We start from the raw sequence: 115,343 nt of genomic DNA on the forward strand, positions 1-115,343 counted from the left end.
GCCTGCTGGTGCACGTCCGCAATGGCGCCGGCGTCGCGCGGTTCGGCTTTCCTGATGTCGATGCTCAGCGTATTCATGATTTGTTAACCATAAACCCGCATCGGCCATTTGCAAGAGTCGAGGTCAGCCCGCCGACCGCTTTCTCACAGCCGATCGCGACACTGCTGACAATGGGCAAAGCCTGCCTGGAAAACGCACCCAGCCGGCGCGATCAGGCGTCCGTCCGGGTAGCGCTTGCTGGCTTTTCAGATCTCGACCAGATGATCGTCCAGTTCATTGGCGTCGCCCGACGTCACCGGGAAATGCTCGGCTAGCACCGCGCCGACCTGCCCGATCGCCTTGACGAAGCCGTCGGCGAGCCGGTCGTCACCGGCATGCTGCAGGAGATCGCGCACCACGCCGTCCCAGACATGCTGGCCGACCTTGCTGTCGATGCCCGAATCGGCGACCACTTCGGCATAACGCTCGGCGATCGACACGAAGACCAGCACGCCGGTGCGCGCCGTGGTGCGGTGGACATTGCGGGCGAGGAACTGCCTGAGCGCATTGTGATGTGCCGCCTGATAACGCTGCCGGCGCGGCACCAGATGGATGCGCAAGCCCGGCAGCGCCCACAAAAGCACCAACACCGAGGCCAGTGCCAGCAGTTGGACAATGACGAAATGCGGCAGCCGGATCGACAGCCACCAGGCTTCCAGCCCATAAGCGACGGCGAGGCTGGCAATCAGCATGCCTGATGTCGCCATGAAGGCGGCGGGAAAGAAATAGCCGTCGCTGGCATGCGCAACGACGCAGTAGATCTCGCCGTCGGTTTTGGCCTCGGCCGCGCGGATCGCGGTGGCGATGCGCTCATGGTCCTGTGGGCTGATCGGTCGTGTTGCCATCTTCTCTCACCAGCTCCCTGAAGACCCGCCACCGCCAGACGAACCGCCGCCGCCTGAAAACCCGCCGCCGCTGCTTGAGCCCGAAGACCAGCTGCTGCCCGAACTTCCCGATGACCATCCGCTGCCCGACGACGAACTTGTTGTCCAGCTGCTGGAGCCCGAGGACGATCCGCTCGGCCCCTGGCCGTAGCGAAAGGTCATGCCCAGCCATTTATACACGCCCGGCGACAGCTTGGTGCCGAAGATCGGCGGCAGGAAGGCCATCGCCAGGCCGCCGAAGAACATCGCCGCCCACAGGATCAGGAAGACCGCGACGACGGGATCGATGGGCGTGCTGCGGTCGGCCGGGTTGCGCTTGCCGCGCGCCTCCAGCTCTTCCGGGTTGCCTTCCAGCACCATGACCATGTCGTCGACGGCCTTGGAAATGCCGCCGGAGAAATCACCGGCGCGGAACGCCGGCACCATGTCGTTTTCGATGATCAGTTTGGTGTGCAGGTCGGTCAGCGTGCCTTCCAGCCCGTAGCCGACCTCGATGCGCATCTTGTGGTCGTTCTTGGCCACCAGCAGAAGCACGCCGTTGTTTTCGCCGGCCTGGCCGAGTTTCCAAAAGCGGAACAGCCGGTTGGCGTAGGGTTCGATCTCCTCGCCGTCGAGGCTGTTGATCGTGGCGACGACGATCTGGTCGGAGCCTTTGGTCTCGAAATCCGCGAGCTTCTGCGTCAGTGCCGCCTTGGTCGCGGCGTCGATAATACCGGCATTGTCGACCACCCGCCCGGTGAGTGCCGGCAGGTCTGCCGCCAAAGCTACAAACAGCATGGTGAGCATCGTCAACAGCGCGATGCCGATCGTCGCGGCTGCGCGGCCAGGTCTTGGCGGATTGAAGACGCGTACTGTCATGCCGTCACCAGTTCCCCTCAACCACCATGACTGTCCTCAATCACCATGATCATGTCGTCGACCGCTTTGGAAATACCGCCGGAGAAATCCCCGGCGCGGAAGGCCGGCACCATGCCTTCAATGATCCGTGTGGCGTGCTGGTTGGTGAGCGTGGCTTCCAGCCCGTAGCCGACCTCGATGCGCATCTTGCGGTCGTTCACGGCCACCAGCAGAAGCACGCCATTGTTCTTGGCCTTCTGGCCGAGCTTCCAAGCGTTGAACAGCCGGGTGGCGTAAGGCTCGATCTCCTCGCCGTCGAGGCTGGGAACCGTCGCGACGACGATCTGGTCGGAGCCTTTGGTCTCGAAATCGGCCAGTCTTTGGGTGAGCGCCGCCTCGGTCGCGGCATCGATGATGTCGGCATTGTCTACCACGCGTCCCGCGAGGGCGGGCAGCTCCGCTGCCAGCGCCGCGACGCTGACGAGCAAGACCAGCAAGGCAGCGCCGGTCATCGTGGCGAAGCGGCCATGCCAGGGATTGGCGATGCGTGTGGTCATCTTTTCACCAGCTTCCCGAGGAGCCGCCGCCGCCGGACGAACCGCCGCCGCCGGAAAAGCCGCCACCACCGCTTGAACCCGACGACCAGCCGCCCCCGCCCGAAGACCAGCCGCCGCTGGATGACCGCTTGTGCGGCTCGAATGTCATGCCGAGCCAGCGATAGCGGCCGGGACCGAGTTTTTGGCCGAAGATCGGCGGCAGGATGGAGGCGGCCATGCTGCCGAAGAACATGATTGCCCAGATGCTGATGAAGACGCCGAAGAACAGATTGTCGGTATTGATGGGCGGCTTCTGGTTGCGCTCGCCGCGCGCCTCCAATTCCTCCGGATTGCCTTCCAGCACCATCACCATGTCGTCGACGGCCTTGGAAATGCCCCCGGAGAAATCGCCGGCGCGGAACGCCGGCACCATGTCGTTTTCGATGATCAGCTTGGTGTGCAAATCAGTCAGCGTGCCTTCCAGCCCATAGCCGACCTCGATGCGCATCTTGCGGTCGTTCGGCGCCACCAGCAGCAGCACGCCGTTGTTTTCCTTGGCCTGGCCGAGCTTCCAGAAGCGGAACAGCCGGTTGGCGTAAGGCTCAATCTCCTCGCCGTCGAGGCTGGGGATGGTTGCGACGACGATCTGGTCGGAGCCTCTGGTCTCGAAGTCGGCGAGTTTCTGGGTGAGCGCGGCTTTGGTGCCTGCATCGATGATCCCGGCATTGTCGACGACGCGGCCGGTCAGCGCGGGGAGGTCGGCGGCGAAGGCGGTGAGGGGCAGGAAGACGGCTAGAAAGGCGAGAAGAACACCAAGGTTGGCGTTCCTTCGCGTCCCCCTCTGTCCTGCCGGACATCTCCCCCTCGAGGGGGGAGATTGGCAATCTCGCTGCCGACGCTCAGCCGGCAACGCTGATAATTGGCGCAAGGACAGAAGACAGCTGATCTCCCCCCTTGAGGGGGAGATGTCCGGCAGGACAGAGGGGGGTGTGAAGGAACGCAAGGCTGGCAAAGGCCAAGCTCACCCAGACGTCATCACCCGCCCTGCTTCGTGCCGAAATCGACCTTCGGCGGCTGCATCTTGTCTTCTTCGACGGTGAAGTTGGCGAAGGGCTCGTTGCTGCGGAACCAGAAGGTTGCCCATAGCACCGACGGAAAGGTCCTCAGCGTCAGATTGTAATCCTTGACCGCCAGGATGTAGTCGCGCCGCGCCACGGCGATACGGTTCTCGGTGCCTTCGAGTTGCGCCTGCAGCGCCAGGAAATTCTGGTTGGCCTTGAGGTCGGGATAGGCCTCCGACACCGCGATCAGCCGCGACAGCGCGCTGGTCAGCCCTGATTGCGCATCCTGGAACTTCTTAAGCGCTTCGGGGTCCTTCAGCGTTTCCGGCGTCACCGTGATCTGCGTCGCCTTAGCGCGCGCTTCGACCACCGCATCGAGCGTGTCCTTTTCATGCGAGGCATAGCCCTTCACCGTCTCGACCAAATTGGGAATGAGGTCGGACCGACGCTGATACTGGTTCAGCACCTCGCTCCATGCCGCCTTGGCGTTTTCCTCCGCCGTCGGGATGGTGTTGAAGCCGCAGCCGGCGAGCAGAGGCAGCACGACGGCCATCATCAGCACGGCCGGCAGACTGCGGAAAGGGAAGGCAAGGCGCTGGGCAAACATGGTGAGGTCCCTCGACAGAAGTTGCATGCGAAGCATTAGCACAATCCGCGCTCAAGAAAATGTCTGCCGCTGGCGCGCATTCCTGGCGCGCATTCATGCGCCGGCGAGGCCTGTGATTGATCGCGCGAACACGGTATGGTTGCCGGCAAACAGGACAGGATCATGGCGGAAGGCCGCGACGATGACAGCGAATCGCGCCGCATTATCGAGCGCGTGGCGAACGAGGGCGGCGTTGGCGGCGCATCGCTGGTGTCACGGGCAGCGAAAGGCGCGCGCGATCATGTTACCGCAGCCGAGGCCGACCGATCCGATCCGATCGAGGTCTGGGGCACCCGCATCGGTCGCGCACTTGGGCTCATCGTCGCCCTCGGCCTTTTGATCTGGCTCGTGTACTACGTCTCCCGGGGCAGCTAGAGCATGATCCTGAAAAGTGGGAACCGGTTTTCTCGGACAAACGGGAACCGTTTTGTCCGGAGATCATGCTCCAACCAAAGAGATAGATCAGGATGACGATTCAACGAAAAATTATCCGTATCTAGGATTTTCCATGAACAGCGAAAAAGCCGACGCGCCGCGCGCGGTCATCGTCATTTCCAGCCATGTCGCCCGCGGCTCGGTCGGTAACCGCGCCGCCGTGTTTGCGCTGGAGACGCTGGGCTTTCCGGTGTGGGCGGTACCGACGGTCATCTTGCCCTGGCATCCGGGCCACGGTCGCGCCACGCGCATCGTGCCGCCGCTCGACCAGTTCAAGGCGCTGATGGCCGATCTCGAGCGCGCGCCCTGGCTGGGCGAGGTGGGCGCGGTGCTGTCGGGCTATCTCGGCGAGGCCGGCCAGGCCGAGGCCGTCGCCTCGCTGGTTGCGGCGGTCAAGGCCAAGACGCCGGACGCGATCTATATATGCGATCCGGTGATGGGCGATTCCGGCGGGCTCTATGTGCCCGAGCCGACGGCCGCCGCGATGCGCGACCGGCTGATGCCGATCGCCGACATCGCCACCCCCAACCGCTATGAGCTGGAATGGATGGCCGGTGCGCCTTTGCCCGATCTGAAATCGGTGATCTCGGCCGCCCTCCATGCCGGACCGTCAACAATGCTGGTGACGTCGGCACAGTCGATGATGACCGGCGGCACCGGCAATCTGCTGCTTGACGGCACCCAGGCGCTGCTGGCCGAACACCGCCTCATCGACAAGCCGCCGAATGGCCTCGGCGACCTGACTGCGGCCGTCTACCTCGCCCGCATCCTGTCGGGGCAGCCGCCGATCAAGGCGCTGCAATCGACCACCGCCGCCGTCTACGAAATCCTGGCGCGAACCGCCAAGCGTGGCGGCGACGAGCTGCAGCTTGAAACCGATGCCCAGAGCCTGTCGCACCCGATGGCGATGGTGCAGCTGCGCCACCTCACGCATCCGGGGCGGGACCGCCGGGCGTGACGTCGACCGTGGTCGTCGGCGCCGACGGCTGCAAGGCCGGCTGGATCGCCGTCCGCCGCGATCTGGATGCCGCGCCGTCAGTCCGCGTCTTTCCCAGCTTTGCGGCCCTGCTCGACGCCTTGCCCGCCGATGCGACAGTGGCCGTCGACATGCCGATCGGCCTGCCGGACGTCTCGCAAAGAGGCGGGCGCGGGCCGGAGACCTTGGTACGGCCAATGCTCGGAGCACGGCAATCCAGCGTCTTCTCTATCCCGTCCCGCGCGGCCCTCTACGCCGACATCAGCGGCTTCACCACGGTCGAGGCCTGGTATGAGGCGCATCGGCGCGCCAGCGAGGTGGCCAAGGCGACCTCCGATCCGCCACGCGGCGTCTCGATCCAGGCCTTCGGCATCTTTGCCAAGATACGCGAGATCGACGCGCTGCTGATCGCACGTCCGCAACTGCGCCGCCGCGTCTTCGAATCGCACCCCGAAGTGGCCTTCTGCCGGCTGAACGGCGAAAAACCGATGACGCTGCCGAAGAAGATCAAGGGCGCAGTCAATCCTGCCGGGATGGAAGAGCGCAAGGCACTGCTCTGCCGGCACGGCTATACCAGAGCTTTCCTCGACCAGCCGCCGCCACGCGGTGCTGCCGCCGACGATTTCCTCGACGCAGCGGTGATGATGCTGATGGCCGGGCGCATCGCCGGCGGCGAGGCAAAGCCGTTTCCCGACCCGCCGCTTGCCGACCGTTTGGGCATTCCCCTGGCGATCTGGGCGTGAGGCAAGCGGCGAGCCATGCGTGCGGCATGGCGATTTGCGACGAAGCCATCCGCAATTCGGCATTGCCCGCGACGGGCATTTGCCGTTAGAGCCTTTCTAACTTGAAATGAGCTGCCGTCGCTAACCCCGAAAGGCTTCATCCCTAGCCCATGCCCCATCTCCCCGAACATCTTTGGACCGGCTACCGCAACTTCATGAATGGCCGCTATCTCACCGAGAGCGGACGCTATCGCGAGCTCGCCCGCGAAGGGCAGGCGCCCGAAACCATGATCGTTGCCTGCTGCGATTCCCGCTCTGCCCCCGAGGCGATCTTCGACGCCGGTCCGGGCGAACTGTTCGTCCTGCGCAATGTCGGCAATCTGGTGCCGCCCTATGCGCCGGACGGCGAGTTCCACTCGACCTCGGCCGCGCTCGAATTCGCCGTGCAGAGCCTGAAGGTGAAAAACATCGTGGTGATGGGCCATGGCCGCTGCGGCGGCATCCGCGCCGCGCTCGACACCAATTCGGCGCCGCTGTCGCCCGGCGACTTCATCGGCAAATGGATGAGCCTGATCGCGCCGGCGGCCGAAACCGTTTCGTCCAGCACGTTCATGACGGCAACCGAACGGCAGACGGCGCTGGAGCGTATTTCCATCCGCTATTCGATCGCCAATCTCAGGACCTTCCCTTGCGTCTCCATCCTCGAAGGCAAGGGGCGGCTGTCGCTGCATGGCGCCTGGTTCGACATCTCGACCGGCGAGCTCTGGGTGATGAACAAGGACACTGGCGACTTCGAGCGGCCGGATTTGACGTAGACCCATGATCCCGAAAAGTGGGAACCGGTTTTCGGATAAGGGCATGGTCAAACAAGAGGAGTCAAGAATGCGGGTTTGGCGTGCGATCGCTTTCGCCGTAGCGGCGCTGCTGATTTCGCTCGTCCCTGCCCGCTCCGATGACGGCGCCATTATCGACCGCTGGTATTCGGCGCTGCTGGTCGCCGATCGCACCGAATTGTCGGACCTGCTCGCCGACTATGTCCGCATCAAGCTCGACGATCTCGGCGTCGTGCAGTCGAAGCAGGAGTTCATCGCGTCGATCGACGAATGGAAGGGCGCGGTCGCCGGCGCCGCAATCCGGCATCGCGTCGAAAAGAGCGAGGCCGGCGTCACAACTGTCATCGCCTGCTATGATTTCCCCAACAATGACATGCTGATGCAGGAGACGTTCGCCGTCACCGGCAACCGCATCACCGCCAGTTCGCAAGCGGCGATCGCGGAAAATTGCGACGGCTTCTGACGCGGGCTTGAACGGCCGCGCTGTTGCGCCGCGCCAGTCATCGCCCTACATCGGTCAGCAAGCTCCGCCAATCATCGAAAGATCCCCCATGCCGTCCACGAAAACCGTCGATCTCGCCGCCCATCCGCTGACCAAATGGCAAGGGCCGCTCGGCCTGCCGGATTTTGCCAGCATCGGCGACGACGATTTCTCCTCGGTGTTCGACGCGGCGCTGAAGGCACATGAGGCCGAAATCGATGCGATCGCCGGCAACAAGGATGCGCCGACCATCGAGAATACGCTGGCAGCCCTCGAGCTCGCCGGTGAGCCGCTCGACCATGTCTCGTCGATCTTCTGGTGCCGGGCCGGCGCCCACACCAACGATGCGATCCAGGCGCTGGAACGCGATATCTCGCCGAAGATGTCGCGGCATTTCTCGGCGATCTCGATGAACGAGAAACTGTTTGCCCGCATCGACGACCTCTACCAGCGCCGGGAGACGCTAAAACTCGACGCCGAGACGCTGCGGGTGCTGGAGAAGACCTGGAAAGGCTTTGTGCGATCGGGCGCAAAACTCGACGCCGACGGCAAGAAGCGGCTGGCCAACATCAGCGAGGAATTGTCCTCGCTCGGCACCACTTTCGGCCAGAACGTGCTGGCCGACGAGCGCGACTGGGCGCTGTTCCTCGACGAGGCTGATCTTGCCGGCCTTCCGGACTTCGTGAAGAGTTCGATGGCCGAAGCCGCCGAGACGCGCGGCCAGAAGGGCCGCTACGCCGTCACTTTGTCGCGCTCAATCTATGAGCCGTTCACGACCTTTTCTGAACGCCGCGATCTGCGCGAGACCGCTTTCCGCGCCTTCACCATGCGCGGCCAGAATGGCGGCGCCAGCGACAACACCGCAGTGGTGCGCGACATGCTGAAATTGCGCGCCGAAAAGGCCAGGCTGCTCGGCTATGCCTCGTTCGCCGCGCTGAAGCTCGACGACACCATGGCCAAGACGCCGAAGGCGGTGCACGACCTCCTCGACCCGGTCTGGGAGAAAGCGCTGGAGAAGGCCGCCGCCGACCAGAAGGAGCTGGAGCGGCTGGCGACCAAGGCAGGCAGCAACGAAAAATTCGCCGCCTGGGACTGGCGCTTCTACCAGGAGAAATTGCGCGCCGAAAAATTCGCCTTCGACGAGGCGGAGCTGAAACCCTATCTGCAGCTCGACCGCATTATCGACGCCTGCTTCGACGTCGCCACAAAACTGTTCGGCATCACTTTCGAGGAGAAGAAGGGCATCGCCGCCTGGCATCCCGACGCGCGCGTCTTCGTGGTGAAGAACGCCGATGGCAGCGAGCGCGGCCTGTTCCTCGCCGACTATTTCGCCCGATCCTCGAAGCGTTCTGGCGCCTGGATGAGCGCGCTGAAGTCTGGCTACAAGCTTGGGGATGGCTCAAAGCCGGTGATCTACAACATCATGAACTTCGCCAAGCCGCCGGCCGGGGAAGCAGCGCTGCTGTCGGTCGATGAGGCCAAGACCCTGTTCCACGAGTTCGGCCATGCTTTGCACGGCATGCTGACCGACGTCACCTGGCCGTCGGTGGCGGGCACGTCGGTTTCCCGCGATTTCGTCGAACTGCCTTCGCAGCTCTACGAGCACTGGCTGACGGTGCCCGCAGTGCTGGAAAAGCATGCGCTGCATGTCAAGACCGGCAAGCCGATGCCGAAGTCGCTGCTCGACAAGATGCTGGCCGCCCGCACGTTCGGCGCCGGTTTCGCCACGGTCGAGTTCACAGCGTCGGCGCTGATCGACATGGCGTATCACGCGCGGCCGGATGCGCCGGCGGAACCGCTGCGTTTCGAAGCCGAAACGCTGGAAAAGCTTGATATGCCCGACACCATCGCCATGCGTCATCGCACCCCGCATTTCGGCCATATCTTCTCCGGCGACGGCTATTCAGCCGGCTACTATTCCTACATGTGGTCCGAAGTGCTCGACGCCGACGCCTTCGCCGCCTTCGAGGAGACCGGCGATCCCTTCAACCCGGCGCTGGCGGAACGGCTTCGGAAGAATATCTATGCCGCCGGCGGGTCGAAGGATCCGGAGGAACTGTACACGGCGTTCCGCGGCAAGATGCCTTCGCCGGAAGCGATGATGGTGAAGCGGGGATTGCTATAGCGCCGCCTTGTCTCCCCCCTCGAGGGGGAGATGGCCGCAAAGCGGCCAGAGGGGGTCGGTCCGACTGGGCTCGACCTCCTGCGGCAGATGAAGGTCGGCGCTTCACGCGCAAGGACCCCCTCTGTCGCCTTTGGTGATCTCCCCCTCAAGTGGGGAGATCACCAGCGCCAAGGATCCGCCACCCGTGGCCACACCGGCCGCGTCAGCTTCCTGTAATCCGTTACCGCCGGATTGCTCGGATACGAACTCGGCGCCGAGACATAGATGATCTCCGCCGCGATCGGTTCAAAGCCGGCGTAGAAATGGTTGGTCGACTTGATCAGCAATATGTCCTTCGACAACGGATCGACACCGATGTTGGAGAAGACATCCGGCTCGAAGGTCTGCGTGCGGTTGGTGTTGAGGATGATGTCGATTTCGGTGCCTTCGAGCCGCACCAGTGCCGTCGGTCCGAGCGTCACCCGGCTCGGCCCGAAGGTCTGCCAGCCCTCGGGGACGGCTTTCAACACCTTGACGCGCGCATCGATCGGTTCGCCGGCCAGCGGCCCGGCCTTGCCGCCGAAGCGCAGGTCGATGACGGCGCCTTCGCCTGCCGCCTGGCAAAAGGTGACGGCGATCGGGTCCCAGATCGTCGCCACGCCAAAATTGTCAACGCCCTGTTCCAACATTGCGCGCAGCACGACGGTACCGTCGCCGGCGACGCCACCGCCGGGATTGTCCCAGATGTCGGCAATCACAACCGGCTTGCCGGGGTTTCCCTTGCGCGCGGCCAGTGCCCGCGCGATGCCATCCTCGGTGTTCAGCATCGTCATCGCCGTCCTTTCGCGCATGGCGTAAAGCTCGCGCCCGAGCCTCTCCGCCAGCGCATCGCCCTTGGCCTTGTCATTGTCGGTCACGACCAGGATGCGCGTGCCCATTTCGGGCACGTCCGCGGCCATGAAGCCGTGGATGACCGAGACCGACAGCACGCCGTCCTTGCCGTGCAGCGCCTTGATGCGGTCGACGAAGGAGCGCATCGGCTCGCGGCTGGTCGGCAGCACCTGGATCATGCGGCAGTCGAAGGTCGAGATCACCGGCTTGATCTCGCTGCGCGCCGCCGCCAATGCAAGCTCGACGACATGTTCGCCGCGCTCATAGAAGTCGGTGTGCGGGAATTCGAGGAAATAGGCCATGACATTGCATGCCGCGACGCGCTTCGGCGTCAGGTGGCTGTGCGGGTCGAGCTCCACCGCGATCACCACGTCGGGCCCGACGATTGCGCGAACCCGTTCCAGCAGATCGCCTTCGCAATCGTCATAGCCTTGCGCCACCATGGCGCCGTGCAGGCCGAGGATGACGGCGTCGACCGGCAAGGCTGCCTTCAACTGGCCGAGAATCTCGTCACGCAACGCCTCATAGGTCTGCCGCTGCACCAGCCCGCCCGGCTCCGCCCAGGTGGCGGTGCCTTCGATGACGGTCAGCCCTTCGGCAGCCGCGCGCCGGCGCAGCGCGACCATCGGCGAGGAGCACAAGGTCGGTGTATCAGGATGCTTGCCCGGCCCGGCATAGAACGCCATCTCGAACGACGCCCGGTCGGTCGGCACCGGCGAGAAGGTGTTGGTTTCGGTCGCCAGCGAGGCGGTGAAGATGCGCATGAAAACTCCGTACGGCTATTTGTTTTTCGCAATCCCGGACGGAAAACCGCTCCACACTGGAATTGCTATTTTACGGCCCCGAGCGCCAGCCCGCGGACGAGATAGCGCTGCAGCCAGATGAACAGGATCGCCACCGGCAGCGTCGCCAGCAGCGTCGCCGCCATTACATGGTGCCATTCGATCGTGTAGCGGCCGGCGACCAGCGAGAACACCTGGATCGGCAGCGTGTAACTTTCCTGGCTGCGCAGCATTGTGAGCGCAACGACGAACTCATTCCATGCGTTGATGAAGGTGAAGATGGCGGTCACCGCGATTGCCGGCAGGCAAAGCGGCAGAAACACTTTTCGCAAGGTCAGCCAGCGGCCGGCGCCCTCCATCCACGCTGCTTCCTCGAGATCGCGCGGGATGGTGTCGAAATAGCTTTGCAGCATCCACACGGTGAAGGCGACGTTGAAAGCCATGTAGATGACGCCGAGCGCCGTCGTGGATTCGATCAGACCCCAGGCCGCCATCAGCCGGAACAGGCCGAGCACCAGCACGATCGGCGAGATCATCTGCGAGATCAGCAGGAACTGGCGGAAGGCGCCATAGCCGGCAAAGCGAAACCGCGACATGGCATAGGCGGCCGGCACCGAGATCAGGATGGCGCCGACGGTGGCGATAACAGAGACATAGAGCGAATTGGCTAGCGCCTGGCCAAAGCCGGTCGCCACCCACATGTCGGCAAAATTCGACCAGTGGAATTCGCTTGGCCACCAGGTCGGCGACAGCACCTCCTGCCGCGGTTTGACCGCGGTCAAAAACATTACCGCGAAGGGGAAGATGGTCACCACGAGCAGCGGCGAAAGCAGCAGCCAGGCAATGATCGTGCGCTTCAGCTTGGGCGTCATGCGCGTTGCTCCCGCATGGCGAGGCGCACATAGATCATGGTGAAGATCAAAAGGATGGCGAACATCAGCAGCGACACTGCCGATGCTTCCCCCAGTTTGCCGATGCGGAAGGCCAGCTTGTAGAGATGGGTGACCAATATGTCGGTCGAGTTGGCCGGCCCGCCCTGCGTCATCACCCAGATGATCGGGAAGGAATTGAAGACGTAGATGGTGTTGAGCACGATGGCGATGTTGATGAACGGCTTCAGCAGCGGAAAGGTGATCTCGCGGAACTGCTGCAGCGGCGTCGCCCCCTCCAGGGCCGCCGCCTCGTAGAGGTCGTCGGGGATCGACGACAGGCCGCCGAGGAAGATGGTCGTGGTGAACGGTACCGTCACCAATATGCCGATCAGCACCTGCATCGGGAATGCCGTCTCGGCGCGCGCCAGCCACTGGATGTTTTCATGGATCAGGCCAAGCCCGATCAGCGCCGAGTTCAGCATCCCGCTTTCGCCGTTGAGCGCCCAGCGCCAGACCACTGCCGTCATCGTCAGCGACACCGCCCAGGGCAGCATGATGATGACGCGGGCAATGCCGCGGCCGTAGAAATCGGTGTTGAGGATCATCGCCACGGGGACGGACAACAGCAGCGCGCCGCCGACCACCAGCACGGTCCACAGGCCGGTGCGCCAGAGTGCCGCCAGAAAATCGGGATCGGCGAGGAAGGCGGAATAATTGGCGAAATCGTTGAAGTCCCGCAGCTGCCCAAAACGGCTGACATCATGCGTTGATATCTGGATCAGGTCCCAGACCGGCCAGAAGATGACGACTGCGGCCAGAAACAGGCTGGGCAAGGTCAATAAATAGGGCAGGTAACGATTTTGCATCGGCCGGATTCGTACCGTGTTGGACATAAGTGGCGCTGGCGCGCCAGCTCGGATCAATCTCGCATATCGGTCTAAGGCAGCGCTTCAGGGTTTGAATTTCCTGCGACGTTTGCGCTGCCCCTCACCTGCCTGCCCATCCTCCGCAACGGTTGCGGAAGGGGCCTTTCCTCTCCCCCGTCGATCGGGGGAGAGGTGTCGAGCGGAGCTCGACGGAGTGGGGGTCGACGGAGTGGATGTCGACCCTTGGGGCGCAAGGCGAGGTGATGTTTGCCCCTATTGCCCTTCCTATGTCCGTCGCGGCGGTTGCCAGGTGGTTCCCCCACTCCGTCTCGGCTTCGCCGAGCCACCTCTCCCCCCTCCGGAGGGAGAGGAAAGNTTGCCAGGTGGTTCCCCCACTCCGTCTCGGCTTCGCCGAGCCACCTCTCCCCCCTCCGGAGGGAGAGGAAAGTGTGGCGCGCCCCGATCTCTGGGCCGCGCCGGGCGCAGGGAGATACGCCCTATTTCTTAATCACGGCGTTGGCCTTGGCAGCCGCTTCCTTCAAGCCTGCCTCGGGGTCGCCGCCGAGATAGATTTTCTGCATGGCATCCGAGGTGATCTGGGCGACTTCTTCCCAGCCGGGGATGACCGGTGCAAAGCGAGCGTCGGGCAGCAGTGCGGTGAACGCGGCGAGGTCGGCATTGTTGACGTAATAGTCCATCTTGGCCTCTTCCTTGTTCACCGGCAGGAAGCCTTCCCCTTGCGTGAACTTGGCGCGCTGTTCGGTGGTGAACAGGAAGTCGAGCAGCTTCCAGGCCTCATCCTTGTTCTTGGAATTCTTGAACATGATGATGGAATCGGTGACGCCGTACGTGCCGCGCGCGCCGGTCGGTCCGGCGGGGATAGCGGCCACGCCGTATTTCAGGTTCGGCGCCTCGTCCTTGATCTGGTTGGACAGGAAGGGCGCGGTGATCATCATGCCGACCTTGCCCTGCTTGAACAGGTTCTGGACGTCCTCGCGGTTGTTGGAGGTGACGCCGGGTTCCGTCAGGCCTTCGTCGATCATCGACTTGTAGAGCTTGGCGGCTTCGAGCGCGCCCGGCGTGCCGAGGCCCGACGTGCCATCCTTGTTGAGAATCTCGGTGCCTTGCGACCACATCGCATAATAATAATACACGTCGGTCTCGATCTCCTTGCCCTGCAGGCCGAAGCCGAACGTGCCGGTGCCCAGTGCCTTGATCTTGCGCGCATCCTCCTGCAACTCGGTCCAGGTTGCCGGCGGGTTGGCGATTCCGGCCTTCTCGAACAATTCCTTGTTGTAGTACATGGCGCGCGCCGAGGCCGCGATCGGCAGGCCATAGGTCTTGCCCTCCATGATCGACGGCGACAGGAAGGTGTCGATGAAGCGGTCCTTGAAGTCTGGCTTGATGTAGGCGTCGAGCGGCTCGGCGACATCCTGCTGGACGAAATCGATCAGCCAGCGGGTGCCGATGATCGACAGGTCGGCATTGGTACCGGCCGTGATGTCGGTGGTCAGCTTCTGCAGCAGCACGTCCCACGGCACAACTTCGAACTTGACGGTGATACCCGGGTTGGCTGCCTCGAATTCCTTTTTCACCGCTTCGAAATACGGGCCGGTCTTGGCGCTGTATTCGGCGACGGTTACGCGCACCTCGCCGGCATCTGCCTGCGCGGCCAGGGCGAGCAGGCTCATTCCGGCCATCACGCCGACAGTCCATTTTGCAAGCTTCATTCGATCTCTCCCATTTGATTGCGTCTGCACTCTTGCGGCTTTGAGGCGGCCACGGCTTTATGTGACTTTCCTACATTATCCATGATTTCGCGCTGTGCAAGCGGATTATCCTGTTGCTTAATTACATTTCTTAAAATAGCCTTTTCCGATTATCGTAGATCCCAGGGAGGCGCGCAGCGTGGTTTCAACGGCCGAATTCGCAGGCAAGACCGTGCTGGTGACCGGCGCCGGCGGCGGGCTCGGCTCGGCTATTGTGGCGCTGCTGGCCGAACGAGGCGCGCGCGTCGTCGGCTGCGACCAGTCGCAAGACCAGCTCGGCAGTCCGCATCTGGCGTCGCGCCACGTCTTCGACCTTCTCGACCGGATCTCCACCGATGCCGCGATCACGGCGATCCTCGAGAAAGACGGCGTGCCCGACATCCTGATCAACAATGCCGGCTGGACGCGCGCCGAGACTCTTGCAGCGCTGACCCCCGACAAGATCACGCATGAACTCGACCTCAATCTGACCGGGGTGATGCTGTTCGCCGATCCGCTGATCAAGGCAATGGCCGCGCGCGGTTCGGGCAGCGTCGTCTTCATCTCTTCCGTCAACGCCATCGCCCACTTCGGCAACCCGGCCTATGCCGCGGCCAAGGCCGGCATCAATGCCTATGCCAAAGCGGTCGCTGTGGAACTCGGCCGCAACGGGCTGCGCGCCAATGTCGTCTGCCCCGGCTCGATCCGCACCGCCGCATGGGACCATCGGCTGGCCAAGAACCCGGATGTTCTCGGCAAGCTCAAGCGGCTCTATCCGCTCGGCCGCATCGTCGACGCCACGGAAGTGGCCGAAGCGGTGGCCTTCCTTGTTTCGGATCGCGCATCGGGGATAACCGGCGCGGTGGTGCCGGTCGACGCCGGACTGACCGCCGGCTTCCTGCCCTTCATCGACGACATATTGGGAGCCTGACCATGACCGATGTCGAGTTCCGTGACCTGTCGAAATCCTTCGGACGCCACAAGATCCTCGAAAACATCAGCCTCGACATCAAGAGCGGCGAGTTCGTCGTGCTGGTCGGCCCTTCCGGCTGCGGCAAGTCGACCTTGCTGCGCATGCTGGCCGGGCTGGAGCCGATCACCGCAGGCGACCTCTTGATCGGCGGCGTGCGCGCCAACGATTTGCCGCCACAGCAGCGTAACATCGCGATGGTCTTCCAGTCCTATGCGCTGTTTCCGCACCTGAAAGCGGCCGACAACATCGGCTTTGGCCCAAAGATCCGCGGCGAAAGCCGCACGGCAATCGACGCCAAGGTGAAAAAGGCCTCTGGCGTCCTCAACCTGTTCTCCTATCTCGACCGCTATCCCCGGGAACTGTCGGGCGGCCAGCGCCAGCGCGTCGCAATGGGCCGCGCCATCGTGCGCGAACCCTCGGTGTTCCTGTTCGACGAGCCGCTCAGCAATCTCGACGCGCAACTGCGCGTGCAGATGCGCACCGAGATCAAGGCGCTGCACCAGCGGCTGAAATCGACCATCGTCTATGTCACCCACGACCAGATCGAGGCCATGACCATGGCCGACCGCATCGTGGTGATGGACCGCGGCAAGATCCAGCAGGTCGGCGCACCGCTGGAACTCTACGACCGTCCCGCCAACAAATTCGTCGCCTCCTTCATCGGCTCGCCGTCGATGAGTTTTGTCTCCGGCGCCCTGAAGACGACGCCCGAGAAAAGCTGGTTCGAATCGGCCGGCGGAGGGCGACTGGCGCTCGGCAGCAAGACGGTGCCGGCTGGCAGCACGGTCGAGGCCGGCATACGGCCCGAACACTTCGTCATCGGCGAGGCTGTCGACGCGATGGCGATCAAGGTCGATGTCGTCGAGCCGACCGGCTCGGAAACCCATGTCTATGGTGCGATCGGTGCCGACACGGTGCGCGCCGTGTTCCGCGACCGGATCCAGGTCAAGCCGGGTGAACTGCTGCCGGTCTCGGTAGCGCCGGGCAACATCCATCTGTTCGACACGGCGACAGGCCTGCCGCTATGAGCGCCGGCATGAAAACGAAAATACCACGATGAAGACGACAACCCAGAAATGAAAACGCCGGCCGACATCATCACGCGCCTGCAGCTGATGTCGCAGGACGGCACCAAATCGGACCGCCGCCTGGCCGGTCTCGTGCTCACAGATCTCGACTTTGCCTCCAAGGCGGCAATCTCGGAAATTGCCGCGCGCGTCGGCGTCAGCGAGCCGACGGTCACCCGTTTCTGCCGCAATCTCGGCTGCGAGGGTCTGCGCGATTTCAAATTCTACCTGGCGCAGGCGATCGCCATTGGCGGCCAGTATCTATCGCCCGAACCGCTGAACCGGGACGCGCGCGAGCAGCGCATTGCGTCGGCCATCACCGAAGCGGCAATCGCCGCCATCCAGCGCGCCAGCGAAAACCTCGACATGAAGACGCTGGTGGGCGTGGCCGCGCGCATCGTCAGTTCGGGCAATGTGCTGTGCATCGGCTCCGGCGGCATTTCCTCGATGATGGCGACCGAGATGCAGAACCGGCTGTTTAGGCTCGGCGTGCCGGTGCTGGCGCAGATCGACGGGCAATTGCAGCGCATGTATGCCGCGGTCGCCACATCGGAGACGACGCTGATCGCGTTCTCGGTGTCCGGCTATGCGCGCTCGGTGATCGACGCCGTGCAGGTGGCCCAGCAATATGGCGCCACCACCATCGCCGTAACCCCGCCGGAATCAGCGCTGGCCAAGGCCGCCGATACCGTCATCCAGTTCCAGTCGCTGGAGGACGGCAACATCTACAAGCCGACCTCGTCGCGCTATGCGCTGCTTTCGATCGTCGACATGATCGTCACCTCGGTGGCCGAGACGCGCGGACCAAGGGTTCTGGAAAACCTGCGCCGCATCAAGCAGAGCGTGAACACGCTGAAGGTCGACGATCCAAAGTTGCCGCTGGGGGATTGAGGACTAACGGCCGAGCGCTTTGATGCTCGTCACCAGCGCCGCCGGATCGCCATTCACGCGTAGCGTCTTCAAGCGAGCGGTAGCGCCAGCAACGACCGACACCGCCGATGCGGGAACTCCCAGCGCCTTGGCGACAAGTCTTTGCAATGCTTGATTGGCCGCGCCATTCTCCGGCACGGCGCGCACGCGCGCCTTCAAATGGCTGCGCCCGTCGGCCATCGTCTCCACGCCTCCGAGCCTGTCCACGGAAGACTTCGGCGTCAGCCGGATAAACAGGTCGATGCCGTCGGCGCGCAAGCGGAATGGCGCGCTCATGCCGCCGTCAGGTTCACAGGACCAGCGGCGCTATCGTGGTGAGAATGAGCTGCCTGAGAAAGAACAGGAGCAGAAGCAGGATGATCGGCGAGATGTCGACGCCGCCAAGGTCGGGCATGAACCGACGGATTGGACGCAGCGCCGGCTCGGTCAGCCGGTAGAGCATGTTGCCGATGCTGCCGACGAACTGATTGCGCGAGTTGACGACGTTGAACGCATAGAGCCAGGAAAAGATCGCCGAGGCGATGATGACCCACCAGTACAGGTCCAGCGCCATGACGATTGTTTGAATGAGGGCGAGCATGCCGGTCTCCGATTGTTGCCGACATGTAGCCATTGAGCGCGAAACCGGCAAGGGCCGGTCGCCTACAAGCATCGGGCACAAGGGATTTCGGCAAAACCCCGCCTTGACAGGAAACCGCAGCCTTCGATAAATGCGCCATCCGCTGGACGGGGCTGTAGCTCAGCTGGGAGAGCGCGTCGTTCGCAATGACGAGGTCAGGAGTTCGATCCTCCTCAGCTCCACCAGCGGAATTTCCATTTCTTTGCTCGTCCCGAAAAATATCTGGACTCTGTGCCTGCTGGAGCAACTTGGGAAAGCGCGAGGCCCTTTCGCTTTGGGAATCGCATCACAGGCCGAGCCTGGGGGCGAGATAAGGCGCGAGCGCAAGCGAATAGGTGGCCGTCAAATGACCGGTGTCGCGCCAGACGATCATATTGCCGACGACCGCCGGGCATAGTTCCGGTCCGCACAAAGCGTCAGTCATATCGACGACGCGCACGTTTTTCTGACCCTCCGCGGCAAGCGCCAACAGGTTGTTGAGCTCGGCGTCGCTTCTTTTGGTGGAGCATTTTGCGGGCGTGGCGCTCAGGCAATCGCCGGGTTCGAATCGCATCAAGGGCGTGTTGCGGATGACGATGATCTGCGAACCTGCCTCGGTCAGTTCGCTCCAGACATTGCGCAGCCCCTCGATCATCAGGTCATCCGGAACCGATCCGGCGTTGGACTGGCTGGTGATGACGGCGAGCGGCCTGAGCTTTAAAACCTCAGCCAGCACTTTCTCCCTCCACTCGTAGCAAGATGGATACGGTTTGCCGTCCGACTTGGTAGGCGCACGCGCGAATGCGCAGGCGGATTTCGAGAAAGAAACCAGTTTGAATTTGCGGTCCCTGGCGATCTTGTTCAAGGCTGGACCCCATTGGGCAGCGTGGGAATCGCCAACGAGGACGATGGTTTTCGTGCCGGCAGGGTCGCCCAGCACACATCCCACCGGTTTCGCTCCTTTCAAGTTTTGCTGACATCCCGCCGAGAATAAACCCGACACGTCCCGCCTTAGCCGGGCCAGCGGCGGCAGGAGGTCCACATCGTCCGGAATCGTCGCGCCGGTCAGCAAGGCGGCAGGCCCGGGGTAGGCAGCTGTGCCGATCAGCGTAATGTCGGTGGGTTGCGTCGTCACGAAATGCAGAAGCCCCGCGGATGCCGCCACGCATGCCAGCACCGCGATGGTGCCATATCCCAGCGGCTTCCACCAGGCACCCCGGGATTGCCGGCAGGGTTGTTCGACATAGCGATAAGACAGGTCCGACAGGACCACAGTCACCGCAATCAGGCCGGCACCACTGGCAAAGGTCAGCGAAAAGCCCTGTCCCAGGAAGAATGTGATCAACGGCCAATGCCAGAGATAGATCGAATAGGACCTATCGCCGATGAACCGAAGCGGCCACAAATCGAGCCCACGAAACCGACCGGCTTGGCCTTCGCCAGCCAGGATGATGAGCACGGTGGCCAGGGTTGGCAGCAACGCACTGAGGCCAGGGAACGGTGTCGCCGCTGAAAACAGAAGAGCGGAGGCAAGGATGCCGGCGGTGCCGGCAAGCGCCATCACCCGGCTTGCACCCGCGCCCAGGCGGAACCGGTGCTCGCCAAGCACCAGCAGGCCGCCCAACGCCAATTCCCACAGGCGTGTATGGCTGACGAAATAGGCCTGTGCCGAATCCGTTTTCGTCAGGATGACCGAGGCGGCCAGCGATGCCAGGAAAACGAGCGACAATGTCGTCGCCAAGCATCGTCGCAAGGAGAGATGCCATCGCCGCGCCAGCCAGATCACGCCGATCATGAGCACCGGCCAGACGATGTAGAACTGCTCTTCTATGGAAAGCGACCAGTAATGCTGCACCGGCGTCGGCAGATTGTCGGCGTCGAGATAGCTGACTGCCTCGTGGGCCAGACGCCAGTTCTCGACATAGAGCGCGCTGGCCAGGATCTGGTTGGCCGTTTCCTCCCAGCGCGCCTTGGAAATGAACAGCAGCGTACCGAGCAGCGTCACCAATAGAACCAGGATCGCTGCTGGCAGGAGCCGGCGGATTCGTCGCGAATAGAATTCGATCAGCGAGACGCGACCGTCGCGCAGCGCCATCTGCGCCAGCAGCCCGGTGATCAGATAGCCAGAGATGACGAAAAAGACGTCGACGCCGATATATCCGCCGGGAAGAGCATGGGGCCACAGGTGAAAGACGACGACCAGAGCGACGGCCAGTCCGCGCAACCCTTGTATTTCGGGTCGAAACCGACGGTTCTGATCGATTGTCACCGGGTATCCCCCAACAGTCTCAGCCGGCCTGGATCAACCGGCAGTTCGCGCCACGATCTTCATAAGGGCAGAGTGCCGTGAGGCAAGAGCCGATCGCAGCAGTTCATTCCCTTTCCGTCTCCAGTCCGCTCACCAGCGTGCCGACGAAACCCAGCAGCTCACTTTCGAGATCGGTGGACGCCAGGCCAATGAAACGGTCTTCGAGCGAGATGGCGACGATCCCATGCACGGCGGAGAACAGCGTGCGCGCGCGGGCCAAAAGCTCCGGCGTTGCCGCCGCCGGGAGCAGCGCCGCCAGCGGCTCGACGAGATGCTGGATCAGCACGGCATGTTCGGCCAGATGCCATCCGGGCACCGCCACGCCTGGCGCCATGCGATGCTCGAACAGCGCCTTCCACGCCATGCGATTGTCGCGCGCGAAAGAGAGATAGGCTTTGGCCAGAGCCCTCAGCTTGGCCCTTGGCTCGGCCGCGCCGGTCGCCTCCTGTTCCAACGCCGCCCCAAGTCTTGCCAGCGTGATCGAGTTGACGTGCAGGATGAGCTCGTCCAGGTCGGCGAAGGCGGTGTAGAGCGCGCCCAGCGCGCAGCCGGCATCGGCCGTGATGTCGCGCGCACGCAGACCGGCGAGCCCCGAGGACTGGATGCGCGCTTGCGCGGCCTCGATCAGCCTGCCTTTGAGGTCCTCGCGTTTGGCGTCCCGTTTTGCGGTCATTAACCTTCTCTTATGCGCAATCATGAACACCGTTCATTTTCTCCTTGAACGCCGTTCACAATGTGCTACTTTGCCTCATGAACAACGTTCATAGAGGAGAAACGGAAATGTTGAAACAGTTTTCTGCTCTCGTTCGCGGCCGAAGCTACGAAGCCGCCGAGGCGGTCGTCGACCGCAACGCGCTGATAATCCTGCGCCAGCAGATCCGCGATTGCGCCGACGCTATCGCGGCCGCCCGCCGGGCGGTTGCAATTGCCATCGCCCAGAACGAACAGGAAGTCGCGCAGTACAAGAAGCTTGTCCTCCGCATCGACGATTTGGAGAAGCGCACGATCGCCGCGATCGAGCAGGGACAGAATGAACTGGCCCGCGAAGCCGCCGAAACCATCGCCATGCTGGAAGCCGAACGCGACGCCTCCGCCGAGGCGCAGAAAAGCTTCGGCACCGAGATTGAGCGTCTCAAGCGGATTATCCGCGTCTCCGAAATGCGCCTGCGCGAATTGCAGCGCGGCCAGCGCATCGTTGCCGCGGTCGACTCGACCCAGCGCCTGCGAGAAAGCGCGCCCGGCTCCAGCCTGTCGGCGCTCAGGGACGCCGAGGAGACGCTGCTGCGCCTGCGCACCAGGCAAAAGCAGATCGACGACACCGCGGCCGCCATGGCCGAGATGGAACAGTCGGGCGATCCTGCCGCGGTCTCAGAGAAGCTTGCGGCCGCCGGCTGCGGTGCGCCGCTGAGAAGCAGCGCCGACGCCGTGCTCGAACGGCTCACGAAGACCATGACCAAGCCGGCCTGATCGTACCCGGCCTGATTGTTATCCAGTCTGATTGTATCCAGCCTGATTGTATCCAGCCTGAAACAGACCCACGCCCAACCAACCTAACCTTGAAACGAAAGGACCATATCGATGACCCCGAACACCTATTCCCCCAAGGACTCAAGCGCCTGGAAGACCTTCACCATGGCCAGTTTCGCCGTTGCCGCCACAATGATGGCCGGCGGCATCTACTTCATGGAGGCGAGCTTCGCCGCCAAGGGGTTTTATGCCATGGCCGCCATCATGCTCGTGCACACCTCGATCACCATCACCAAGACACTGCGCGACTCGGAAGAGGCAAGCCGCTTCATCAACCGGCTGGAAGACGCCAAGACCGAGAAGTTGCTGATGGAAGTCAGCCGCAGTAACGAAGTGTAACCGGGTTCCCGCTAAACAAGGCTCAACGCGCAAGACCGCTGATCAATCCAGTCAGGATTTTCACCGGTCTTGCCCAATGGAAGTCGCCGCTATGGAAATCGCCCCGATCAATCGTCCCACAGCTCATCTGATGACATCCAGGCGCTTTGCGCCCTTGTTCTGGACGCAGTTCCTGTCCGCCTTCAACGATAATTTCCTCAAGAACACGCTGGTGTTCCTTATTCTGTTCACGCTGGCGGCGGACCAGGCGGCATCACTGGTCACCTTGGCGGGCGCCGTCTTCATGGCTCCCTTCCTGCTCTTGTCGGCGCTCGGCGGCGAGCTCGCCGACCGCTTCGACAAGGCTCTCATAGCCAAGCGTCTGAAATTCGCCGAGATCGCCGCGGCGGGTGTCTCCGTCGTCGGCATCGCCCTGTCGTCCATTCCCGTGCTGATGACGGCGCTGTTGATGTTCGGCATCATCTCGGCGCTGTTCGGACCGATCAAATACGGAATCCTGCCCGATCACCTCGAACGCAAGGAACTGCCCAAGGCCAACGCCTGGATCGAGTCAGCCACGTTTGCCGCGATTCTCGGCGGCACCATAGCCGGCGGCGTCGTTTCCGCCGATGGTATCGGCGTCGCGGTGTTCGGACCGATCATGATGGCGCTCGCCGTCGGTTGCTGGCTCGTCAGCCGCTATATCCCGTCCACCGGTTCGGCGGCGCCCGACCTTGTCATCGACAAGAACATCTTCCGCTCGACCTGGCGCCAGGTCACCGAATTGCGCACCGACACGCGCATCTGGCGCGCCGGCCTGATGACGTCTTGGTTCTGGCTGATCGGCGCCATCGTGCTCTCGCTCCTGCCGGTCCTGATCAAGGATTCGCTCGGCGGCAACGAAATGGCCGTCACCGTCTACCTCGCCGTGTTCGCCGTCTCGATCGCCATCGGTTCGGCCATCGCCGCCTGGATGTCGCAGGGCCGCATCGTGCTGTTGCCGGCACCGGTCGGCACGGCGCTGCTCGCCCTGTTCGGCCTGCATCTCGCCTGGACCATCTCCGGCATGACGCCGTCGCCCCAGGCGGAAACCCTTGGCGCATTCTTCGCCGGCCCAAACACGATCCGCGTCGCCATCGACCTCGCCGGCATGGCCATTGCAGCCGCTTTCCTGGTGGTGCCGACCTTCGCCGCCGTGCAGGCCTGGTCGCCCGAAGCGCGGCGCGCCCGGGTCGTCGCCGCCGTCAGTATCGTCAATGCCGGCTTCATGACTGGCGGCGGCATCATCATGGCCCTGATCCAGACGAAGGTCTCGACCGGCGGCATCCTGTTCGGCCTCGTCGCGGCCAATGCGATTGCCGCCTGGCTGATGCTGAAATATTTGCCGACGAACCCCTTCCGTGACTTCGTCTCCATCCTGTTCCGCGCTTTCCTGCGCCTCGAAGTCGAGGGCATGCAAAACCTCAAGGCGGCCGGCAAGGCGCCGATCCTGGCGCTCAACCATGTCAGCTTCCTCGACGGTCCGCTCGCCTTGACGCTGACCGATGAGGAACCGGTCTTCGCCATCGACTACACCATTGCCCAGGCTTGGTGGATGAAGCCGTTCATGAAACTTGCCCGCGCTTTGCCGCTCAACCCGGCCAAGCCGATGTCGACCCGCACGCTGATCAAGATCGTGCAGGGCGGCGACCCGCTGGTGATCTTCCCGGAGGGACGCATCACCGTGACCGGCGGCCTGATGAAGGTCTATGACGGCGCCGCCATGGTTGCCGACAAGACCGGCTCGATGGTTGTGCCGGTGCGCATCGACGGGCTGGAGAAGACCTACTTCTCGCGGCTGAGCTCGCAGCATGTGCGCCGCCGCCTGTTCCCGAAGGTCAAGGTGACTATTCTGGAACCGGTCAAGCTCGAGGTGCCGCAGGAGCTGAAGGGCCGCAAGCGCCGCGCCGCGGCGGGTTCCGCGCTCTACCAGGTGATGTCGGATCTCGTTTTCCGCACCCAGGACATAGACAAGACCGTACTGGAAAAGATCATCGAGACGGCGAACGAACGCGGCATGAAACAGCTCGCAGTTCAGGATCCGGTCACCGGTTCTCTCAGCTACAGCAAGCTGCTCACGGCTGCCGCCGTGCTTGGTGAGAAGTTCCAGAACCTTTATGCCGACCAGCAGACGCTGGGCATCATGCTGCCCAACGCCAACGGCTCTTGCGCGACACTGCTCGGCGTCATGTCCGCCGGCAAGGTTCCGGCGATGATGAACTTCACCGCAGGTGCTGCCAATATTCTGTCCGCCTGCAAGGCCGCCGAAGTCCGCACCGTGCTTACCTCCCGCGCGTTCGTCGAACAGGCAAAGCTCGGCGCTGTAGTCGAGGAACTCGGTCGCTCGGTCGACATCGTGTGGCTCGACGATCTCAGAAAGACCATCAGTCTCAAGGATAAGCTGCTCGGCTTGCTGCGCAAGTCGACGCCGCGCGCGAAACGCAAGCCCGGCGATGCGGCGGTGATCTTGTTCACCTCGGGTTCGGAAGGCACGCCGAAGGGCGTCGTTCTGACCCACCGCAACATCCTGGCCAACGCCGCCCAGGCGGCGTCGCGTATCGACTTCCATTCGGGCGACAAGGTGTTCAACGTGCTGCCGATCTTCCACTCCTTCGGCATGACCGCGGGCACGGTGCTGCCGTTGATCTCCGGCGTGCCGGTCTATTTCTACCCCTCGCCGCTGCACTACCGCCTCGTGCCGGAACTGATCTACGGCTCGAACGCGACGATCATCTTCGGCACCGACACCTTCCTCTCCGGCTATGCCCGCACCGCGCACCCCTACGACTTCCGCTCGATACGCTATTGTTTTGCCGGCGCGGAGCCGGTCAAGACAGCGACGCGCATGACCTATATGGAGAAGTTCGGCCTACGCATCCTCGAGGGCTACGGCGTCACCGAGACGGCGCCGGTGATCTCCATCAACACGCCGATGTACAATCGCTCTGGAACCGTCGGCAAGATCATGCCCGGCATGGAATACCGCCTCGATCCGGTCCCCGGCGTCGACGAAGGCGGCCGGCTGTTCGTGCGCGGTCCCAATGTCATGGCCGGTTATCTCCGGGCCGAGAAGCCCGGCGTGCTCGAACCGCTCGAGGACGGCTGGCATGACACGGGCGACGTCGTCGCTATCGACGAGGGTGGCTTCATCACCATTCGCGGCCGCGCCAAGCGCTTCGCCAAGATCGGCGGCGAGATGATCTCGCTGGCTGCTGTCGAAGCGCTGGCCGGCGAATTGTGGAAGGGCTCGCTGTCGGCGGTCGCTACGGTGCCCGACGCCCGCAAGGGCGAAAAGCTGATCCTCATCACCGAGGCATCCGGCGCCACACGAGCGGAATTCCTCGCCTACGCCAAGGCCAACGGCGCCATGGACCTGATGGTCCCGGCCGAAGTGCGGGTGGTCTCAAAGGTACCGGTCCTTGGCTCCGGCAAGCTCGACTTCGCCGCCGTGACAAAAATGGTGCGCGACGAAGAAGCCTCGAAGACCAAGGCCGCCTGACCCGGCTACGGCAACGGGCCGACGCAAGAGCCGGCCCGTTCAGTATGATCAACCCTTCGCCTGCCGCTGCGAAATCAGCATCGCCATGCGCTGGACGGCGCGCAGCTCCATTTCGAGGCCTGGCGATGAGGCAAGCGTCGGCATGTTGAGCGCCACCACGGTCAGCGGATCGAGCGTCGCCAGCAGCACATGGGTCGCCTCATATTTCTCGAACAGCCATGCCAACTGCTCGCGTATGTTCTCGTCCACGGGTGAATCCGGCTGGACATCGGCGAGCGAGCGCACGGGCTCCTGCTCCAGTGCCCGGGCCAGCACCTTGAGGTCGAAATCACCGAGGTCGGCTGCCGGCAGGATCAGCGCGCCGTCGACAAGGATATGGCTCTGCAGGCCGCGCAGGAAGCGCGCCGAATCGGTGAGATCACCCTCGGCCATATGCTTCAGCAACGAGTCGCGGCGCTTCTCCGCGGTGAGGCTGACGCTGTCATTGTAGATGACTGCCAGCAGCGTCGCCGACAGCACGATCACCACGCCCTGCACACTGCCGCGCCAGCCGAGATCGTCGATGCCGCCCAGCGCCAGCCCGGCGAAAACCGAGCTCAGCGTAATCACGGTAAAGGCGCCGATCGTGTCGCGATGGCCGAGGCTCGCGCGTCCAAGGCCGATCGTCAGCCAACACAGGAACAGGATGGCGATGCCGCCAAGCCGAACCGGCACTTCGAACAGGCCGGGCCGGTAGTCGGTGACCATGAACGGAATGATCAACAGCAGCGACAGCGCCATGCGCTCGACCGTGCGGTTTTCGGCCGCCGACAGGCTGTCGCGATCGCGCGTCATCACCAGCCAGCCGATGGCGAGAAAACCTCCGAACTGGAAGGCAAGTAGTACCGCCATCCGCCATGGCTCGGCAAAGCGTTCCGGGATCGGCGCCAGCAGTAGAAACAGCAGGGCGCCGCCGGCGGCAAAGAACTTTAGCGCAAACGGCGCATGCCGGCGCAACAGCCCCTCGGTCAGCAGCAGTGCGGCCAGCGGCAGCAGGCCCGCCGCCGCGATGGTGACGAAGCGGAAGAGTGCGAGGCCGGTAGTCCAGTCGAGGATGCGGCAGGCGAGCAGAACCGTCAGCACCCGCAAACCGAACAGAAAACGCCGCGACAGCGGATCGCCCGTGTCGCGCCCGCCGACGACCGATATCACGATCAGCAGCCCGAACAGCGCCGCCAGCGAGGTGATGGTGTCGGCCACGAGCGTGTCGTCGAGGTTCATCGGTCAGCGCCCATCAGCTCACACCCAGGCATCATCACGGATGAAGCCATCAGCGTGTCCATGGTCTCAGCACATTCCATTGGCGGCTGCTATCCGCCCAGTGTACCACCGGCAAAACCAGCCGCTGCAGCGTGGCCGCCGCACCTGCTACCGCAAGGGCGGCAAGCGAGCCGCGCGGAACCGCGTCGGCGAGATAGGTGCGCGCCGACTGAAAGCTCATCTGTCCGATCTGCAGCACATCATCGCCGCGCGTGTAGTCGAGTTCCTTGCGGCAGAACTCGTTAAAGGTCTCGACGCGGTGCTTGGCCGCCTCGTCGAAGGTCTTCTTCAGATCGTCCGAGCCGCCCGTATAGGCGTTGGTGATGACGAAGCGCTCTTCGTCGAAACCAGCTTCGGGGCCGACACCGAAGACATGGCGATGGCGCGCCATGATCTGCCGCGCCAGAAGCACATGGGTAAGCGAGCGGCGCGCGCCGGCATGCGGTCCTGGGAACACATTGCTGAACGCCTCCGCGACCATGCCGACGACAGCGGGTACCTGGGTGACATTGGAAATCCAGATCGGCCGCAGTTGATTGCGCAAAAACATCAGGAAGCAGGTCAGGCCGTAGAGGATCCAGCTCAGCCCGCGGCTGCGCTCGTCGGGATCGATCATGACCAAACCGAGGTGCAAGACTTCATAGGGCTTGCCGGCGAGCGATATCTCCATCAGCGCCAGCGAGTTGAAGGCGATCGGCTGCCGGTCGCTGCGCCGGTAGACAATGGTGATGATGGAATGTTCCAGCCGGCTGCGGTCGCCGGAAAACACGCCATAGGTCAGGCTGCCGAACTTCAGTGTCTTGGACGCTACCAGCCGCAGATCGCTGCTCAGCTGCTCCAGTTCGGCAGCCTTCATCCAGCGCCCGGGCCGCTCCACGACGCGCGTCTCGTAGTCGGCGGATACGCGCATGCGCACATCCATGAACCGACCCGGCAGCAGCTGCAGAACCGCCTTGAGCACTATTTTTCCCCGTGGCAAGAACGCCGACCGTATAGTGGCCGCCGTCCACCTAAGACGCGGTAAACCCGAGACGGCAGTTCTTGGTTGTACTCAACAAAGTAAAAGAACAGCTGCCAGCCAGTGCGGGCTCAGCTTTCCGCAGCAACCAGATGGCCGCCGCCGACATCGTTCAGCGCCAGCTTCAGCGGCGCCTCCCCGATCCTGCGGGTGGCGCTCGGGATTTCCTGGTCGAGGCGCGCGAAGCGCGTTCTGCGCTGCGCCGGATCGGGCACCGGCACCGCTTCGATCAGCCGCCTCGTATAGGGATGGAGCGGGTTGGAAAACACCTGGTCGCGCGTGCCCATCTCGACGATCTGGCCGAGATACATGACGGCAACGCGGTCGGAAATGTTCTCAACCACCGCCATGTCGTGCGAGATGAAGAGATAGGCGACGCCGAATTCGCGCTGCAATTCCTTCAGGAGATCGAGCACGCGCGCCTGCACCGAGACGTCGAGCGCCGAGACGCTTTCGTCGGCGATGATCAGTTTTGGTCGTAGCGCCAGCGCTCGGGCGACGCAGACGCGCTGGCGCTGGCCACCGGAGAATTCGTGCGGGTAAAGCTCCATCTGGTCGGCCGACAGGCCGACGCGCTCGAACAGCGCCGCGACCCGTTCCCGGCGCTCGTCCTTCGAGGCGATGCCATGGATCACCAGCGGCTCGGCGACGAGCTCGCCGACGCGCATGCGCGGATCGAGCGAAGCGAAGGGATCCTGGAAAATCATCTGGACGTCACGGCGCACCGCCTTGCGTTCGTCGCGGCCAAGACCGGAGAGATTGCGCCCGCCAATGACGATGTCGCCGCTATACGGCGCCAGTCCGGCCAGCGCCTTGGCGGTGGTCGACTTGCCGCAGCCGGATTCGCCGACCAGAGCGAGCGTTTCGTTGGGCGCGATCGAGAAGCTGACGCCCTCGACGGCGTGGACGCGGCGGGTGACCTGGCCAAAGATGCCGCCACGCAGATCGAAGCGGACATGCAGGTCGTTGACCTCGGCGACTTTGGCCGGTTTCAAGACGTCAATCGCATCCCTGGATTTCTGTCGACCGACACCACTGCCGATGCGCGGCACGGCAGCCAGCAGTTCGCGCGTATAGTCGGCCTGCGGGCGGGCAAAAATATCCGATGTCGTGCCTTCTTCGACCATGCGGCCGTCGCGCATGACGATGACCCGGTCGGCCATTTCGGCAACCACGCCCATATCGTGGGTGATCAGGATGACGCTGGTGCCATGCTGGCGCTGCAGGTCGCGCAACAGCTCCAGCACTTCGCCTTGCACGGTGACGTCGAGCGCCGTCGTCGGTTCGTCGGCGATCAGCACGTCGGGCTCGAGCGCCAGCGCCATGGCGATCATCACCCGCTGGCGCATGCCGCCGGAGAGTTCGTGCGGAAACTGCTTTAACCGGCTTTCCGCCTCCGAAATGCGCACCGCCTTCAACGCCTCGATGGCGCGCCGGCGGGCTTGCGCCGACGACAGGCTGGTATGCGCCTCGATTGATTCGGTGAGTTGCCGGCCGATCGACAGAACCGGGTTGAGCGAGGTCATCGGCTCCTGGAAGATCATGGCGATGCGGTCGCCGCGAATGCGCCGCATCTGGCGTTCGTCGAGGGTTGCTAGGTCGGTGTCGCCCCGATTCCCATCCCGAAGACGGATCATGCCTGACGATATGCGCGCCGCCGGCTGCGGCAAAAGCTGCATGATCGCCAGCGCGGTCATCGACTTGCCGGAGCCGGATTCGCCGGCAATGCAGAGCGTCTCGCCGCGCGCCAGCGTCAGCGACAGGTTGGAGACGACATCGCGCTCGCCGTCCTCGCCGCGCACGCTGACGCAGAGGCTGGCGATGGAGAGGATGGGGTTGTCGGCGAGGGTCATTGTGGGTGGAGCCCTGCGACGGATTGGTTCCGTCGCACCATTCGCACAAACCTTGGCGCTGACCCCCACCCGGACCTCCGGTCCGACCTCCCCACAAGGGGGAGGTAGGGTGGCAGCGCTTTACCCTCCCCCTTGTGGGGAGGGTCGCTGCGAAGCAGCGGGGTGGGGGTGCAGCGCCGACCTGACATCATTCAAACACGCAACGCGGAAAATAGAACGACACCACCCAGTTCGGCATGTCGACGATCTCGCTGATGCGCAGATCACCACACACCGAGGCCAGCATATAGGCCTCGACCGGATCGATCTGGTAACGCCCAGCGAGCAGATCGACCATCTGCGCCACCGCCTCCTTCGCGCCCGCCATCAGATCCGGCCCAATCCCCGTCGTCACCTCGTAACCCTTGGCGTCGAGATGGCTCGTCACCGGGCCCGGCGTGGTGAAGCGCGGCGTCTTCAGCCTGGCGTCCTTGACAAGGTCGAGCTTGAGCACGACGTCCATCGGGCTCTCGATCGCCGTGCCGCAGACCTCGCCATCGCCTTGTGCGGCGTGCGTATCGCCGACCGAGAACAGCGCGCCGGCCACCTCAACCGGCAGATAGAGCGTCGTGCCGGCAGCGAGATCGCGGATGTCGAGATTGCCGCCGACCCGCCGTGGCGGCACCACCGAGTGAAGCCCCATCTCAGCCGGCGCATTGCCGATGGTGCCGGCGAACGGCTTCAGTGGCACGCGCGCGTTTTTCCCGAACAGCGCCGGTTCGAGCGCGGCTGCATCGTATTTCCAGATGTTCAGCGCCGGTTCCGTGAAGTCATCGGCGAGCAGGCCGAAACCGGGAATGTTCGCCGTCCAACCGAAGCCGGACGGTTTGAACATCTCGATCGTCACCTTGAGCGCGTCACCCGGCTCGGCGCCCTCGACGAAGATCGGCCCGGTCACCGGGTTGACCCCGGCGAAGTCGAGCTTGACGATTTCGGCGACCGTGCTGTCGGCGTTCAGCTGGCCGCCGGCGGCATCGAGGCACTGGAACTCGATGGTCGCGCCGGGCGCCACCCGCTCGGCCGGGGCAAAGGAATTGTCCCAGCCGAAATGGTGATGGCGCCCATGGATGGTGTAGTCGCAGCTATTGCACATCTTTTACGTACACATTGTCATAGTTGATCGGGATATGGACCGGGTCGACATAGAGGTTGTCGGCGCCGCCCATTCGGGCGGATTTCATGGTGAAGCGCTGTTCGTTGAAGACCGGCGCCCAGGGCGCGTCTTCCATCACCTTGTCGTAGATGGCGCTCCACATCTTGTCGCGTTCGCCGGCCTTTGCCGGGTCGACCACAGAATCCGCCTCGGCCGCCTTGGCGTCGAGGTCCTTATTGCAGTACCACGACCAGTTCCAGCCGCCCGGCACCGCGCCGGCGCAGCCGAGGATCGGGCCGTAGAAATTCGACGGATCGGGGAAGTCGGCGATCCAGGCCATGCCGCCCGACCAGATCATCGGCGCGCCGGCCTTGTCACCGCCGGCGGCGATGACATTGGCCTGCGCCAGCGACTGGATGCTGGCCTTGATGCCGATGGCCGCCAGGTCCTGCTGGATCGCCTGGGCAATGCGCGGGTTGGGATCGGTGTTCATGGCGAACAGCTGCGTGTCGAAACCATCGGGATGACCGGCCTCGGCCAGCAGCGCCTTGGCCTTGGCTACGTCATAGGGATAACCTTTGTATTCCTTGTCGTAGCCCGGCATCGACGGTGGCAGCGGCTGGTTGGCCGGCACGGCGCGGCCGTTGATGATCTGGATGATGCGCGCCTTGTTGAGCGCCATGTTGACGGCCTGACGCACCTTCACATTGTCGAACGGCGCCATGGTGGTGTTCATGGTGACGTAGCCGGTGTGCAGCTGACCGCCTTCGACGACACGCGCCTTCTGCTCGGGATCGGCCATCACCTCCTGGAACTTGGCCGGCGGAATGCCGTCGCCGGGCACATCGATCTCGCCCTTCTGCAAGCGCAGCAGCGCCACGATCGGCTCTTGGCCGATCTCGAAGGTGATCTTGTCGAGATGCGGCAGGCCCTTGTGCCAATAGTCCGCATTGCGCTCGAAGACGATGCGCTGTCCCAGCGTCCACTCGGCGAGCTTGAAGGCGCCGGTGCCCACCGGATGCTTGCCGAAATCGGCGCCATATTTCTCGACCACTTCCTTCGGCACGACATGGGCGAAGTTGATGGCCATGACATGCAGGAAGGTGGCGTCGGGCCGGGTCAGTTCGAACTTGACCGTGTAGGGGTCGACGACAGTGACGCCGGACAGGCCTTCGGCCTTGCCGGCTGCGACATCGTCATAGCCCTTGATCGAGCCGAAGAAGCCGGCGCCGGGGCTCTGCGTCTTCGGATTGGTGACGCGGTCGAGCGAATATTTCACGTCGTCGGCCGTCATCTCGCGGCCATTGTGGAATTTCACGCCATGGCGCAGCTTGAAGGTGAAGGTCTGGCCGTCGGGCGAAATCTCGTAGCTTTCGGCGAGGTCGGGCTTCAAATTGGTGGTGCCCGGCTCGTAATCCATCAGCCCATCGAACAGGCTCTTGATCATCGACCAGTTCTGCCAGTCATAGCCGATCGCCGGATCGAGGGTCGCAACATCGTCCTTGTAGGTGATGGTGATGGCGCCGCCTTGCTTGGCGTTGGGATCGACCGTGTCTTCGGCGCGGACGCTTGTCATGCCGAGCATGAGGGCCAAGGCGGATGCCGCGACTGTGGATGCGAGAAACTTTTTCATTGTTGTGTTCCCTTTCTCTGTTTCATTTTCATCTGAGCTTGATGCGGGGATCGATGAACGGCGCGATGATGTCGGCGAGCAGATTGCCGAGCACGATGGCGAAGGCCGAGACCAGCGTGACGCCCATGATGATCGGAATGTCGACGCGCTGGATCGCCTGCCACGCCAGCTGACCGATACCCGGCCAGCCGAACACGCTTTCGACGACGACGATGCCGCCCATGAAGATGCCGATGTCGATGCCGATCATGGCGATGACCGGCAGGATGGCGTTGGGCAAGGCATGGCGGAATATGATGGCGCTGCGCGCCAGGCCCTTGGCCCGCGCCGTGCGGACATAATCCTGGCGCAGGACGTCTATCATCGACGAGCGCATCATGCGCGCATACCAGCCGGCGCCGAGTACGCCCATGGTCAACGACGGCAGCACCAGATGGCGCCATGTGCCGTAGCCGCCGATCGGAAACCAGCTTAGCCGCACGGCAAAGACGTAGAGCAGCAACAAGCCGACGACGAATTGCGGCGCCGAGACGCCGACGAAGGAGGCCACCATCAGGGTCTGGTCGGTGGCGGTGCCGCGCTTGACGGCGGCGATCAGGCCCATGGAGAGCCCGATCAGCAGTTCGCACAGGATGGCGCCTACCATCAAAAGCAGGCTGGCCGGCAGCCGCGAGACGATGAGCTCGGTGACCTCGGAGCGCTGTATGTAGGAGCGGCCGAGATCGCCGCTGACGAGCTTCGTCAGGTAGTGCCAATACTGGACCACGAAAGGCTGGTCGAGGCCGAGTTGCTGGCGGATGTTTTCCACCGTCTGCGGCGTAGCACTGCGGCCGGCGATCTGCCGCACCGGGTCGGCCGGCAAGAGGTAGAGCAGCGCAAAGGTGATCAGGGAGACGCCAAGCAGGATGAGCAGCGACTGGATCAGCCGGCGGCCGAGATAGGCGATCATGACCGGCCCCCCATTATTCCCGGCCCCTTTGCGTCGGATCGAGGATGTCGCGCAATGCGTCGCCGATCAGGTTGAAGGCCAGCGCCAACGCCAGGATTGCGGCGCCGGGGAAGAACACCAGCCAGGGGGCGGCCTGGAAATAGGTCTGGTTCTCGAAAATGATGTTGCCCCACGACGCGGTCGGCGGCTGCACACCGATGCCGAGGAAGGAAAGCGTCGCCTCGAGCAGAACCGTGGTCGAGATGCCGAGCGTGCCCCAGACGATGATGGTCGGCAGCAGATGCGGCAGGATGTGGCGAAATAGGATGCGCGGCGCACTCGCCCCGATGCTGCGCTCGGCATCGATGAACTCGCGTTCGGCCAGCGACGATGTCTCGGTGTAGATGACACGCGCCGTCTGCACCCAGTTGACCAGCGCGATGACCATGGCGACGATCCACAGGCTGGGCTGAAACACTGCCGCCAGGCAGATGGCGAGCAGCAGCGCCGGGAACGCCATCATCAGATCGGTGAAGCGCATCAGCGCGCTGCCGATCCAGCCGCGGAAATAGCCTGCGGTGACGCCCACCAAAGTGCCGATCAAAAGCGCCACGCCATTGGCGACGATGCCGATGATGAGCGAGGTGCGGGCGCCGTAGAGGATGCGGGTCAAGAGGTCACGTCCGAGCAGGTCGGTGCCGAGCCAGTACTGGGCGCTGGGCGGCAGCGGCGAGCCCTCGATGGTCAGGCCGTCGAACATCTGCTCGTTGGGGTCATAGCCGGTCAGCCGGGGCGCCAGCACAGCGCCGGCAAGGACAATGGCGACGATGACCAGGCCGAGCAGCGCGAGGCGGCGTTTCACCAGCCGGCGCCAGACACCGGCGCGCGGTTTTGCCGGCATGCGCACCGGTAGATCAGGCGCGATGGGACTGGTCATCGCCGCCTTCTTCCCCCGTCGCTTCCTCGCTTGTCATTGCCACGATCCGACGCGCGGCATCCTCGACGCTGATCTGCCAGCTCATCGCCAGCGAACGCAGCTGCGCATAGGCGCGCTCGTCGTCGCTGCCTTTCGACAAGGCCGTCACCGCGCGCACGATGGTCTGGCGCTCGGCGACGCGCTGGCGCAGCGACGCTATCTCGCCGGCTAAATGTTTTCGGGCCTCGAAACTCTGTCTCGCGATCAACAGAGCGCTGTAGACGCCGGCATTGCCGACCGGCTTCAGCAGCTGCGCATCGGCCTTGTGCGACAGCGCCCATTCGATACGCCCCGGCGCCTCGGAACCGATCAGCGCCACCAGCGGCATCGGCGCCTCGCCCGGCTTCCACGGGAATTGCTCGTCGAAACCGAGATCGGCATCGAAGAAGACGAAATCGGCGGCGAGAGCTTCCGGCGGCAATTCCGGCCAGCAGTCGATCGTAGCCAGGCCGATGGCCGACAATTGCCTGGTGATGGCCTGCACCGTCGGATGCGGGCGATGCAGGATGAAAGCCCGCGCGCCGCCGAGATTGGGGATGCGCGTCCGGGTCATGACACCACTCTCAGACGCGGACGGCCGAACGTCTTGGCGGGGTCGTAGCGCGACAGATATGGATCCGGCGCGACCTCATCCTCCTGGCTGACGACCTCGAAGAAGCCATCGGCGATCCGGCCGATGATCACCGGCAGCGTCGCGTGCTGGGAGTGGGCGTCGATGGCGATCGGCCCGAGCCGGGTGGAGAAGCGCCGCTCGGCGAAGGCTTTGGAAAATTCCGCCGGGCCGGCATCAGTGTCGCGCGACAGCACGTCGGCCATCACCTGCACCGAGGCATAGGCGGAGGCCTCGAAGGACGAAGCGAAGGCAGCCGGCCGGGGCGCGAAATAGGGCCCGACCGACAGATGCCCTTTCCCTGTATCGCCGATCGCCGGCAACTCGCCTTCGGTGATGTTGCAGGAGATGACGGGGCAGTTTTCCGGCCTGAATGCCGCATCCTCATCGCCCAGCTCGCGGTAAGCCGCCAGGAAGGCGTAGGATGAGGTGCCGATCAGATTGTTGAGGATGAAGCTCGGCCTCGTCGCCCGGATTTCCGCGATCAGCCGCGACACGTCGGTCTCGCCGATGCGCAGATAGCGCTCGCCCAGCACTTTGCCGCCGGCATCCGCGATCAGGTCGCGCGCCACGCGGTTCATCTCCCAGCCCCAAATGTAGTTCGAGCCGAGCAGGAAGCCGTTGGCGCCGAAACGCGGCACGACATGCGCCATCAGCGGAACCAGATGCTGGTTGGGGCAGGCGTGCATGTAGACGACATGCTCGTTGGCCTCGAACCCTTCATAGGGGCAGGCATACCAGAGCATGCCGCCGGCCTTCTCCAGCACCGGGATGGTTTCCTTGCGGCTCCACGAGGTGACGCAACCGACGACATGGCGCGCGCTGCTGGTCCTGAAAATGTCCTCGCACAAAGTCGCGTAGCGATCGGCATTACTTTGCGGATCGCGCTCGACCGGAACCAGTTCGATGCCATAGCTCCGATCGGCATTGATGTCGGCGATGGCGCGCATGGCGCCCATCCGGCACGCATCGGAGACCAGCTGGTAGCTGCCCGAGCGGGAATACAGGATGCCGATCTCGATACGCCGTTTCAAACCGATCCTCAGAAATGACAATGCCCCGCAGCCAGCGCCGGAGGGCGAGGCATGCGAGGCATATTTGCCGCCCGGCGACCAAGGCCGGTATTTTGCGCTAGCGTATTCGGTCCGGCGGGTCAGTCAAGCGGGAAAGTACGTCGTCATGGGATCGGCCTTGTCCGGCTGCTTCTAGTTCCGCAGCGTGAACATCAAAGGCGCCACGACAGCCGTACCGGCCTTCTCAGGCGGTGGCGCGGGCACCGTCGCACCCTGCAGAAGGCCGAGCGCGGCGCGATCGAGATCGGCGTCCCCCGAAGATCGTGTCAGCCGGACGGAGGTCACCTTGCCCGAAGCGCTGACGACGAAGGTCACATTTGCGGTACCCACGGCGCGCCGCGACCTTGCCGCGCTCGGGTAGCGCTTGTGCAGATTGATCCATCCGATCAGCTGGGAGTTCCATTTGCTTGCACTGACTGATGATCCACTCGATTGCGAAGCCTTCGGCGCCGACGCCTTCGCCACTGCCTTTTGATCGACACTGGCGGTCACGACCGCTTTCGCCGGCGCGGCCTTTTCCTTCTTCTCTTTCTTCTGTTTCGGCTTGGGTTTTTCGGCAGCCTTCTTCGCCTTCTCGATCGGCTTGGTCTCCGCCGGCTTGGTCTCCACCGGCTTGGTCTGGGGCGGCGGAATGACCACATCCGGCGCTATGGTCGGGACGATGTCGGGCACCACCTCATCCAGCGGCGGCGATTGATCGGGCTGCTCGGCCGCTGCCGTCTCGATCGGAGCGGCGGGTTGAACCGCTTCCGTCTTCTCGGTGACCGGCTCTGGCTGACCGGGCTCGGGCTCCACGACGGGCTTGAGTTCGGCACCCGCCTCCTCGATCTGGTTCGGCGGCTCGGGCGTCACCACGTCGGCCATCGAGTCCTCCTGCACCGCTGGCGCCACCATCATCGGCGACAGCTCGATAGTCACAGCCGGCGGCGGGCCGCCATCGGCCATGTTGGCCAGGCTGAAGCTCTGGACGGCATAGACGATCGCGACATGCGCGCCGACAATGACAATGGCCGCAGCCGCCCACAAGCCAATTTCGCGCACGCCGGCGCGCGGCGGGTCGGCCGCGGGGGCGGCGGCGGCCAGTTGCGTCACGGGGCGGCGCCTGGTTGCGGCGGGGATGCGTCCGCTGGCACCGTCTCCAGCCCGACCAGCGCGATCTTCAGATAACCGGCGCCGCGCAGCAGGTTCATCACCTCCATCAACTCGCCATAGCCGACCGCCTTGTCGGCACGCAGGAAGATGCGGGTCTGCTTATCGCCCTTGGTTCTGCCGTCGAGCACGGAGGCAAAAGCCTGGCGCGGCACGCTGTCATTGCCGATCGCGAGCGTCAGATCGTCCTTCAGCGTCAGGAACAGCGGCGTTTCCGGCCGCGGCGCCGGTGTCGCGGTCGAACCCGGCAGATCTACATTGACGTCGACTGTCGCCAACGGGGCAGCGACCATGAAGATGATCAGCAGCACCAGGATGACGTCGATGAACGGCGTCACGTTGATCTCGTGGCTTTCCTCGAGATCGCCGTCGACAGTCTCGCGAATTCTAGCCGCCATGGCCCATCACTCCGCCGCCAGCGCGGGCGCCTGCGGCACCGTGCGGAAATCGAGATCGCGGCTGACCAGCCGTTCGACCCCGGCCGAGGCATCGGCAAGGAGCTGCCGGTAGCCCGCTATCGACCGCGCAAAGACGTTGTAGATGACCACTGCGGGAATAGCCGCGACCAGGCCCATCGCCGTGGCGAGCAGCGCCTCGGCGATGCCGGGCGCGACGACCGCAAGGTTGGTGGTCTGCGCCTGCGAGATGCCTATGAAGGCGTTCATGATGCCCCAGACGGTGCCGAACAAGCCCACGAAGGGCGCCGTCGAGCCGATCGTCGCCAGCACGCCGGTGCCGCGCGACATGCGCCGCGCCGCCGCCGCTTCGATGCGCGACAGGCGCGACGTCACGCGTTCCTTCAGCCCGTCGCCGGTGACATGGCCGAGCGCACCGGCCGAAAGGGCAGTCTCTTCCTCGGCCGCCCGCACCAAAAGCGCACCGGGGCCGCCACTGTCGCCAAGCGCGCGCCCGGCCTGGCGCAGCGTGGCGGCATTGCCGATGGCGCGCGCAGCGCGNCGGGCGCCGAGCTTGCCGAAGAGAATCTCCAGCGATTTGGCCAGCCACACCGTCCAGGTGACCAGCGAGGCGAAGGCCAACCCGATCATCACCGCCTTGACGATGATGTCGGCGGCCATGAACATGCCCCAGGGCGACAGATCGTGCGGCAGCGTCAGCGATATTGCCGAAGGCTCGGCCTGCGCGGATGCACCGGGCTGGGTTGCCGGCTGTGGCGCGGTCGGCGCCGCCTGCCCGGCAGTTGGCGGAGCCGGCGGGACAGGCGCAGCCGGTGCGGGCTGTTCGACTACATTTGGCGCCGACTGGGGAGCTGCAGCGGGCACCGTCGTCACCCTGGGCTGCGTGTTTGGCCGCTCTTGCGCAGCAGCGCTGCCGGCCGACAGCATGACCGCGGCCAGCGCCGCCAACAAACCATTTCTGGACACGCTTCGTCCTCGCTTCGTCATTGCAAACCGATCGGCTGGCCGGTGACGGGATGCGGGAACACCCCGATCTCGACCCCGAAAACTCCAGCCACGGATTCTGGCTTCTCTCAAACGCGGCACAGCCGCTGGAAAACAATTCAGGCGGCCGAGTGCCCCTGCTTGACTATAAAACATGAGTTTAGTAGTCAACAAACAAGATGGCTTTTTTGGCCAACGATTGTGGGCGCGATGTCTCAACGGCACATCGTCCTGGGATCGGTCTACCTGGTGTCGTCGCACTGAGGGATGGACGGCCGCAGGGTTGCTGGGCCACGATACCGGGCAGCAATTGAGGCAGGCTGCGATGATCAAGGCGATACCGTTCGATTTCCCCTATGACGGCCGGCTGGTGCCGGCAAACACCGCGCTGCTGGTCATCGACCTGCAGGAGGATTTCCTCTCGCCGACCGGCTATTTCGCCAGGAAGGGTTATGACCCCGCGCCGCTGCGCGCCATCCTGCCGACAGTCAACCGACTGATATCAGCGGCACGCGCGGCCGGCCTCACCATCATTCACACCAGGCAGGGATATCGCGGCGACATAGCCGACATGACGCCGTACGAGAGATGGCGCCGCAAGCGGGCGGGTCTCGAAGGCACCGACGTGCTGCTGCGCTCCGGCCCCGGCTTTCAGATCGTCGCCGACATCGACGTCGCGCCGCACGACATCATCGTCGACAAGACCTGCAACAGCGCCTTCACCTACACCGACCTGGAACTTGTGCTGCGCGCACGCGGCATCACCCATCTGATCTTTTCCGGCTGCACGACCGATGTCTGCGTGCACACGACGCTGCGCGAGGCCTGCGACCTCAATTTCCAGTGCCTGACCATCGCCGACGCCTGCGCCAGCGGCGACCAATACGCGCATGACGCGGCGCTGCATATGGTGACGGTGGAGGACGGGGTGTTTGGTGCGCTGACGGAATCTGGCGCGGTGCTGGAGGCGCTGGAGCGGTCGAGTGGGAAAGCTGGTTAGATTACCAAAGCGAAGGCGTTGGGAACCATTGACGCTGGAGGGGCAGCACCCCCCTCTGGCCTGCCGGCCATCTCCCCCGCAAGGAGGGAGATCAAGTGCTCAACCGCTTTCGCCACTCTCCAACGTCGAAGAGCTGAGCGATACCTCGAAGCTGCCAATCTCCCCCCTTGCGGGGGAGATGCCCGGCAGGGCAGAGGGGGGTGTGAAGGAACGCTACGAAATAGCGTTCATTCCACCCGCAAATTCACCCTGCGTGAATATCCGACCCGCCCCGCGAGGCAAACGCGCCGGGCTGCGGCACCTCCGCCTCCCGGCGTGCCAGCGAGTTGCGCAAGAGCGCGATCGTCTCGCGGCCGACGCTGGCGATCTCGCGCGGCCGGTCGACACCGACGATCATGAACTCGCTGATGCCCAGCGCCGCATAGGGCAGCAGCGACAGGGCGATCTGCGCCGGTGGTCCGGAAAGTTCGACCGCCTTGTGGCCGACGGTAGAGGCGCCACCCTCCGAGCGGACCCGGACCGGAAGCGCAAAACGCAGCTTGCCGGCGCGGCCATGCTCGGCGGCGGCGCTGCGCGCCCGTTCCATCAGCTGGCGGATCTCGTCGAGCGAACCAGCCGTGAGTTCAAACACGTCGGCATGGCGGCCGGCGACCTTGAGCGCGGTGCCGGACTGGCCACCCATGCGGATGATCACGTCGACGCCATGCGGCCCCTTGCGCGGCACAAAGCCACCCTTGATGCTGTAGAATGCACCTTCATGGTCGAAGGGCCGGTCGTTCGACCACAGCCGCTTCAGCAGCACCAGATATTCGTCGATGCGCTGCCAGACCACGGTGTGGCCGACCGGACGCATCTCGGCATCGTCGTCATCCAGCGGCTCGCTCAGCATCCTCAGCGCCAGCCGGCCGCCGCTCCTGGCGTCGAGCGCCGCCAGTTGCCGCGCCGCAACGGCTGGCGCGATCACGCCGGCCCAGTGCGTCAGCACCACTTCCAGCGACGAGGTGCGGTCCAGCGCCTGGGCGGCGATGTCCATATTGGTCAACAGCCCGGCCGGGTCGTCGACGACGATGTTCTGGAAGCCGGAATCCTCGATCAGCGACAGCTTGGTCGCCGTCTCGACGAAATCATAGAAGAACGGTACGGCCGAACCGGCATCGGCGGCGTGCGTTTTACCGGGAACATGCGTGAACTCGATCGGCATTGCCATCTCCTCCATCACGTTGGATGTATGTCGCCCCCGGTTTTGAGACGACGACATGCGTAAAAACAAGCATCAGCGCCAAAGCGCGTCCGCGTTCGGTTCATCAACTCCGGTCACTCACTGAAAGCGCTAGGTCGCCACCCTTTCGGCCTGATCGGTCAGGGAATCAAGCCGAGCACGACTGCCCCGGTGAACACGAACGCAAGGGCAAAGACGAGATAGGCGAAAGCGCCGGCATAGGCCGGGCGGAAAGCCTGGCTATTGGCCAGCCTCTGGCTGGTGCGGTCCGTCTCGGCGTTCTGGATATAGGACATATCGACCTCCGTCTTGCGGATTAATCTATAAAATCAGTAGACTTTGTCGAGTGCTATTTTTTGGCGATATGTAGAACGATTTTCTCAGTATTCCTTATTATTTGGTTTGGGATTGCTGGGAGACCCCTGTTGGCGACAAGCGAGCGACAAGCTTGGCCGACATCTGCATAGGCGATAGCATCGCCATTCCGGCGTAAATGCGGATCATTTCGATCGGGAACGGGGAACAGAACATGGGTACAAGACTAGCCGGCAAGACTGCAATCATCTCGGGCGGCGCGACCGGAATGGGCGGAGCGGCCTCGGAATTGTTCGCCGCCGAAGGCGCCAAGGTGGCGATCATCGACCGCAATGGCGAGGCGGCGGCAGCCACTGCGGCGGCGATACGCGCGCGGGGACATATCGCCGAACACTGGGTGGCCGACGTCTCGGACGAGGCGCAGGTCGAGGCCGCAGTGAAGGCGGCGACTGCCAGGCTCGGCCCGGCCACGGTGTTGTTCAACCATGCTGGCACCATCGTGATAAAGCCGTTCCTGGAGACGACAGTGCAGGAATGGGACTGGCTGCATGCGGTCAATGTCCGCTCGATGTTCCTGATGACGCGCGCCGTGCTCCCGGGCATGATCGCTGCCGGTGGCGGTTCGATCGTCTGCACCTCGTCGATCTCGGCTGTGGCGGCCACACCCATGGAGGTGCTCTACGACACCACCAAGGGCGCCTGCCACATGTTCGCGCGCGCCATCGCAGTCGAATTCCGCGACCGCAACATACGCTGCAACGCCGTCTGTCCCGGCTTCATCCGCACGCCGCACGGCCTGCGCGAGGTCGCCGATCTCGGCAAGCTCGGCGTCGACGTGTCGGACGCCGCATTGACCGCACAGCAGGGCCGCATCGGTGAGCCGGAGGAAGTGGCCAAGGCAGCGCTGTACCTCGCCAGCGATGAGTCCAGCTTCGTCAATGGCACGCATCTGTTTGTCGATAATGGTTTTACGGCGATGTGAGTATCCCAGGCTTGGCGCCCTTCCTCTCCCCCGTCGATCGGGGGAGAGGTGTCGAGCGAGTGGGGGTCGACCCTTGGCGCAAGGAAGATTCATGCGCACCCGTTGGCAACAGTGGCGAGGTGGTTCCCCGCTCCGTCGCTGCTTCGCAGCGCCACCTCTTCCCCCGAGAGGAAGGGCGCCAAGTCCTACTCGCCTTACCGCTCTTCTCGTCGAAACGGCTTCAGCAGCGCCGACGGCGCAACCGCGTTGCGTGACATCACGGCCATCGCGACGATGGTGAAAATGAAGGGCAGCATCAAGAACGCCTCATAGGGAATATGCCCGAGGCCGCTCGCCTGCATGCGCAATTGCAGCGCATCGACGAAGGCGAACAGCAGCGCCGCGCCCGCAGAGCGCCACGGGTCCCAGCGGCCGAACACGACCAGCGCGATCGCCACCCAGCCACGGCCCGACACTACACCAAAGGTGAAGGCGTTGAACTGGGCCATGGTGAGGAAGGCGCCCGCAAGCCCCATCAGCGCACCGCCGAGGATGACCGCCTGGAAGCGCGTGGCGATGACGCTGACCCCAGCGGAATCAGCGGCGCGCGGGTTCTCGCCGACCATCCGCACCGACAGCCCCCAAGGCGTGCGGTAGAGCACGAAAGCAGCGACCGGGATGGCAATGATTGCCAAGTAGACCAGCGCAAACTGGTTGAAAACCGCTGACCCCAGAACCGGAATATCCGACAGCAGCGGGATCGGCACCGTCTGAAAACCCTTGATGCTGGGCGGCACCGATTGCTGGCCGAAGGTCAGACGGTAGAGGAAATAGGCAAGGCCGGACGAGAACAAAGTAACGCCGATGCCGCAGACATGCTGGCTGAGGCCGAGCGCCACCGTGAACAGCGCATGCAGCGCGCTCATCGCCATGCCGGTCAACACCGCGGCCAGCACCCCGAGCCACAGGCTGCCGCTGAGGCTGGCGGCGGTGAAGCCGGTCATCGCGCAGAGCAGCATGATGCCTTCGATACCGAGATTGAGCACGCCGGCCCGCTCGGAGAACATCTCGCCCAGCGTGGCAAATGCCAGCGGCGTGGCGATGCGGATAATGGCGGCGAGGAAGCCGACCTGAAAAATCTGTTCGAACACCGCGCTCATAAGGCGGCTCCGACGCGGCGGATGCGATAGGCCGTGAACAGCAGTGCCACCAGCATGGCGAGCAGTGCCGTACCCTGGATGACATCGCTGAGGAAGGCGGGCACGCCGGTGGCGCGCGACATCGCTTCGGCGCCGGTCATCACGGCGGCCAGGAAGATCGCCGCCGGTACGACGCCGAGCGGATTGATCCTGGCCAGCATGGCAACGACGATGCCGGAATAGCCGTAGCCCGGCGAAATGTCGCTCATCACCTGGAAATGCACGCCGCCGACCTCGCCTACGCCGGCAAGCCCGGCCAGCGCGCCCGACAGCAGCGCCGTCGAAATCAGGACCCGCTCGACGTGGATGCCGCCATAGCGGGCGGCTTCCGGGCTTTCGCCGGTGACCCTGATCCGGAAGCCGAGCGTGGTCCGCACGATCAGGAACCAGATCAACGGTGCCGCGATCAACGCGGCGATGACACCCAGATGCAGCCTTGTGCCTTCGAGCAGCACCGGGAAATTCGCCGAATCCTCGATCGGCGGCGAGATCGGATAGCCGCTGAACGAGTCCTTCCACGGCCCCTCGATCAGCGCCATCAGCGCATAGTAGATGACCGAATTGAGCAGCAGCGAGCTGACGACGTCGTCCACCTTGAATTTGACCCTGAGCGTCGCGGGCACCAGCGCTACCGCGGCACCGGCAGCAGCGCCCGCCAGCGCCATCGACAGGATCGCCAGCGCGCCCGGCATTGGGATGGCTCCGACGAAGCAGCTGGCCACGGCGCCGGCCAGCAATTGGCCCTCGGCGCCGATGTTCCAGAATTTGGCCCGGAAGGCGACGGCCACAGCCAGCCCGGTGAAGATCATCGGGGCGGCGCGCACCAGCGTTTCGGTGATGGCATAGCTGTCGCCGAACGAGGCCGACAGCATCACGCCATAGGCCTCAAGCACGCCGGCGCCGGCCAGCGCGATGAGGCCGCTGCACAGGACCAGCGCTGCGCCGATGGCCAGCAGCGGCAAAGCGAGATTGAACCAGGCGGGGGTGGAACTGCGGGCTTCGAGGCGGAACATCAGCTATGCCCCTCCGCCGCCCAGACGGTCCCGCCGCCCCTCATCCGCCTGCCGGCACCTTCTCCCCGTATAGACACGGGGAGAAGGGATCTGGGCCCTATGGCAACTCCCCTCTTGCAGCTGTGGCGATTGGCGAAACCATGGGTGAGAGCCCCTCTCCCCGTCTCTATACGGGGAGAGGATGCCGGCAGGCAGGTGAGGGGCAGCGCTGACGCTTAAAGTCAGCCAAAAGCGGGCAGTATTATTTGAAGTTTCTGCGAGGAACCGAGCGAGAAAGTCCATCTAGGCTCTGCCCTCCGCCCCGGTCATCAGCAGCCCAAGCCGCGCGATGGTCGCATCGGCGCTGTCCAGCGTGCCGGCGATGCGGCCCTCATACATCACCGCGATGCGGTCGCAGAGCACCAGCAGCTCTTCGAGATCCTCGCCGATGACGATCATCCCGCAGCCCTTGGCACGCATGTCGAGGAATTTTTCGTGGATGAAGCGGGCGGCACCGATGTCGAGGCCGCGCGTCGGCTGCGAGACGATCAGCACCTTCGGGTCGAAAGCCAGTTCGCGCGCCAGCAGCGCCTTCTGCAGATTGCCGCCCGACAGCGCGCCGGCGCGGGTCATCGGCCCGGGGCACCTGATGTCATAGGCCTTGATCTGTTCTTCGGCGAAGGCGCGGATCGCATCTGGCTTGAGCAGGCCCCGGCTGCTGAAAGCCGCAGTACCAATGCGCGGCAACACCATGGAATCGGCGAGCGGCAGATTGGTGACCAGCCCGGTCGTCATACGGTCTTCCGGGATGCGGCCAAGGCCGAGCGCCTGCACCTCGCGCGGCGAGAACCGCGTAACAGGTTTGCCGGCTATCGTCATCGCGCCGGCGTCGGGCGCGCGCGTGCCGGAAATCACCTCGGCCAGCGCCCGCTGGCCATTGCCGGAGACCCCGGCAATGCCGAGGATTTCGCCCGCGCGAACGGCAAGCGATACATCGCGCAGCGGCGTCCCCGAATGCCGTGAGGTGGAAATACCGTCGAGCGTCAGCACCGCCGCGCCTGGGGTCGAAGGTCCTCTTGCCGGCGGCACGATCTCATGGCCGCACATCAGCTGCGCCATTTCTGCCGATGTCGTGTTCGCCGGATCGTCGACACGGCCGGCGACGCGGCCGTGCCGCAACACGGTGCAGCGATGGGTGAGCGCCCGCACCTCGTTCAATTTATGCGAGATGAAGATGATGCCGAGCCCCTGCGCCGCCATCGAGCGCAGCGCCGAAAACAGCCCGTCGACCTCGCTCGGCGCCAACACCGCCGTCGGCTCGTCGAGGATTAACAGCCTGGCGCCGCGAAACAGCGCCTTGACGATTTCGAGCCGCTGCTGCTCGCCGACCGACAGCGCGGAGACAGGCAGGTTGGGGTCCAGCGTCAGCCCATGCCGACGGCTGATGTCGGACAACCGGGCAAGTCCGCCGGCGCGGTCGATGCGGCCGGATTTGCCCGGAATGCCAATCAGAAGGTTTTCCAGGACCGTCAGCCTTGGCGCCAAATGAAAATGCTGGTGCACCATGCCGATGCCGGCGGCCAGCGCATCGGCCGAACTGGTGATCCGCACGGTCTTGCCCTGGATAAGAATTTCGCCGGCATCCGGCGCATAGGCGCCGAACAGCACATTCATCAGCGTCGTCTTGCCGGCGCCGTTTTCGCCCAGCAGGCCGAGGATCTCACCTGGGGCGACGCTTAGATCGACAGCCTCATTCGCCTTGACGGCGCCGAAGCTCTTGGTGATGCCGCGCATTTCGATGAGAGGGGCGGACAAGGATGCTCCTGCGGAGATACCCCTCCCCCTTGAGGGGAGGGTGCCGAGCGAAGCGAGGCGGGTGGGGTCACCTCAACTGCCTCAACCTATGACTTAGCAGGATGGAGCACTTCGCGGAGGACCCCACCCGGCCCTGCGGGCCACCCTCCCCTCAAGGGGGAGGGGNGGGGGGGGGGGGGGGGGGGGGGGGGGTAGCGGTGCACCACCCCCACCCGGCCCTGCGGGCCACCCTCCCCTCAAGGGGGAGGGGTACGCCGAGCTAATCCGAAACCGGCGTGTTCTCATCCACATCCACCCGGAAATTGCCTTCCAGGATCTCGGCCTTCTTCTTCTCGACCAGATCCTTCACATCCGCCGGCAGCATCTTGTCGAACTTATGGTAGGGCGCCAGGAACGACCCGCCCTTGGCCATGCGCGAGAAATCGCCATAATCCTGCGCGGTGAAGACACCGGCCTTGACCAGCTTGATCGCCTGCTCGACCGTCGGGTACATGTCCCAGACCGGCCCGGTTATGACCGTGTCGGGGCCGAGGCTCGACTGGTCGGACATGTTGGAGATGGCGAGGATCTTCTTGTCCACCGCCGCCTCGATGACGCCGAAGCGCTCGGCATAGATGACATCGACGCCGGCATCGATCTGGGCGACCGCCGCTTCCTTGGCCTTGGGCGGATCGAAGAACGAGCCAATGAAGGCGACCTTCTTCTTGATGTTGGGATTGACCTCCTTGGCGCCGGCAAAGAAGGCGTTGACCAGCCGGTTCACTTCCGGAATGCCCATGGCCGCCACCGCGCCGATCGTGCCCGACTTCGACATCTTGCCGGCGATCATGCCGGAGAGATAGGCCGGCTCGTGGATCCAGTTGTCGAAGACGCCGAAATTGGGCTCGGCCGGGCCGGCGCCCGAGCCGAACAGCCATGCCGTCTTCGGGAACTGCTTTGCCGTGCGGCGCGATTCACGCTCGGCGGCGAAGGCGTCGCCCAGCACCAGCTGGTACCCGCCTTGCGCATATTCGCGCATGACGCGGCTGAAATCGGCGGTCTGCACCTTTTCCGACCATTTGTATTCGATGCCGAGTTCCTTCTCGGCCTTCTGCAGGGCGACGTGAATCTGGTTGTCCCACGGCTCCTCGATCGGCGTGGCGAAGATCGCCGCCACCTTCAGCTTCTTGTCCTTGGCGAAGGCTGCACCCGGCAGCATGGCTGCGGCCAGGCCAAGTGCGCCGAGTTCCAGCACGTCGCGCCGCGACAGGCCGGTCGATTGCGATTTGTTTTTCCGGTTTTCCATCTAGTGCCCCTCTGTTTGACAGCCGTGTCGAGCCGGCTGTTCCGAAATCAGACGCGGAACTATGGAACGGGTGCGGACTTTTGTCCACATGGTCAAATTTGGCAGCATCGCTGACAGGAGCCAGCGCTAGCGTACCGCCTTCTCGCCACCGGCTACGGTGATGACGCCGACGATGATCAGCCCGGTCAGCAACAGCCGAACGCCGGCACTGACGCCGAACGTGTTGAGCATGGTCAGAAGCAGCACCAGGAACAGCGCCGCGCCCCAGACACCGGGAACATTGGCCTTGCCGCCGGCGACCGAGGTGCCGCCGATGACGACGACGGCGATCGAGGCCAGCAGGTACTCGTTGCCGATATCGACATTGGCGCCGCGGAAATAGCCGGCGAGCAGCGCCCCGTCCATGCCGCCGAGCGCGCCCGACAGCGTGTAAGTGAGGAAGCGGGTGCGGCCGACATTGACGCCGGCAAGCCACGCGGCGCGGATGTTCTGGCCGATCGCCAGCACCGAGCGGCCATAGATCATGCGCTGCAAGGCGATGGCCGCACCGATGGTGAACAATACGGTAAGGATCGCCAGCACTGGAATGCCCAGGATTTGCCAGTTGGCAAAATCGGCAAAGCCGGGCGGCGGCTTGATCTGCAGGCCACGCCCATAGCTGATGTCGATCGACTGGATGATGAAACTGGCCGACAGAGTGGCGATGATCGGCGGGATCCTCAGCGCCCAGATCAGGAGATAGTTGACGGCACCGATGGCAGCGCCGCAGGCGAGCGCGGCGAGCAGCCCGACCACGATCATGGAATCGCTGCCGCCCATGACCTTCATGGCGACGGCGCTGGCGAGCCCGATATTGGCCGGCAGCGACAGGTCGACATTGCCTGGCCCGAGCGTGATGACGAACATTTGGCCGACGCCGACGATGACGGTGAACACGGCAAGCGAAAGTGCCGCCGTGATCATGCCGCCGCCGCCATAGCCGCCGGTGAAAGCGATGGTCGCCAGCCAGACGAACATCGCGCCGATAAACGACCAGATCCAGGGTTTGGCGACAAGCGATTTAACCAATGTCATCGCTACCTCTCCCTGCGGCTGATCAGGACGCGGGCTGCCAGCACGATGATCAGGATGGCGCCGTTGGCCGCGACCTGCCAATCCGGCGGGATGTGCATGAAGGTGAGCAGAGGCGATGCCGCCAGCGCCAGTGTCAGCGCGCCGAGCACGGCGCCGATCGGCGACACCCGGCCGCCGACGAACTCGCCGCCGCCGAGAATGACGCCGGCGATCGCCAGCAGCGTGTAGCCATTGCCGATATTGGCGTCGGCCGAGGTGGTGATGCCGATCAGCGCCATGCCGGACAGAACGCCGAATAGGCCGGTCAGCGCAAACAGCACGATCTTGGTTCGAAGCAGCGACCAGCCAGCGCGCCTGAGCGCCGCCGGATTGCCGCCGGATCCCCGCAGGATGACGCCATAGGAGGTGCGCATCAGCCCAAAATGCACCACCGCTGCGATCGCCAGCGCGGCGATGATAGGGAACGGAATGAAGGGCGGCTTGAAGGCCATCAGCGACAAGAGCCAGTCCGGCGCCTTGCCACCGGGCTTGGGCAGCACCAGAATGGCAAGTCCCTGCCAGACGAAGCTCATGCCCAGCGTCACCACGATCGACGGCAGATTGCGCAGATGGATCAGTGCGCCGAGCAGCGCATAAACGCCTATGGAGCCGAGCAGGATGATCACGCCGAGCAGCGGCGCGTCCTTCAGCCAGGTCGCGGTGACGCAGCCGACAAAGCCGACAAAGGTGCCGATCGACAGATCGAGCTCATTGCCGGCGATGACGAACATCTGGGCGATCGTCGCCAGCGCGATCGGAATAGCGAGGTTCAACATCAAGCTGAAGCCGAAATAGCTGATGGCGCGTGGGTTGAGCCAGGCGATGGCGATAACCACCAGCGCCAGCGACAGCGCCGGCAACAGGCTGCGCAGCAGGCGCGCGCGGGCCGCGCTGCTGCGCGGCGAGGACGTAGGGCCGGGAGCGACTGCCGTCATCTCAGGCCGCGTCGCCGAATGAGGACTGGATGATCTTTTCCTCGGTCAGCTCGTCGCGCGTGAGATTGGCGACGATGCGGCCGTTCTTGAAGACATGGATGTGGTCGCAATTGTCGAGCTCTTCGGTCTCGGTGGTGTACCAGAGGAAGGTCCGGCCCTTGGCCGCCTCCTCGCGCAAGAGATCGTAGACCTCGAGCTTGGTGCCGATGTCCACGCCGCGCATCGGATCGTCCATCAGCACGATCTGCGCATCGGAACCCAGTGCGCGGGCAAACAGCGCCTTCTGCTGGTTGCCGCCGGACAGCGAGAAGATGTTGTTGGTCATATCAGGCGTGCGGATGCCAATCTTCTGCTTCCAGAACTCGGCAAGCTCGGCCTCGCGCTGCGGCGAGATCAGCAGCCCTTTGCGCAGCTGCGCCAGCGAGCGGATGCCGATGTTTTCGGCAATAGACCATTGCGGGAAAATGCCGTCCGATTGGCGGTCTCCGGCCACCAGCGCCACCGGGGCGGTCACCTCGATATCAAGCCTTCTACGCGTCGCGGCGGCAAAGATCGCCAGCAACAGGTCGGTCTGGCCATGGCCGGCAAGCCCGGCAAGCCCGATGATCTCGCCGGCGCGGGCGACAAGCTCCTTGCCGTCCTGCTGCCGCTCGGGCCGCGCCCGCACCCTGACCAGGCCACCCGCCGGCCTGGCGGCGATCTCCGCCGCGATCTTCTCGCGCGCTTCCGCGCCACCCATGGTGGCCACCAGCCGGTCGCGGTCGAACGCTTTTGCAACGTCCGTGGCGACCACCTTGCCGTCGCGCATCACCACGATGCGGTCAGCATTCTGCAGCACCTCGCCCAGCACATGCGAGATCAGGATGCAGCTGCCCCCGGTGGCGACGAAACGGCGCACGAAGGCAAGCAGCTGGCCCGCAGTATGCGCGTCCAGCGAAGAGGTCGGCTCGTCGAGAATGACCAGGTCGAGCGGATCGCGCGTCACCGTGAAGGCGCGCGCCACCTCGACCATCTGCCGCCGGCCGATGGAGAGATCGCCGGCAATGTCGTCCGCCGAGATGCCGTGATCCGGAAAGATTTCGTCCAGCTTGGCGGCAATGAGAGCAGCCGCCTTGCGTCGCCAGCCGAAGCCGGTGAGCGCCGGATGGTTGATGCGCGTATTCTCCGCGATACTGAGGTTAGGGCAGAGCGACAGTTCCTGGAACACGCAGCGTATGCCGAGTTTCAGCGCGCGCGCCACCGAGTAGTCGGTTTCGGCATTGCCACGCACCGCGATCTCACCGCCATCGGGCTGCAGCGTACCGGCCACCATATGCATCAGCGTCGATTTGCCGGCTCCGTTGTGGCCGACCAGCCCGACGCATTCGCCTGATACAACATGGAAGTCGACGCCGTTAAGCGCCCGAACGGCGCCGAAATGTTTTTCGGCGCCGTTAAGCCTGATGATGTCCAAATGGGCGGCGCCGAAATGTTTTTCGGCGCCGCCCAGTCTGATGATGTCCGTATTGGCCTCAGGCATGCTCAACGATATCCGGTCGGTCATGCCGCTGGCAATGAATGCAATGCATCACTTGATATTGGCTTTGATCGCCGCGATTGCGTCTTCCTGACTGTATTCGTGGGTGGCGACGCCGCCCTCCTTGATTTTCGGCAGCTCGGTCTCGAAATTGTCCTGGGTAAAGGCGAGATACGGCACCAAAAGGTCATGCGGAATGTCGGTGCGGCCGTCGAGCACCTGCTGCGCCACCCAGAAGGCCAGCGACGACACGCCGGGCGCGATCGAGGCCGACCAGGTCTGGTAGCCATCCTTGTCCTTCTGCTCCTTCCACCATTTAAGCTCGTCCTGGCGGTTGCCCATGATGATGGTCGGACGCGGCTTGCCTGCGGCGGCAAAGGCTTGTGCCGCGCCATAACCGTCACCGCCCTGGTCGACGATGCCGACGATGTCGGGCAACGAAGGCAGGATCGTCGCGACCGCCTTCTGCGCCGTCGTCTGGTCCCAGTCGCCGGTCACCGAACCGACGATCTTGAACTCGGGATGGGCGGCGACGCCTTCGAGGATGCCGGCATGGATGGCATCGTCGATCGAGGTGCCGGCAAGACCGCGGATTTCCAGGAGATTGCCGCCCTTGGGCTGGAATTTGGCCATCTGCTCGACTTCCTGCTTGCCCATGTCCTTGAAGTCGACGACGACGCGGTAGGCGCAAGGTTCGGTGACCGTCCCGTCGAAGGAGACGACGACGATGCCGGCATCGCAGGCCTGCTTGATGGCGCCGTTCAGCGCATCCGGCGATGCGGCATTGATGACGATGGCGTCATAACCCTGCAGGATCAGGTTCTGCACCTGGGCAGCCTGGGTCGGCACTTCCTTGTCGGCGGTGGTGAAGATGTCGGCGGCGCCGACGATCTTATCCTCCACCGCCTTCTTGGTGACGATGCCGTAGCTGTCGAGCATCGCCTGGCGCCACGAATTGCCGGCGTAATTGTTGGAGAAGGCGATCTTCTTGCCGCTGGTGTCGGCAAGCGCCGTGCCCGAGGCGAGCATCGCCGCCAGAGCGCTCAGGACGAGCAGTGTCTTCATGTCATAATCCTCCCATGGATTGTCGGCCCCGCCGACTGTTGCAGATGGTTTTGGCGTTGTCTGCCTGTTTTTTATCTATTGTCAGACAAATTCAGATACGCCCGCTTGTCAACTGCGATCGATCACGCTTGGACGATCAACTTCAGGTGCGGCGGTTGAAAAGCCTTCGCGTGCTGGTCTAGGGAAGGGTCCAGGAGACCATGCATGGCAGCGATGCCGCCGACCCTTCCCCCCAGTGCACCCAAAAGAATGGGCGCCCCCGGAATTCCGGCGCGCTGGACGTCAAGCGCCAAGAGCGGCGTAGGTGCCGCGCTTTCGCCGGCGAGCCGCGTCTGGTTCACGCTCAGCCATGGCATCGTCAACGAAGTCTATTATCCTGGTCTCGACAGCGCCTGCACGCGCGACATGGGACTGCTGGTCACCGGCCCCGGCGGCTGGTTCTCCGAGGAGAAGCGCGACGCCACGCATGCCATCGAGACATTCGAGGATGGCGTGCCCGCCTACCGGCTGGTCAACGCGACGGCGCGTTACCGGATCGAAAAGCGCATCCTGGCGGATGCGGCGCGCCCGGCCCTGCTGCAGGAAATCAGCTTCACGGCACTCGAGGGCGTGGCCACGGACTACCGCGTCTACGCCCTGCTGGCGCCGCATCTGGTCAATGCCGGCATGGGCAACACCGCCTGGATCGGCGAGCACAAGGGCAAGCCGATGCTGTTTGCGTCCGGGCGCGGCGTCTGCCTGGCGCTTGCCTCCTCGCTGCCCTGGGGCGACTGCTCGGCCGGCTATGCAGGCTTTTCCGACGGCTGGCAGCAACTCAGCCGCGCCGGCCGGCTCGATCCGACCTGCCAAAGGGCGGAGGACGGCAATGTCGCGCTGACCGGCGAGATCGGCTTTTCCTTACGCAACAGCAAAGCCTTGCTTGCGCTTGGGTTTGGGGCAACGCCGGATGAAGCGGCCGAAAACGCCGCCGCCAGCCTGAAACGCGGGTTTGAGCCGGCGGCAAAGGCCTATGTCGCGAAATGGCGGAAATGGCAGGCAGGCCTGACGCCGCTCGACCACCATGATGCATCCGGCCTCAACACCTACCGCGTCAGCACAGCGGTGCTGGCGACGCACCTGTCGCTGGCGAGGCCCGGCGCGGCCGTTGCCAGCCTGTCGATCCCGTGGGGAGCGAGCAAGGGCGACGACGACCTTGGCGGCTATCATCTGGTCTGGCCGCGCGACCTTGTGGAAACCGCGGGCGGCTTGCTCGCCGCCGGCGATCCGGCGCAGGCGCTTGAGATCCTCGCCTATCTCCGTTCCATCCAGCAGCCGGACGGCCACTGGCCACAAAATGTGTGGCTCGACGGCTCGCTCTATTGGCCGGGCATCCAGATGGACGAATGCGCCTTCCCACTGCTGCTTGCCGATGCGCTGCACCGCGCCGGCCACCTGCCGCGCGCCAAGCTCGCCGCCTTCATGCCGATGGTCGAGAAAGCAGCGTCCTATGTCGTGCGCAATGGTCCCGTCACCGGGCAGGACCGCTGGGAAGAGGATGCCGGCTACAGCCCATTCACGCTCGCCGTCGAAATATCGGCACTGCTTGGCGCCGCCGATCTGTTCGACGTTGACGGCAAACCGGAGCCGGCTAACTATTTGCGCGAGGTCGCGGATTGCTGGAACGACCAGATCGAGCGCTGGACCTATGTCAGCGGCACACCGGAGTGCCACGAGGCTGGCGTCGACGGCTACTACATCCGCATCGCGCCGGCCGACGGTTCAGGCGCCGCATCGCCGAAGGACGGCTTCGTACCGATCAAGAACCGTCCGCCGGGCGATACCGACAAGCCGGCCGAAGCGATTGTCAGCCCGGACGCGCTGGCGCTAGTCCGCTTCGGCCTCAGGGCCGCGGACGATCCGCGCATCGTCGGCACGGTAAAGATCATCGACGCGCAACTGCGCTGCGACCTGCCGCAAGGGCCTCTATGGTACCGCTACACCAGCGACGGTTATGGCGAACACGCCGACGGCGCCCCCTTCGACGGCAACGGCCAGGGCCGACCCTGGCCGTTGCTGGCCGGCGAACGCGCCCACTACGAGCTGGCCGCCGGTAACAAGGACAAGGCGGCAAGCCTGCTCAGGACATTCGAGGCTTCGGCTGGTGTGGGCGGTCTGCTGCCGGAACAGGTCTGGGACGGCGCCGACATACCGGAGCGCGAATTGTGGCTGGGCAAGCCGTCGGGCAGCGCCATGCCGCTGGTCTGGGCGCATTCGGAACACATCAAGCTGTTGCGCTCGCTCCGCGACGGCGCCGTCTTCGACATGCCGCCGCAAGGCGTCAAGCGCTATGTCAGGGACAAGACCGGCTCGCCGCTGAGGATATGGCGCTTCAACAACAGGCTGCGCACCATGGAAGCCGGCAAGACGCTGCGGGTTGAACTGCTGCAGCCGGCACTGATCCGCTGGAGCGGCGACCAGTGGCAGACCAGCCATGAAATCAACACGTCCGTGAATGTCTTTGGCGTCCATATGGCGGATCTGCCGGTGACCGATATTCCGCGAGGTAATACGATCGTCTTCACTTTTTTCTGGCCCGACGGCGACCGTTGGGAGAATGTCGACTTCACCGTCGGCATTGAGAACTAACTCGCCAGCAATTTCTTTCCTCAAGCGACTAGGACAACACCATGCAGATCGGAATGATGGGACTGGGCAGGATGGGCGCCAACATGGTGCGCCGCCTGATGCGCGACGGCCATCAATGCGTCGTCTACGACATCAACCCGGCAAGCGTTGCCGCCCTGGTTGCCGATGGCGCCATCGGCGCCGCATCGATGGAGGAGTTCGTCGGCAAGCTTTCCAAGCCGCGCAGCGCCTGGCTGATGCTGCCGGCGGCGATCACCGGCAAGATCGCCGACCAGGTGGCAGCATTGATGGAGCCCGGCGACATCATTATCGACGGCGGCAATTCCTATTATCACGACGCTGTCGACCAGGCGGCCGAGCTTGCGGCCAAGGGCCTGCACTATGTCGATGTCGGCACCAGCGGCGGCGTTTGGGGCCTGGAGCGCGGCTACTGCCTGATGATCGGCGGCCCCGATACGGCGGTCAAACACCTCGATCCGATCTTCGCCACGCTGGCGCCCGGCGCCGATGCCGGCGCCACGCCCGACAAGGCGGGCGGGACCGCACCCTTTGGCTACCTGCATTGCGGACCGAGCGGCGCCGGCCATTTCGTCAAGATGATCCACAACGGCATCGAATATGGCGTCATGGCCGCCTACGCCGAAGGCATGAACATCCTGAAATCGGCCAATGCCGGCAAAAGACAGCGCACTGCCGACGCCGAGACCAGCCCTTTGGAAAACCCGCAATACTATCAGTTCGACATCGACCTGCCGCAGGTGGCCGAGGTCTGGCGCCATGGCAGTGTGATCGGCTCCTGGCTGCTCGACCTCACCGCCGGCGCTCTGAAGAGCGACCCGGCATTGGCCCAGTTCGGCGGCCGCGTCTCCGATTCCGGTGAAGGCCGCTGGACGCTGAAGGCGGCGATCGACACCGGCGTGCCGGCGCCGGTTCTGTCCTCGGCTTTGTTCGACCGCTTCTCCTCGCAGGGCGAATCCGAATTCGCCGACAAGCTGCTGTCGGCCATGCGCTATGCCTTTGGCGGCCATGTCGAAAAGCCGAAGGCCGGCAAGTGAAGGCCGCAGGGGAGACTCGCAAGATGAGCCCGGAACGGTCCGACACGCTGGTGCTCTTCGGAGCAACCGGCGACCTTGCCCACAAGAAGATATTTCCGGCCCTCTACCAGATGGTAGCCAAGGGGACGCTGACCGAGCCGGTGATCGGCGTCGCCTTCGATGCCTGGGACATCAACCAATTGCAGGCGAGGGCCCGCGACGGCATCGTCAACGCTCTCGGCAAGATCGACGAAAAGATCTTCGCCAAATTCGCCAGTCTGCTGCGCTATGTCAGCGGCGACTACCGCGACGGCGCGACCTTCGAGAAGCTGAAGACGGCGCTCGGCTCGGCGCAGCGGCCGCTTCACTATATGGCGGTGCCGCCGACCATGTTCGAGACCGTCGTCCAGGGGCTGGAGCAATCCGGTACCGCGCATGGCGCGCGGCTGATGGTGGAAAAGCCGTTCGGCCACGATCTCCAATCGGCGCGCTGGCTGAACCGCGTGCTGCATCTGGTGTTCGAAGAGCAGTCGATCTTCCGCATCGACCACTATCTCGGCAAGGAGGCGATCCAGAACCTGCTCTATTTCCGCTTTGCCAATTCCTTTCTCGAGCCGATCTGGAACCGCAACTTCGTCGAAAGCGTACAGATCACCATGGCCGAGGACTTCGGCGTTGAAGGCCGTGGCAAATTCTATGACGATGTCGGCGCTATCCGCGACGTGATCGAGAACCATCTGCTCAACATCCTTTTGCTGCTCGCCATGGAACCGCCGGTCGGCCGCTCGGCCGACGATCTGATCGACGAGAAGGTGCAGGTGCTGCGCGCCATCCGCACGCTGACCAAGGACGACGTCGTGCGCGGCCAGTTCACAGGCTATCTCGCTGAACCCGGCGTGAAGCCGAACTCGCCGGTCGAAACCTTTGCCGCGGTGCGCTTCATGGTCGACACCTGGCGCTGGCAGGACGTGCCCTTCTTCATCCGCACCGGCAAGAACATGCCGGTGCATGTGACCGAAGTGATCGTGCGGCTGAAGCGGCCGCCGCTGGACGTCTTCGATCCGATCAAGCCCAGCGACGCCAATTACGTGCGCTTCCGCATCGACCCGCAGGTGGCGATCTCGATCGGCGCGCAACGCAAGGCACCCGGCGACGACATGGTCGGCGAGCAGGTCGAACTCACCGCGCTCGACGATTCGAAGGGCGACATGCCGCCCTATGAGCGGCTGATCGGCGATGCCATGAACGGCAATGGCCAATTGTTCACCCGCCAGGATGCCAGCGAGCTTGCCTGGCGCATTGTCGGCCCGGTGCTCGGCGACACCACGCCGCCGCATATGTATGAGCCGAAGACCTGGGGGCCTGCCGACGCCATGGCCAGCTTCGGGCCGCCCAACGGCTGGATCAATCCGAGTTGAGCAACTCCACGAAAAGTGCGAGCGGTCTTTCCGTCCGGAATTGCGTAAAACAAAGAGTTGGAGCGTTCCCCGTTTCCCTGAAACGGGGAACGCGCCAAGTGAGCGGAGGAAACGACATGGCCAAGGCAGCCAAGGCAGCCAGGCCCGCGAAGGCCAAGGCCGAACCGATCGTACTGACGATCGATGTCGGCGGCTCGCATGTGAAAATCCTCACCAGCGCAGGCGGCGAGATGCGCCGGGCCGATTCCGGACCGGACCTGACGCCGCAGCAAATGGTCGCCACGGTGAAGACGCTGGCCGAAGGGCTGGCCTATGACGTGATCTCGATGGGCTATCCCGGCCCGGTCAGGCACAACAGGCCTTCGCTCGATCCCGCCAACCTCGGCAAGGGCTGGGACGGCTACGATTTTGCTGCCGCCTTCGGCAAGCCGGTCAAGGTCGTCAACGACGCGCTGCTGCAGGCGATCGGCAGCTACGATGGCGGGCGCATGCTGTTCCTCGGCCTCGGCACCGGCCTGGGCGCGGCGATGATCCTCAACAATGTCGGCCAGCCGATGGAACTGGCGCATCTGCCGTACCGCAAGGGCGGCAGTTTCGAAGATTATGTCGGCGAGCGCGGCCTGGAGAAATACGGCAAGAAAAAATGGCGCAAATACGTTTTCGACGTCGTCGGGCGGCTGCGTGCGGCGCTGCAGCCGGATTATGTCGTCATCGGCGGCGGCAATGTCGACAGACTGGATGAATTGCCCGGCACATCCAGGCGCGGCGACAATACGCGCGCTTTCGAGGGCGGTTTTCGACTATGGCGCGACAAGGCGCTGATCGTCTGATAGTATTAAAATTCAGTATAGTTGTTCAAAATGACGTGTGGCGCGATACGAAGTCATTGCGTTACGCAGATTTGGCGATTAGATCGGTGGCACCGGATGGAATCATCTGGCGCAACCGCACATATGCGGCAAGACAAATGACTAGAGCGGATTTCCGGCTCCGCTGGGACCACTCTGGGAGTTTCCGCCACCCCCCTAGCGACGGAGAGATAAATTGGCCGACGACAGCAACGACTCTGACAAGGACATCGACCTGCTCGAGCTTACCGCCCATATCGTGTCCGCTTACGTCGAGAAGAACCGCTTGCCCGTTGCCGGCCTGAGCGATCTCATCGCCAGCGTTGCGGCGTCGATCGGCGGGCTCAGCCAGCCGCCGGCCCCAGTGGCGGCGCCGCAGATCCCGGCCGTCAATCCCAAGCGGTCGGTGACGCCGGACTACATCATCTGCCTCGAGGACGGCAAAAAATTCAAATCGCTGAAGCGCCATCTCGGCGTCCATTTCAACCTGACGCCGGAAGCCTATCGTACCAAATGGGGCCTGCCGGCCGACTATCCGATGGTTGCCCCCAACTACGCGGCGTCGCGCTCCGAGCTGGCCAAGTCGATCGGCCTCGGCCGCAAGGCCGCAGTGGCCGCGCCGGCCAAAGCCAAGGGTCGGAAGGCCAAAGTTCCGGCCTGAGTGGGATCAGCGCCTCGGCCCTGAGCCAATCGTTTGGACGACTGGAACAGAAGCCTGCCGGCGAATGAGCCTTGGCAGGCTTCGTGCTTTTATGGCTTGTACCTCTGAGTGTCAGGACTTTGGGGGAGCAGCCATGAACTACGCCAGAATGGTGATCGAGAAAGAGGCGCCGGAGGAATACGGCTACGATCGCATTCGGTTCAATCTCTCCGAAAGCTCGATCGCCGATCAGAAACTCTCCGACGTCGGCCTGTCGCTGCCGGATCTCACGCTGTTCTACGGCGAGCATCGCGGCGACAAGGAGTTGCGGGCGCTGATCGCGGCGCAGGATTCCGGCATTTCGCCTGACGATGTTCTGGTGACCGCCGGTGCGGCGGGCGCGCTCTTCATCATTTCGACCTCGCTTCTGTCGGAGCGCGACCACCTTGTCGTCGTCCGGCCGAACTACGCCACCAACATCGAGACCCCCAAGGCGATCGGCTGCGCCATCTCCTATGTCGATCTCGATTTCGACGCAGGCTTTGCCATCGATTTCGGCCGCGTCGCCGCCAGCATGCAACCGAACACCAAGCTGATCAGCGTCACCTGCCCGCACAACCCGACCGGCACGATGATGGGCCGGGCCGATCTCGACGCGCTGATTGCGCTGGCCGAAGCGAGCGGCTGCCATCTGCTGGTCGACGAGACCTATCGCGACCTCTCCTATGGACAGCGCCTGCCGGCGGCGGCTTCTCTCAGCACCAAAGCGATCAGCGTCTCGTCGCTGTCGAAAGCCTTCGGCATTCCCGGCATCCGCATTGGCTGGCTGATCACCAGCGATGCCGAACTGCAGGAGCGCTTCCTCGCCGCCAAGGAGCAGATCGGCATTTGCGGCAGCGTCATCGACGAAGGCATTGCGCGCGGCATGCTGGGGCGCCGCGACGCTTTCTTGGGCGCGCTGCTGCCCGAGATGGCGAAACGCCGCGACATCGTGCAAGACTGGATCGACCGCGAGCCGCTGGTCGACTGGGTGCGGCCACAAGGCGGCGTCGTCGGATTTCCAAGGCTCAATGTCAGTCCAGACTTCGACCTCGACCGTTTCTACGTCAATCTCTTGGAAAACCACGGCACCTATGTCGGTCCCGGCCACTGGTTCGATATGCCCAAGCGCTTCTTCCGCGTCGGTTTCGGCTGGCCGAAAGAGGCGGAATTACAGGGCGGCCTCGACGCCATCTCCGCCGCGCTGAGGCAGTAACGTCCGCGTGCAATCGGGCGAGCGGCTGGAAAACCGCTTGATCCAGGCCCGATTTTCACGCATACGCGCCCCGAACTTTGATAAGTTTCATTGGCCGGAACAGCGCCCATTTCCGGGAAGTGCCCCGCCGGCCAATGCAAGCAACGGGGCCTGCATCCATGACATCCCATTCCCATACACCGCCTGACCGGCGTTACGCCGCCTTCCGCCATCGCTCCTTCCTGAGCTATTGGGCGGCGCGTTTCCTGACCACCTTCGCCACCATGATCGTGTCCGTCGCCGTCGGCTGGCAGATCTATGATCTGACGCGCGATCCCTTCGATCTCGGCATTGTCGGCATCGTCCAGTTCCTGCCGTCGCTGCTGCTGGTGCTGGTCACCGGCGTTGTCGCCGACCGTTTCGGCCGCCGCCTGATCATGGCGCTGGCGACCGTAGTCGAGGCAGGTTGTGCGCTTGTCCTGTTGTACTTCACGCTGCGCGGTCTCGTCAGCCCGCTGCCGATCTTCATCGTGCTGGCTATGTTCGGCCTGGCGCGCGCTTTTTATGGGCCGGCCTCGTCGTCGCTGTTCGCCAACCTTGTTCCGCCGGAAGATTTCGGCAATGCGATCGCCTGGAACTCGTCCGCCTGGCAAACGGCGACCATTGTCGGCCCGGTCGCCGGCGGCCTGCTCTATGGCGTCTCGGCCGAAGCCGCTTACGCCGTTGCCTCCGTGCTGATGCTGGTGGCCGGTCTGCTGATCTTCACCATTCCGAAACCGGCCCAGCAGAGCGCCACCGACAAGCCGACGATGGAGACGCTGTTTGCCGGCTTCCGATACATCTGGAGCGAGAAGGTCGTCCTGGGCGCCATCTCGCTCGACCTCTTCGCCGTGCTTCTGTCCGGTGCCTCGGCGCTGCTGCCGGTCTATGCCCGCGATATTCTGGAACTCGGCCCGTGGGGCCTCGGCCTGCTGCGCTCGGCGCCCGGCATCGGCGCCATCTGTGTCGCGGTCTGGCTTGCCGGGCATCCGCTGCGCGACAGTGCCGGCAAGATCATGCTCGGCTTCGTCGCCGGGTTCGGCGCCTTCACCGTGCTGTTCGGCGTCTCGACCATCACCTGGCTGTCGATCCTGGCCCTTGCCGGCCTCGGCGCCACCGACATGTTCAGCGTCTATATCAGGGAGACGCTGATCCAGCTGTGGACACCCGACGAGGTGCGCGGCCGCGTCAACGCCGTCAACCAGGTCTTCGTCGGCGCCTCCAACGAAGTCGGCGAGTTCCGCGCCGGCACCATGGCGGCGCTGATCGGCACCGTGCCGGCGGTGGTGATCGGCGGCGTCGGTGCGATTGCCGTCGCCGGACTGTGGGCGGTGCTGTTTCCGCAACTGCGAAGGGTGCGGCATCTCAACAGCCGCAACTGATCGAGTAAGCCGCAGGATCCGGCGCTCGGTCCAAATCAGCTGCGCCGATGACGGCTGAGATGGGCCGGAAGCGGATGGGCCGGTTCTGGGCGAACTAGCCAGATGGCGGGGCAGCCACAGGGTGGACATTTCAGTCCATATGGAAAATGATTATGTTGCCATGCACAATACTGTAGTGCTCTGGTCTCGACGAGAAACCTTAAATATAGAAGAGAACCACCCGACCTCCGGGTCCAGCTAGCGGGGACGCAAATGGACACTTCAGGGAATCGGCAATCGCATCGCGACGCAAGCGGGCGACCCAGCCGATCGGTCGGCTGGCTGGCCCGCTCCGCCGTCCCAGTGGCATTCCTGCTCGGCATGGCTTTCAGCAGCAACGCGTTTGCGCAGGACCAGCAACTGCCGGTGGTGACGGCGGCCAAGCCGGTGGTGCGTGAAATCGTCGAAGACGACGAGTTCGTCGGGCGCTTCGAAGCCGTCGACGAGGTCGCCATCCGTTCGCGCGTCAGCGGCTATCTGGACAAGATCAGCTTCCAGGACGGCGCACTGGTCAACAAAGGCGACCTGCTCTTCACCATCGACCAGCGTCCGTACCAGGCGGCCTACGATGCCGCCAAATCGCAAGTGGACGTCGCCAAGTCCCTGCTCGAATTCTCCAAGATGCAGCTGGATCGCGCCGATGAGCTCGCCAAGACCGGCAATATCTCGGCCGCGACGGTCGACGACCGCCGGCGGGAATACCTTTCGGCGCAGGCGCAGATGCAGGGCGCGACGGCGGCGCTGACGACGGCCAACCTGAACCTGGAGTTCACCGAGATCAAGGCGCCCTTGTCCGGCCGCATCGACCGCCGGCTGGTGTCGGTCGGCAACCTCGTGCAGCCGGATTCCACCTTGCTGACGACCATCGTCACGCGCGATCCGATCGACTTCTATTTCGACGTCGATGAGCGCCTGTATTTCAGCTACGCCCGCGACGCGAAGGAGCGCGGCGGCAGCATGCAGGAAGGCGCCGGCGGGCTCGAGGTGGTGGTTCGCGTCGCCGACCGCGCGGAGGCGGTATTCAAGGGCAAGCTCGATTTTGCCGAGAACCGGATCGACAACGCGACCGGCACCATGCGGGTGCGTGCAAGGTTTGCCAACGCCGACGGCGTTCTCCAGCCAGGCATGTTCGGGCGCATCAACGTGCCGGGGTCGCTGCCGCATAGCGGCGTCCTGGTGCCCGACGAGGCGGTCGGCGCCGATCAGGATCGCCGCATCGTGTACCTGGTGGATGAGGCTGGGATGGTGTCGGCGAAGCCCGTGCGCACCGGCCCGCTTCTCGACGGCTACCGGGTGATCCGCGCGGGCCTGACCGGCGACGAGACGATCATCGTCAATGGGCTGATGCACGCCAGGCCCGGCACCAAGGTGAAAGTCGAGATGGTGACGTTGCCGCCCAAGGTCGAGACCGCCGGGTTGCAGCAATGAGGTTCGCCCATTTCTTCGTCGACCGTCCGATCTTCGCATCGGTGGTTTCGATCGTCCTGCTGATCCTCGGCGGGATTGCCTATACCCAGCTGCCGATCGCGCAATATCCCGAGATCGCGCCGCCGACCATCGTCGTTCGCGCCCAGTACCCGGGCGCCGACGCCGAGACAGTGGCAGCGACGGTGGCAACGCCGATCGAGCAGGAGATCAACGGCGTCGAGGGCATGCTTTACATGTCGTCCTATTCGTCCGGCGACGGGGCGATGGCGCTGACCATCACCTTCAAGCTGGGCACCGATCTCGACCAGGCGCAGGTGCTGGTGCAGAACCGCGTCTCGGTCGCCGAGCCGCGCCTGCCCGAAGAAGTCCGCCGCCTCGGCATCACCACCATCAAGAGCTCGCCCGACCTGATGATGGTCGTGCACATGCTGTCGCCCGACAATACCTACGACCAGCTCTACGTCTCGAACTACGCCCGCTCGCGGGTGCGCGACATATTGCTCAGGTTGGACGGCGTTGGCGACCTCATCATCTTTGGCGAACGCGAATATTCGCTGCGCATCTGGCTCGATCCGGAAAAACTGTCCGCCTTGGGGATGACCTCGGGCGATGTGGTGCAGGCGCTGCGCGACCAGAACGTCCAGGTGTCGGGCGGCTCGATCGGCGCGCCGCCGACCAATACCGGCACGGCGTTCCAGTACACGGTCACCACGCAAGGCCGCTTCAACGACGCACGCGACTTCCGATACGTGATCGTCAAATCGGCCGAAGACGGCCGCCTGATCCAGCTGCAGGACGTGGCGCGCATCGAGCTCGGCGCCAAGGATTACGTCACCAACTCCTATCTCAACGGCAAACCGGCGGTGGCGCTCGCCATCTTCCAGCGGCCAGGCACCAATGCGCTCGCCGCAGCCGCGGAGATCCAGGACAAGATGAAGGAGCTTTCCCAGGACTTCCCGAAGGGGTTGAGCTACGACATCGTCTACAATCCGACCGAGTTCGTCGCCGAGTCGATCCAGGAGGTCTACAAGACGATCCTCGAGGCGATGGTGCTGGTCATCATCGTCATCATCGTCTTCCTGCAATCGTGGCGGATGGCGATCGTGCCGATCGTGGCGATCCCCGTGTCGCTGATCGGCACGCTGGCGGTGCTTTACGCCGCCGGCTTCTCCCTCAACATGCTGACGCTGTTCGGCCTCGTGCTGGCCATCGGCATCGTCGTCGACGATGCGATCGTCGTGGTCGAGAACGTCGAGCGCAATATCGCCAGCGGGCTGGCGCCCAATCCGGCGTCGCATCTGACCATGGACGAAGTCGGAACGGCGGTCATCGCGATCTCGCTGGTGCTGATAGCGGTGTTCGTGCCGACAGCCTTCATTCCCGGCATTTCCGGGCAGTTCTACCTGCAGTTTGCGATCACCATCGCGGTGTCGACGGCGATCTCGGCATTCAATTCGCTGACGCTCTCGCCGGCCTTGGCCGCGCTGCTGTTCAAGCCGCACCACACTGCTGCGGCGCCGCCGCGCTTTTTCCTGGCGCGGTTCGGACGGGCGCTCGCCGACGGCTTCAATCGCGGCTTCGACAAGGTCGCCCATTGGTATTCGAGCATCGTGCGCGTGCTGGTCGGCTCGCGGATAGCGATCGCCGCCACGCTGGCCGTTTTCGCGGCCCTCATCTACGCCACGGTCTATATGGTCCAGACGGTGCCGCGCGGTTTCATTCCGTCGCTCGACCAGGGCTATGCGATCGTCGTCGTCCAGTTGCCGGACGGCGCCTCGCTATCGCGGACCGATGCCGTCATCCAGCAGGCGTCGCAGATCATCCAGAAAACGCCGGGCGTCGACTACGCGGTCGCCTTCGCCGGCTTCTCCGGTGCCACCTTTACCAATGCCAGCAACGCGGGCGTGATCTTCGCCAGGTTCAAGCCGTTTGACGAGCGACTGGAAGCCGGCCAGTCCGCGACCCAGGTCATCGGCAATTTGTTCGGCAGCCTGCAAAGCATCAAGGAAGCCTTCATTATCGCACTGCCGCCGCCGCCGATCCGCGGCGTCGGCAATGCCGGCGGCTTCAAGCTGCAGATCCAGGAGCGCAACAGCGCCGACATGCGGCAGATCCTGGCGCTTGCCTATGAAATTGCCGGCAAGGCCAACAAGACGGCGGGGCTGACCGGCGTGTTCACCACCTTCTCCGCGTCCAGTCCGCAATTCTTCCTGGCGATCGATCGCGACAAGGCGCGCATCCTGAACGTGCCGATCCCCAACATCTTCGAGACGCTATCGATCAATCTGGGTACCGCCTACGTCAACGACTTCAACGCTTTCGGGCGCGTCTACCAGGTGCGCGCGCAGGCCGACCAGGCGTTCCGCCTCGATCGCGCCGACATCTTGAAACTGAAGGTGCGCTCGGCGACCGGCGCGCTGGTTCCGCTGGGCACGTTGATCGAGATCCGCGACGTCACCGGCCCGGCGCTGGTCCAGCGCTACAACATGTACGTCTCGGTGCCGCTGCAGGGCAACGCCGCGCCCGGCGTTTCCACCGGCGATGCGCTTGCCAAGATGGAAGCGATCACGGCACAGACGTTGCCGGCCGGTACCTCCTACGAATGGACCGAACTCGCCTATCAGGAGCGTAACACCGGCAATGCCGCTGTCTATATCTTCGGACTGTCGGTGCTGTTCGTGTTCCTGGCGCTGGCGGCGCAATATGAAAGCTGGGTGCTGCCGTTCGCCATCGTGCTGGTGGTGCCGCTCGGCGTGCTCGCGGCGTTGCTCGGCGTGTCGTTCCGAGGGCTGGACAACAACATCCTCGTGCAGATCGGCCTAATCGTGCTGATCGGACTTGCCGCCAAGAACGCGATCCTCATCGTCGAATTCGCGCGGCAGGCGCAGGAACGCGGCCTGTCGGCCGCCGAGGCTGCCGTCGAAGCCTGCCGGCTCAGGCTGCGGCCGATCCTGATGACCGCCTTCTCGTTCATCCTCGGCGTCGTGCCGCTGATGATCGCGACGGGCCCGGGCGCCGAAATGCGCCAGTCGCTCGGCACCGCGGTGTTCTCCGGCATGCTCGGCGTCACCTTCGTCGGCCTGTTCCTGACGCCGGTGTTCTACGTCACGCTCAGGTCGCTGTTTTCACGGCGCAATCCGCATGCCGAGGCCGAGCCTTCGGCACCGGCAGAGGTGCCGTCGGAGACGGCCGCCGAGTAGTGTTACACGGGCAGTTCGTGGCGCTGCCGACTATTTCGTTTTGGTGTTGAATTCACGGTTTGCGGCATAGTCGATAGTGAAGGTGCCCGCAGGAGCGCGAACGCCCTGCTTCACGTTGGATATGGTGACTGTCGAGGTAAGGCCCCTCTCGTCAGTCAGGGTCCATCTGCGTAGGTCGAGCGATTCCCTGTCAAACACCATAGTGATATTCGAATTGCCGAAGGCCGACTTGTCGGCCAGCCTGATGATCACCTGGGCGCCATCGTCCTTGATACTTTTGAGGCGATTGCCGGAAAAGTTGACCTGATTGTCGAGGAGCAGCTTGAGCGGCGTCTTCGAGAGAGCATAAAGCCGCGATGTCTTGAGCTTCTTGTTATAGACCACCAAGGATTTTCCATCTGCAATTACGCTGACCCCTGATTGGCCTGCATAGTTGAACCGGATCTTGCCCGGCCGCTGGAGGAAAAATTTCCCTTTGGTCCTTTCCGCTCTTGGGCCCGACTGGACAAAGTCCCCGGACATGGACTTTACCGATGAGAAGTGATCGGCAATCGTCTTCGCTTCTACAGGTGCGGCCAAGGCCGCGGTCGAAAGTTCGGCGTTTATCGCGACAGCGCTGACAACGGCGAACCAGAAAGCCCGCAGTCTTTTGCTGTTATATGCCATTCAGTTATCCTACCCCGAAAAGACGCGTGATCGAAAGAGATCACGCGTCTTTGAGATCAGTAGCCGTCCGGGCACTGAGCAACGTAAACTCGACCGTTCCGACCGCGATATCTGCACTGGCCGGCTTCGCTGGCGTGCCCGATGACCGCCCCGGCCAGCGCTCCGACCGCCCCGCCAACAACCGCCCCTTTTACCGGGTCGCCGGCCACTGCTGCGCCTACAGCTGCGCCACCCAAACCACCGACGGCAGCGCCTTGTTCGGTGCGGGAGCATGCCGCGAGCGGAATGAGTAGGCTCAAAATGAGCAGCGTCTTCTTCATTGGTTCTCTCCTGGGGCCGTTATTAGCCGAAGCTTAAATGCGCCACGGAGTTTTTCGATCCATCGGAGTGTTTGGGGCGCAATCCAAATCTGCGGGAACGGGCTAAGGTCCCGGATCCATCGTACACGCCTCCCAGAGGTAAGTCGTCTTTGGGCAAGCTCGGCCGTTCAGAGTAGTTGGATCTTGCTCTATCCCTCAGTAGGCTTGCCGAAGATAAGGCTCAAAAATTCGCTCAGCCAGCGCTTGAGGTGCATATCCCAGATCAGCCGGCCGCCGAGATGGTCGCGGCCGGGCTGCGCGCCGGGCAATTCGAAACGGTGCGCGCCGCGCACCACCCAGCGCTGCATCATCAACCGGGTCAGTTCGCCATGGAACTGGATGCCCCAGGCATTGTCGCCATAGCGAAAAGCCTGGTTGGGGTAGGTTTCCGCCGTCGCCAGCAGCGTCGCATCCCTGGGCAGCGAAAAGCCTTCGCGGTGAAACTGGTAGACCATGTCGGGCCAAGGCAGCAGCTTCTTGCCGGCTTCGGTCGGCTTCAGCGGATACCAGCCGATCTCGNCCAGCCCCTCGCCATGCCCCTCGACCTTGCCGCCGAGATGATTGGCCAGCATCTGCGCGCCAAGGCAGATGCCGAGGAAGGGCCGGTTCTCCTTTAGCGGAACATTGAGCCAGTTGGTCTCGCGGCGGACGAACTCATCTTCGTCATTGGCGCTCATCGGCCCGCCGAACACCACGGCGCCGGCGTGTCCCTCCAGCGTCTCCGGCAGGCTGTCGCCGAGAGGCGGCCGGCGGATGTCGAGGTCGAAACCTTCCTCGAGCAGCATGTGGCCAACCCGGCCGGGGCTCGAAGTCTCCTGATGCAGCACGATCAGGACTTTTGGTTTCGAGCTCGGTCTGGGCGGCATGGAAAGGCGGAATCCTATTCGTCGCTCGACGTTCCGCTGGCGTCGGGCGCGGCGGCCGCCGCCTTGCGGCGCGCCTCGACGCGATCCTGGCGCTCGACGCCGATCAGTTCGGCAACGCGCCAGACGGTGTTGTCCTCCAGTTCGTGCAGTTCGCCGTCGGCATAGACGATTTCCCACATCAGGCCGATGAAAGCCTTGCGCGCCTCGGCGTCGAGATGGCGCTTCAAGACGCTGGTGAAGGCATAGAGGTCGATCGCCTCATTGTCGGCGCGCTCGCCGGCGGCAGCCAGTGCATCGAGCTCGTCGCCGCTGATCGAATAGCTCTGCGCCAGCACCTGCTTGAACCGCTCCCACTCGACATCCTGGCGTACGCCGTCGGCATTCATCACATGATAGAGCAAAGCCGACGCCGCAACGCGCGGATCGTCCGCATTGGCGCGAGCCCCAGCCCCGGAGGGCAGGTCTTTCAGAAAGGCCAGGACGCGTTCAAACATGGTGCTCACTTCACATTATTGGAGCATGATCTTTTCCAAAAACCGGTATCCACTTTTTGGGATCATGCTTCAGCGATCAAAACAGGCGGAAGCGGCGCGGTGACTTCTCCGCTTCGTCATCGGGGTCGACGCCGGGGTCGTCGGGCAGCCGCGCCAGTTCCTCGGCAGGTTCGACGGGTTCGGCATCGGGTGGTATTGCGGCGAAAGCGGCGGCGGTGACCGGCGTGACCTGGTCGTCGCCCACAGCGGGCTTCGGCTCGGTCGGCGCCTCGCTGATCGTCTTGGCAACGGCGGGATGATCGATCACTTCGGCTTCCTTTGCCGGCTTGGCGGGTGCCGCAAGCACCGGCACATCGGCTTCGTCTTCATGGCTGTCGATGAGCTGGCCCAGCCGCTCCATCGGTGCGCGCCAGGCGAAAGCNACCGGCGCCCAGCGTTCGGAGACGACGCCGTCGGCGACCCAGGCCGGATCGCGCGGCGCCCTGACCGCCTTGGACAGCAATTGCCTGATCTTGCCCTGGTCGCCGGTCTCTGCCTCCTCGATATCGGCCAGCAGCAGGTAAGCGCCTTCCCGGCGATCCATGCGGATCGCGGCTTCCGCCTCGCGGCGGGCGGTGGAAAAATCCTGCGCATCGAGCGCGGCGCGCGCCACCGTCATCGACGATTCGGCATTGTTGCGCTTCAGCTCCTGCAGCTTCTTCGCCCGGTTGAGACGATCGACCACGGCATCTCCCGGCCTTGCATGGGTGTAGAGCTCGGCGATCTCGGGATGCGGCTCAGCCTTCCAGGCTGCCTCAAGGATCTTCGAGCCTTTGCGCACATCGTTCTGTTTGAACAGAAGATTGGCGGCTGCAACCGCGGCCGGCGCGAAATCGGGCGCGAGCTTGTTTGCCTCGAGTGCCGCTGCCTTGGCTGCATTGGGGTCGCTGTCGGTCAGCGCCTGCGCCTTGGCGGTCAACAGCACGGCGCGGCGGCGATTGGCGGCGTCGCGTTCGATCTGCCTGGTCGACTTCTGCGCCTCCACCAGCTTCAGCGCGCCGTCCCAGTCGCCGCGCCCGGTCAGATCTTCCAGCGTCGATTCGGCGGCCCAAGCCAGTTGCGGCGCGACGGAAGCGGCGCGGCCGGCATAGTGACGCGCCGCGTTGCGGTCGCCGAGCCGTTCGGCTTCGAGATAGAGCCCGCGCAGGCCAAGCAGCCGCATTTCGGGGTCGTCGAGCATGGCCTCGAATTTTTCGCGCGCGCCCTCATGGTCGCCTTCGAGCAGCGAGGCTTGCGCTTCGAGCAGCTGGATCAGCGGCTCCTGGTCGGAGCGGATCAGTTTGGCGGCTTCCTTGGACTTCTTGCGGGCCAGCGCGCCATCGCCGGCGCCGGCTGCGATCATGCCGGTCGACAGCGCCTGGTAGCCGCGGTCGCGGCGGCGGACGCGGAAATAGCGCGAGATCGTGTATGGGCTGTTCCACAGCGACTTGATCAGCCACCAGACGATCATCACCGCTGCGACGACGGCAACGATCGCCACCGCCGCCACCATCAGGCTGACCTGGTATTGGTAACCGTTGAAGGTAACGACCATCTCGCCGGGACGATCGGCCAGCCAGGCAAAGCCCAGACCGAGGGCGAAGACGGCGGCGAGAAAGATGAGAATGCGGATCATCGTGTCGTCCTCATGCCTTCATCGCTCCTGCAATCAGCGCGTCGACCTGCGTCTCGACGTCGATGCGCGCCTTCAGTTTGCCGGCAAAGTCGGCGCCAGCAGCCTTGACCGCATCCGGCAGCGTTGCGTATTCGCTGAGCGCCTTGGCGTAGTCGCCCTGATTGACCGCCACTTCGATGCGCGCCACGGTTTCCGGCGCGCCGGCGCCTTCGACGCCGCCGATCGGCCGGACCTTGACCAGCGATTCGGCGCTCGACAAAAGGTTCTGGAAGAAGCCGGCATTTTCATCGACCGGCGTCGCCGCCGCGACCATCGCATTGGCCGCGGCGTCGGCCTCGCCGGCGATCTCGGTGCGGGTCGGGACGCCCTTTTCAGCGTAGGGGCGCAGCGCTGCAATCTGCGGTGCATCGGGCGAGATCGCCGCGAAGGTCTCCAACTCGGCGGCGAACGGCGCGCCGCGGTCAAGCGCCGCCTTCAAGGCCGAAGCGGCGATGGCCATCGCGATCTTTGGCTGCGAGGCCTGCGCATCGACCTTGCCGGCGAGCTGCGTCACCGACTGCTCCAGCGCGGCGATCTTGCCTTCCTGCGTCTTGGCTGCCTCACCGGCCGATTTCACCAGTGCGTCGAGGCCCGCCAGTCTTTCATTGAGCGGCGCGAGATCGACGGGCGCTGCACCACCGGCCTGGCCAAGGGCGGCAACCGCCGTCTCGATCTGCTTGACCTTGTCGCCAAGCGCGGCAAGCCCGGCATTGTCGCCGGCGCCGTCCTTTTCGACCGCCGATTTCAGCGATGCGACATCGGCCTTGACCTGATCCAGCGCCGAAGACAGCCCGTCGACCTTGGCCGTTGCGGCGCCATTGCCGCTGGCTTCCCTGAGGTCGGCGATTTCGCGCTTCAGCGAAGCGATCTCGCCATTGACGCCGTCGAGCGAGACCGTGCCCGCCCCTGAGCCCGGAGCGCCAAGCACGCCGGCAAACTGCAGCCCCCCGGCGGCAGCCAGGGCGATGACACCGCCGATGATGCCGGCGGCAATGCCGTTCGTGCGCTTCGGTTGCGCGGCCATGGGCTGGTTCCCGGCTGTCCTTGGGGTTTCCTTGGGTGCACCCGGCTTGGGCGAGGCATCCTCGAAACTGAAGTCGGAGGTTCTGGCGCGCGGTGGCGCATCCGAAGCAGTGGGGTAAGGCTGCTCCGCCTGGGTGGACGCCTTGGCATCGGCGCTTTCGGGAGCGGCCTGCGCCGCGGCATCGGAGTGCTCCCACGGCTCGAGATCGGCCTGATCGGCATGAACGGGCTCGTCAGGCGTCTCCGGCTGCGCATTGGCCATGGCAGCGGCATCCTCAGCCGCAACCGACCCTGCCGGGGCCTCGACGTCGTCCGAGTTGGCGACATCCGTCTTGGCGGCATCCGCATCGGCAATGCGCGAGACAGCACCGGGTTCGAGTTCGATGGTCACCGGCTCGCGGTGGCTTTTCGAATGTCGCATCTTCGGCGTCTTGACCATGCCTGGGCTCCGCAATCCTGCTTCGTCTGGGCGCCCGACGGCGCGTGATGGTTTGAAAAATGGTCTAGCACATCATCATCAGGTGAAAAGGGGCGGCGTGATGACACGGCGCTCAGTCGCCGCGGTGCAACAGCTCAAGCAGCGCCTCCTCCTGCGGTTCCCGCGCAATGCGTATTTTTTTGCCGGCGGCATTGTCAAACGCCGCTGCCACGCGCTCGGAGAGCGCAAAAGCCTGCATGTTTTCAAAGAGATCGCGCAGTTCCGCCCGGCTGGCCAAGGCCTGCAACGCTGCCGCCGCCTTGGCTGAATAGAGCAGCACCGCGTCGACCGCCTGATCGGACAGGCGTGTACGGATTTCAGCATCGGAATAATCGAGCGAAATCGTGTCGTAGGTTTCGACGGTGCGGACCTCGACGCCGGCCTTTCGCAGCCGCGCCTCGAATGCCGGAAACCGCACGCGCCCTGTGAGATAGACGACCGCCTTGCCGGAAAGGCCGGCAGCAATCGCCTCGGCCAGCCGCTCGGCGTCGCCCGCCCCTTCACTGACCGACAAGAACCCTGTCGAACGTGCCGCTTCAGCCGTCCTGCGTCCGACGGCATGGCAAGGCAAGGCGGCGAGCGCACGAATGAGTTCTTTCGGCGCATGCCGCACCGCATTTGCGCTGGTCACAGCGACGGCCACGGCATTGTCGCTCGCAGCATCGGCGCCAACCGGCAGTGTCACCGTTTCGGTCAGCGGCAGAAGGAGAGGCTCAAATCCCAATTCCTGCAGCCGCCGCATGGTGCGCGACGCCCCGGGTTGCGGCCGCGTCACCAGGACACGCATGTCAGACCCAGCCGTCGAAGAAGGTTTCGCCCGCTTTGACCCGCACCATCCTGGCCGCGTCCGTGCCGATGTCAGCGGCGTCCAGCGCCAAGCCTTCGGCCTTGACCTCATGCGATTGCGTGCCATCGGGCGAAATGATCAGCCCGGCGAAAACCAGCCTGCCGCCCGATATCGTCGCATAGCCGGCGATCGGCGTGCGGCAGGAGCCATCGAGCGCCGCCAGGAAGGCGCGCTCACAGGCCAGCGCCTGGCCTGTCGGCACATCATGGATGGCCACCAGCATCTTTTCGACCTCGCTGTCGCCGATGCGGGTTTCGATGCCGATTGCGCCTTGTCCCGGCGCCGGCGGAAAAGCATCGAGCGGCATCAGATCGGTGACGACATGGCCGAGCCCGAGCCGCTTCAGCCCGGCATAAGCGAGGATCGTGCCTTCGGCGACGCCTTCCTCCAGCTTGCGCAGCCTGGTCTGCACATTGCCGCGGAACATGACCACGTCTAGGTCCGGCCGCATGCGCCGGATCAGCGCCTGGCGCCTGAGCGAAGACGACCCGACCTTGGCGCCTTGCGGCAAGTCGATAATGCGCTTCACCGCCTTGCCGATGAAGGCGTCCCGCGCATCCTCGCGCGGCAGGAAGGCGGACAGCTCCAGCCCGACCGGCAGCACTGTCGGCATGTCCTTGGAGGAATGCACGGCGATATCGATCGTGCCGGCCAGCAGCGCCTCTTCGATTTCCTTGGTGAACAGCCCCTTGCCGCCGGCTTCCGACAGCGGCCGGTCCTGGATGCGGTCGCCGCTGGTCGAAATGACGACGACCTCGAAGGCTTCTGCCGGCATGCCATGCGCTTCCATCAGCCGCGCCTGCGTCTCATGCGCCTGGGCGAGCGCCAGCGGGCTGCCGCGTGTTCCTATTTTCAAAGTTTGCATGGCGCGCGGTCCGTGATAACCCCCGGCTGGCTTTGCGTTTCCGGCGCTCTCCCTAGCGAGGCCCGCCTCTACTAACTAGGAAAGTCCGGCGACACAATCTCTGGAGACAGCGACGAATTGATCCGCGTTCTGGGCATTGAGACTAGTTGCGACGAGACCGCCGCCAGCGTGGTGACGCTGGACGGCGATTCCGTGCCGGTGATTGCGTCCAACATCGTGCTCAGCCAGATCGAGGAGCACGCCGCCTTCGGCGGCGTCGTGCCGGAGATCGCCGCGCGTGCCCATGTCGAGGCGCTGGACGGCATTGTCGAGGCCGCTCTTGCGGATTCGGGCGTAGCCCTGGCCGACATCGACGCCATTGCCGCTACTGCCGGCCCCGGCCTGGTCGGCGGGCTGATCGTCGGCCTGATGACGGCCAAGGCGATTGCAGCGGCCGCCGGCAAGCCGCTGATCGCCATCAACCATCTCGAAGGCCACGCACTGACCGCAAGGCTGACCGACGGGCTCGACTTTCCCTATTTGCTGCTGCTGGTTTCCGGCGGCCACACCCAGATCGTCGCCGTGCGCGGCGTCGGCGACTACCAGCGCTGGGCGACGACCATCGACGACGCGCTCGGCGAAGCTTTCGACAAGACGGCCAAAATGCTCGGCCTGCCCTATCCCGGCGGCCCGAACGTCGAAAAGGCGGCAATGTCGGGCGATGCGACGCGCTTTGCCTTTCCGCGGCCGATGAGGGGCTCGGCGCAGCCCGATTTCTCCTTCTCCGGCCTCAAGACCGCCGTGCGCCAGGCGGCGACCGCCATCCAGCCGCTGAGCGAGCAGGATGTCGCCGACATCTGCGCCTCGTTCCAGGCGGCGGTAGCCGACGCACTTGGCGACCGCGTGGCCCGCGCGCTGGCCCGCTTCCGCGACGAATTTCCGGACAAGGCCGAGCCGGCGCTGGTCGTTGCCGGTGGCGTCGCCGCCAACAGAGCGATCAAGGCGACGCTGCAGAAGCAGTGCGCCGAGGCCGGCTTCGCCTTTGTCGCGCCGCCGCTCAAACTGTGCACCGACAACGCGGCGATGATCGCCTGGGCCGGCATCGAGCGGTTGCGGGCAGGCCTGTCGCAAGAGAACGGCTTCGATTTCGTGCCGCGTTCGCGCTGGCCGCTGGACAGCATTTCGGCCCCGATGGTCGGCTCCGGCCGGCGCGGAGCAAAAGCATGAGCGCCGGCAACACAAGCGGCAGGGACAGAACCGGCTGGCGCGTCGCCGTGCTTGGCGGCGGCGCCTGGGGCACGGCGCTGGCGCTGGCAATGCTGCGCGCCGGTCACGATGTCCGGCTCTACGCCCGCGACGAAGAGACGGTTTCCGCGATCCGCCGCGGCGAGAACCCGCGTTATCTCCCCGGCATCGCCATTGAAACAGGCATTGCGGCGACCAGCGATATCGGCACGGCCCTGACTGATGCCGATTGCGCACTGGCCGTAGCGCCGGCGCAGGCGCTGCGCGCCATGCTGACGACGGCGAAGCCCCATATGCCGAAAGGCATCCCGCTCGTTCTCTGCGCCAAGGGCATCGAGCGCGACACCGGCGCGCTGCTGTCGGCGATCGTTGGTGACATTCTGCCCGAAACTCCGGTTTCGGCCTTGTCCGGTCCGAGCTTTGCCGCCGATGTGGCCAGGGGTCTGCCGACCGCTGTCGTGGTTGCTGCCCCCGACGACGCCTTGGCGGCCGAGCTTGCCGCGCGCTTTTCGGCGCAGAATCTGCGCTGCTATTCCAGCGACGATTTGATCGGCGTCGAGATTGGTGGCGCTTTGAAGAATGTCTTCGCCATTGCCGCTGGCGCCGTCACCGGCGCTGGGCTCGGCGCCAGCGCGCAGGCCGCCATGGTGACACGCGGCTTCGTCGAACTGCGCCGCATCGGCGCGTCCTTCGGCGCCAAGCCGGAGACGCTGATGGGGCTTTCCGGCCTCGGCGACCTTTTGCTCACCTGCTCTTCGGCCCAGTCGCGCAATTTCGCCTATGGGCTGGCGCTGGGGCAAGGCAAGCCCTTGGCCGGACTGCCGCTCGCCGAAGGCGTGCCGACGGCGGCGATCGCCGCCCGCATCGCCACCGAGCGCGACATCGACGCGCCGATCATCGCTGCGGTGTCGGCGATACTGGACGGCACGATCACCATTCGGCAGGCTGTCACGGCATTGATGACCCGGCCGCTGAAGACCGAAAGCGGTATTTAATTGTAAACTCCCGTGAACAGCTCGGCATTGTCCCCGCCAGGCACGATGCGGTTTTCATAGTGACCTTCCGGCAGCAGCAGTGCCTCGGCTGGACCGTTGCGCAGGACAACGTCGCTGGTACCTGCCTCCAAGGATAGGGGCGAAGAATGCGAGGTGCCGTTTATCTCGACCTCGCCGTCTGCAAGCTCCCCGCTGGTCGTGTACAGGCTGTATCGTCCGGCGACAGGCACCTTGAAAACGACCGGACGACCGGAATAGAGGCGACGACCAGCCATTCTGATGTTGGGAGCGATCTGGACGTAGCTGTCGCGGATGAGAGGCGCGATCACGGTATCGATCAAATCCATGCGATATGACCAGAGGACCATCTTGGGCGGGGAATCCGAGAGAACTTTGTAGGCTTCCGATTGCCTGCCTTCCTGCAATGTTTTCAAGACATAATGCTGGTCGAGCCAGAGTGTGGAGGGCTCCTGTCGATTGGGCAGCATGGCGATGCCGTCGAAATACTTCTCATCCGGTGCGAGCAAAGATTCCGCGCGCGAGACCAGTTCAAGCTGGGTCTGATTGTTGAGGCGTAGGTAAACGACATTGCTCGCGTAGCTCATGGCGATGGCTGTGATCAGCACCGCGAGGACAGGAACCCGGTAGCGCGCGTGGGTTGCGGTGCTGTCGAGAAGCTCCAACGACCAGAGCGCAACGAACGGCAACGCCATGATGAAGACATAAGGCCAGGGCTGGTCGTGCGTGAATACCAGCACCGTGATGACGAGTGAAAAGATCAGCGCAATTCGCCTTCGACCATCGAGTTTCATGATCCGCATCAGTGACAGGGCCATACCGGAGAAACAGATCCCGTAAAGAAGGGCGTTCCGCGCCAGTGTCTGTAACACGAACTGCCTCAGTCCCCCATAGTCACCGCCTCCACGCGTCGCAATCTCGACCGGGCCAAGTATAAGGTTTTTGGCCGCGAGAACAGGGGCGCCTCCACCGAAGATCAAGCAATAGACGATTATCGGAACGGCCCATCCAAGCACGAGCCACCCTCCGCGAACCGCCCCTGTTGCGTAGCGTCTCATCAAGGCTGCGTCAGCAACAAGGCCGATGCCGAGCGCAACGTTGAAGTAGACCGATTTCTGAGTGATGACGAAGGCAAGGCCACTTAGCATGCCGGCGGCAACAAGCTGCCTTGCCCTCAACCCAGGTGCGCGCAGGACAACCAGCAACGCCGCCACGGCGAAGAACACTGCCGGCGGTTCGGCGATGGTACGAAAGATGCGCTCCATGAAATTCGAAAAGCACAGGAGAACGAGGACGATCGTCAAAGCGCGCACGCGATCCTCGCCCAGAGCGCGAGCGCATGCGTAGATCAAAGAGATCGTCCCGCAGGCCAGCAACGCAATCTGCATGCGGCCAGCAAGCAGAATCGACGTGGCATTCCAGCCGATCAGATGAGCAATCTCATAAAAAGCCGCATAGCCGACCGCCTTGGGATGCCAGATCGTATCGAACAGGCCGTTGGAGAAATATTTCGCCCATCCGAGTTGGACGAATTCATCCATGACGAAGCGGATGTTCCAAGCCAGAACGAACAGCAAGATGATCTTGAGTGCGATCAGGATATGCAGAAAAGTTGTTGTTGGGCGCTGCCCGAGAGCGAACAGCTTGTTTGGTCCCGGCTCCTGCGTTTTCAAGACAACCCCTCGATCGTGCCCAGGCAGACCAACGCCAGGCGTGCTGCCTCGCTGGGCGCAACGCCCTTCGAGGCCGGCAGCTCCGCTTGGCGAAGCATGGTTCCACCGCGGTTAATTTTCCGACACTGTGCGGAACTGAAGCCGTCGCGCTTCGGATTCTTGCAGCGCTCCGCTCCAGCCTGTCTATACGCAGCGGACTTTAGCCGCTGTTAGCCTTTTGCTTGCTAAGAAGCGTTACGTTCAGACACGGCAACCTGCCTCTGCGACAATGCGGAGGCTTGAAAGGACATCGCGTGCTACAACCCAAGATGGCATCGGGCCTCGTCTGCCCAGTCTGCTATTCCAGGCTTGGCACAAGCCCGGTTGCCCTGACCTGCGAATCTTGCCCTGCCGCCTATCCCGTGCACAAAGGCGTTCCGTTCTTTGTCGAGTCGCCGGTGAGGGAGGGCTTCGACGCGAGCTTCCATGAAGAGGCGTATGCCGGTACCAGCACGCGCGCCCGAATGTACAATTCGCTGAAGCAGGTCATCACCAGCGAATATTCACCGCACGACACGCTGAATTCGTTTCTTGCGTCGATACCTCAGGGCTCGATGGTCGTGGAGTTCGGCTCCGGCGCACGGCGCGTCCGCCCCGATGTCCTCAACATTGACCTGTTCCCCACCCCGAACGTCGATCTGGTTGCTAATGTCGAGCACACGCCGCTTGCGAGCGATTCCATTGACGTCGTCATTCTGGACAGCGTGATCGAGCATGTTCCCAATCCGGCAGCGGTCGTCGATGAAGTGTTCCGTGTCCTGAAGCCGGGCGGAAAGTTGCTCTGCATCAACCCTTTCCTGTTCCCCTATCACGGCTATCCCGCCCACTACTGCAACTTCACAAAGGATGGGATCGAGCAGCTTCTGCAGCGGTTCGCAAGGGTGGAGGTCCAGACGCATCAAGGACCGACAAGCGCGATCGTCAACATCCTTTCGGAATATATCGGCGTCGTTATCGGTCGAGAGAACCGAACCCGCTACATGATAGCGAAAGCCGCAATCCTGACGCTGACATTCCCGTTGAAGTTTATCGATAAATTTCTGGTCGATCGCCCGGAGAGTCACCGGATCGCCAGCATGCTCAGCACCATCGCGACCAAATAGCGTGTCGTTGATCCGCGCTTACCGCCTCGTGACACGCCGGGATCCACCCATCTGCTACCAGCTGAGCAGTTCACAATAATTCGGCCGGTCCGGTGATGCCGATGCTCTCTTTGCCGTCGGGAAATGCCGCTTTGCCATGGCCGCGAAGTCCGAACGCGAAAACAAGACGACATGCTTGTCTCCGGTAATGTGCCGGTCCGCAAGAAGCGACAAGGTGGCGCGTATTCCACCAGGCTCGATGTCCTTGAGGATGATCTTCCGGCAGGCCCAGCGTTCGCAACCGGCGGCCAGCGATTTGAAGAACGCGTCGCGCCCATCGACCGGTACATGATGAATGACGTCGGAAATCGTGACGACATCGTAAGACCCTTGCACGCTGGAAAGGTCCGTCGCGGGCAGAAGTTTGACCTTTGCCCGATTTGCGTTGCTTAGAAACGCACCGATCGAAGGGGCGAGATCGCACATCGTAACCGTCAGGTCGGGGCGCCGATCGAGCAGCCGGTCGACAAGCGCTCCATCACCGCCGCCGATATCCAAAACCTTCGCGCCGTTCGGCAATTCGCGATCGAGAAAATCCGCGATTGCATTGAGATTGACGAAAACACGACGGTAGACGTCTCCGACCGGCTTGAAATGGCGGCCAAGAGCCCTGCGTATGATCTGACCTGGCGGTAACATTCTTATTCCTCGTTTCCCGCAAATTGCTGTGTGGCTGGGCGAGACGATGCCGTCGACGCGGTGGCGGGCCGCAGATTGAACCGTGACAAGATCGCCAGGTGCGCAACGACAACGTTCCAGATGAGCAATGCGACGGTGGCGATCGGAGACGCAATCGCAACACCAAGGCCAAGCCAGGAACAGAGAAGCACCATCATGGCTACCGAGATCGGGTAGGCCGCAGCCACGCCTGCCGCAAAACGCGCAAATGCCTTGAAGCGCAGCGGTTTGCCGAAGGTGAACCAGCTGTGCAGAGCGTAGCCGGTCGGCGTCACCGCCAGGAATGAAATCATGATGCCCAGCAGGTAGTGCCTGCCCAGCTGATCGACCGTAATCATGATGACATTGTGCGCAATTGCGCATATCGCTCCCACCACAATGTACCGCCATCCCCGTTCCAGAAGCGGTCTTTCGCTCTGGTCCACTCGGCTGCCGGCGATCCTGACAGAGCTGGACATTGCCTCAGAAAGCTCCTGTTAGTTTCGCGCGAAGCCGGCACATGACACGCTCACGCAGCCGCGAATCGCGCAAATAGCGCCTCAATCCCGTCGGCCCGAGCGACAGCATGATACGAAAGGCTCGATGCAAGGCCTTCAAGTCGCCGGCTGACGCAGCCGCCAGCGACACATTAACGCTGATCGATGCCCGAGCAGTAGATTCGATCCGGCGTCGGCTGCGCGCCGAAAGCCGGTCCAAATGGCGCTCCAGGACAGTCTGCATTTGCGAACGGAATTCGTTCGCGTCGCGCGATCCGGTTACGGTCAGCGAATCGCCATGAACCCGGAATGCCGTGGTTATCTCCTGATGATAAATGACGGGTCCGGCAACGGCGAGCTTCGCCCACATATCCCAATCAGCCGTATACCAGAGCCTCTCATCCATGCCCCCGCAGGCCAGCCACGCATTCCGACGAAATAACGGAGCAGGCACGGACACGAAATTCTGTACGAGAAGCCGTTCCAGCAAGAAGTCGGATTCGAGCACCTTGTCGCTCGGCAAGGGACAGTTCCAGCATCCCATTCGTCGGCCGTGGCGGTCCACGATCGCAGTCGGGGCCAAGTGAAGCACTGCTTCGGGCAGGTCCGCAAGCCAGCGTCGCGTGGCCTCGATGCGCCCGGGCAACCAAAGGTCGTCTTGGTGGAGTATGCAGACATAGTCGGCGGCGGCCAGCTCAACGCCCTGATTGGTCTTCGACTGCCAGGGCGCTAGATCCTTTCGCCGCAGCAGCCGGAAGGCCGGCCGGTGGAGAAATCGCTCGACAATGGCGGAAGTGGCGTTTGTCGGGCTGCTGTCGATGATGATTATCTCCAGGCCGTCGGTCGGCTCTGCAGCAAGCGAGTCAAGTGTCGCTCCAATCCATGCCGCCCCGTCATGGACCGGCATGACAACCGACAGAAAAGGCTTTGCGGCCGCGCGGCTTGCCGCTTGAATTTCCGCTCGCAAGGCTGCTGGAGGGCTAGAGCTCACGTCTGCTACTCAACGTATCAAGCAGCAATTTGAGCACGAAGCCGGACAGCACCATCGACATGCCGGCCACGCAGATGGTGGTGACTACAAAGGTCAGGTGCACCGATTGCTCCATGGGGCCGCCAACAAGAATCCAATGTAGCGCGAGTGACACATCGGCCGCGAAGCCGGTTGCCGCGAGTACGCCACCGGAAAAAACCAGCCATTCCAAAGGCCGGCCGCGCGTCAGCCATGGCACAATTCGACCGCTGTAGACCGGGTGGTAGATAGCGATTGCCACCTTTGCCAGCATACCGAACAGGATCGCTGAAAGGCCAATCAACGTCGCCATGGCCGAAAGCGCGACGAAGTGAATTCCAAAGTACCATCCGCCGATGCGAACAGGCCCAGCCGCGAGAACGGCAAGGCCGGCAATGCCAGCGATCAACAAGGTCAGCCCAGGCACGAGATACATGGTATCGGGCGCATGGGCTATGATCAGCCGCAGATGTCGCCAACCGTCCCGGAAGGAACGCAGATGCGGCGCGCGGTTGCGCTTGTCGGGGTAGAGCTTGATCGGCACTTCACGAATGGCGAGCCCAGCGCGATGCGCATTGATGATCATTTCCGAAGCGAATTCCATCCCTGGCGAGCGCGCGCCGATTTTTAGAAATGCCTCGCGCGTGAAACCGCGCATGCCGCAATGGAAGTCGCGGACCGGAGAGTTGTGCAAACAGCGAGCGATGGTGGAAAGGACAGGATTGCCGAGGTAGCGATGCAACGATGGCATGGCGCCCGGCTGGATCCCGCCGGCGAACCGGTCGCCCATCACAAGTTCCGCACCCTGTTCCAACGCATCGACGAAATCGCCGAGCTGGCTCCAATCGTAGGAATCATCGGCATCCGCCATGATGAGATATTTGCCTTCGGCCGCTTCGACCGCGGCACTGATTGCCGCGCCATAGCCCTTTACCGGCTGATGAACGACCCGCGCTCCCAGCTTTTGCGCAATCTCCACCGACTTGTCCGCGGATCCATTGTCGCCAACGACGACTTCCCCCTTGATGCCGCGCATAGAGAAGGCATTGAAGGCTTTGCGAATGCAAATGCCGAGCGTCAGTTCCTCGTTCAGGCAAGGAATGATTGCAGAGACGAGAACACGCTCGGTCCCCATGCCGGCCGTGAAAGCAAGCGCGACGTCGTCGATCCGAACCGTCGTGTTGCGCGCGATGCTCTCCATTGCGACCTCTATTCAGGCGTTCTGAGCAGACCAGCCCATTTCACAATTGACTTGCTGGAGTGTTGCGTATCGAAAATTGATTATTTTTGAATTTACGAAATACTCGGTAGTGTATTTATAGGCTGCGGCAAGCAAAGCTGGTGCGCTGTTGTGGTGCGCGACGCAGCCTGTCGCCTTCGTCCACTCTTTCGGCGAAGCGGGTTGCGTTTGTGATTTTCATCAACCCAGGACTGTCAACTATTTCAACGCCTTGGCTTGAGCCATAGCGGAGATTCAATGCGTCGAGAGATCGTCATTTGGCATTGACCCGAAGCCAGCATAAAAGCAAAACCGCGATTTCGGCAGTTCAAGCGAGCTGTTGTCGCAATCCCAAAACGGAGTTTTAAAAATGCTGTTTGCGTTGATTTGCAAGGACAAGCCCGGCAGCCTGCAGGTGCGGGTCGACACGCGGCCGGTCCACGTCGCCTTTCTCGAAGGCCTGAACGCCGACAACAAACTGGCCTTTGCCGGCCCGTTCCTCGACGCCGAAGGCAAGCCCAACGGCAGCCTCGTCGTCGTGGAAGCGCCCGATCTCGCCGGTGCGCAGGCGCTGTCGGCTGCCGACCCCTATGCCAAGGCCGGGCTGTTCGAAAGTGTCGAAATCCGCCAGTGGAACTGGACCTTCAACAAGCCGGCGGCTAGTTAGTTCCGACAGCGCCCTAGAGCGATCCCAGGAAAAGTGTGTAACGCGTTTCCGTCCGGAATTGCGCAAAAAATAGTAGTTGGAGCAAAGACATGAACTACTGGCTGTTCAAATCCGAACCTTCGGTCTTCTCCTTCGAGGCGCTGAAGGCCAAGGGCAAGGCCGGCACGCAGTGGGACGGCGTGCGCAACTATGCAGCGCGCAACAACATGAAGGCGATGCAGATCGGCGATCTCGGCTTCTTCTATCACTCCAATGAAGGGCTGAACGTCGTCGGCATTGCCGAAGTCTGCGGGCTTGCCCATCCCGACAGCACCACCGACGATCCGCGCTGGGAATGCGTCGACATCCGCGCCTTCAAGGATGTGCCGAACCCGCCGACGCTGGAACAGGTCAAGGCCAATCCGAAACTCGCCGAGATGGCGCTGGTGCGGCTTGGACGGCTTTCCGTACAGCCGGTGACGCCGGCCGAATGGAAGGAAGTCTGCCGCATGGGCGGCCTGACGCCGGCTCCGTGACGGTCCTCACGCCGAACAGCGCGAAAAAGTTCATTCTCGACAACACGGCGCTTATGTCGCCGCCGCATGTGCCGGAGATTGTCCTCAATCTGGCCGACGAAGCGCATGACCTCTGGCAGCGCACGGAGAACGAGCTGATCGAAATCGGCCTGCCGCCGCCGTTTTGGGCCTTTGCCTGGGCCGGCGGTCAGGGCCTTGCCCGCTACGTGCTGGACAATCCGTCGGATGTGCGGGGCAAACGCGTGCTCGACTTCGCCTCCGGCTCCGGCCTTGTCGCCATCGCCGCCGCCAAGGCGGGTGCGGCGCACGTGATCGCCGCCGACATCGACCCGTTCTGCGAAACGGCGATCCGCCTCAACGCAGAGGCCAATGGCGTTGCCATCGACTTTTGCGGCACGGACTGCATCGGCACCGACGCCGGCTGGGACGTGGTACTGGCCGGCGACGTCTTCTACGACAAATCCTTCGCCGACACGCTGATGCCGTGGTTTTCGACACTGAAGGCGCGCGGCGCTGACATCCTCGTCGGCGATCCGGGCCGCTCCTACATGCCGAAGGCGGGACTGGAGCCGCTCGCAGTCTACGAAGTGGCGGTGACGCGGGCGCTGGAGGACGCCCTGGTCAAGCGCACCACGGTGTGGCGCTTCGCTTGACGGCATTGCCGAACAGGCGTTCCATCGCGCATTGATTTGAAGAACACGCATGTCGTTATCCCAGAACCGTCAGGCTTTGGGCTGCATGCTTGAGGGGAGGACTTTATGGATATTTCAGTGGTGAACTGGCTGGCGGTGGTTGTCGCGGCCGTCGCGGCGTGGCTGTTTGGCGCCGTCTGGTACACGGCCCTCAGCAAGCCTTGGATGAGGGCGGCCAGGATCGATCCGTCAACGTCAAAGAAATCGATATTGCCCTTCATCATCTCCTTCATCGCCGAGCTGATCATGGCGCTGGTCTTAGCCTTGGTCGTCGGCGCGATGACCGGCGGCGAGCCGGTCCTTGTCGCAGGGCTGGTCTTCGGCTTCGTCCTCTGGCTGGGTTTCGTCGCCACGACGCTGACGGCCAACCATCGCTATGAGAATTTCGGCTGGGACCTGACCCTCATCGACGGCGGCCACTGGCTCGGCGTGCTGTTGATCATCGGCGCGGTGATCGGCTGGTTCGGGACGCCGGTCGCCGGCTGAGGCCTGCAGAAGTCGTCAGGTCTGCGTCCTGGCGACTTCGTCGAGGATCCATTCACGGAAAGCGATGATGCGCGGATCGTTGGCAGTGCTCTCGGGATAGACCAGGAAGTAGCCGAACTCCGGCCCCACGCGCAGACCGAGTTCAAAGGGCTGCACCAGCCTTCCCTGGGAAAGGTCGTTTGCCACCATGGCGAACTCGGCGAGCGCCACGGCATTGCCGTCGAGCGCCGCCTGCACGGCATCGGTAGAGGTTCCAAACACGATAGTCCGGCTGTCGTCGAAATCGTTGATGCCGGCCGCGGCCATCCACATGCGCCAGTTCGGCCATGTCACGCCTTGGCGCGACCATTCGATATGGGCAAGCGTGTGGTTGAAGAGGTCGCGCGGTTCGCGCAGCGGCGGGCCGGAGGTCAGCAGGCTCGGGCTGCACACCGGAATGAGGATGTTGTCGAACAGGCGATGGGCGCGAAGCCCCGGATACTTGCCGACCCCGAACCGGATGCCGACGTCGACGTCGTCGAGTTCGAAATCGCGCACTTCGTAGCCGATGTCGAACCTCAGTTCGATACTGGGCTGAAGTTTGCGAAAATCGTCGACGCGCCGCATCAGCCATTTTGACGCGAACTGCGCGTCGAGCGTCACCTTCAGCAATGCCGTGCCGCGCGTCAGCTTGCGCGCCCGCGACACCGCCCGGTTGAGCAGGTCGAGCGCATCGATCGAGGCCTCGAACACCACCGTACCTGCCTCGGTCAACCGGATGGTACGACTGGTTCGCGTGAACAGCACCAGCCCGAGCTGATCCTCGATTTCCTTGATCTGGTGGCTGACCGCCGCCGGCGTCAGCCCGAGCTCGTCGGCAGCGCGGGTGAAATTGAGGTGGCGGGCGGCGGCTTCCAGAGTCCTCAGCGCGCGCGTTCCGGGCAACAGACGGGACATCACCGTATCCTCAAATAAAACTTGACGATCCGAAAAGAACTACCCGTTTCTCTCATGGATTTCAATGCGGCATGATGCATCCATCGAAACACCATCAAGCCGGATTTGATATCTGGCGGAACACGGAGCGCATCATGTCCATCTTCGTTTTGAACTCGCCAGCAGCTCGCTCGAACTGGTTGCATGCCCTAACGGACTGGCTTCGCCAGGCGAAAGTCGCCATCAACCTGCCGCGCCAGGACGTGGAGGATCTGTCGGATCGCCAGTTGCGCGACGTCGGCGCGCAGCGCAAGGACGTGACGCGGGCCGTGGACCGGGAACTCGGCAGGCTTGGATTGCTGGACACTGGGTGGCAGAAGCCGAGAAGGCGTTAGGCAATGGAGAGTAGTGAGTAGTGAGTAGTGAAGGATTGAAACGACGCCGACACCATCCTACTCCCTACTCCCTACTCCCTACTCCCTACTCCCTACTCCCTACTCCCTACTCCCTACTCCCTACCTCACCACCCTCACCACCGTCCGGTCCGACACCAGCGGCAACAGCCGCGCCATTGTCCGCGCCGTCACCGCCACGCAGCCTTGCGTCGGCGTGAAGCCTGGGCGCGCCAGATGGAAGAAGATGGCGCTGCCGCGGCCGCGCCGGCGCGGCGCTATGTTCCAGTCGAGCACCAGGCAGGCGTCATAGAGGCGGTCGTCGCGCCGCATTCGCTCATGGCTGGCGCCATAAGGGATTTTCACCGGCCGGTTGTAGTTGCGGTCGTCCGGCACCTCGCACCAGCCGAGATCGGCGCCGATCGGCGCCATCGCCAGCCGGGTTTTGCGGCCGGCCGCGAAATGATCGCCCCGAAAATATCCTGACAAAATCCGCATCTCGCCAAGCGGCGTCGCACCGTCGCCTTCGCGCTTATTGGCCGAGATGCCGCCGCGTCCGAGCGCACAGGCAAACACCTTGCTGCCGGCCTGCAATATCCCCTGGCTGGGGTAGCCCGGCCTCGCCCGAACCACCAGCACGCGCAGCCCTTTCGGCAAAATTGCGCCGGCTGCATTGCGATCGCGTTTTTTCTTGTATGATCGTGTCACGGAACAAATCACTGTGATCGGACTGTTGCGCCGGTCAGCTTCCGCATAAATGGGGGGCGGTCAACTGAAAATTCTTTTCAAAACAATGGATTGATCCATGACATCACGTACCATTCTGATCGTTGACGACGATGACGACCTGCGCGGAACCCTCGTCGAGCAACTGGCCCTTTACGAAGAATTCGAGGTCTTGCAGGAAGCGACCGCCGCCAAAGGCGTCGCCGCGGCGCGCGGCGGGCTCATCGACCTGCTCATCATGGATGTCGGGCTGCCGGACATGGATGGCCGCGAGGCGGTGAAGATCCTGCGCAAGGGCGGCTACAAGGCGCCGATCATCATGCTGACCGGCCACGATACCGATTCCGACACAATTCTGGGCCTCGAGGCCGGCGCCAACGACTATGTCACAAAGCCGTTCCGCTTCGCCGTGCTGCTCGCCCGCATACGCGCACAACTGCGCCAGCACGAGCAGAGCGAAGACGCCACCTTTTCGGTCGGGCCCTACACGTTCAAGCCCAGCCAGAAGCTTCTGATCGACCAGCGCGGCGGCAAGGTGCGGCTGACCGAGAAGGAAGCCTCGATCATCAAATATCTCTATCGAGCCGACCAGAAGGTGGTGACGCGCGACGTCCTGCTCGAGGAAGTGTGGGGCTACAATTCCGGCGTCACCACGCACACGCTGGAAACTCACGTCTACCGGCTGCGCCAGAAGATCGAGCGCGATCCTTCCAATGCTGAAATTCTTGTGACAGAAAGCGGCGGCTACAAGCTGGTTCCTTAAACTTTTCATTGTTCAATAAGCGGTCGGGGCGGGACTGTTTCGGGGAGGATCCGGCTGGGGGAGCCTGGATCGGCCCGCTGCGCAGATTGAAGTGTTAGAGCGTCCTTTGCGCGTTCAATTGGACACGCGGCGCTCTAAGGGAGGGATTGGACTGACCGTTCGGGGACGCAGCTAGAGATGGCGCTGGATGACGACATCCGCATCCTGTCCGCCGTGAAGCTCTTTGAGGGTTTCACGCAGGAACAGCTGCGCCTGCTCGCCTTCGGCGCCGAAGCCACCCATCTGCAGGCCGCCCGCAAGCTGTACCGCGAGGATGACGAAGCCGACTCGGCCTATATCGTGGTCAGTGGCCGCATCGTGCTCTACCGGGAGCAGGATGGCGACCGCATCCCGATCGGCACCGCCGGCCCCGGCACGATCCTCAGCGAACTGGCGCTGATCGCCGACTCAAGACGGCTGACCAGCGCCTCGGCCGAGACCGATTCGGAAGTGATAAGGTTGAGCCGCAAGATGTTTCGCCGCATCCTGGAGGAATATCCCGAGGTGGCGGTGAAACTGCACCAGCGCATCCTCGATGATTTCCAGGCCATGATCGCCCGCATCGAGAAGCTGGCGCCAAGGTTTGGCGGGTAGGTCCCCGCGACCGCGCTCACGCTTCGGTGTGTCGAGATTCAGGTCAGGCCGAGTCGAAAATGGCTGATACCGAGAACCGGAGCGGAGCGTACTCAAAGTACGCGAGCACCGGAAGCGCAGGTATCGGCCATTTGCAGGCCGGCCTCACCTGAATATCGGCCCGCCTAATCCAGGTCGAACCGCGCAATCACCGGCACATGGTCCGAGGGCCGCTCCCAGCCACGCGCCTCTCGCAGGATCTCATAGCCGGCAAAGCTCGGCACCAGGTTCGGTGACGACCAGACATGGTCGAGCCGGCGGCCGCGGTTCGAGGCTTCCCAGTCCCGCGCGCGATAGCTCCACCAGGTGTAGAGCTTCTGCTCTGGCGGCACGTCGAGCCGCATCAGGTCGACCCAGTCGCCGGCGATCCGCATCGCGTCGAAATTTTGCGTCTCGACCGGCGTGTGGCTGACGACGTTGAGCAATTGCTTGTGCGACCAGACATCGTGCTCCTGCGGAGCGATGTTGAGGTCGCCGACCAGGATCGAGGCCGACACCTCGTCATGCGCGGCGCGGATGGCGTTCATCTCGGCAACGAAATCGAGCTTGTGGCGGAACTTGCGGTTGATCTCCGGATCGGGCTCGTCGCCGCCGGCCGGCACGTAGAAATTGTGGACCAGGATTGCCTTGCCGCCGGCCTGCACCTTGACCGACAGATGCCGGCTGTCATCGATCTCGCAGAAGCGCCGTTTCTCGACAATCTCGATCGGCCGCCGCGCCACCGTCGCAACGCCGTGATAGCCCTTCTGGCCATGGAATGCGATGTGCTCGTAGCCGGCCTTGCGGAACGCCTTTTCCGGAAACAGCTCGTCGGGAACCTTCGTCTCCTGCAGGCAAAGCACATCGGGCGCCTGCTCCGTCAGCAGCCGCTCGACGATCGGCATGCGCAGGCGCACGGAGTTGATGTTCCAGGTGGCGATGGAGAAGGGCATGCGGCGGTCCGAACAAGGTCGCCGATCTACTGCCAGCCTAGCGCCACAAACACAAGCCAGCCTTTGCGGGCGGCGGCTCTGATTCAGGTCAGGCCGAGTCGAATGGCGGTCTCCGAGAACCGGAGCGGAGCGTACTTAAACCACGTGAGCACCGGAAGCGCAGGAGATCGCCATTGGCAGGCCGGCCTCACCGCATCTAGCGCTGGTTGGTGTTCAGCTCGCGGTTCGCCGCATAGTCGATGGCAAAGGTGTCCGCAGGGAAGCTGACGCCTTCCTTGGTGTTGTAGATCATCACCGTGGTGTCCTTGCCCTGCGCGTCGGTGATGGTCCACTGGCGCAGATCATAGGATTTCGGATCGAACATCATAGTGATCTTCGAATTGCCGAACACCGACTTGTCGGCAAGCTGGATGGTGGTGAGGTCGCTCTCTTCCTTGATCGATTTCACGCGGCCCCCCGAGAGGTCGATCTTGGTGTCGAGCAACAGCTTCAGCGGCGTCTTCGACAACGGATAGAGATCGGACGTTTTCAGACGCTTGTTGAGGATAACCACCGACTTGCCGTCGGAAATCACCCGGAAATTCGACTTGCCGTCATAGTTGAAGCGAATCTTGCCTGGCCGCTCAAGGAAGAACTTGCCGCCGGTCTGCTGGTTGTTGGGGCCGAACTGGACGAACTCGCCGCTCATCGATTTGACCGAGGAGAAATGGTCGGCGATCTTTTGCGCCGTCGGCGGCACCGCCGCCTGCGCCGAGGCCAGGAGCTGGAACCCCGGCACGACGTTGATGGCCGCGGCGCCGGCAAGCATCAGGCCAAGGCCGAGCAACTGGCGACGGTTTGGAGCGAAATCGCTGATCGCGGAAAGATCGTTTTTCATGCCGGTCACTCTCGTGTGGTGTGTGTCTCGTTGCAGTCCGTGGACCCCCAGTTAGACTTAAGTTTGGCGGGCCGGACAGCGCTCAGTCGCTGTAACGCGCCAAAAGGTTCAAGGTTGCCGCCGGGCCGTATCGGCTGATCAGAACTTGTCGTCCTCGGTCGGCACCAGGATTTCGCGTTTGCCGGCATGGTTGGCCGGGCCGACAATGCCTTCCTTCTCCATCTTCTCGATGATCGAGGCGGCGCGGTTGTAGCCGATGCCGAGCCGGCGCTGGATATAGCTGGTCGACGCCTTGCCGTCGCGCAGCACGACCGAGACCGCCTGGTCGTAGGGATCGTCGGAATCCTCGAAATTGCTGTTGCCGCCACCACCAGCGCCGCCCTTGCCCGACGGCTCGTCATCGTCCTCGCCGTCATCCTCGGTGATGGCGTCGAGATATTCGGGCACGCCCTGCAGCTTCAGATGGGCGACGATCTTCTCGACCTCGTCGTCGGCGACGAACGGGCCGTGCACGCGCTGGATGCGGCCGCCGCCGGCCATGTACAGCATGTCGCCCATGCCGAGCAGCTGCTCGGCGCCCTGCTCGCCCAGAATGGTGCGGCTGTCGATCTTCGACGTCACCTGAAAGGAGATACGGGTCGGGAAATTGGCCTTGATGGTGCCGGTGATGACGTCGACCGACGGACGCTGCGTCGCCATGATGACATGGATGCCGGCCGCGCGCGCCATCTGTGCCAGGCGCTGCACCGCGCCTTCGATGTCCTTGCCGGCGACCATCATCAAATCGGCCATCTCGTCGATGATGACGACGATGTAGGGCATCGGCTCGAGATCGAGGTTCTCGGTCTCGTAGATCGCCTCGCCGGTCTGGCGGTCGAAGCCGGTCTGCACGGTGCGCGAGATTTTTTCGCCCTTCTTTTCAGCCAACTGCACGCGCGCGTTGAAGCCGTCGATGTTGCGCACGCCGACCTTGGACATCTTGCGGTAGCGGTCCTCCATCTCGCGCACCGTCCACTTCAACGCCACCACGGCCTTCTTCGGGTCGGTGACCACCGGGGTCAGCAGGTGCGGGATGCCGTCATAGACGGAGAGTTCGAGCATCTTCGGGTCGATCATGATCAGCCGGCAGTCCTGCGGCGTCAGCTTGTAGAGCAGCGACAGGATCATGGTGTTGATGGCGACGGACTTGCCGGAGCCGGTGGTGCCGGCGACCAGCACATGCGGCATCTTGGCGATGTCGACGATCACCGCCTCACCATTGATGGTCTTGCCCAGCGCCAGCGCCAGCTTGGACTTGGTCGTCTCGAAATCGCGGCTGGCCAGGATCTCCCGGAGATAGACGGTCTCGCGCTTGGCATTCGGCAATTCGATGCCGATGGCGTTGCGGCCGGGCACCACGGCGACGCGGCAGGCAATCGCGCTCATCGAGCGGGCGATGTCGTCGGACAGGCCGATGACGCGCGACGATTTGATGCCGGGCGCCGGCTCCAGCTCATAGAGCGTGACGACGGGGCCGGGCCGCACCGCGATGATCTCGCCCTTGACGCCGAAATCCTCCAGAACGCCTTCGAGCAGGCGCGCATTCTGCTCCAGCGCGTCCTTGGACAGGCTGGCGTCGCGCACCACGTTCTTCGGCTCCGACAGGAAATGCAGCGACGGCATTTCGAATGTTTCCGAGCCAATCAGCGAGGTCTGCGCCTCGCGCTGGACGCGCGCGCCCGGAGCGGGACGCGGCGCAGGTGCGGCGACGCGGGTCGCTGCATCGGAGCGGAAGTTCTGCACCTTGGCGTTCGTCGCGGCACGGCGCTGGACCGGCTCGTCGTCGAGTTCGACCTCCTCGTCGCCATTGTCGAAACCGGCATCGAGGACGTCGTCATCGTCCGGATCGACGGAAACGCTGCGGTCATTGACCATGGCGGCGAAGAACTCCGGCTCGACGCGGGCGCGGCCATCCGGGCTCATCCGCGCTTCGGCGAATTCCGCCGATTCGACCCGTTCGGCGGCGCGGCGCCATGCGGTGGAGCGCTGCTCCATCTCCGGCTCGAACTCGTCGCGCTCCTGCTGGCGGCGCACAGCCCGGCGATGCATCCAGGCGCGGAAAGACAGCCACCAGTGGGTAACGGCGCCGAGCGCCAGTATCCCCTCGTCGCCCTCGTCCTCGTCTTCGTCGAAGAGCAGGTCGTCCTCTCGGGGATCGGGCTCCGCGGTGCGCTCCATGACGGCAAAGCCGTTCTTGCGCGCAATCAGCGCCGAGCCATAGGCAAACAGCCACAGCGCCGGCGCAATGAGCACCATGGCAATGATGCTGGCAACGATGCCGGTCGGGTAGCCGCCAATGACCACGCCCGGAATATTGAGCACCATGTCGCCGAACACCCCGCCGAGGCCGGTCGGCAACGGCCACGTCTTGGGCGGCACCACGCAGCCGGCCATCGCCGCCGCGAGCAGCGCGAAGCCGAACCAGGCAAGGCCGCGCTTCGGCAGCCTGTCGACGCCGCGCGCCGAAAACAGGAGAAAGCCCCAGATCACCGCCGGCACCAGGGCGGCGACCGCGGCAAGGCCGAAGAACTGCATGGCGAGGTCGGAGAATACCGCGCCCGCATAACCCATGGCGTTGGTGACGATGTTGTCGGTGGCGTGCGAGAAGCTGGGATCGGCGACGTTCCAGGTCGCCAGCGCCGCGACGCCAAAGGCGACCAGCGCAAACAGGCCGGCGCCGACCAGCCGCCCGACCTGGCGCCGCGCGAATGCCTGGATGCCGTGCCCCGTATCGGTCAGCGCGAGCGGTGCTGAAGCCCCTGAACGCATGCTTCGTTCCCCGTCTGTCATGGACTGGCCGGGCGCATGACGCACTCCGGCAGATTCGGATGTCAGACTATCGGGGGGAAGGTTAAGGCCGCATTAACTATACGGCAGCCGGAGCCACGATCTTGCTCACTCCACTGTAGGCAGTCTCAACAGTCCGGAACCAATCCGGTCGACGTCTCCCCGCTGGCGGCCATCACTAGAACGTGATTGCGCAGGGACCGAGACCTGCCAGCACGGTTGCCAAAAAGAGAGGCCCGGAATGACCCGGGCCTCAAAGCGTGAACTCCTTTCGGGAGCGTCACGACGGGATGGGAGAATGCGGGGCGGCCGAAGCCGCCCCGCGGTGCTTACGAGTGGTAGGCCGCTTCGCCATGCGAAGTCAGGTCGAGGCCTTCGCGCTCGGCGTCGGCTGTCGGACGCAGACCGATGATCAAGTCGACGACCTTGTAGAGGATTGCGCTGCCGATGCCCGACCACAGCAGGGTTACCAGGACGCCTTTGCCCTGTGCCAGGAGCTGCGTGGCCGTGCCGGCATAGCCGGCGGCGAAGTCGGCCGTCGAATAGTCGACGATGCCGGCGCCGCCGAGGGCGGGATTGACCAGAATGCCAGTGCCGAGCGCACCGATGATGCCACCGACGCAGTGGACGCCGAAGACATCGAGGCTGTCATCATAGTCGAACGTGTTCTTCACCACCGAGACGAAGAAGTAGCAGACGAAGGTGGCGACGATGCCAAGCACGATAGCGCCCATCGGGCCGGCAAAACCTGCAGCCGGCGTAATCGCGACGAGGCCGGTGACCGCGCCCGAAACACCGCCGAGCATGGAGGCTTTGCCGCGCAGCAGCGATTCAAGCACGATCCAGGCCACTGCCGCCGCCGCCGTGGCGACGAAGGTGTTGATCATCGCCAGCACCGCATAGGCGTTCGCTTCGAGGTTCGAACCGGCGTTGAAGCCGAACCAGCCGACCCACAGCAATGAAGCGCCGACCATGGTCAGCGTCATCGAGTGCGGCGCCATGATGTCCTTCTTGTAGCCGATGCGCTTGCCGATCATCAGCGCGCCGACGAGACCGGCAATGCCCGCATTGATGTGAACGACCGTGCCGCCGGCGAAGTCGATGGCGCCGAAGCTGAAGATCAGGCCGGACGGGTCGGCATAGGCGCTCGGGCCGCCCCAGAACCAGACCATGTGCGCGATCGGGAAGTAGATTAACGTCACCCATAGGATAACGAAAAGGATCAAGGCGGAGAATTTGACGCGTTCGGCGAATGCGCCGACGATCAGGGCGGGCGTGATGCAGGCGAAGGTCATCTGGAAGACGACGAACACCAGTTCAGGAATGGCGACGCCCTTGCTGAAGGTTTCCGAAAGCGTCGATACGTTGACGCCGGAGAGAAACATCTTCGAAAGGCCGCCGACGAAGGCGTTGCCCGGGGTGAAGGCGAGGCTGTAGCCGTAGAAGACCCAGATGATCATGACCACGCTGGTGATGGTGAAGACCTGCATCAGCACCGACAGCATGTTCTTGGTACGAACCAGGCCGCCGTAGAAAAGCGCAAGGCCGGGAATGGTCATCAACAGCACCAGCACGGTGGAAATCATCATCCACGTGGTGTCGCCCTTGTCGACGGTAAAAGCCGGCGCTGCTGGCGCTGCCGCCGCGACGGCGGGAGCCGCCTCCTGCGCGAAGGCAGCAACCGTGCCCAATGCTCCGAGCGCTAAGGAGCCCAGCAGCGCGGAGCGCGCCACTGACTTCAAGGTGGAAGGTATATTCATTGAACTCTCCATTGGAATACGTGTTCGCCGCTCAAAGTGCGTCGGTGTCTGTTTCGCCGGTACGGATGCGCACCGCCTGATCGATGCCGAAGACGAAGATCTTGCCGTCGCCGATCTGGCCGGTCTTGGCCGCCGCCGTGATGGCTTCGACGGCCTTGTCGACCAGGTCTGTGCTGACCGCGACTTCGATCTTGATCTTCGGCAGGAAACTGACCGCGTATTCCGCCCCGCGATAGATTTCCGTGTGTCCCTTCTGACGCCCGTAGCCTTTGACTTCGGTGACGGTCAGGCCCTGGATGCCGACGGTGGTGAGTGCTTCGCGCACCTCGTCGAGCTTGAACGGCTTGATGATTGCCATCACGATTTTCATAAGGTCTCACCCTTTGCTGTTGCGGTCCCCCGCGTTTGCACACCTTCACCGATCCCAAAAAGCCCGGAGAGTGCCCAACAGGATTCAAGCTCCGTGCCAGTTGCCGAAGCAGGGTGTTAACTCATTGTAAATAAACGGATCGCTCGAGTCCCGGCGCCACGGTGCGCACTGTCAACGGACAGTCACTGATTAAAAAGTGGGCAATTTTTCGAAAATGCCTATTCCGCAGGCGGCCGCTTCAGCCGGATCAGGCCTTCCTGGGCAACCGAGGCGATCAGCGTGCCGTCGCGGGCAAACAGCGAGCCGCGGGTGAAGCCGCGCGACCCCTGCGTCGACGGGCTGTCCTGCGTGTACAGGATCCAGTCATCGAGCGGATGGCTGCGATGGAACCACATCGCATGGTCGAGGCTCGCCGCCTGGATGTCGCGGTCGAAAATGGCGCGGCCGTGCGCAAAGGTCGACGTGTCGAGCAGCGTCATGTCGGAGAGGTAGGCAAGCACCGCCGCCTGGATGCCGCGGTCGGCCGGCACCGGCCCGGTGGTGCGGATCCAGATGTTCTGCTGCGGCTCCAGCTTTTCGCGGCTGGTGTAATGCTTCAGCATCACCGGCTTCATCTCGATCGGCCGGTCACGCTCCCAGTAGCGCTTGATGCCGTCCGGCACCGCCTCGCCGAACTTGCCCAGCAATTCGCGCTGCGACAACAGGCTGTCGGGCGGCGGCACGTCGCGCGGCATCGGCAGCTGATGCTCAAGGCCAACCTCGTCCTGCTGGAACGAGGCTTCCAGCGAAAAGATCGCCTGGCCGTGCTGGATCGCCACCACGCGCCGCGTGGTGAAGGAGCCGCCATCGCGGATGCGGTCGACCTCGTAGACGATCGGCACCTTGGTGTCGCCGGGCCGCATGAAATAGCCGTGCAGCGAATGCACGTGGCGCTCGGGCTCGACCGTGCGCTGCGCGGCGACCAGCGCCTGGGCGATGGTCTGGCCGCCGAAAACGCGCTGCCAGTCGAGCTTGGGGCTGCGACCACGGTACAGATTGTGTTCCAGCTGCTCGAGGTCGAGAATGCTGAGAAGCTCGTCCATGGCCGCCGTCATGCTTCGTGACCTCGCCGTAAGATGCTATGGCGGTTTCCGACAGGAATGGCGGGCAGTCAAGGCCGGAATGCCCCAGTGGGCGGGGATGGTCGAGACTTCGAAAGGAATTGACATGGCGAACCGCAACCCGGACGCAAAAACCCCGCTCGACGTGCTGGTCGCTGGCGCCGGCTATGTCGGCCTCGCCGCCGCCGTGTCGCTGAAACAGGCGCGGCCGGGCCTCGCCGTGGCGGTCGTTGATGCTGCCCCCGCCGGCGTCTGGCAGAAGGACCGCCGCGCCTCGGCGATCGCCGCCGCCGCCTGCCGCATGCTCGACCAGCTCGGCGTCTGGCAGGAAATCGTCGGGCAATCGCAGGCGATCACCGAGATGATCGTCACCGATTCGCGCACCGCCGATCCGGTGCGTCCGGTGTTTCTCACCTTCGATGGCGAGGTCGCGCCGGGCGAACCGTTCGCCCACATGGTCGCCAACAAGGACCTGAACAGCGCCTTGCGCCGCCGCGCGCAAAAGCTCGGCATCGACATCATCGAAGGTGTCGCGGTCGCATCGTTCGACGGCAATGGCGCCGGCATCACCGTGCATCTGGCCGACGGCGCGGCGATTGAGGCGCGGCTGCTGGTCGCCGCCGACGGCGTCAATTCCAAATTGCGCGACATGGCCGGCATCAAGACGGTGAAATGGGAATATGGCCAGTCCGGCATCGTCTGCACGGTGGCGCATGAGCGCCCGCACAATGGCCGCGCCGAAGAGCATTTTCTGCCGGCCGGCCCGTTTGCAACGCTGCCGCTCAAGCCGACCGAGGACGGCACCAACCGTTCGTCGCTGGTCTGGGTCGAACGTTCCGAGGATGCCGAAAAGCTGGTCTCGGGCGACGACCTCGTCTTCGAGCAGGAGCTTGAATTGCGCTTCGGCCTGAAGCTCGGCGAAATCCGCGTCACCGACAAGCCGCGCGCCTGGCCGCTCGGCCTGACCATCGCGCGCGCCTTTGTCGCCCCGCGCATCGCGCTTGCCGGCGACGCCGCGCACGGCATCCACCCGATCGCCGGCCAGGGCCTCAATCTCGGCTTCAAGGATGTGGCGGCCCTTGCTGAAGTGGTGGTCGAGGCCGATCGCTTGGGACAGGATATCGGCGCGCTCGACGTGCTCGAGCGCTACCAGCAATGGCGCCGCTTCGACACGGTGCAGATGGGCGTCACCACAGATGTGCTGAACCGGCTGTTTTCCAACGACATCGGCCCGCTGCGCCAGCTCCGCGACATAGGCCTCGGCCTTGTCGAACGGATGCCCAGGCTGAAGGAGTTCTTCATCCGCCAGGCGTCGGGGTTGTCCAACGGCACACCACGGCTGCTCAAGGGTGAGGCGATTTAGGCCGGGAATGAGTGCCGCTTTGTCATAGACGCGGCTCGGCTCCTGACATCAGCCGCGCAATGTTGGCGCGGTGGCGCACGATCACGTAGATGCCGCCGGCGATGACCAGCAACCGGTAGGGCAATGGTTGTTCCATGCCGCCGACGAGGGCGATCGCGGTGAGCGCCGCCAGCATCGAACTCAGGGACACAATTCGGGAAACTGCCAACACCACGGCAAATGCCGTCGCCGCGCCTAGACCCACAGGCCAGGACATCGCCAACAAAACACCCAACCTCGTCGCAGCCGATTTGCCGCCGGTGAAATTCAGCCAGATCGAACGGCTATGCCCTAGCAAAACAGCGAGTCCGGCCAGGCATACAACCCAGGGAGCCCAAACGGGCATATCAGATATTGCCGACGGCGGCGTTGCGGAAGACCAGAAACAAAACCAACGGGCAAAGATGACCGCTGCCGCCCCTTTCAGCACGTCCACCAGAAGCACCACCAATGCTGGCCATTTCCCGAGTGTGCGCAATACATTTGTCGCACCGGTGGACTTGGAGCCGTGCTCCCGGATATCGATGCCCTTAAGCAGTTTCCCCGCCAGGTAGCCGGCAGGCGTAGAGCCGATAAGGTAAGCGGCAGCCGATCCTACCACGCTCGCTATCCAGAATGACATGCGGCCCGGGCTGTTTCTCAGTTGACCTCAAACCCCAGCTTCTGCCGCAGTCGCAGCATGCGTTGGTCGGCGACCTTGAAACTCTGCTCGCCGCTCTTGGCAACACGATCCAGCATCTGCAGCAGATCTTCGCGCTCGTGGGGATCGAGGCGCTCGCGCAGGAAGGGCGCCAGCTTGTCGATGACGATCGTCGTGTCGTCGATCTGCGCCGCGGCCCATTTGGCGTAGACGACGGCTTCATCGGTCTTCTTCTGGTTGTCCGCAATCTGCGAGATCACCTCGCGGATGACCGTTTCGCGCTTCGGCAGGATCGGGCCGTGCTCCGCTGCCAGTGCGGTGATCAGCGTTGCCGCCGCCACCACCGGATCGTCGATCGCCGTCAGCGGCGACAGCGCCGCCTGCTTGCGCAGCTTCTTGCGCCTTATGTTGCCCTGGACGCGGCCGACGACGTCGGCGACCTCGCGCGCGGCTTCGTTCATGGCCTTCATGCGATACCACCAGAACGCCCCGGCTCCCAGCACGCCGAGAATAGCAATCAGGAAAGGCATGTCGAATTCCCCCGAAAATTGCGGCGACGATAGGAGAACTCCGGCGGTGCTTCAACACGCAAGAATTGTATCTGATGAGAAAACAGAGCTGGCCCCCTAATCATCCAGACGCCGAGATCGGACGTCCTGGGTTCAGATCGCTCGTCACAGGCCCTAATGATGCAACCGCTTGGCGATAACGCCGACTTCGCATCCCACCCCACCCCACCTGCAAGATATTTCACATACTGATATTTCGTTCGCCGTCATTGACATGCCATAAATCCCGCCGTATTCAATCTCGCCAGAGATTTCATCTTATGAAATTTCTTGCAAAGCTGATGCGACGAGGCTTTCATCGTCGGGGAACCTGGAGGAGAGAATGAACAGGATTGGGTTGGTGGGCGCGCTGAGCGCCGCCGTGATGACGTTGACCTTGGCGATGCCAGCGTCGGCAGAGAGCAAGTTTCAGTGCAAGCCGGATGAGACCTACGTGATGAACGTCATGGTCTCCGCGCATCCCTATTGGGTGCCGGTCTATCAGGGCTTCAAGCAGGCGGCTGCGGCGATGGGCTGCAAGACAGTGTTTTCGGGCACGCCGGACTATGACATCGCCAAGCAGATCGCTTCCTTCGAACAGGATCTGATCAAGAAGCCGGCCGGCGTGCTGCTGCACCCGATGCAGGCCGACCCGTTCATCGAGCCGATCAACCGCGCCATCGAGAACGGCACCACCGTCGTCACCTTCGCCGCCGACTCGCCAAAATCCAAGCGCGTCTCCTACATCACCTCGGACAATCTGGCGGAAGCCAAGTTTGCCGCCGAGGAGATCGTCAAGCAGGTCGGCGACGATGCCGAATATGGCGTGCTTGAGAACCCCGGCCAGAGCAACCACGATCTGCGCGTCACCGCCTTCATCGACTATCTCGCCAAGAACCATCCGAAGATGAAGCTGGTCGGACGCCAGGCCTCCAATCAGGACGCCAATGTCGCCAACAAGGCGGTGGCCTCGATGCTGCAAGCCAACCCGAACCTCAAGGCGCTTTGGATTCCGGAAGCCGGTTCGGCCGAAGGCGCGGTCGCGGCCGTTCTCGAAGCCAAGGCCAAGGTGCTGATCATGCACGCCGACATCACCCCGGCGACGCTGGAGCAGATCAAGGCCGGCAACATCCACATGGCGCTGAGCCCGAACCAGGGCATGCAGGGTTATCTCGGCTTCGTCGCCACCTTCATGGCGGCGCATCCGGAGCTGATCGACCCGTTCAACGACTACAAGACGTCGGGCCACAACCCGATGAGCATCCCCTTCGCCGATAACGGCTTTGCCGTCATCACCAAGGAGAATGCCGACTCGTTCGACCTGAACAAGTACATGCAGGGCCGCGATCCCAGCTAATCGCGTCCATCAGGCAATCGCGCCATCCGGCGCGGTTGCCTTATCCCTCCCTGAGCAGGTGAGCACACAAGTGGAAAAACCGGCCCTCCTCAAAATATCCGGCCTCAGCAAATCGTTCGGCCCTGTCCGTGCGTTGCGAGATGTCGGGTTCGAACTGCGCGCCGCCGAAATCCACGCCATTGCCGGCGAGAACGGCGCCGGCAAGTCGACGTTGATGAAGGTGATCGACGGCATACTGCCGCCCGACAGCGGCGACATCCAGATCGATGGCCGCTCCGTTTCGATCCCCTCGCCGCTGGCGGCGCAAAAGCTCGGCATCGGCTTCGTTCATCAGGAGATCGCGCTCTGCCCCGATGTCTCGGTGGCCGAAAACATCTTCATGTCGATCACCAACGCCAGCAAGGCGCTGCTGATGAATTATCGCGACCTCGAGAAGCGCGCTGCCGCGATCCTGGCGCGGCTTGGCAACATCGATCCGACCGCGATGGTGCGCAGCCTGTCGATCTCCCAGCAGCAGCTGGTCGAGATCGCCAAGGCGCTGACGCTCGATTGCCGCATCCTCATCTTCGACGAGCCGACCGCCGCCCTGACCGAGCGCGAGGCCAAGAAACTGTTCGAGATCATCCACCAGCTTGCCGGCGAAGGCATCGGCATCATCTACATCTCGCACCGCATGGCCGAAATCTTCGAAAACTGCGACCGCGTCACGGTGCTGCGCGACGGCCGGTACATCACCACGCTCGACATATCGGCGACGACGCCCGAACAGGTGGTGGCGTCCATGGTCGGCCGCGTCATCGACAGCCTCTATCCCGAGAAGCTGCGCGACGACGAGCGGGCTGAGGAGATCCTGCTCGAGGTTAACAAGCTCTCGGAAGCAACCACCTTCCGCGACATCAGCTTCCAGTTGCGCAAGGGCGAAATCCTCGGCATTGGCGGCCTGATCGGCGCCGGTCGCAGCGAGATCGTTCGGGGTATCTGCCGGCTGGAGGGTCAGGTGACCGGCAATGTCAGCCTGCATGGCAAGCCGCTGTCGCTGGCCCATTATGGCGACAGCATCGCGGCCGGCATCGTCTACCTCTCCGAGGACCGCAAGGGCGACGGCTTGTTCCTCGACATGTCGATCGCCGCCAACATCTCGGCGCTGGCGGTGGATCGGATCTCGACGCGCTTCGGCCTCATCAACGACCGCCGCGAGAAGCAGCGGGCGGAAACCATCGGCAGGCAGCTGTCGCTGAAATGCGGCCATGTCGGCCAGCCGGTTTCGACGCTCTCGGGTGGCAACCAGCAGAAGGTGGCGATCGCCAAGATGCTGTCGGTCGACCCGAAAGTGATCTTCCTCGACGAGCCGACGCGCGGCGTCGATGTCGGCGCCAAGGCCGAAATCCACCGGATCCTGCGCAAGCTGGCGCGCGACGGCGTCGGCATCGTGGTCATCTCGTCGGAACTGCCGGAACTGATCGGTGTCTGCGACCGGGTGCTGATCGTACGCGAGGGACGCATCACCGGCGAGGTCACCGGCGCGGAAATGACCGAAGAAAACATCATGGTCCTGGCATCGCTTGCCGATGACGGCCGGCAACGGAGCGCCGCATGAGCATCGTGGGGGAAAGCATGGACAGCGTGACGCCGCCGGCCCGTATCGGGTTCGGTGAAAGGCTTGGCGGCCTGATCAGGATGCGCGAGACCGGTCTGATCCTCATCATCGCCGTGCTCTTTGCGGTTATGTCGTTCGCATCGCCGTACTTCCTGACCTGGGACAACATGCGGGCGATGGCGATGGCCTTCGCGGTCGAAGGCATCGTCGTCGTCGGCATGACGATCCTTCTGATCTCAGGCGGCATCGACCTTTCGGTCGGTTCGGTCACCGCACTCGCCATGGTCATTGCCGGCCTGCTCTTCCTCGGCGGCGTCGACCCCTGGCTGGCATCATTGATTGCAATAGCGGCCTGTGCAGGCATCGGCGCCTTTATGGGCTTCTTCGTCACCAGGGTGGGATTGCACCACTTCATCGTCTCTCTGGCCGTGATGGTGATTGCGCGCGGGCTCTGCCTGCTCGGCACCGGCGGCCGCCCGCTCGGGCTCTATACCCTGCCGCCCGAGTTCAAATTCATCGGCCAGGGCGCCATTGGCGGCATTCCGGTCGTCATCATCATCTTCATCGTCTTCGTCATCCTTTCCGACTTCATGCTGCGCCGCACGACGATGTTTCGCAAAGTTTTCTACACCGGCAGCAATGAGAAGGCGGCCGCCTATTCCGGCATTCGCACCAAGAAGGTCGTGTTCCTGACGACAACTTTGTGCTCGACGCTGTGCGGCTTTGCCGGCGTGATCTACATGGCCCGCTTCGGCTCGGCCCAGCCGACCTTCGGCGCCGGCATGGAGCTGAACGTCATCGCCGCCGCGGTGATCGGCGGCGCCAGCCTCACTGGTGGCTCCGGCACCATTCTCGGCGCCATCCTTGGCACCATCCTGCTCTCCGTCGTTTCAAGCTCGCTCGCTCTGCTCGACGTGTCCGTCTATTGGCAGGACATCATCCGCGGGTCCATTCTGCTGACGGCGGTCACCGCCGATTACTACTTCAACAAGCGGCGGGGCTGAGATGGCGGACGGCAGGGAAGATTTCGAGGCGATCCGGCAGATCCACACCGTTCTGGTGCTGCACTTCGTCGACGGCATGAAGCAGAACGACATTGCGGCGGCGCTCAACCTTTCGGCGTCGAAAGTCAATCGGCTGATCGCGCAAGGGCGCAAGCTCGGCATGCTGAGGATCGCGGTCGAGAGCCCGTTCCAGCGCCTCGTCGACATCGAAAAGCAGCTGATCGAGGTCGCGCAACTGGCAGCCGCGATCGTGACGCCGACCGTGGCCGGCAGTCCCGACAGCACGCTGCAGCAGGTGGGGCGCGCGGCGGCCAACCAGTTGCTCGAGACTTTGCGCGACGGCGACGTCATCGCCATTACCGGCGGCAAGGCGATCAGCGCGCTGGTCGAAAACCTGCAGCCCGAGCGCGCCTTCGACGTCACCGTCGTGCCGCTGACCGGCGGCGTCCAGGGCAAGCACTATACCGACGTCAACCATCTGGCGACGCGGCTGGCCGAACGCCTCGGCGGCACCAGCATGCTCTTGCATGCGCCGCTCTTTGCCGAAAGCCGCGAGCAGCGCGATCTCCTGCTGGACATGGCCTCGGTGCGCGAAATCTTCGATCTGGCGCGCAAGGCGGCGATCGCGCTGGTCGGCGTCGGCTCGATCCAGACGCCGGGGTCGAGCTATTACGACCTCCACCCGGGCCTCGATCCCGACCGCGAAAAACTCGCCGCCAGCGGCGCAGTCGGCGAGTTCCTTGCGCATCTGATCCGCGACGACGGCACGCTGGCCGACTATCCGCCCAACGACCGCCTGGTGGCGCTGGCGCCTTCGGAGCTCGGTCGTTGCCGGTCGGTGATGGGCGTCGCTAGCGGCGCCGAAAAGGTCTGGCCGATCCGCGCAGCGCTTCGCGGCAACTATCTCAAATCACTGGTCGTCGACGAAGAGACGGCCAATGCAGTCCTGAGCAATGCGGGGAGCATACGCAATGTCGCCTGAAATGTTGACGCGCACCATTGGCGCGTCGGGAATATCCGCCTCCGCAATCGGCCTTGGCACCTGGGCCATTGGCGGCTGGATGTGGGGCGGTACCGACGAGGCGCAATCCATCGACACCATCCGCGCCTCGATCGATGAAGGCATTTCGCTGATCGACACCGCGCCGGCCTACGGCAAGGGGCTGTCCGAGGAAATCGTCGGCAAGGCGATCAAGGGCCGCCGCGACAAGGTCGTGCTCGCCACCAAGCTTGGGCTGATCTGGCATACCAAGAAGGGCAACCACTTCTTCGACTATGACGGCGCGCCGGTGCATCGCTATCTCGGTGCCGACTCTGTCGTCTACGAAGTCGAGCAGAGCCTGCGCCGCCTCGGCACCGACCATATCGACCACTACATCACCCACTGGCAGGATCCGACCACGCCGGTCGCTGAAACGATGGAAGCGCTCGACCGGCTGAAAACCCAGGGCAAGATCCGCTCCATCGGCGCCAGCAATGTCAGCGTCGCCGATGTGAAGGCCTATCTCGCGGCCGGCCAACTCGATGCGGTCCAGCAGGAATACAGCATGGTTGCGCGTGACATGGAACAGGATCTCTTGCCCTTCTGCGCCGGGAACAACGTGTCGGTGCTCAGCTATTCGTCGCTGGCGCTCGGTCTGCTCTCGGGCAAGATCGGTCCCGACCGCGTCTTTACCGGCGACGACCAGCGCAAGGACAATCCGCGCTTCTCGCAGCCCAACCGCCGCAAGGTGGCAGCGCTGATGGAAGCGATCAAGCCGAGTGCCGAGGCGCACGGCGCCAGCGAGGCGCAGGTGGTCATCGCCTGGACGCTGCAGCAGCCCGGCATCACCTTCTCACTCTGCGGCGCGCGCAGCCCGCAGCAAGCCAGGGAAAACGCGCAGGCCGGCCGCATCAAATTGTCGGGACAGGAGATCAACCAGATCAGTGAGGCCGCCAGCCGCCATCTGACCAATCTCGACGCCTGACCGCCACCAGTAACCCGAACCAAGTTGAGCTGCCGTCCACCGGACGGCAGAACGGCCCAACCTTGCCCGGCAAAGCCATGCCTGATCAGAGAACCGTCATCCTCGACACGATCCGCCGCAACGGCGCGTTCGATGTCGTTGTCATGGGCGGCGGCATAAACGGCATCGGCGTTTTCCGCGAACTGGCGCTGCAGGGTCTCCGAGTTCTGCTGGTCGAACGCAACGATTTCTGTTCGGGCTGCAGTGCGGCACCCTCGCGCATGATCCATGGCGGCCTGCGCTATCTCGAGAATGGCGAGTTCGGCCTGGTGCAGGAATCGCTGCGCGAACGCGACGCGCTGCTGGCCAATGCGCCGCATATGGTGCGGCCGCTGCCGACGACAATTCCGATCCGCTCCGTCTTCTCCGGGCTGATGAACGGCGCGGCAGGCTTTCTCGGCTTTTCGGAAACGCCTTCCAGCCGTGGCGCGCTGGCGATCAAGGCAGGCCTCGCGCTCTACGACTGGACGACGCGCAAGCGCCGGGTGCTGCCGCGCCACAGTTTCCGTGGCGCCAGGGCGACCTTCGCGCAATGGCCGGCGCTCGATCCCAACCTTCGTTTTTCCGCGACCTACTACGACGCATGGATAAGCTATCCCGAACGGCTCGGCATCGAATTGCTGCTCGATACCGCACGCCTGGCGCCCGACAGCCTCGCGCTGAACCGCGCCGAGATTGCGCGGGTAGGGTCGGCCTTCGAACTCATCGACACGGCTGGCGGAGAACGTTTCGCCGTGACCGTCAAGGCGATCGTCAATGCGACAGGCGCCTGGCTCGATTCGGCGATCGCCCGGCTCGACGCCTCCGACAGGCCTGCGGCGCCCCTGGTCGAGGGCACCAAGGGCTCGCACCTCATCCTCGACAACGAGCCGCTCCACCGTGCGCTCGGCGGTCACATGATTTTCTTCGAGAATGCCGACGGTCGCGTCTGCATCATGTTTCCCTATCTCGGCAAGGTGCTGGTCGGCTCGACGGATATCCGCGTCAGCGAAGCCGGGCGCGTGCGCTGCGAACCGGCCGAGACCGACTACATATTGGCGGCGGCGCGGTTGGTATTCCCGTCCATTCCGGTCCGTGCCGCCGACGTCGTCTTCACCTATAGCGGCATCCGGCCGCTGCCGAAGAGCGACCATGCCTTCACCGGCAGGATATCGCGCGGCCATTCCGTGCATCGCATAGCCGGCGGCATCCCGCAATTCTGCATGATCGGCGGCAAGTGGACGACCTTCCGCGCCTTCGCCGAACAGGCGGCCGACGAAGTGCTGGCCGAGCTTGGCCGCGAGCGCATTCGCGGCACGCTGGCGCTGCCGATAGGCGGCGGCCTCGGTTTCCCCGCAGATCCGGCATCGATGGCAGCCGATCTCGCCGCTGAGTTCGCGATCAGCACCGACCGCGCCGCGTACCTCGTCGATCACTACGGCAGCGGCGCGCGCGACATCATCCTGTTCTGCCTCGGACGTCCCGACGATATCAGGCTCGACGACAGGACCGAGACCACGGCTGCCGAGATCGTCTACCTCATCAGGCATGAGTTCGTGACCAGCCTGTCAGACCTTGTCCTGCGTCGCACCTCGCTTGCCATTTGCGGCGACATTTCGATGGCGATGATCGAGCGCATTGCCGATGCACTGGCTGCCGAACGCAGCTGGAACCGCCGCTATCGGGGCGACGCGGTAAAAAGCCTCGTTGTCGAACTCGGCACCTATCATGGCGTCTCGCAAGAGATGCTCGAGCAACGCACGATCCCAGGAGCAGAACATGAAAGTCAGCGCCAAGGCCCGGATGAACCGGATGTTCACCAACGGCAATTGCCTCGACGTGGCGCTCGATCACGGCGTCTGCAATGAACCGGGGTTTCTCGCTGGCCTGGAGGACATGCCACGTGTCATCGGCACGCTGATCGCAGCAGGACCCGACGCGTTGCAGCTCGCCTATGGCCAGGCCGATCTGCTGCAATCGCGGCCGGACAAGGACAAGCCAGCGCTTGTCATGCGCATCGACATGGGCAACCCTTACAATGCACAGCGCCACCGGGTGATGTGGTCGATGCTGCAGAACCATGACGAGCCGATCATCGGCGCGCTGGAAATGGATGCCGCCTGCGTCGTCGTCAATCTGTTCATGCTGCCCGACGAGCCGGAACTGTTTCGCCAATGCGTCGAAAACATCAGCAAGGTCCGCGCCGCCTGCCATCGCTACGGCATGCCGTTGATGATCGAGCCGCTGGTCATGCTGCCCAACGATATCAGGGGCGGCTACCAGGTCGACGGCGATGCGGAAAGGATCGTGACGCTGGTGCGGCTCGCCGCCGAAATGGGCGCCGACATCATCAAGGCCGACCCGACCGAGCACGCGGAAGATTTCCACCGCGTCGTCGAGGCGGCACGCGTGCCGGTGCTGGTGCGTGGCGGCGGCAAGGACGATCTCAAGACGGTGCTGGCAAAATCGTCAGCCCTGCTCGGACAAGGCGCCAAGGGGCTGGTCTATGGCCGCAACATCTATCAGCATGCCAATCCGAAGGCGGTAGTGAGTGCTTTGATGGCGATGATCCACAACCACGCCGGCGGCGAAGAGGCTTGGGACATCTACAACAATGGCTGATCAAGCCGCCTATCTGCTCGGCCTCGACGCCGGCAACACCATCATCAAGGCGGTGCTGTTCGATCATACGGGACGGCAGCTCGCCATGCATGCGGTCGCCGGCCGTTCGCACACGCCGCAGCCGGGCTATGTCGAGCGCGACCTCGGCGGCATGTGGGCCGCTGCGCGCGACGCCATACGCGCCTGCATTGCGCAGGCCGGCATCGATGCTCGCGGAATCGCCGCCGTCGGCTGCGCCGGCCATGGCAACGGCCTTTATCTGGTCGACCGTGCCGGCGAACCGCTGATCGGCATCCAGTCGCTCGACACCCGCGCCGCCGGCATGGCGGCGTCCCTGGCGTCGCGCAATGCCGAGGCACTGCACGCCATCTGCCTGCAAAAGCCGTGGCCGGCGCAGACGCCGACCTTGCTGGCCTGGGTCAAGCAGCATGCGCCCGACCTTTATGCCGCAACCGGCACGGCGATGCTGTGCAAGGATTTCATCACTTTCCGCTTGACGGGCGAGCGTGTCAGCGATGTCTCCGACATGTCCGGTTGCGGCCTCGTCCGCATGCCCGAAGGCGTCTATGATTCCGAGCTTCTCGCGCTCTACGGCATCGAGGACGCACAGGCCAAACTGCCTCGATTGCTCGACAGCGCCGACATTGCCGGGGCGGTCACCGCGCAAGCGGCTGAAGAGACCGGACTGGCGGAAGGCATGCCGGTCATCGCAGGCTATTTCGACGTCGTCGCCAGCGCCATGGGGGCGGGCGTCGTGCGCCCCGGCGAAGCCTCTGTTATCGCCGGCACATGGTCCGTCAATCAGGTCTTCTCCATCGCGCCGGTTGCCGACCCAGATGTTTTCATGGTGGCGCGCTTCGGTCCCGGCCGCTTCGTCAACATTGAATCCAGCGCCACATCGGCCGCCAATCTCGAATGGTATGTACGCGAATTCGTCGAGCGCGGTGCCCATCATGACGATCCGTTCGGCCACTGCAATGCGGCTGTCGGCGCGGTGACGCCGGCCTGGGACGATCCGATGTTCCACCCGTTTCTCTACGGCTCCGGGCAAGGGGCGGAGTTTCGCGCCGGCTTCTACGGCCTCGCCGGCTGGCACGGGGAAGGCCATTTGTTGCGCGCATTGTTCGAGGGCGTGATGTTCGAGCACCGGCGCCACATCGAAGTCTTGAAAAAAGCCGGCGTCGGCTTCGACAGAGCCGTGCTATCCGGCGGCGGCTCGCGCAGCGAACACTGGCCGCAGATCTTCGCCGACGGGCTTGGCGTGCCGATCACCGTCCCCGAAGCGCGCGAGACCGGCGCGCTTGGCGCGGCAATCGGCGCCGGGGTCGCGGCCGGCCTGTTCGCCGACTACGAGGCCGGCGTTGACGCCATGACCCGGTCAAGCGCCACCTACCGTCCGAACCCGGCCATGCAGGACCATTACAACAGGCGTTATCGCGCCTATTGCGGCCTTGCCGATACGCTGCGATCGTTCTGGGCCGAACAGGCGGCAGAACCGAGTAGAACACCGCCGAGTAAACCACCGCAATGACCCAACGGCTCGATGGCGACTACGACTACATCATCGTCGGCGCAGGCACGGCGGGCTGCGTGCTGGCCAATCGGCTGAGCGAAAACCCGGCGACGCGCGTGCTGCTGCTTGAGGCCGGCGGCAGCGACAATTATCACTGGGTGCATATCCCGGTCGGCTATCTCTATTGCATCGGCAATCCGCGCACCGACTGGATGATGAAGACTGCCCCCGAAGCCGGCCTGAACGGCCGCTCGCTGGTCTATCCCCGCGGCAAGGTGCTGGGCGGCTGCACCTCGGTCAACGGCATGATCTACATGCGCGGCCAGGCGGCGGACTACGATGGCTGGCGGCAGATGGGCAATGTCGGCTGGGGCTGGGACGATGTGCTGCCCTACTTCCTCAAATCCGAGGACCATCATGGCGGCAAGACCAAGCTGCATGGCTCCGGCGGCGAATGGAAAGTGGCGCGGCAACGCCTGGCCTGGCCGATCCTGAACACGGTGCAGGAGGCGGCCAAGGAATTCGGCATCATGCCGCGCGAGGATTTCAATGACGGCGACAATGAGGGGTCGGGTTTCTTCGAAGTAAACCAGAGCAAGGGCGTGCGCTGGAACACGGCCAAAGCATTCCTGCGCCCGGCGCTGCGGCGGCCCAACCTTCGGCTGGTCGTCAACGCGCATGTAGAGACGGTGCTGTTCGAGGGCAAGCGTGCTATCGGCGTCCGCTACCGCGCCGGCGGCCAAGCCATCGAGGCAAAGGCCAGCGAGGTGCTGCTGACCGCCGGCTCGATCAACACGCCGAAACTGCTGGAGCTTTCCGGGGTCGGCGAGCCGGATCGCCTCGCCGCGCTCGGCATCGATGTGGTTCACGCCAGCCCCGATGTCGGCGAGAACCTTCAGGACCATCTGCAGATCCGCACTGTCTACAAAGTGTCGTCGGCGCTGACGCTCAACACGCTAGCCAACAGCCTGAGCGGCAAGGCGAAGATCGCGCTGCAATATGCCTTTGGCCGCTCGGGACCGATGTCGATGGCGCCGAGCCAGTTCGGCATGTTCTCGAAATCCGATCCGTCGATGGCGACGCCGGACCTGGAGTACCACGTCCAGCCCTTGTCTACCGACCGGCTGGGCGACCCGCTGCACCCGTTCCCGGCAATCACCATGTCGGTCTGCAATCTGCGGCCCGAGAGCGTCGGCTCGGTGCACGCTACGACGCGCGAGCTGGCCGTGCAGCCGGAGATCCGGCTGAACTACCTCTCTACGGCGCGCGACCGCGAGATCGCGCTGCGTTCGGTGCGCCAGGCGCGCAGCATCATGACCGCCAAGGCTCTTGCCGGCTTCCATCCGGAAGAAATCCTGCCTGGTCTCGCCCACCAGTCGGACGAGGACCTGCTGCACCAGATCGGCTCGATCGCGACGACCATCTTCCACCCGGTCGGCACCTGTAGGATGGGTGTCGACGGCCGCGCCGTCGTCAGCCCGGACCTGCGCGTGACCGGTATCGAGGGGCTGCGGATCATCGACGCGTCGATCATGCCGCGCATCGTCTCCGGCAACACCGCCTCGCCAGTGGTGATGATCGCCGAGAAGGCGGCGGATATGATCCGCCGGCCTGCATGACGTCGCCGCCGCCTATGACCCCGGCACGTCGTAGATCGCCCTGACTTCGACGGTGCCGATTTCAGCCAGCGGAATTTTGCCGGCGATCTCCAGCGCCTTGTCGAGAGTGTCGGCTTCGATCATGACGAAACCAAGCAACTGCTCCTTGGTTTCGGCAAACGGACCGTCAGTGATCAGCCGCTTGCCTTGGCGCCGCCGCACCGTCTTCGACGTCTTCACCGATTGCAGCGCCTGCGCGATGATCAGCTTGCCTTGCTGGTCCAATGACCGGTCATAGGCCATCGAATCGGCGTCGAGCTTGGCCAGACGCTCAGGCGTCATGGCATGGAGGTCCTTTTCCTCGCCGTAGACCAGACAGACATATTTCATTTCCAGCTCCCTTGCTGTGACGAACCATAGGTGATCACGGCGCCGGCGGCATCCTTGCCGGCAGCAGCGTGGTCGAGCACGCAGACCGCAATGCCGATCACGGCGACCGCAGCAAGCAGCCGGCCGAAGCCGGAAGGTCGCGAGCACTCGATCTCGTGTAGACGCGCGCTTTTGTCGGCGTCGTTCCAATGGGCAGAAAACAGATTGTTCATCTTGGATCTCCATCCGCCACGAGAATCCGTGGACGCTCGCAGGACGGCCGGCGCCGATGCAAGTCGACATTTTTGCACGCACATTTTTTCAGAAAAATTTGCAGGGCACGCCGGCGTCGCATCCGGCCGAAACAGCGCGGTGGTCTTCCCCTGCCGCCGCGCTATAGTTGGAGGGAACGCCGCGTGGCCGGCGCTGTCGCTGTAATCAAGGAGAATTCTATGGACCGTACCGCAAACGCCGTCTGGAAAGGCAATCTGAAGGAGGGCACGGGCACGCTCGACAGCCAGAGCGGCACCTTGAAGGGCACGCCCTATTCGTTCAAGGCTCGCTTCGAGGACGAGAGCGGCAAATCCGGCACCAATCCCGAAGAGTTAATCGCGGCGGCACACGCCGGATGCTACGCCATGCAGCTGTCGCATTTCCTGGCCGAGAACGGCACGCCCGCCACCGAGCTCGACGCCAAGGCGGTGGTGACGCTGGTCCCCGGCACCGGCATCACCGGCAGCGCCATCACCCTGATCGGCAAGGTACCGGGCATCGATGCGGCGAAGTTCAAGGAATTGGCCGAGAAGGCCAAGGCCGAATGCCCGGTTTCGAAGGCGCTCGGCGCCATCAAAGTGTCGCTCGACGCGAAACTGGGGTGATCCGCCGATTTTGCCCGGGGTAGCGATTCTTCGCGCCCCCCTCTGCCCTGCCGGGCATCTCCCGGGGAAATTGGAAGCTCGGTAGCTGGCACTCTTCTTTCGACGTTCGTAATTGGCGAAGGCCGGCGTGACATCTGATCTCCCCACTTGAGGGGGAGATGGCCGGCAGGCCAGAGGGGGTGCTGTCCCGCCGACGTCTCGGATACTATTGGGCGCCCAGCGCATCAAGCCGGGCGCGAAGGGCTACGACTTCCTGCTCCAGAGCCTCCAATCTCGCTTCCAGGTCGGAAGCAGGCAAGGCCGGCGCGCTCCGCTGCACCGATAACGCCGCGACGTCCACCGGTCCTGCGAGCAGATGCATAAAACGGTCCTCGCGCTGCCCCGGCCCGCGCGGTATTTCCTGGACGAGCGGCGGGCGGCGGCCGATCAGCATGTCGAGTTCGCCACGCAGGTCCTCGACGGACGAAAACCGCGCCATGCGCTCAGCTCGCGCCAGCAACTCATGCGCCGTCTGCGGCCCGCGCAGCAAAAGCAGGCCGATCACCGCGGTCTGCGGCGTGGTCAGCGAGAAGCGCTGCGCCATCTGATGCTCATAGCGCTCGACGCGCGAGCCGAACATCTGACGCACCAGCCCCTTCTGCTCGAGCAGCTTGAGAGTCCGATGCACCTCCGTCTGCTCCAGCGCCATGACAGGCTCGCGCGCCGTCTTCTGGTTGGCGGCTGCAAGTGCTGCATTCAGCGTCAGCGGATAGACATCCGGCGTCAGCTCCCTCTTCTCGATCAGGCAGCCGAGCACACGGGCTTCGACGGGATTGAGAATGGGAAGGTCATCGCTCATTGAAGTTCAGCCTCCCGGCGGTAAAATTCGGTTGCAAGGGCATGTTTGCGCGCTTGGCCGGCTTTGTCCCTGACGGGGCCGACTAGGTTCATTTCGTGGTGACCATAGCGGGCTTCGAGATAGCGCGCGATTGCGGTCGGGATGAGGCCCGAGACCCATCTCCCGCGTCCGGCTTTTGCGCTCGATCAGGCCGCGGATTTCGTCGCTGGCTTGAGCCGGTATCTCGGTCTGATCGAGGCATTCGCCAAGGTTCATCGGCGGCAGGCTGGCAAAGCCGCGCTGTTCCATCCAGTCGAGCGCCACGAGCGGGCGGATCAGATAGAACAGCTTCTTCAGCTTCACCTCGCCGGAGAAACTGCCGATCTTGGCGACATGCGAACGCGCAAGGCCGAGATAGTGGTGCGATACCTTCGCCGGATCGACGATCTCGGCCAGCAAATCGAGAAGGCGCTGGCGAAACCCCGAAACCTCCTCATAGACGATCGGCGACTTCGCCCATTCGACTATGACGGCATTGCCGCCAAGCGCCAGCAGCAACGCCTTGCGCAGATCCCAGCCGCCGGCATCGATCTCGCCTTCGATCGGAAACTCGATCACATCGCGCGCCTGCTGCAGCACGAGGTGATCGGTTACCGGTCTGATATAGACAAAGCGGCAGTCATAATCGCTGTCGGGAGACGGAAACCCCCAGGCGCGGCTGCCGCTTTCGATGGCAAACAGGATTTTTACAGGCTGGCTTCGCACCAGATCGAGGCGGGCGCGCAGCGCCGCGACGGCGTCCGGCGAAAAGTCGGCGGGTAGCGACGGCGTCAGACTCTGCGCTCCACCATCATCTTCTTGATCTCGGCAATCGCCTTGGCCGGGTTGAGCCCCTTCGGGCAGGTCTGGGCGCAGTTCATGATGGTGTGGCAGCGGTAGAGCCGGAACGGGTCTTCGAGATCGTCGAGCCGTTCGCCCGTGGCTTCGTCGCGGCTGTCGATCAGCCAGCGATAGGCCTGCAGCAGCGTCGCCGGGCCGAGATAGCGGTCGCCGTTCCACCAATAGCTCGGGCACGAGGTCGAGCAGCAGGCGCATAGGATGCACTCGTAGAGCCCGTCGAGCTTTTCGCGGTCCTCATGGCTCTGCAGCCATTCCTTGGCTGGCTCTGGCGACACTGTCTTCAGCCATGGCTGGATCGAGGCGTGCTGGGCGTAGAAATTGGTGAGGTCGGGCACCAGGTCCTTGACCACCTGCATATGCGGCAGCGGGTAGACTTTGACGGCGCCGGAAATGTCGTCGCAGCCCTTGGTGCAGGCCAGCGTGTTGGAGCCATCGATGTTCATGGCGCAGGAGCCGCAAATGCCTTCGCGGCAGGAGCGGCGCAACGCCAGCGTCGGGTCGATCTTGTTCTTGATCCAGAGCAGCGCATCGAGCACCATCGGCCCACAATCGTCCATGTCGACGAAATAGGTGTCGATGCGCGGGTTCTCGTCATCGTCGGGCGACCAGCGGTAGATGCGGTATTCCCGCAGGTTGGTGGCGCCCTCCGGCTTCGGCCAGGTCTTGCCCGGCTGCACCTTGGAGTTCTTGGGAAGCGTTAGTTCGACCATTACCTCTGGTCCTTTCGGATGACGGGCTTCGGCACCATGGTCAGTACACCCTGGCCTTCGGCGCGATCTTGGCAAGGCTGATGCCGCCGTCCTTTTCCGCCACCAGCGGCTCGGTGTGCACGGGACGATAGCTGAGGCTCACCTGGCCGTCCTCGCTTAGCCGAGCCAGCGTATGCTTGCGCCAGATAATGTCGTCTCGGGCCGAAAAATCTTCGCGCGCATGCGCGCCGCGGCTCTCCTTGCGCGCCTCGGCGCCGTAGACCGTGGTGATGGCGTTGGCCATCAGATTTTCCAGCTCCAGCGTCTCGACCAGGTCGGAATTCCAGATCATCGAGCGGTCGGAGACTTTCAGGTCCTTGAGCTCGGTCCATATCTGCGAAATGCGCTTGCAGCCGTTTTCGAGCGACTCCTGTGTGCGGAACACGGCGGCGTCTTCCTGCATCGCCTTCTGCATTTTCTCACGCAGAACAGCGGTTGGCGTCGAGCCATTGGCGTGGCGCAGCCGGTCGAAGCGGTCCATGATCTTTTCGACCGAGGCTTCGTTGGGCGAAGGGATCGCCGAATTACGGTCGATGACCTGGCCGGCGCGGATTGCGGCGGCGCGGCCGAACACCACCAGATCGATCAGCGAGTTCGAGCCCAGCCGGTTGGCGCCGTGCACGGAGGCACAGCCGGCCTCGCCGACCGCCATCAGCCCGGGTGACACCCGGTCAGGATTCTCGACCGTCGGGTTCAGCACCTCGCCCCAGTAATTGGTCGGCACGCCGCCCATATTGTAGTGCACCGTCGGCAGCACCGGGATCGGCTCCTTGGTCAGGTCGACGCCGGCGAAAATCCTGGCCGATTCCGAAATGCCCGGCAGCCGCTCATGCAGCACGGCCGGATCGAGATGGTCGAGATGCAGGAAAATATGGTCCTTGTTCTTGCCGACCCCGCGGCCTTCGCGGATCTCCAGCGTCATGCAACGCGAGACGACGTCGCGCGACGCCAGGTCCTTGGCCGACGGCGCGTAGCGCTCCATGAAGCGCTCGCCCTCGGAATTGACGAGATAGCCGCCCTCGCCGCGCGCGCCTTCGGTGATCAGGCAGCCGGCGCCGTAGATGCCGGTCGGATGAAACTGCACGAACTCCATATCCTGCAGCGGGAAGCCGGCCCGTGCCGCCATGCCGCCGCCGTCGCCTGTACAGGTGTGCGCCGACGTCGCCGAGAAATAGGCGCGGCCATATCCGCCGGTCGCCAGCACCACCATCTTGGCGGAGAAGCGATGGATGGTGCCGTCGTCGAGGTTCCAGGCGACGACGCCGGTGCAGGTGCCGTCCGGTTCCATGATCAGGTCGAGCGCAAAATACTCGATGAAGAACTGTGCATTGTTCTTCAGCGACTGGCCGTAGAGCGTGTGCAGGATGGCGTGACCGGTGCGGTCGGCGGCAGCACAGGTGCGCTGCACCGGCGGGCCGTCGCCATAATTCATCATGTGTCCGCCGAACGGCCGCTGGTAGATCTTGCCCTCTTCGGTGCGCGAGAACGGCACGCCGTAATGCTCGAGCTCGTAGACCGCCGCCGGTGCCTCGCGCACCAGATATTCCATGGCGTCGACGTCG

Annotated in this window: 108 protein-coding genes, 1 tRNA gene and 1 pseudogene (2 of these 110 only partly in view); 45 read left to right on the forward strand and 65 right to left on the reverse strand. The window is 63.7% G+C overall.

What is annotated here, in order from left to right; all coding sequences use genetic code 11:
* The 6 genes and pseudogenes from X733_RS156340 to X733_RS156315 form a co-directional block, all read right to left on the reverse strand.
* Positions 1-77, reverse strand: the beginning of a protein-coding gene (locus tag X733_RS156340; protein ID WP_023668622.1) for a GNAT family N-acetyltransferase. 430 nt of this gene lie to the left of the window's left edge; only the first 77 of its 507 coding nucleotides appear in the window; the start codon lies at positions 75-77; its stop codon lies off the left edge, out of view.
* Positions 78-245: 168 nt separating this feature from the next.
* A complete protein-coding gene (locus tag X733_RS156335) occupies positions 246-884 on the reverse strand; it encodes a TPM domain-containing protein (protein WP_023668621.1) in 639 nt (212 codons plus the stop codon).
* A gap of 6 nt (positions 885-890) precedes the next feature.
* Complete coding sequence (locus X733_RS156330; RefSeq protein WP_023681431.1) at positions 891-1,781, reverse strand: YgcG family protein; 891 nt, start codon at positions 1,779-1,781, stop codon at positions 891-893.
* 35 nt (positions 1,782-1,816) lie between these two features.
* Positions 1,817-2,317 (reverse strand): annotated as a pseudogene (locus tag X733_RS156325) (TPM domain-containing protein); the annotation flags it as partial.
* A gap of 4 nt (positions 2,318-2,321) precedes the next feature.
* On the reverse strand, positions 2,322-3,080 hold the full coding sequence (locus tag X733_RS156320; protein WP_245274404.1) for a YgcG family protein: 759 nt from the start codon (positions 3,078-3,080) through the stop codon (positions 2,322-2,324).
* A gap of 251 nt (positions 3,081-3,331) precedes the next feature.
* On the reverse strand, positions 3,332-3,964 hold the full coding sequence (locus X733_RS156315) for a LemA family protein (RefSeq protein WP_023681434.1): 633 nt from the start codon (positions 3,962-3,964) through the stop codon (positions 3,332-3,334).
* Between the two features lie 162 nt (positions 3,965-4,126).
* Between X733_RS156315 and X733_RS156310 the strand changes: the two genes are divergently transcribed.
* The 6 genes from X733_RS156310 to X733_RS156285 all read left to right on the forward strand — a co-directional run bounded on the left by X733_RS156310 (position 4,127) and on the right by X733_RS156285 (position 9,575).
* Positions 4,127-4,378, forward strand: a complete 252-nt coding sequence (locus tag X733_RS156310) for a hypothetical protein (RefSeq protein ID WP_023818268.1) — start codon at positions 4,127-4,129, stop codon at positions 4,376-4,378.
* A 133-nt stretch (positions 4,379-4,511) separates the two neighbouring features.
* A complete protein-coding gene (pdxY, locus tag X733_RS156305) occupies positions 4,512-5,396 on the forward strand; it encodes a pyridoxal kinase PdxY (RefSeq protein WP_023668615.1) in 885 nt (294 codons plus the stop codon).
* Positions 5,393-6,157, forward strand: coding sequence for a DUF429 domain-containing protein (locus tag X733_RS156300; RefSeq protein WP_023742184.1), 765 nt, complete (start codon positions 5,393-5,395; stop codon positions 6,155-6,157). Before pdxY ends, X733_RS156300 begins: the two co-directional genes overlap by 4 nt.
* Before the next feature lie 149 nt (positions 6,158-6,306).
* Positions 6,307-6,951, forward strand: coding sequence for a carbonic anhydrase (locus tag X733_RS156295; RefSeq protein ID WP_023681438.1), 645 nt, complete (start codon positions 6,307-6,309; stop codon positions 6,949-6,951).
* Between the two features lie 67 nt (positions 6,952-7,018).
* Positions 7,019-7,432: a hypothetical protein gene (locus tag X733_RS156290; RefSeq protein WP_023742183.1), complete on the forward strand. Its 414-nt coding sequence runs from the start codon at positions 7,019-7,021 to the stop codon at positions 7,430-7,432.
* Positions 7,433-7,520: 88 nt separating this feature from the next.
* Positions 7,521-9,575 (forward strand): M3 family metallopeptidase, encoded by a 2,055-nt coding sequence (locus X733_RS156285; protein WP_023818269.1) that lies wholly within the window; start codon positions 7,521-7,523, stop codon positions 9,573-9,575.
* Between the two features lie 158 nt (positions 9,576-9,733).
* Here X733_RS156285 and X733_RS156280 read toward each other — a convergent pair whose 3' ends face one another.
* From X733_RS156280 to X733_RS156265, 4 genes are all read right to left on the reverse strand, one after another.
* A complete protein-coding gene (locus X733_RS156280) occupies positions 9,734-11,209 on the reverse strand; it encodes a M81 family metallopeptidase (protein ID WP_023668610.1) in 1,476 nt (491 codons plus the stop codon).
* 65 nt (positions 11,210-11,274) lie between these two features.
* A complete protein-coding gene (locus X733_RS156275; protein WP_023668609.1) occupies positions 11,275-12,099 on the reverse strand; it encodes a carbohydrate ABC transporter permease in 825 nt (274 codons plus the stop codon).
* Complete coding sequence (locus X733_RS156270) at positions 12,096-12,965, reverse strand: sugar ABC transporter permease (protein ID WP_023726098.1); 870 nt, start codon at positions 12,963-12,965, stop codon at positions 12,096-12,098. The genes X733_RS156275 and X733_RS156270 overlap by 4 nt, the downstream gene beginning before the upstream one ends.
* A gap of 497 nt (positions 12,966-13,462) precedes the next feature.
* The gene (locus X733_RS156265) at positions 13,463-14,695 is read right to left on the reverse strand and encodes a sugar ABC transporter substrate-binding protein (RefSeq protein ID WP_023736814.1); all 1,233 of its coding nucleotides are present in this window, start codon (positions 14,693-14,695) and stop codon (positions 13,463-13,465) included.
* 178 nt (positions 14,696-14,873) lie between these two features.
* Here X733_RS156265 and X733_RS156260 point away from each other — a divergent pair, with 178 nt between their 5' ends.
* From X733_RS156260 to X733_RS156250, 3 genes are read left to right on the forward strand one after another with little or no spacing between them, the layout of a single operon-like run.
* Complete coding sequence (locus X733_RS156260; protein WP_023688835.1) at positions 14,874-15,644, forward strand: SDR family oxidoreductase; 771 nt, start codon at positions 14,874-14,876, stop codon at positions 15,642-15,644.
* A 2-nt stretch (positions 15,645-15,646) separates the two neighbouring features.
* Positions 15,647-16,714 (forward strand): sn-glycerol-3-phosphate ABC transporter ATP-binding protein UgpC, encoded by a 1,068-nt coding sequence (gene ugpC, locus X733_RS156255; RefSeq protein WP_023698734.1) that lies wholly within the window; start codon positions 15,647-15,649, stop codon positions 16,712-16,714.
* 48 nt (positions 16,715-16,762) lie between these two features.
* Complete coding sequence (locus tag X733_RS156250) at positions 16,763-17,644, forward strand: MurR/RpiR family transcriptional regulator (RefSeq protein WP_023681445.1); 882 nt, start codon at positions 16,763-16,765, stop codon at positions 17,642-17,644.
* A 3-nt stretch (positions 17,645-17,647) separates the two neighbouring features.
* Here X733_RS156250 and X733_RS156245 read toward each other — a convergent pair whose 3' ends face one another.
* Entirely contained in the window at positions 17,648-17,959 is a 312-nt protein-coding gene (locus X733_RS156245) for a DUF167 family protein (RefSeq protein WP_023698733.1), read from the reverse strand.
* 13 nt (positions 17,960-17,972) lie between these two features.
* On the reverse strand, positions 17,973-18,263 hold the full coding sequence (locus X733_RS156240) for a YggT family protein (protein WP_023668602.1): 291 nt from the start codon (positions 18,261-18,263) through the stop codon (positions 17,973-17,975).
* A 148-nt stretch (positions 18,264-18,411) separates the two neighbouring features.
* Between X733_RS156240 and X733_RS156235 the strand changes: the two genes are divergently transcribed.
* Positions 18,412-18,487: transfer RNA gene (locus tag X733_RS156235), tRNA-Ala, on the forward strand.
* 101 nt (positions 18,488-18,588) lie between these two features.
* Here the strand turns inward: X733_RS156235 and X733_RS156230 are convergent.
* Together X733_RS156230 and X733_RS156225 are read right to left on the reverse strand one after the other, a co-directional pair.
* Positions 18,589-20,550: an acyltransferase family protein gene (locus tag X733_RS156230; RefSeq protein WP_081740621.1), complete on the reverse strand. Its 1,962-nt coding sequence runs from the start codon at positions 20,548-20,550 to the stop codon at positions 18,589-18,591.
* 103 nt (positions 20,551-20,653) lie between these two features.
* A complete protein-coding gene (locus tag X733_RS156225) occupies positions 20,654-21,262 on the reverse strand; it encodes a TetR/AcrR family transcriptional regulator (protein WP_023698731.1) in 609 nt (202 codons plus the stop codon).
* A gap of 107 nt (positions 21,263-21,369) precedes the next feature.
* Between X733_RS156225 and X733_RS156220 the strand changes: the two genes are divergently transcribed.
* From X733_RS156220 to X733_RS156210, 3 genes are all read left to right on the forward strand, one after another.
* Positions 21,370-22,056: a PspA/IM30 family protein gene (locus X733_RS156220; RefSeq protein WP_023818270.1), complete on the forward strand. Its 687-nt coding sequence runs from the start codon at positions 21,370-21,372 to the stop codon at positions 22,054-22,056.
* Positions 22,057-22,167: 111 nt separating this feature from the next.
* Positions 22,168-22,455: a YiaA/YiaB family inner membrane protein gene (locus X733_RS156215; protein WP_023668598.1), complete on the forward strand. Its 288-nt coding sequence runs from the start codon at positions 22,168-22,170 to the stop codon at positions 22,453-22,455.
* 130 nt (positions 22,456-22,585) lie between these two features.
* Complete coding sequence (locus X733_RS156210) at positions 22,586-25,972, forward strand: acyl-[ACP]--phospholipid O-acyltransferase (protein ID WP_032911029.1); 3,387 nt, start codon at positions 22,586-22,588, stop codon at positions 25,970-25,972.
* 48 nt (positions 25,973-26,020) lie between these two features.
* Here X733_RS156210 and X733_RS156205 read toward each other — a convergent pair whose 3' ends face one another.
* From X733_RS156205 to exbB, 12 genes are all read right to left on the reverse strand, one after another.
* Complete coding sequence (locus tag X733_RS156205) at positions 26,021-27,232, reverse strand: hypothetical protein (RefSeq protein WP_023818272.1); 1,212 nt, start codon at positions 27,230-27,232, stop codon at positions 26,021-26,023.
* Positions 27,233-27,281: 49 nt separating this feature from the next.
* Positions 27,282-28,232 (reverse strand): hypothetical protein, encoded by a 951-nt coding sequence (locus X733_RS156200; RefSeq protein ID WP_027050529.1) that lies wholly within the window; start codon positions 28,230-28,232, stop codon positions 27,282-27,284.
* 128 nt (positions 28,233-28,360) lie between these two features.
* A complete protein-coding gene (locus tag X733_RS156195) occupies positions 28,361-30,142 on the reverse strand; it encodes an ABC transporter ATP-binding protein (RefSeq protein ID WP_023818273.1) in 1,782 nt (593 codons plus the stop codon).
* A gap of 187 nt (positions 30,143-30,329) precedes the next feature.
* Complete coding sequence (locus X733_RS156190) at positions 30,330-31,274, reverse strand: acetamidase/formamidase family protein (protein WP_023818274.1); 945 nt, start codon at positions 31,272-31,274, stop codon at positions 30,330-30,332.
* Positions 31,264-32,907 carry an ABC transporter substrate-binding protein gene (locus X733_RS156185; protein WP_023818275.1) on the reverse strand — a complete coding sequence of 548 codons (1,644 nt, stop codon included), beginning with the start codon at positions 32,905-32,907 and terminating at the stop codon, positions 31,264-31,266. Before X733_RS156185 ends, X733_RS156190 begins: the two co-directional genes overlap by 11 nt.
* A 28-nt stretch (positions 32,908-32,935) precedes the next feature.
* On the reverse strand, positions 32,936-33,856 hold the full coding sequence (locus X733_RS156180) for an ABC transporter permease (protein ID WP_023742169.1): 921 nt from the start codon (positions 33,854-33,856) through the stop codon (positions 32,936-32,938).
* Positions 33,857-33,869: 13 nt separating this feature from the next.
* On the reverse strand, positions 33,870-34,772 hold the full coding sequence (locus tag X733_RS156175) for an ABC transporter permease (RefSeq protein WP_023668590.1): 903 nt from the start codon (positions 34,770-34,772) through the stop codon (positions 33,870-33,872).
* Positions 34,750-35,364: an ANTAR domain-containing protein gene (locus tag X733_RS156170; RefSeq protein WP_023668589.1), complete on the reverse strand. Its 615-nt coding sequence runs from the start codon at positions 35,362-35,364 to the stop codon at positions 34,750-34,752. Before X733_RS156170 ends, X733_RS156175 begins: the two co-directional genes overlap by 23 nt.
* The gene (locus X733_RS156165; RefSeq protein WP_023818276.1) at positions 35,361-36,455 is read right to left on the reverse strand and encodes a transporter substrate-binding protein; all 1,095 of its coding nucleotides are present in this window, start codon (positions 36,453-36,455) and stop codon (positions 35,361-35,363) included. The genes X733_RS156170 and X733_RS156165 overlap by 4 nt, the downstream gene beginning before the upstream one ends.
* A gap of 171 nt (positions 36,456-36,626) precedes the next feature.
* Positions 36,627-37,586, reverse strand: a complete 960-nt coding sequence (locus X733_RS156160) for an energy transducer TonB (RefSeq protein ID WP_023818277.1) — start codon at positions 37,584-37,586, stop codon at positions 36,627-36,629.
* Positions 37,583-38,041, reverse strand: coding sequence for a TonB system transport protein ExbD (gene exbD, locus X733_RS156155; protein WP_023818278.1), 459 nt, complete (start codon positions 38,039-38,041; stop codon positions 37,583-37,585). The genes X733_RS156160 and exbD overlap by 4 nt, the downstream gene beginning before the upstream one ends.
* 6 nt (positions 38,042-38,047) lie before the next feature.
* Positions 38,048-39,025: a tonB-system energizer ExbB gene (gene exbB, locus X733_RS156150; RefSeq protein ID WP_023818279.1), complete on the reverse strand. Its 978-nt coding sequence runs from the start codon at positions 39,023-39,025 to the stop codon at positions 38,048-38,050.
* A 343-nt stretch (positions 39,026-39,368) separates the two neighbouring features.
* Between exbB and X733_RS156145 the strand changes: the two genes are divergently transcribed.
* Entirely contained in the window at positions 39,369-40,043 is a 675-nt protein-coding gene (locus tag X733_RS156145) for an isochorismatase family cysteine hydrolase (RefSeq protein WP_023818280.1), read from the forward strand.
* 244 nt (positions 40,044-40,287) lie between these two features.
* Here the strand turns inward: X733_RS156145 and X733_RS156140 are convergent, their stop codons facing one another.
* Together X733_RS156140 and X733_RS1000000167810 are read right to left on the reverse strand one after the other, a co-directional pair.
* Complete coding sequence (locus X733_RS156140) at positions 40,288-41,244, reverse strand: LLM class flavin-dependent oxidoreductase (protein WP_023742163.1); 957 nt, start codon at positions 41,242-41,244, stop codon at positions 40,288-40,290.
* Between the two features lie 158 nt (positions 41,245-41,402).
* Positions 41,403-41,558, reverse strand: coding sequence for a hypothetical protein (locus X733_RS1000000167810; protein WP_023670454.1), 156 nt, complete (start codon positions 41,556-41,558; stop codon positions 41,403-41,405).
* Between the two features lie 233 nt (positions 41,559-41,791).
* On the opposite strand from X733_RS1000000167810, the gene X733_RS156135 reads away from it, so the two are divergent.
* Positions 41,792-42,559: an SDR family oxidoreductase gene (locus X733_RS156135; RefSeq protein WP_023818281.1), complete on the forward strand. Its 768-nt coding sequence runs from the start codon at positions 41,792-41,794 to the stop codon at positions 42,557-42,559.
* A gap of 194 nt (positions 42,560-42,753) precedes the next feature.
* Here X733_RS156135 and X733_RS156130 read toward each other — a convergent pair whose 3' ends face one another.
* From X733_RS156130 to X733_RS156095, 8 genes are all read right to left on the reverse strand, one after another.
* Complete coding sequence (locus X733_RS156130) at positions 42,754-43,698, reverse strand: ABC transporter permease (RefSeq protein WP_023670457.1); 945 nt, start codon at positions 43,696-43,698, stop codon at positions 42,754-42,756.
* Positions 43,695-44,750, reverse strand: coding sequence for an ABC transporter permease (locus X733_RS156125; protein WP_023818282.1), 1,056 nt, complete (start codon positions 44,748-44,750; stop codon positions 43,695-43,697). Before X733_RS156125 ends, X733_RS156130 begins: the two co-directional genes overlap by 4 nt.
* A 282-nt stretch (positions 44,751-45,032) precedes the next feature.
* Complete coding sequence (locus tag X733_RS156120; RefSeq protein ID WP_023818283.1) at positions 45,033-46,544, reverse strand: ABC transporter ATP-binding protein; 1,512 nt, start codon at positions 46,542-46,544, stop codon at positions 45,033-45,035.
* Positions 46,545-46,803: 259 nt separating this feature from the next.
* A complete protein-coding gene (locus X733_RS156115; protein WP_023818284.1) occupies positions 46,804-47,829 on the reverse strand; it encodes a BMP family protein in 1,026 nt (341 codons plus the stop codon).
* Positions 47,830-47,955: 126 nt separating this feature from the next.
* Complete coding sequence (locus X733_RS156110) at positions 47,956-48,903, reverse strand: ABC transporter permease (protein WP_023698400.1); 948 nt, start codon at positions 48,901-48,903, stop codon at positions 47,956-47,958.
* Positions 48,904-48,905: 2 nt separating this feature from the next.
* Positions 48,906-49,877 (reverse strand): ABC transporter permease, encoded by a 972-nt coding sequence (locus tag X733_RS156105; protein WP_023694460.1) that lies wholly within the window; start codon positions 49,875-49,877, stop codon positions 48,906-48,908.
* A 1-nt stretch (position 49,878) separates the two neighbouring features.
* The gene (locus tag X733_RS156100) at positions 49,879-51,396 is read right to left on the reverse strand and encodes a sugar ABC transporter ATP-binding protein (protein ID WP_023818285.1); all 1,518 of its coding nucleotides are present in this window, start codon (positions 51,394-51,396) and stop codon (positions 49,879-49,881) included.
* A 48-nt stretch (positions 51,397-51,444) separates the two neighbouring features.
* Positions 51,445-52,458 carry an ABC transporter substrate-binding protein gene (locus X733_RS156095; RefSeq protein WP_023670464.1) on the reverse strand — a complete coding sequence of 338 codons (1,014 nt, stop codon included), beginning with the start codon at positions 52,456-52,458 and terminating at the stop codon, positions 51,445-51,447.
* Between the two features lie 213 nt (positions 52,459-52,671).
* Here X733_RS156095 and X733_RS156090 point away from each other — a divergent pair, with 213 nt between their 5' ends.
* From X733_RS156090 to X733_RS156050, 9 genes are all read left to right on the forward strand, one after another.
* Positions 52,672-55,083, forward strand: coding sequence for a glucan 1,4-alpha-glucosidase (locus tag X733_RS156090; RefSeq protein WP_023818286.1), 2,412 nt, complete (start codon positions 52,672-52,674; stop codon positions 55,081-55,083).
* 41 nt (positions 55,084-55,124) lie between these two features.
* The gene (gnd, locus tag X733_RS156085) at positions 55,125-56,138 is read left to right on the forward strand and encodes a phosphogluconate dehydrogenase (NAD(+)-dependent, decarboxylating) (RefSeq protein ID WP_023683928.1); all 1,014 of its coding nucleotides are present in this window, start codon (positions 55,125-55,127) and stop codon (positions 56,136-56,138) included.
* Between the two features lie 23 nt (positions 56,139-56,161).
* A complete protein-coding gene (zwf, locus tag X733_RS156080; RefSeq protein ID WP_023687745.1) occupies positions 56,162-57,535 on the forward strand; it encodes a glucose-6-phosphate dehydrogenase in 1,374 nt (457 codons plus the stop codon).
* A 116-nt stretch (positions 57,536-57,651) separates the two neighbouring features.
* Complete coding sequence (locus X733_RS156075) at positions 57,652-58,365, forward strand: ROK family protein (protein ID WP_023818287.1); 714 nt, start codon at positions 57,652-57,654, stop codon at positions 58,363-58,365.
* 214 nt (positions 58,366-58,579) lie between these two features.
* Positions 58,580-59,044 (forward strand): MucR family transcriptional regulator, encoded by a 465-nt coding sequence (locus X733_RS156070; RefSeq protein ID WP_023687743.1) that lies wholly within the window; start codon positions 58,580-58,582, stop codon positions 59,042-59,044.
* 133 nt (positions 59,045-59,177) lie between these two features.
* Entirely contained in the window at positions 59,178-60,278 is a 1,101-nt protein-coding gene (locus tag X733_RS156065; RefSeq protein WP_023818288.1) for a pyridoxal phosphate-dependent aminotransferase, read from the forward strand.
* Between the two features lie 158 nt (positions 60,279-60,436).
* Complete coding sequence (locus tag X733_RS156060) at positions 60,437-61,678, forward strand: MFS transporter (protein WP_023818289.1); 1,242 nt, start codon at positions 60,437-60,439, stop codon at positions 61,676-61,678.
* 360 nt (positions 61,679-62,038) lie between these two features.
* The gene (locus X733_RS156055; protein WP_023687741.1) at positions 62,039-63,145 is read left to right on the forward strand and encodes an efflux RND transporter periplasmic adaptor subunit; all 1,107 of its coding nucleotides are present in this window, start codon (positions 62,039-62,041) and stop codon (positions 63,143-63,145) included.
* Entirely contained in the window at positions 63,142-66,345 is a 3,204-nt protein-coding gene (locus tag X733_RS156050) for a multidrug efflux RND transporter permease subunit (RefSeq protein ID WP_023815310.1), read from the forward strand. The genes X733_RS156055 and X733_RS156050 overlap by 4 nt, the downstream gene beginning before the upstream one ends.
* Before the next feature lie 30 nt (positions 66,346-66,375).
* On the opposite strand, the gene X733_RS156045 is transcribed toward X733_RS156050, so the two are convergent.
* The 8 genes from X733_RS156045 to hemC form a co-directional block, all read right to left on the reverse strand.
* On the reverse strand, positions 66,376-67,011 hold the full coding sequence (locus tag X733_RS156045) for an outer membrane lipoprotein carrier protein LolA (RefSeq protein ID WP_023687739.1): 636 nt from the start codon (positions 67,009-67,011) through the stop codon (positions 66,376-66,378).
* A gap of 56 nt (positions 67,012-67,067) precedes the next feature.
* On the reverse strand, positions 67,068-67,331 hold the full coding sequence (locus X733_RS156040) for a YMGG-like glycine zipper-containing protein (protein ID WP_023670477.1): 264 nt from the start codon (positions 67,329-67,331) through the stop codon (positions 67,068-67,070).
* A gap of 188 nt (positions 67,332-67,519) precedes the next feature.
* On the reverse strand, positions 67,520-68,236 hold the full coding sequence (locus X733_RS156035) for a glutamine amidotransferase (protein ID WP_023818290.1): 717 nt from the start codon (positions 68,234-68,236) through the stop codon (positions 67,520-67,522).
* A gap of 14 nt (positions 68,237-68,250) precedes the next feature.
* The gene (locus X733_RS156030) at positions 68,251-68,730 is read right to left on the reverse strand and encodes a TerB family tellurite resistance protein (RefSeq protein WP_023687738.1); all 480 of its coding nucleotides are present in this window, start codon (positions 68,728-68,730) and stop codon (positions 68,251-68,253) included.
* Between the two features lie 76 nt (positions 68,731-68,806).
* Positions 68,807-70,384 carry a heme biosynthesis protein HemY gene (locus X733_RS156025; protein WP_023818291.1) on the reverse strand — a complete coding sequence of 526 codons (1,578 nt, stop codon included), beginning with the start codon at positions 70,382-70,384 and terminating at the stop codon, positions 68,807-68,809.
* Positions 70,385-70,394: 10 nt separating this feature from the next.
* Positions 70,395-71,885 carry a COG4223 family protein gene (locus X733_RS156020; RefSeq protein ID WP_023818292.1) on the reverse strand — a complete coding sequence of 497 codons (1,491 nt, stop codon included), beginning with the start codon at positions 71,883-71,885 and terminating at the stop codon, positions 70,395-70,397.
* 112 nt (positions 71,886-71,997) lie between these two features.
* The gene (locus tag X733_RS156015) at positions 71,998-72,711 is read right to left on the reverse strand and encodes a uroporphyrinogen-III synthase (protein WP_023818293.1); all 714 of its coding nucleotides are present in this window, start codon (positions 72,709-72,711) and stop codon (positions 71,998-72,000) included.
* Between the two features lies 1 nt (position 72,712).
* Complete coding sequence (hemC, locus tag X733_RS156010; protein ID WP_023818294.1) at positions 72,713-73,636, reverse strand: hydroxymethylbilane synthase; 924 nt, start codon at positions 73,634-73,636, stop codon at positions 72,713-72,715.
* A gap of 120 nt (positions 73,637-73,756) precedes the next feature.
* Here hemC and tsaD point away from each other — a divergent pair, with 120 nt between their 5' ends.
* Entirely contained in the window at positions 73,757-74,842 is a 1,086-nt protein-coding gene (gene tsaD / locus X733_RS156005; protein ID WP_196813717.1) for a tRNA (adenosine(37)-N6)-threonylcarbamoyltransferase complex transferase subunit TsaD, read from the forward strand.
* Entirely contained in the window at positions 74,839-75,855 is a 1,017-nt protein-coding gene (locus tag X733_RS156000) for an NAD(P)H-dependent glycerol-3-phosphate dehydrogenase (protein WP_023818295.1), read from the forward strand. Before tsaD ends, X733_RS156000 begins: the two co-directional genes overlap by 4 nt.
* Here X733_RS156000 and X733_RS155995 read toward each other — a convergent pair.
* Positions 75,852-77,546 carry a hypothetical protein gene (locus X733_RS155995; RefSeq protein WP_023818296.1) on the reverse strand — a complete coding sequence of 565 codons (1,695 nt, stop codon included), beginning with the start codon at positions 77,544-77,546 and terminating at the stop codon, positions 75,852-75,854. The two genes, X733_RS156000 and X733_RS155995, sit on opposite strands and share 4 nt — an antisense overlap.
* Positions 77,547-77,839: 293 nt before the next feature.
* Here X733_RS155995 and X733_RS155990 point away from each other — a divergent pair, with 293 nt between their 5' ends.
* The gene (locus X733_RS155990; RefSeq protein WP_155924177.1) at positions 77,840-78,688 is read left to right on the forward strand and encodes a methyltransferase domain-containing protein; all 849 of its coding nucleotides are present in this window, start codon (positions 77,840-77,842) and stop codon (positions 78,686-78,688) included.
* A 54-nt stretch (positions 78,689-78,742) separates the two neighbouring features.
* Here the strand turns inward: X733_RS155990 and X733_RS155985 are convergent, their stop codons facing one another.
* The 4 genes from X733_RS155985 to X733_RS155970 are packed head-to-tail and all read right to left on the reverse strand — an operon-like array spanning position 78,743 to position 82,091.
* Complete coding sequence (locus X733_RS155985) at positions 78,743-79,366, reverse strand: class I SAM-dependent methyltransferase (protein ID WP_023818298.1); 624 nt, start codon at positions 79,364-79,366, stop codon at positions 78,743-78,745.
* A gap of 2 nt (positions 79,367-79,368) precedes the next feature.
* The gene (locus X733_RS155980; RefSeq protein WP_081740622.1) at positions 79,369-79,863 is read right to left on the reverse strand and encodes a GtrA family protein; all 495 of its coding nucleotides are present in this window, start codon (positions 79,861-79,863) and stop codon (positions 79,369-79,371) included.
* A 4-nt stretch (positions 79,864-79,867) separates the two neighbouring features.
* Positions 79,868-80,872 carry a glycosyltransferase gene (locus X733_RS155975; RefSeq protein ID WP_023818300.1) on the reverse strand — a complete coding sequence of 335 codons (1,005 nt, stop codon included), beginning with the start codon at positions 80,870-80,872 and terminating at the stop codon, positions 79,868-79,870.
* Positions 80,862-82,091, reverse strand: coding sequence for a glycosyltransferase family 2 protein (locus X733_RS155970; protein ID WP_023683906.1), 1,230 nt, complete (start codon positions 82,089-82,091; stop codon positions 80,862-80,864). The genes X733_RS155975 and X733_RS155970 overlap by 11 nt, the downstream gene beginning before the upstream one ends.
* 388 nt (positions 82,092-82,479) lie before the next feature.
* Between X733_RS155970 and X733_RS155965 the strand changes: the two genes are divergently transcribed.
* The 4 genes from X733_RS155965 (at position 82,480) to X733_RS155950 (ending at position 84,469) form a co-directional block, all read left to right on the forward strand.
* Positions 82,480-82,776 carry a YciI-like protein gene (locus tag X733_RS155965; RefSeq protein WP_023670486.1) on the forward strand — a complete coding sequence of 99 codons (297 nt, stop codon included), beginning with the start codon at positions 82,480-82,482 and terminating at the stop codon, positions 82,774-82,776.
* 89 nt (positions 82,777-82,865) lie between these two features.
* A complete protein-coding gene (locus X733_RS155960; RefSeq protein WP_023683904.1) occupies positions 82,866-83,291 on the forward strand; it encodes an EVE domain-containing protein in 426 nt (141 codons plus the stop codon).
* Positions 83,246-83,944 carry a methyltransferase gene (locus tag X733_RS155955; protein ID WP_023702382.1) on the forward strand — a complete coding sequence of 233 codons (699 nt, stop codon included), beginning with the start codon at positions 83,246-83,248 and terminating at the stop codon, positions 83,942-83,944. Before X733_RS155960 ends, X733_RS155955 begins: the two co-directional genes overlap by 46 nt.
* Positions 83,945-84,049: 105 nt before the next feature.
* Positions 84,050-84,469 carry a DUF1761 domain-containing protein gene (locus tag X733_RS155950; protein ID WP_023818301.1) on the forward strand — a complete coding sequence of 140 codons (420 nt, stop codon included), beginning with the start codon at positions 84,050-84,052 and terminating at the stop codon, positions 84,467-84,469.
* Positions 84,470-84,484: 15 nt separating this feature from the next.
* On the opposite strand, the gene gcvA is transcribed toward X733_RS155950, so the two are convergent.
* On the reverse strand, positions 84,485-85,405 hold the full coding sequence (gcvA, locus tag X733_RS155945; RefSeq protein WP_023818302.1) for a transcriptional regulator GcvA: 921 nt from the start codon (positions 85,403-85,405) through the stop codon (positions 84,485-84,487).
* A gap of 134 nt (positions 85,406-85,539) precedes the next feature.
* On the opposite strand from gcvA, the gene X733_RS155940 reads away from it, so the two are divergent.
* Positions 85,540-85,779: a hypothetical protein gene (locus X733_RS155940; RefSeq protein WP_023818303.1), complete on the forward strand. Its 240-nt coding sequence runs from the start codon at positions 85,540-85,542 to the stop codon at positions 85,777-85,779.
* 120 nt (positions 85,780-85,899) lie between these two features.
* On the opposite strand, the gene X733_RS155935 is transcribed toward X733_RS155940, so the two are convergent.
* Positions 85,900-86,436: a L,D-transpeptidase gene (locus X733_RS155935; protein ID WP_196813718.1), complete on the reverse strand. Its 537-nt coding sequence runs from the start codon at positions 86,434-86,436 to the stop codon at positions 85,900-85,902.
* A 145-nt stretch (positions 86,437-86,581) separates the two neighbouring features.
* On the opposite strand from X733_RS155935, the gene X733_RS155930 reads away from it, so the two are divergent.
* Together X733_RS155930 and X733_RS155925 are read left to right on the forward strand one after the other, a co-directional pair.
* Entirely contained in the window at positions 86,582-87,265 is a 684-nt protein-coding gene (locus X733_RS155930; protein WP_023818305.1) for a response regulator transcription factor, read from the forward strand.
* A 177-nt stretch (positions 87,266-87,442) separates the two neighbouring features.
* Positions 87,443-87,898, forward strand: coding sequence for a cyclic nucleotide-binding domain-containing protein (locus tag X733_RS155925; RefSeq protein WP_023818306.1), 456 nt, complete (start codon positions 87,443-87,445; stop codon positions 87,896-87,898).
* A 164-nt stretch (positions 87,899-88,062) separates the two neighbouring features.
* On the opposite strand, the gene xth is transcribed toward X733_RS155925, so the two are convergent.
* The 6 genes from xth to tesB form a co-directional block, all read right to left on the reverse strand.
* Entirely contained in the window at positions 88,063-88,869 is an 807-nt protein-coding gene (gene xth / locus X733_RS155920; RefSeq protein ID WP_023670495.1) for an exodeoxyribonuclease III, read from the reverse strand.
* A 196-nt stretch (positions 88,870-89,065) separates the two neighbouring features.
* The gene (locus X733_RS155915) at positions 89,066-89,746 is read right to left on the reverse strand and encodes an outer membrane lipoprotein carrier protein LolA (protein WP_023670496.1); all 681 of its coding nucleotides are present in this window, start codon (positions 89,744-89,746) and stop codon (positions 89,066-89,068) included.
* Between the two features lie 138 nt (positions 89,747-89,884).
* On the reverse strand, positions 89,885-92,554 hold the full coding sequence (locus X733_RS155910) for a DNA translocase FtsK (RefSeq protein ID WP_023698379.1): 2,670 nt from the start codon (positions 92,552-92,554) through the stop codon (positions 89,885-89,887).
* Positions 92,555-92,901: 347 nt separating this feature from the next.
* Positions 92,902-94,332 carry an ammonium transporter gene (locus tag X733_RS155905; RefSeq protein WP_023818307.1) on the reverse strand — a complete coding sequence of 477 codons (1,431 nt, stop codon included), beginning with the start codon at positions 94,330-94,332 and terminating at the stop codon, positions 92,902-92,904.
* A 31-nt stretch (positions 94,333-94,363) separates the two neighbouring features.
* On the reverse strand, positions 94,364-94,702 hold the full coding sequence (locus tag X733_RS155900) for a P-II family nitrogen regulator (protein WP_023818308.1): 339 nt from the start codon (positions 94,700-94,702) through the stop codon (positions 94,364-94,366).
* A 218-nt stretch (positions 94,703-94,920) separates the two neighbouring features.
* Positions 94,921-95,796, reverse strand: coding sequence for an acyl-CoA thioesterase II (gene tesB, locus X733_RS155895; RefSeq protein ID WP_023687727.1), 876 nt, complete (start codon positions 95,794-95,796; stop codon positions 94,921-94,923).
* Between the two features lie 112 nt (positions 95,797-95,908).
* Here tesB and X733_RS155890 point away from each other — a divergent pair, with 112 nt between their 5' ends.
* On the forward strand, positions 95,909-97,165 hold the full coding sequence (locus tag X733_RS155890; RefSeq protein ID WP_023726060.1) for a ubiquinone biosynthesis hydroxylase: 1,257 nt from the start codon (positions 95,909-95,911) through the stop codon (positions 97,163-97,165).
* Positions 97,166-97,187: 22 nt separating this feature from the next.
* On the opposite strand, the gene plsY is transcribed toward X733_RS155890, so the two are convergent.
* Together plsY and X733_RS155885 are read right to left on the reverse strand one after the other, a co-directional pair.
* Positions 97,188-97,826, reverse strand: a complete 639-nt coding sequence (plsY, locus tag X733_RS0134360; protein ID WP_031193169.1) for a glycerol-3-phosphate 1-O-acyltransferase PlsY — start codon at positions 97,824-97,826, stop codon at positions 97,188-97,190.
* Between the two features lie 17 nt (positions 97,827-97,843).
* Complete coding sequence (locus X733_RS155885) at positions 97,844-98,374, reverse strand: hypothetical protein (RefSeq protein ID WP_023670503.1); 531 nt, start codon at positions 98,372-98,374, stop codon at positions 97,844-97,846.
* 403 nt (positions 98,375-98,777) lie between these two features.
* Between X733_RS155885 and X733_RS155880 the strand changes: the two genes are divergently transcribed.
* The 9 genes from X733_RS155880 to X733_RS155840 all read left to right on the forward strand — a co-directional run bounded on the left by X733_RS155880 (position 98,778) and on the right by X733_RS155840 (position 110,089).
* The gene (locus tag X733_RS155880) at positions 98,778-99,749 is read left to right on the forward strand and encodes a substrate-binding domain-containing protein (RefSeq protein WP_245274405.1); all 972 of its coding nucleotides are present in this window, start codon (positions 98,778-98,780) and stop codon (positions 99,747-99,749) included.
* Positions 99,750-99,819: 70 nt separating this feature from the next.
* Positions 99,820-101,346 (forward strand): sugar ABC transporter ATP-binding protein, encoded by a 1,527-nt coding sequence (locus X733_RS155875; protein WP_023818310.1) that lies wholly within the window; start codon positions 99,820-99,822, stop codon positions 101,344-101,346.
* 17 nt (positions 101,347-101,363) lie between these two features.
* Entirely contained in the window at positions 101,364-102,350 is a 987-nt protein-coding gene (locus X733_RS155870) for an ABC transporter permease (RefSeq protein WP_031193170.1), read from the forward strand.
* A gap of 1 nt (position 102,351) precedes the next feature.
* Positions 102,352-103,332: a sugar-binding transcriptional regulator gene (locus X733_RS155865; RefSeq protein ID WP_023736785.1), complete on the forward strand. Its 981-nt coding sequence runs from the start codon at positions 102,352-102,354 to the stop codon at positions 103,330-103,332.
* Positions 103,322-104,317, forward strand: a complete 996-nt coding sequence (locus tag X733_RS155860) for an aldo/keto reductase (RefSeq protein ID WP_023818312.1) — start codon at positions 103,322-103,324, stop codon at positions 104,315-104,317. The genes X733_RS155865 and X733_RS155860 overlap by 11 nt, the downstream gene beginning before the upstream one ends.
* 77 nt (positions 104,318-104,394) lie before the next feature.
* Positions 104,395-106,203, forward strand: coding sequence for a glycerol-3-phosphate dehydrogenase/oxidase (locus X733_RS155855; RefSeq protein WP_023818313.1), 1,809 nt, complete (start codon positions 104,395-104,397; stop codon positions 106,201-106,203).
* Complete coding sequence (locus tag X733_RS155850) at positions 106,115-106,957, forward strand: aldolase (RefSeq protein ID WP_023818314.1); 843 nt, start codon at positions 106,115-106,117, stop codon at positions 106,955-106,957. The genes X733_RS155855 and X733_RS155850 overlap by 89 nt, the downstream gene beginning before the upstream one ends.
* Positions 106,950-108,488 (forward strand): FGGY-family carbohydrate kinase, encoded by a 1,539-nt coding sequence (locus tag X733_RS155845; protein WP_023818315.1) that lies wholly within the window; start codon positions 106,950-106,952, stop codon positions 108,486-108,488. The genes X733_RS155850 and X733_RS155845 overlap by 8 nt, the downstream gene beginning before the upstream one ends.
* A complete protein-coding gene (locus X733_RS155840) occupies positions 108,485-110,089 on the forward strand; it encodes a GMC family oxidoreductase N-terminal domain-containing protein (RefSeq protein WP_023818316.1) in 1,605 nt (534 codons plus the stop codon). The genes X733_RS155845 and X733_RS155840 overlap by 4 nt, the downstream gene beginning before the upstream one ends.
* A 12-nt stretch (positions 110,090-110,101) precedes the next feature.
* Here the strand turns inward: X733_RS155840 and X733_RS155835 are convergent, their stop codons facing one another.
* Positions 110,102-110,458, reverse strand: coding sequence for a YciI family protein (locus X733_RS155835; protein ID WP_023698373.1), 357 nt, complete (start codon positions 110,456-110,458; stop codon positions 110,102-110,104).
* Positions 110,455-110,670 carry a hypothetical protein gene (locus tag X733_RS155830; RefSeq protein ID WP_023698372.1) on the reverse strand — a complete coding sequence of 72 codons (216 nt, stop codon included), beginning with the start codon at positions 110,668-110,670 and terminating at the stop codon, positions 110,455-110,457. The genes X733_RS155835 and X733_RS155830 overlap by 4 nt, the downstream gene beginning before the upstream one ends.
* A gap of 219 nt (positions 110,671-110,889) precedes the next feature.
* On the opposite strand from X733_RS155830, the gene X733_RS155825 reads away from it, so the two are divergent.
* Positions 110,890-111,315, forward strand: coding sequence for an OsmC family protein (locus X733_RS155825; RefSeq protein ID WP_023670508.1), 426 nt, complete (start codon positions 110,890-110,892; stop codon positions 111,313-111,315).
* 205 nt (positions 111,316-111,520) lie between these two features.
* On the opposite strand, the gene X733_RS155820 is transcribed toward X733_RS155825, so the two are convergent.
* The 4 genes from X733_RS155820 to sdhA form a co-directional block, all read right to left on the reverse strand.
* Complete coding sequence (locus X733_RS155820; RefSeq protein ID WP_023708761.1) at positions 111,521-112,153, reverse strand: DUF480 domain-containing protein; 633 nt, start codon at positions 112,151-112,153, stop codon at positions 111,521-111,523.
* Positions 112,154-112,159: 6 nt separating this feature from the next.
* Positions 112,160-112,897 carry a nucleotidyltransferase domain-containing protein gene (locus tag X733_RS0134365; RefSeq protein ID WP_023706720.1) on the reverse strand — a complete coding sequence of 246 codons (738 nt, stop codon included), beginning with the start codon at positions 112,895-112,897 and terminating at the stop codon, positions 112,160-112,162.
* Positions 112,898-112,962: 65 nt separating this feature from the next.
* A complete protein-coding gene (locus X733_RS155815; RefSeq protein WP_023670510.1) occupies positions 112,963-113,742 on the reverse strand; it encodes a succinate dehydrogenase iron-sulfur subunit in 780 nt (259 codons plus the stop codon).
* Positions 113,743-113,782: 40 nt separating this feature from the next.
* A protein-coding gene (sdhA, locus tag X733_RS155810; protein ID WP_023706721.1) for a succinate dehydrogenase flavoprotein subunit crosses the window boundary here: on the reverse strand, positions 113,783-115,343 show its 3' portion. The gene runs 269 nt beyond the window's last position; the window shows 1,561 of its 1,830 coding nt (coding positions 270-1,830); its start codon lies off the right edge, out of view — the gene reads right to left on this strand; it ends in the stop codon at positions 113,783-113,785.

Origin of the sequence: Mesorhizobium sp. L2C066B000, assembly GCF_000502335.1 — a bacterium.
In the GTDB taxonomy this organism is placed as follows: Bacteria; Pseudomonadota; Alphaproteobacteria; order Rhizobiales; family Rhizobiaceae; genus Mesorhizobium.

Bases quoted from the DNA above. Each gene is read 5' to 3' on its own strand.
- X733_RS156335 (WP_023668621.1), bottom strand. From the start codon at position 884: ATGGCAACACGACCGATCAGCCCACAGGACCATGAGCGCATCGCCACC.
- X733_RS156330 (WP_023681431.1), bottom strand. From the start codon at position 1,781: ATGACAGTACGCGTCTTCAATCCGCCAAGACCTGGCCGCGCAGCCGCG.
- X733_RS156315 (WP_023681434.1), bottom strand. From the start codon at position 3,964: ATGTTTGCCCAGCGCCTTGCCTTCCCTTTCCGCAGTCTGCCGGCCGTG.
- X733_RS156310 (WP_023818268.1), top strand. From the start codon at position 4,127: ATGGCGGAAGGCCGCGACGATGACAGCGAATCGCGCCGCATTATCGAG.
- pdxY (WP_023668615.1), top strand. From the start codon at position 4,512: ATGAACAGCGAAAAAGCCGACGCGCCGCGCGCGGTCATCGTCATTTCC.
- X733_RS156295 (WP_023681438.1), top strand. From the start codon at position 6,307: ATGCCCCATCTCCCCGAACATCTTTGGACCGGCTACCGCAACTTCATG.
- X733_RS156290 (WP_023742183.1), top strand. From the start codon at position 7,019: ATGCGGGTTTGGCGTGCGATCGCTTTCGCCGTAGCGGCGCTGCTGATT.
- X733_RS156285 (WP_023818269.1), top strand. From the start codon at position 7,521: ATGCCGTCCACGAAAACCGTCGATCTCGCCGCCCATCCGCTGACCAAA.
- X733_RS156280 (WP_023668610.1), bottom strand. From the start codon at position 11,209: ATGCGCATCTTCACCGCCTCGCTGGCGACCGAAACCAACACCTTCTCG.
- X733_RS156275 (WP_023668609.1), bottom strand. From the start codon at position 12,099: ATGACGCCCAAGCTGAAGCGCACGATCATTGCCTGGCTGCTGCTTTCG.
- X733_RS156270 (WP_023726098.1), bottom strand. From the start codon at position 12,965: ATGCAAAATCGTTACCTGCCCTATTTATTGACCTTGCCCAGCCTGTTT.
- X733_RS156265 (WP_023736814.1), bottom strand. From the start codon at position 14,695: ATGAAGCTTGCAAAATGGACTGTCGGCGTGATGGCCGGAATGAGCCTG.
- ugpC (WP_023698734.1), top strand. From the start codon at position 15,647: ATGACCGATGTCGAGTTCCGTGACCTGTCGAAATCCTTCGGACGCCAC.
- X733_RS156250 (WP_023681445.1), top strand. From the start codon at position 16,763: ATGAAAACGCCGGCCGACATCATCACGCGCCTGCAGCTGATGTCGCAG.
- X733_RS156245 (WP_023698733.1), bottom strand. From the start codon at position 17,959: ATGAGCGCGCCATTCCGCTTGCGCGCCGACGGCATCGACCTGTTTATC.
- X733_RS156240 (WP_023668602.1), bottom strand. From the start codon at position 18,263: ATGCTCGCCCTCATTCAAACAATCGTCATGGCGCTGGACCTGTACTGG.
- X733_RS156225 (WP_023698731.1), bottom strand. From the start codon at position 21,262: ATGACCGCAAAACGGGACGCCAAACGCGAGGACCTCAAAGGCAGGCTG.
- X733_RS156220 (WP_023818270.1), top strand. From the start codon at position 21,370: ATGTTGAAACAGTTTTCTGCTCTCGTTCGCGGCCGAAGCTACGAAGCC.
- X733_RS156215 (WP_023668598.1), top strand. From the start codon at position 22,168: ATGACCCCGAACACCTATTCCCCCAAGGACTCAAGCGCCTGGAAGACC.
- X733_RS156210 (WP_032911029.1), top strand. From the start codon at position 22,586: ATGACATCCAGGCGCTTTGCGCCCTTGTTCTGGACGCAGTTCCTGTCC.
- X733_RS156205 (WP_023818272.1), bottom strand. From the start codon at position 27,232: ATGAACCTCGACGACACGCTCGTGGCCGACACCATCACCTCGCTGGCG.
- X733_RS156195 (WP_023818273.1), bottom strand. From the start codon at position 30,142: ATGACCCTCGCCGACAACCCCATCCTCTCCATCGCCAGCCTCTGCGTC.
- X733_RS156190 (WP_023818274.1), bottom strand. From the start codon at position 31,274: ATGTGCAATAGCTGCGACTACACCATCCATGGGCGCCATCACCATTTC.
- X733_RS156185 (WP_023818275.1), bottom strand. From the start codon at position 32,907: ATGAAAAAGTTTCTCGCATCCACAGTCGCGGCATCCGCCTTGGCCCTC.
- X733_RS156180 (WP_023742169.1), bottom strand. From the start codon at position 33,856: ATGATCGCCTATCTCGGCCGCCGGCTGATCCAGTCGCTGCTCATCCTG.
- X733_RS156175 (WP_023668590.1), bottom strand. From the start codon at position 34,772: ATGACCAGTCCCATCGCGCCTGATCTACCGGTGCGCATGCCGGCAAAA.
- X733_RS156170 (WP_023668589.1), bottom strand. From the start codon at position 35,364: ATGACCCGGACGCGCATCCCCAATCTCGGCGGCGCGCGGGCTTTCATC.
- exbD (WP_023818278.1), bottom strand. From the start codon at position 38,041: ATGGCGGCTAGAATTCGCGAGACTGTCGACGGCGATCTCGAGGAAAGC.
- X733_RS156145 (WP_023818280.1), top strand. From the start codon at position 39,369: ATGATCAAGGCGATACCGTTCGATTTCCCCTATGACGGCCGGCTGGTG.
- X733_RS156140 (WP_023742163.1), bottom strand. From the start codon at position 41,244: ATGCCGATCGAGTTCACGCATGTTCCCGGTAAAACGCACGCCGCCGAT.
- X733_RS1000000167810 (WP_023670454.1), bottom strand. From the start codon at position 41,558: ATGTCCTATATCCAGAACGCCGAGACGGACCGCACCAGCCAGAGGCTG.
- X733_RS156135 (WP_023818281.1), top strand. From the start codon at position 41,792: ATGGGTACAAGACTAGCCGGCAAGACTGCAATCATCTCGGGCGGCGCG.
- X733_RS156130 (WP_023670457.1), bottom strand. From the start codon at position 43,698: ATGAGCGCGGTGTTCGAACAGATTTTTCAGGTCGGCTTCCTCGCCGCC.
- X733_RS156125 (WP_023818282.1), bottom strand. From the start codon at position 44,750: ATGTTCCGCCTCGAAGCCCGCAGTTCCACCCCCGCCTGGTTCAATCTC.
- X733_RS156115 (WP_023818284.1), bottom strand. From the start codon at position 47,829: ATGGAAAACCGGAAAAACAAATCGCAATCGACCGGCCTGTCGCGGCGC.
- X733_RS156110 (WP_023698400.1), bottom strand. From the start codon at position 48,903: ATGACATTGGTTAAATCGCTTGTCGCCAAACCCTGGATCTGGTCGTTT.
- X733_RS156105 (WP_023694460.1), bottom strand. From the start codon at position 49,877: ATGACGGCAGTCGCTCCCGGCCCTACGTCCTCGCCGCGCAGCAGCGCG.
- X733_RS156100 (WP_023818285.1), bottom strand. From the start codon at position 51,396: ATGCCTGAGGCCAATACGGACATCATCAGACTGGGCGGCGCCGAAAAA.
- X733_RS156095 (WP_023670464.1), bottom strand. From the start codon at position 52,458: ATGAAGACACTGCTCGTCCTGAGCGCTCTGGCGGCGATGCTCGCCTCG.
- X733_RS156090 (WP_023818286.1), top strand. From the start codon at position 52,672: ATGCCGCCGACCCTTCCCCCCAGTGCACCCAAAAGAATGGGCGCCCCC.
- gnd (WP_023683928.1), top strand. From the start codon at position 55,125: ATGCAGATCGGAATGATGGGACTGGGCAGGATGGGCGCCAACATGGTG.
- zwf (WP_023687745.1), top strand. From the start codon at position 56,162: ATGAGCCCGGAACGGTCCGACACGCTGGTGCTCTTCGGAGCAACCGGC.
- X733_RS156075 (WP_023818287.1), top strand. From the start codon at position 57,652: ATGGCCAAGGCAGCCAAGGCAGCCAGGCCCGCGAAGGCCAAGGCCGAA.
- X733_RS156065 (WP_023818288.1), top strand. From the start codon at position 59,178: ATGAACTACGCCAGAATGGTGATCGAGAAAGAGGCGCCGGAGGAATAC.
- X733_RS156060 (WP_023818289.1), top strand. From the start codon at position 60,437: ATGACATCCCATTCCCATACACCGCCTGACCGGCGTTACGCCGCCTTC.
- X733_RS156055 (WP_023687741.1), top strand. From the start codon at position 62,039: ATGGCTTTCAGCAGCAACGCGTTTGCGCAGGACCAGCAACTGCCGGTG.
- X733_RS156050 (WP_023815310.1), top strand. From the start codon at position 63,142: ATGAGGTTCGCCCATTTCTTCGTCGACCGTCCGATCTTCGCATCGGTG.
- X733_RS156045 (WP_023687739.1), bottom strand. From the start codon at position 67,011: ATGGCATATAACAGCAAAAGACTGCGGGCTTTCTGGTTCGCCGTTGTC.
- X733_RS156040 (WP_023670477.1), bottom strand. From the start codon at position 67,331: ATGAAGAAGACGCTGCTCATTTTGAGCCTACTCATTCCGCTCGCGGCA.
- X733_RS156030 (WP_023687738.1), bottom strand. From the start codon at position 68,730: ATGTTTGAACGCGTCCTGGCCTTTCTGAAAGACCTGCCCTCCGGGGCT.
- X733_RS156020 (WP_023818292.1), bottom strand. From the start codon at position 71,885: ATGGTCAAGACGCCGAAGATGCGACATTCGAAAAGCCACCGCGAGCCG.
- X733_RS156015 (WP_023818293.1), bottom strand. From the start codon at position 72,711: ATGCGTGTCCTGGTGACGCGGCCGCAACCCGGGGCGTCGCGCACCATG.
- hemC (WP_023818294.1), bottom strand. From the start codon at position 73,636: ATGCAAACTTTGAAAATAGGAACACGCGGCAGCCCGCTGGCGCTCGCC.
- X733_RS156000 (WP_023818295.1), top strand. From the start codon at position 74,839: ATGAGCGCCGGCAACACAAGCGGCAGGGACAGAACCGGCTGGCGCGTC.
- X733_RS155985 (WP_023818298.1), bottom strand. From the start codon at position 79,366: ATGTTACCGCCAGGTCAGATCATACGCAGGGCTCTTGGCCGCCATTTC.
- X733_RS155980 (WP_081740622.1), bottom strand. From the start codon at position 79,863: ATGTCCAGCTCTGTCAGGATCGCCGGCAGCCGAGTGGACCAGAGCGAA.
- X733_RS155970 (WP_023683906.1), bottom strand. From the start codon at position 82,091: ATGGAGAGCATCGCGCGCAACACGACGGTTCGGATCGACGACGTCGCG.
- X733_RS155965 (WP_023670486.1), top strand. From the start codon at position 82,480: ATGCTGTTTGCGTTGATTTGCAAGGACAAGCCCGGCAGCCTGCAGGTG.
- X733_RS155960 (WP_023683904.1), top strand. From the start codon at position 82,866: ATGAACTACTGGCTGTTCAAATCCGAACCTTCGGTCTTCTCCTTCGAG.
- X733_RS155955 (WP_023702382.1), top strand. From the start codon at position 83,246: ATGGAAGGAAGTCTGCCGCATGGGCGGCCTGACGCCGGCTCCGTGACG.
- X733_RS155950 (WP_023818301.1), top strand. From the start codon at position 84,050: ATGGATATTTCAGTGGTGAACTGGCTGGCGGTGGTTGTCGCGGCCGTC.
- gcvA (WP_023818302.1), bottom strand. From the start codon at position 85,405: ATGTCCCGTCTGTTGCCCGGAACGCGCGCGCTGAGGACTCTGGAAGCC.
- X733_RS155940 (WP_023818303.1), top strand. From the start codon at position 85,540: ATGTCCATCTTCGTTTTGAACTCGCCAGCAGCTCGCTCGAACTGGTTG.
- X733_RS155930 (WP_023818305.1), top strand. From the start codon at position 86,582: ATGACATCACGTACCATTCTGATCGTTGACGACGATGACGACCTGCGC.
- X733_RS155925 (WP_023818306.1), top strand. From the start codon at position 87,443: ATGGCGCTGGATGACGACATCCGCATCCTGTCCGCCGTGAAGCTCTTT.
- xth (WP_023670495.1), bottom strand. From the start codon at position 88,869: ATGCCCTTCTCCATCGCCACCTGGAACATCAACTCCGTGCGCCTGCGC.
- X733_RS155915 (WP_023670496.1), bottom strand. From the start codon at position 89,746: ATGAAAAACGATCTTTCCGCGATCAGCGATTTCGCTCCAAACCGTCGC.
- X733_RS155910 (WP_023698379.1), bottom strand. From the start codon at position 92,554: ATGCGTTCAGGGGCTTCAGCACCGCTCGCGCTGACCGATACGGGGCAC.
- X733_RS155905 (WP_023818307.1), bottom strand. From the start codon at position 94,332: ATGAATATACCTTCCACCTTGAAGTCAGTGGCGCGCTCCGCGCTGCTG.
- X733_RS155900 (WP_023818308.1), bottom strand. From the start codon at position 94,702: ATGAAAATCGTGATGGCAATCATCAAGCCGTTCAAGCTCGACGAGGTG.
- tesB (WP_023687727.1), bottom strand. From the start codon at position 95,796: ATGACGGCGGCCATGGACGAGCTTCTCAGCATTCTCGACCTCGAGCAG.
- X733_RS155890 (WP_023726060.1), top strand. From the start codon at position 95,909: ATGGCGAACCGCAACCCGGACGCAAAAACCCCGCTCGACGTGCTGGTC.
- plsY (WP_031193169.1), bottom strand. From the start codon at position 97,826: ATGTCATTCTGGATAGCGAGCGTGGTAGGATCGGCTGCCGCTTACCTT.
- X733_RS155885 (WP_023670503.1), bottom strand. From the start codon at position 98,374: ATGCCTTTCCTGATTGCTATTCTCGGCGTGCTGGGAGCCGGGGCGTTC.
- X733_RS155880 (WP_245274405.1), top strand. From the start codon at position 98,778: ATGACGTTGACCTTGGCGATGCCAGCGTCGGCAGAGAGCAAGTTTCAG.
- X733_RS155870 (WP_031193170.1), top strand. From the start codon at position 101,364: ATGGACAGCGTGACGCCGCCGGCCCGTATCGGGTTCGGTGAAAGGCTT.
- X733_RS155865 (WP_023736785.1), top strand. From the start codon at position 102,352: ATGGCGGACGGCAGGGAAGATTTCGAGGCGATCCGGCAGATCCACACC.
- X733_RS155860 (WP_023818312.1), top strand. From the start codon at position 103,322: ATGTCGCCTGAAATGTTGACGCGCACCATTGGCGCGTCGGGAATATCC.
- X733_RS155855 (WP_023818313.1), top strand. From the start codon at position 104,395: ATGCCTGATCAGAGAACCGTCATCCTCGACACGATCCGCCGCAACGGC.
- X733_RS155850 (WP_023818314.1), top strand. From the start codon at position 106,115: ATGAAAGTCAGCGCCAAGGCCCGGATGAACCGGATGTTCACCAACGGC.
- X733_RS155845 (WP_023818315.1), top strand. From the start codon at position 106,950: ATGGCTGATCAAGCCGCCTATCTGCTCGGCCTCGACGCCGGCAACACC.
- X733_RS155840 (WP_023818316.1), top strand. From the start codon at position 108,485: ATGACCCAACGGCTCGATGGCGACTACGACTACATCATCGTCGGCGCA.
- X733_RS155835 (WP_023698373.1), bottom strand. From the start codon at position 110,458: ATGAAATATGTCTGTCTGGTCTACGGCGAGGAAAAGGACCTCCATGCC.
- X733_RS155830 (WP_023698372.1), bottom strand. From the start codon at position 110,670: ATGAACAATCTGTTTTCTGCCCATTGGAACGACGCCGACAAAAGCGCG.
- X733_RS155825 (WP_023670508.1), top strand. From the start codon at position 110,890: ATGGACCGTACCGCAAACGCCGTCTGGAAAGGCAATCTGAAGGAGGGC.
- X733_RS155820 (WP_023708761.1), bottom strand. From the start codon at position 112,153: ATGAGCGATGACCTTCCCATTCTCAATCCCGTCGAAGCCCGTGTGCTC.
- X733_RS155815 (WP_023670510.1), bottom strand. From the start codon at position 113,742: ATGGTCGAACTAACGCTTCCCAAGAACTCCAAGGTGCAGCCGGGCAAG.